This is a genomic window from Roseospira marina (assembly GCF_014197855.1).
GTDB lineage: Bacteria > Pseudomonadota > Alphaproteobacteria > Rhodospirillales > Rhodospirillaceae > Rhodospira > Rhodospira marina.
The window spans coordinates 341,701-453,356 of the sequence record NZ_JACIGJ010000001.1 but is presented as its reverse complement, the minus strand read 5'-3'; the positions used below and the strand labels follow the sequence as shown (position 1 = coordinate 453,356).

Annotated in this window: 108 protein-coding genes, 2 tRNA genes and 3 pseudogenes (2 of these 113 only partly in view); 48 read left to right on the top strand and 65 right to left on the bottom strand. The window is 66.2% G+C overall.

Annotation, left to right across the window (positions count from 1 at the left end):
* The 5 genes from cbbX to GGD82_RS02150 all read right to left on the bottom strand — a co-directional run.
* On the bottom strand, positions 1 to 414 hold the start of the coding sequence (cbbX, locus tag GGD82_RS02170) for a CbbX protein (RefSeq protein ID WP_150060412.1). It extends 564 nt beyond the left edge of the window; 414 of the gene's 978 nt are visible here — the first part of the coding sequence; it begins with the start codon at positions 412 to 414; its stop codon lies off the left edge, out of view.
* Between the two features lie 96 nt (positions 415 to 510).
* Positions 511 to 930 carry a ribulose bisphosphate carboxylase small subunit gene (locus GGD82_RS02165; RefSeq protein WP_150060413.1) on the bottom strand — a complete coding sequence of 140 codons (420 nt, stop codon included), beginning with the start codon at positions 928 to 930 and terminating at the stop codon, positions 511 to 513.
* 39 nt (positions 931 to 969) lie between these two features.
* Positions 970 to 2,433, bottom strand: a complete 1,464-nt coding sequence (locus GGD82_RS02160; protein WP_150060414.1) for a form I ribulose bisphosphate carboxylase large subunit — start codon at positions 2,431 to 2,433, stop codon at positions 970 to 972.
* An 80-nt stretch (positions 2,434 to 2,513) separates the two neighbouring features.
* Positions 2,514 to 3,395: a phosphoribulokinase gene (locus GGD82_RS02155; RefSeq protein ID WP_150060415.1), complete on the bottom strand. Its 882-nt coding sequence runs from the start codon at positions 3,393 to 3,395 to the stop codon at positions 2,514 to 2,516.
* Between the two features lie 72 nt (positions 3,396 to 3,467).
* Entirely contained in the window at positions 3,468 to 4,484 is a 1,017-nt protein-coding gene (locus tag GGD82_RS02150; protein WP_170284087.1) for a class 1 fructose-bisphosphatase, read from the bottom strand.
* A gap of 108 nt (positions 4,485 to 4,592) precedes the next feature.
* On the opposite strand from GGD82_RS02150, the gene GGD82_RS02145 reads away from it, so the two are divergent.
* The 3 genes from GGD82_RS02145 (at position 4,593) to GGD82_RS02135 (ending at position 6,778) form a co-directional block, all read left to right on the top strand.
* Positions 4,593 to 5,540: a LysR family transcriptional regulator gene (locus GGD82_RS02145; protein WP_150060417.1), complete on the top strand. Its 948-nt coding sequence runs from the start codon at positions 4,593 to 4,595 to the stop codon at positions 5,538 to 5,540.
* A 123-nt stretch (positions 5,541 to 5,663) separates the two neighbouring features.
* Positions 5,664 to 6,326, top strand: a complete 663-nt coding sequence (locus tag GGD82_RS02140) for a hypothetical protein (protein ID WP_150060418.1) — start codon at positions 5,664 to 5,666, stop codon at positions 6,324 to 6,326.
* Positions 6,323 to 6,778 (top strand): hypothetical protein, encoded by a 456-nt coding sequence (locus tag GGD82_RS02135; protein ID WP_150060419.1) that lies wholly within the window; start codon positions 6,323 to 6,325, stop codon positions 6,776 to 6,778. The genes GGD82_RS02140 and GGD82_RS02135 overlap by 4 nt, the downstream gene beginning before the upstream one ends.
* A 32-nt stretch (positions 6,779 to 6,810) precedes the next feature.
* Here the strand turns inward: GGD82_RS02135 and GGD82_RS02130 are convergent, their stop codons facing one another.
* Complete coding sequence (locus GGD82_RS02130) at positions 6,811 to 8,406, bottom strand: gamma-glutamyltransferase family protein (protein WP_150060420.1); 1,596 nt, start codon at positions 8,404 to 8,406, stop codon at positions 6,811 to 6,813.
* Between the two features lie 167 nt (positions 8,407 to 8,573).
* Between GGD82_RS02130 and gpt the strand changes: the two genes are divergently transcribed.
* Entirely contained in the window at positions 8,574 to 9,089 is a 516-nt protein-coding gene (gene gpt / locus GGD82_RS02125; protein WP_150060421.1) for a xanthine phosphoribosyltransferase, read from the top strand.
* 26 nt (positions 9,090 to 9,115) lie between these two features.
* Here gpt and GGD82_RS02120 read toward each other — a convergent pair whose 3' ends face one another.
* Positions 9,116 to 9,928, bottom strand: a complete 813-nt coding sequence (locus GGD82_RS02120) for an alpha/beta fold hydrolase (protein WP_150060422.1) — start codon at positions 9,926 to 9,928, stop codon at positions 9,116 to 9,118.
* Positions 9,929 to 10,026: 98 nt separating this feature from the next.
* Here GGD82_RS02120 and GGD82_RS02115 point away from each other — a divergent pair, with 98 nt between their 5' ends.
* The gene (locus GGD82_RS02115; RefSeq protein WP_150060423.1) at positions 10,027 to 10,638 is read left to right on the top strand and encodes a CGNR zinc finger domain-containing protein; all 612 of its coding nucleotides are present in this window, start codon (positions 10,027 to 10,029) and stop codon (positions 10,636 to 10,638) included.
* Positions 10,639 to 10,666: 28 nt separating this feature from the next.
* Here the strand turns inward: GGD82_RS02115 and GGD82_RS02110 are convergent, their stop codons facing one another.
* The 5 genes from GGD82_RS02110 to GGD82_RS20930 all read right to left on the bottom strand — a co-directional run bounded on the left by GGD82_RS02110 (position 10,667) and on the right by GGD82_RS20930 (position 15,101).
* Entirely contained in the window at positions 10,667 to 11,470 is an 804-nt protein-coding gene (locus GGD82_RS02110) for a Crp/Fnr family transcriptional regulator (RefSeq protein ID WP_150060424.1), read from the bottom strand.
* Between the two features lie 127 nt (positions 11,471 to 11,597).
* Entirely contained in the window at positions 11,598 to 11,792 is a 195-nt protein-coding gene (gene ccoS, locus GGD82_RS02105) for a cbb3-type cytochrome oxidase assembly protein CcoS (protein WP_150060425.1), read from the bottom strand.
* Positions 11,789 to 14,305 (bottom strand): heavy metal translocating P-type ATPase metal-binding domain-containing protein, encoded by a 2,517-nt coding sequence (locus tag GGD82_RS02100; RefSeq protein WP_150060426.1) that lies wholly within the window; start codon positions 14,303 to 14,305, stop codon positions 11,789 to 11,791. The genes ccoS and GGD82_RS02100 overlap by 4 nt, the downstream gene beginning before the upstream one ends.
* Positions 14,306 to 14,336: 31 nt before the next feature.
* Positions 14,337 to 14,846 (bottom strand): FixH family protein, encoded by a 510-nt coding sequence (locus tag GGD82_RS02095; protein ID WP_150060427.1) that lies wholly within the window; start codon positions 14,844 to 14,846, stop codon positions 14,337 to 14,339.
* Between the two features lie 123 nt (positions 14,847 to 14,969).
* Positions 14,970 to 15,101 (bottom strand): hypothetical protein, encoded by a 132-nt coding sequence (locus tag GGD82_RS20930; protein WP_260178158.1) that lies wholly within the window; start codon positions 15,099 to 15,101, stop codon positions 14,970 to 14,972.
* Between the two features lie 177 nt (positions 15,102 to 15,278).
* On the opposite strand from GGD82_RS20930, the pseudogene GGD82_RS02090 reads away from it, so the two are divergent.
* A pseudogene (locus GGD82_RS02090) lies at positions 15,279 to 15,844 on the top strand (transposase); the annotation flags it as partial.
* A 102-nt stretch (positions 15,845 to 15,946) separates the two neighbouring features.
* A pseudogene (locus GGD82_RS02085) lies at positions 15,947 to 16,327 on the top strand (transposase); the annotation flags it as partial.
* Between the two features lie 125 nt (positions 16,328 to 16,452).
* On the opposite strand, the gene GGD82_RS02080 reads toward GGD82_RS02085, so the two are convergent.
* The 4 genes from GGD82_RS02080 to GGD82_RS02065 all read right to left on the bottom strand — a co-directional run bounded on the left by GGD82_RS02080 (position 16,453) and on the right by GGD82_RS02065 (position 19,202).
* Positions 16,453 to 17,289 (bottom strand): GSCFA domain-containing protein, encoded by an 837-nt coding sequence (locus GGD82_RS02080; RefSeq protein ID WP_170284089.1) that lies wholly within the window; start codon positions 17,287 to 17,289, stop codon positions 16,453 to 16,455.
* Between the two features lie 255 nt (positions 17,290 to 17,544).
* Positions 17,545 to 18,060, bottom strand: a complete 516-nt coding sequence (gene rpsI / locus GGD82_RS02075; RefSeq protein WP_150060431.1) for a 30S ribosomal protein S9 — start codon at positions 18,058 to 18,060, stop codon at positions 17,545 to 17,547.
* Positions 18,061 to 18,062: 2 nt separating this feature from the next.
* Positions 18,063 to 18,527, bottom strand: a complete 465-nt coding sequence (rplM, locus tag GGD82_RS02070; RefSeq protein WP_150060432.1) for a 50S ribosomal protein L13 — start codon at positions 18,525 to 18,527, stop codon at positions 18,063 to 18,065.
* Positions 18,528 to 18,713: 186 nt separating this feature from the next.
* On the bottom strand, positions 18,714 to 19,202 hold the full coding sequence (locus tag GGD82_RS02065) for a PaaI family thioesterase (RefSeq protein ID WP_150060433.1): 489 nt from the start codon (positions 19,200 to 19,202) through the stop codon (positions 18,714 to 18,716).
* A 431-nt stretch (positions 19,203 to 19,633) separates the two neighbouring features.
* On the opposite strand from GGD82_RS02065, the gene GGD82_RS02060 reads away from it, so the two are divergent.
* On the top strand, positions 19,634 to 20,449 hold the full coding sequence (locus tag GGD82_RS02060) for an enoyl-CoA hydratase (RefSeq protein WP_150060434.1): 816 nt from the start codon (positions 19,634 to 19,636) through the stop codon (positions 20,447 to 20,449).
* 24 nt (positions 20,450 to 20,473) lie between these two features.
* Here GGD82_RS02060 and GGD82_RS02055 read toward each other — a convergent pair whose 3' ends face one another.
* Entirely contained in the window at positions 20,474 to 20,857 is a 384-nt protein-coding gene (locus GGD82_RS02055) for a hypothetical protein (protein WP_150060435.1), read from the bottom strand.
* 756 nt (positions 20,858 to 21,613) lie between these two features.
* On the opposite strand from GGD82_RS02055, the gene GGD82_RS02050 reads away from it, so the two are divergent.
* On the top strand, positions 21,614 to 22,294 hold the full coding sequence (locus GGD82_RS02050) for a CHAP domain-containing protein (RefSeq protein ID WP_150060436.1): 681 nt from the start codon (positions 21,614 to 21,616) through the stop codon (positions 22,292 to 22,294).
* Between the two features lie 23 nt (positions 22,295 to 22,317).
* Here GGD82_RS02050 and GGD82_RS02045 read toward each other — a convergent pair whose 3' ends face one another.
* From GGD82_RS02045 to ccsA, 14 genes are all read right to left on the bottom strand, one after another.
* Positions 22,318 to 22,683 carry a hypothetical protein gene (locus tag GGD82_RS02045; protein WP_150060437.1) on the bottom strand — a complete coding sequence of 122 codons (366 nt, stop codon included), beginning with the start codon at positions 22,681 to 22,683 and terminating at the stop codon, positions 22,318 to 22,320.
* Positions 22,684 to 22,693: 10 nt separating this feature from the next.
* Complete coding sequence (locus tag GGD82_RS02040) at positions 22,694 to 23,503, bottom strand: inositol monophosphatase family protein (protein WP_150060438.1); 810 nt, start codon at positions 23,501 to 23,503, stop codon at positions 22,694 to 22,696.
* 43 nt (positions 23,504 to 23,546) lie between these two features.
* Complete coding sequence (locus GGD82_RS02035) at positions 23,547 to 23,816, bottom strand: hypothetical protein (protein ID WP_150060439.1); 270 nt, start codon at positions 23,814 to 23,816, stop codon at positions 23,547 to 23,549.
* 74 nt (positions 23,817 to 23,890) lie between these two features.
* Complete coding sequence (gene hflX, locus GGD82_RS02030) at positions 23,891 to 25,207, bottom strand: GTPase HflX (protein WP_150060803.1); 1,317 nt, start codon at positions 25,205 to 25,207, stop codon at positions 23,891 to 23,893.
* A 75-nt stretch (positions 25,208 to 25,282) separates the two neighbouring features.
* Positions 25,283 to 25,537, bottom strand: coding sequence for an RNA chaperone Hfq (gene hfq, locus GGD82_RS02025; protein ID WP_150060440.1), 255 nt, complete (start codon positions 25,535 to 25,537; stop codon positions 25,283 to 25,285).
* A gap of 156 nt (positions 25,538 to 25,693) precedes the next feature.
* Positions 25,694 to 26,425, bottom strand: a complete 732-nt coding sequence (locus tag GGD82_RS02020) for an HAD family hydrolase (protein ID WP_150060441.1) — start codon at positions 26,423 to 26,425, stop codon at positions 25,694 to 25,696.
* Positions 26,422 to 27,300, bottom strand: coding sequence for a D-amino-acid transaminase (locus GGD82_RS02015; RefSeq protein ID WP_150060442.1), 879 nt, complete (start codon positions 27,298 to 27,300; stop codon positions 26,422 to 26,424). Before GGD82_RS02015 ends, GGD82_RS02020 begins: the two co-directional genes overlap by 4 nt.
* Before the next feature lie 132 nt (positions 27,301 to 27,432).
* A complete protein-coding gene (trkA, locus tag GGD82_RS02010) occupies positions 27,433 to 28,809 on the bottom strand; it encodes a Trk system potassium transporter TrkA (RefSeq protein ID WP_150060443.1) in 1,377 nt (458 codons plus the stop codon).
* 30 nt (positions 28,810 to 28,839) lie between these two features.
* Positions 28,840 to 30,336, bottom strand: coding sequence for a nitrogen assimilation response regulator NtrX (gene ntrX / locus GGD82_RS02005; RefSeq protein ID WP_150060804.1), 1,497 nt, complete (start codon positions 30,334 to 30,336; stop codon positions 28,840 to 28,842).
* A gap of 133 nt (positions 30,337 to 30,469) precedes the next feature.
* Positions 30,470 to 32,737: a sensor histidine kinase NtrY-like gene (locus GGD82_RS02000; RefSeq protein ID WP_150060444.1), complete on the bottom strand. Its 2,268-nt coding sequence runs from the start codon at positions 32,735 to 32,737 to the stop codon at positions 30,470 to 30,472.
* Positions 32,738 to 32,774: 37 nt separating this feature from the next.
* Positions 32,775 to 34,277 carry a nitrogen regulation protein NR(I) gene (gene ntrC, locus GGD82_RS01995; RefSeq protein WP_150060445.1) on the bottom strand — a complete coding sequence of 501 codons (1,503 nt, stop codon included), beginning with the start codon at positions 34,275 to 34,277 and terminating at the stop codon, positions 32,775 to 32,777.
* Positions 34,278 to 34,306: 29 nt separating this feature from the next.
* Positions 34,307 to 35,461: a two-component system sensor histidine kinase NtrB gene (locus tag GGD82_RS01990; protein ID WP_375782109.1), complete on the bottom strand. Its 1,155-nt coding sequence runs from the start codon at positions 35,459 to 35,461 to the stop codon at positions 34,307 to 34,309.
* Positions 35,458 to 36,480, bottom strand: coding sequence for a tRNA dihydrouridine synthase DusB (dusB, locus tag GGD82_RS01985; protein ID WP_150060446.1), 1,023 nt, complete (start codon positions 36,478 to 36,480; stop codon positions 35,458 to 35,460). Before dusB ends, GGD82_RS01990 begins: the two co-directional genes overlap by 4 nt.
* Before the next feature lie 121 nt (positions 36,481 to 36,601).
* Positions 36,602 to 37,402 (bottom strand): cytochrome c biogenesis protein CcsA, encoded by an 801-nt coding sequence (gene ccsA, locus GGD82_RS01980; RefSeq protein ID WP_150060447.1) that lies wholly within the window; start codon positions 37,400 to 37,402, stop codon positions 36,602 to 36,604.
* A gap of 176 nt (positions 37,403 to 37,578) precedes the next feature.
* Here ccsA and GGD82_RS01975 point away from each other — a divergent pair, with 176 nt between their 5' ends.
* On the top strand, positions 37,579 to 38,769 hold the full coding sequence (locus GGD82_RS01975) for a bifunctional 2-C-methyl-D-erythritol 4-phosphate cytidylyltransferase/2-C-methyl-D-erythritol 2,4-cyclodiphosphate synthase (RefSeq protein WP_150060448.1): 1,191 nt from the start codon (positions 37,579 to 37,581) through the stop codon (positions 38,767 to 38,769).
* Between the two features lie 21 nt (positions 38,770 to 38,790).
* On the opposite strand, the gene cutA is transcribed toward GGD82_RS01975, so the two are convergent.
* On the bottom strand, positions 38,791 to 39,120 hold the full coding sequence (gene cutA / locus GGD82_RS01970) for a divalent-cation tolerance protein CutA (protein WP_150060449.1): 330 nt from the start codon (positions 39,118 to 39,120) through the stop codon (positions 38,791 to 38,793).
* A gap of 176 nt (positions 39,121 to 39,296) precedes the next feature.
* Between cutA and GGD82_RS01965 the strand changes: the two genes are divergently transcribed.
* Positions 39,297 to 39,533, top strand: a complete 237-nt coding sequence (locus GGD82_RS01965; RefSeq protein ID WP_150060806.1) for a hypothetical protein — start codon at positions 39,297 to 39,299, stop codon at positions 39,531 to 39,533.
* A gap of 29 nt (positions 39,534 to 39,562) precedes the next feature.
* Here GGD82_RS01965 and der read toward each other — a convergent pair whose 3' ends face one another.
* The 4 genes from der to GGD82_RS01945 all read right to left on the bottom strand — a co-directional run bounded on the left by der (position 39,563) and on the right by GGD82_RS01945 (position 43,920).
* Positions 39,563 to 41,020, bottom strand: coding sequence for a ribosome biogenesis GTPase Der (der, locus tag GGD82_RS01960; protein WP_150060450.1), 1,458 nt, complete (start codon positions 41,018 to 41,020; stop codon positions 39,563 to 39,565).
* A 95-nt stretch (positions 41,021 to 41,115) separates the two neighbouring features.
* Positions 41,116 to 42,468, bottom strand: a complete 1,353-nt coding sequence (locus GGD82_RS01955) for an outer membrane protein assembly factor BamB family protein (protein ID WP_184013219.1) — start codon at positions 42,466 to 42,468, stop codon at positions 41,116 to 41,118.
* A 3-nt stretch (positions 42,469 to 42,471) separates the two neighbouring features.
* The gene (locus GGD82_RS01950; RefSeq protein WP_150060451.1) at positions 42,472 to 43,239 is read right to left on the bottom strand and encodes a tetratricopeptide repeat protein; all 768 of its coding nucleotides are present in this window, start codon (positions 43,237 to 43,239) and stop codon (positions 42,472 to 42,474) included.
* 126 nt (positions 43,240 to 43,365) lie between these two features.
* Entirely contained in the window at positions 43,366 to 43,920 is a 555-nt protein-coding gene (locus tag GGD82_RS01945; protein ID WP_150060452.1) for a thioredoxin family protein, read from the bottom strand.
* 130 nt (positions 43,921 to 44,050) lie between these two features.
* On the opposite strand from GGD82_RS01945, the gene GGD82_RS01940 reads away from it, so the two are divergent.
* The 5 genes from GGD82_RS01940 to GGD82_RS01920 all read left to right on the top strand — a co-directional run bounded on the left by GGD82_RS01940 (position 44,051) and on the right by GGD82_RS01920 (position 46,375).
* Positions 44,051 to 44,485 carry a hypothetical protein gene (locus GGD82_RS01940; protein WP_150060453.1) on the top strand — a complete coding sequence of 145 codons (435 nt, stop codon included), beginning with the start codon at positions 44,051 to 44,053 and terminating at the stop codon, positions 44,483 to 44,485.
* Positions 44,486 to 44,676: 191 nt separating this feature from the next.
* Complete coding sequence (locus GGD82_RS01935; RefSeq protein ID WP_150060454.1) at positions 44,677 to 45,045, top strand: DUF2794 domain-containing protein; 369 nt, start codon at positions 44,677 to 44,679, stop codon at positions 45,043 to 45,045.
* Positions 45,042 to 45,455, top strand: a complete 414-nt coding sequence (locus GGD82_RS01930; protein WP_150060455.1) for a TfoX/Sxy family protein — start codon at positions 45,042 to 45,044, stop codon at positions 45,453 to 45,455. The genes GGD82_RS01935 and GGD82_RS01930 overlap by 4 nt, the downstream gene beginning before the upstream one ends.
* 9 nt (positions 45,456 to 45,464) lie before the next feature.
* Positions 45,465 to 46,112 (top strand): alpha/beta family hydrolase, encoded by a 648-nt coding sequence (locus GGD82_RS01925; RefSeq protein WP_150060456.1) that lies wholly within the window; start codon positions 45,465 to 45,467, stop codon positions 46,110 to 46,112.
* Positions 46,109 to 46,375: a ribbon-helix-helix domain-containing protein gene (locus tag GGD82_RS01920; RefSeq protein ID WP_150060457.1), complete on the top strand. Its 267-nt coding sequence runs from the start codon at positions 46,109 to 46,111 to the stop codon at positions 46,373 to 46,375. Before GGD82_RS01925 ends, GGD82_RS01920 begins: the two co-directional genes overlap by 4 nt.
* Here GGD82_RS01920 and GGD82_RS01915 read toward each other — a convergent pair.
* The 14 genes from GGD82_RS01915 to ectA all read right to left on the bottom strand — a co-directional run bounded on the left by GGD82_RS01915 (position 46,347) and on the right by ectA (position 58,968).
* On the bottom strand, positions 46,347 to 46,976 hold the full coding sequence (locus GGD82_RS01915) for a nucleotide-binding protein (protein ID WP_150060458.1): 630 nt from the start codon (positions 46,974 to 46,976) through the stop codon (positions 46,347 to 46,349). The two genes, GGD82_RS01920 and GGD82_RS01915, sit on opposite strands and share 29 nt — an antisense overlap.
* Before the next feature lie 81 nt (positions 46,977 to 47,057).
* Positions 47,058 to 48,239, bottom strand: coding sequence for a type 2 periplasmic-binding domain-containing protein (locus GGD82_RS01910; protein WP_150060459.1), 1,182 nt, complete (start codon positions 48,237 to 48,239; stop codon positions 47,058 to 47,060).
* 13 nt (positions 48,240 to 48,252) lie between these two features.
* Positions 48,253 to 48,639, bottom strand: coding sequence for a hypothetical protein (locus tag GGD82_RS01905; RefSeq protein WP_150060460.1), 387 nt, complete (start codon positions 48,637 to 48,639; stop codon positions 48,253 to 48,255).
* 97 nt (positions 48,640 to 48,736) lie between these two features.
* A complete protein-coding gene (locus GGD82_RS01900; protein ID WP_150060461.1) occupies positions 48,737 to 50,560 on the bottom strand; it encodes a SpoIIE family protein phosphatase in 1,824 nt (607 codons plus the stop codon).
* Between the two features lie 101 nt (positions 50,561 to 50,661).
* Positions 50,662 to 50,970 carry an STAS domain-containing protein gene (locus GGD82_RS01895; RefSeq protein WP_150060462.1) on the bottom strand — a complete coding sequence of 103 codons (309 nt, stop codon included), beginning with the start codon at positions 50,968 to 50,970 and terminating at the stop codon, positions 50,662 to 50,664.
* A 48-nt stretch (positions 50,971 to 51,018) separates the two neighbouring features.
* Positions 51,019 to 53,055, bottom strand: coding sequence for a methyl-accepting chemotaxis protein (locus GGD82_RS01890; protein ID WP_150060463.1), 2,037 nt, complete (start codon positions 53,053 to 53,055; stop codon positions 51,019 to 51,021).
* Between the two features lie 215 nt (positions 53,056 to 53,270).
* Positions 53,271 to 53,393 (bottom strand): hypothetical protein, encoded by a 123-nt coding sequence (locus tag GGD82_RS20925; RefSeq protein WP_260178156.1) that lies wholly within the window; start codon positions 53,391 to 53,393, stop codon positions 53,271 to 53,273.
* A gap of 225 nt (positions 53,394 to 53,618) precedes the next feature.
* Complete coding sequence (locus GGD82_RS01885) at positions 53,619 to 53,840, bottom strand: ExbD/TolR family protein (protein ID WP_150060464.1); 222 nt, start codon at positions 53,838 to 53,840, stop codon at positions 53,619 to 53,621.
* Positions 53,837 to 54,487, bottom strand: coding sequence for a MotA/TolQ/ExbB proton channel family protein (locus tag GGD82_RS01880; RefSeq protein ID WP_211364669.1), 651 nt, complete (start codon positions 54,485 to 54,487; stop codon positions 53,837 to 53,839). Before GGD82_RS01880 ends, GGD82_RS01885 begins: the two co-directional genes overlap by 4 nt.
* A 35-nt stretch (positions 54,488 to 54,522) precedes the next feature.
* A complete protein-coding gene (locus tag GGD82_RS01875) occupies positions 54,523 to 54,981 on the bottom strand; it encodes a Tat pathway signal sequence domain protein (protein ID WP_211364670.1) in 459 nt (152 codons plus the stop codon).
* A 138-nt stretch (positions 54,982 to 55,119) separates the two neighbouring features.
* Positions 55,120 to 56,061, bottom strand: coding sequence for an HAD-IIA family hydrolase (locus GGD82_RS01870; RefSeq protein ID WP_150060465.1), 942 nt, complete (start codon positions 56,059 to 56,061; stop codon positions 55,120 to 55,122).
* 454 nt (positions 56,062 to 56,515) lie between these two features.
* Positions 56,516 to 56,908 carry an ectoine synthase gene (locus tag GGD82_RS01865; protein ID WP_150060466.1) on the bottom strand — a complete coding sequence of 131 codons (393 nt, stop codon included), beginning with the start codon at positions 56,906 to 56,908 and terminating at the stop codon, positions 56,516 to 56,518.
* Between the two features lie 108 nt (positions 56,909 to 57,016).
* On the bottom strand, positions 57,017 to 58,309 hold the full coding sequence (gene ectB, locus GGD82_RS01860) for a diaminobutyrate--2-oxoglutarate transaminase (protein WP_150060467.1): 1,293 nt from the start codon (positions 58,307 to 58,309) through the stop codon (positions 57,017 to 57,019).
* A gap of 80 nt (positions 58,310 to 58,389) precedes the next feature.
* Positions 58,390 to 58,968, bottom strand: coding sequence for a diaminobutyrate acetyltransferase (gene ectA / locus GGD82_RS01855; protein WP_150060468.1), 579 nt, complete (start codon positions 58,966 to 58,968; stop codon positions 58,390 to 58,392).
* Between the two features lie 629 nt (positions 58,969 to 59,597).
* Between ectA and GGD82_RS01850 the strand changes: the two genes are divergently transcribed.
* From GGD82_RS01850 to treY, 8 genes are all read left to right on the top strand, one after another.
* Entirely contained in the window at positions 59,598 to 59,840 is a 243-nt protein-coding gene (locus GGD82_RS01850) for a type II toxin-antitoxin system HicB family antitoxin (protein WP_150060469.1), read from the top strand.
* 27 nt (positions 59,841 to 59,867) lie between these two features.
* Positions 59,868 to 62,144, top strand: a complete 2,277-nt coding sequence (locus GGD82_RS01845) for a VTT domain-containing protein (protein ID WP_150060470.1) — start codon at positions 59,868 to 59,870, stop codon at positions 62,142 to 62,144.
* Entirely contained in the window at positions 62,141 to 62,974 is an 834-nt protein-coding gene (locus GGD82_RS01840) for an endonuclease/exonuclease/phosphatase family protein (protein WP_150060471.1), read from the top strand. The genes GGD82_RS01845 and GGD82_RS01840 overlap by 4 nt, the downstream gene beginning before the upstream one ends.
* 81 nt (positions 62,975 to 63,055) lie before the next feature.
* Positions 63,056 to 64,819, top strand: a complete 1,764-nt coding sequence (gene frdA, locus GGD82_RS01835) for a fumarate reductase (quinol) flavoprotein subunit (RefSeq protein WP_150060472.1) — start codon at positions 63,056 to 63,058, stop codon at positions 64,817 to 64,819.
* Positions 64,816 to 65,562 (top strand): succinate dehydrogenase/fumarate reductase iron-sulfur subunit, encoded by a 747-nt coding sequence (locus GGD82_RS01830; protein ID WP_150060473.1) that lies wholly within the window; start codon positions 64,816 to 64,818, stop codon positions 65,560 to 65,562. The genes frdA and GGD82_RS01830 overlap by 4 nt, the downstream gene beginning before the upstream one ends.
* Positions 65,559 to 65,951 carry a fumarate reductase subunit C gene (locus tag GGD82_RS01825; protein WP_150060474.1) on the top strand — a complete coding sequence of 131 codons (393 nt, stop codon included), beginning with the start codon at positions 65,559 to 65,561 and terminating at the stop codon, positions 65,949 to 65,951. Before GGD82_RS01830 ends, GGD82_RS01825 begins: the two co-directional genes overlap by 4 nt.
* A gap of 1 nt (position 65,952) precedes the next feature.
* The gene (gene frdD / locus GGD82_RS01820; protein ID WP_150060475.1) at positions 65,953 to 66,300 is read left to right on the top strand and encodes a fumarate reductase subunit FrdD; all 348 of its coding nucleotides are present in this window, start codon (positions 65,953 to 65,955) and stop codon (positions 66,298 to 66,300) included.
* 123 nt (positions 66,301 to 66,423) lie between these two features.
* Positions 66,424 to 69,480: a malto-oligosyltrehalose synthase gene (treY, locus tag GGD82_RS01815; RefSeq protein ID WP_150060476.1), complete on the top strand. Its 3,057-nt coding sequence runs from the start codon at positions 66,424 to 66,426 to the stop codon at positions 69,478 to 69,480.
* 210 nt (positions 69,481 to 69,690) lie between these two features.
* Here treY and GGD82_RS01810 read toward each other — a convergent pair.
* Both GGD82_RS01810 and gph read right to left on the bottom strand, forming a co-directional pair.
* Positions 69,691 to 69,765, bottom strand: a tRNA-Val gene (locus GGD82_RS01810).
* Positions 69,766 to 69,837: 72 nt separating this feature from the next.
* Positions 69,838 to 70,566: a phosphoglycolate phosphatase gene (gph, locus tag GGD82_RS01805; protein ID WP_150060477.1), complete on the bottom strand. Its 729-nt coding sequence runs from the start codon at positions 70,564 to 70,566 to the stop codon at positions 69,838 to 69,840.
* Between the two features lie 159 nt (positions 70,567 to 70,725).
* Between gph and glmU the strand changes: the two genes are divergently transcribed.
* From glmU to GGD82_RS01780, 5 genes are all read left to right on the top strand, one after another.
* Entirely contained in the window at positions 70,726 to 72,066 is a 1,341-nt protein-coding gene (gene glmU / locus GGD82_RS01800; RefSeq protein ID WP_150060810.1) for a bifunctional UDP-N-acetylglucosamine diphosphorylase/glucosamine-1-phosphate N-acetyltransferase GlmU, read from the top strand.
* Between the two features lie 48 nt (positions 72,067 to 72,114).
* Positions 72,115 to 73,941: a glutamine--fructose-6-phosphate transaminase (isomerizing) gene (gene glmS, locus GGD82_RS01795; RefSeq protein WP_150060478.1), complete on the top strand. Its 1,827-nt coding sequence runs from the start codon at positions 72,115 to 72,117 to the stop codon at positions 73,939 to 73,941.
* A 224-nt stretch (positions 73,942 to 74,165) separates the two neighbouring features.
* Positions 74,166 to 74,242, top strand: a tRNA-Met gene (locus tag GGD82_RS01790).
* Positions 74,243 to 74,612: 370 nt separating this feature from the next.
* Positions 74,613 to 77,885: an Eco57I restriction-modification methylase domain-containing protein gene (locus tag GGD82_RS01785; RefSeq protein WP_150060479.1), complete on the top strand. Its 3,273-nt coding sequence runs from the start codon at positions 74,613 to 74,615 to the stop codon at positions 77,883 to 77,885.
* A 446-nt stretch (positions 77,886 to 78,331) separates the two neighbouring features.
* Entirely contained in the window at positions 78,332 to 78,904 is a 573-nt protein-coding gene (locus tag GGD82_RS01780; RefSeq protein WP_150060480.1) for a hypothetical protein, read from the top strand.
* 204 nt (positions 78,905 to 79,108) lie between these two features.
* Here GGD82_RS01780 and GGD82_RS01775 read toward each other — a convergent pair whose 3' ends face one another.
* The 3 genes and pseudogenes from GGD82_RS01775 to GGD82_RS21515 form a co-directional block, all read right to left on the bottom strand.
* Positions 79,109 to 79,366, bottom strand: a complete 258-nt coding sequence (locus tag GGD82_RS01775; protein ID WP_170284090.1) for a hypothetical protein — start codon at positions 79,364 to 79,366, stop codon at positions 79,109 to 79,111.
* Positions 79,354 to 79,713, bottom strand: a complete 360-nt coding sequence (locus GGD82_RS01770; protein ID WP_170284091.1) for a hypothetical protein — start codon at positions 79,711 to 79,713, stop codon at positions 79,354 to 79,356. The genes GGD82_RS01775 and GGD82_RS01770 overlap by 13 nt, the downstream gene beginning before the upstream one ends.
* A 225-nt stretch (positions 79,714 to 79,938) precedes the next feature.
* Positions 79,939 to 80,357, bottom strand: a pseudogene (locus GGD82_RS21515) (IS3 family transposase); the annotation flags it as partial.
* A gap of 389 nt (positions 80,358 to 80,746) precedes the next feature.
* Between GGD82_RS21515 and GGD82_RS01760 the strand changes: the two are divergent.
* From GGD82_RS01760 to rsmA, 4 genes are read left to right on the top strand one after another with little or no spacing between them, the layout of a single operon-like run.
* The gene (locus GGD82_RS01760) at positions 80,747 to 83,437 is read left to right on the top strand and encodes an LPS-assembly protein LptD (RefSeq protein ID WP_170284093.1); all 2,691 of its coding nucleotides are present in this window, start codon (positions 80,747 to 80,749) and stop codon (positions 83,435 to 83,437) included.
* Positions 83,438 to 83,447: 10 nt separating this feature from the next.
* Positions 83,448 to 84,773: a peptidylprolyl isomerase gene (locus GGD82_RS01755; RefSeq protein WP_150060485.1), complete on the top strand. Its 1,326-nt coding sequence runs from the start codon at positions 83,448 to 83,450 to the stop codon at positions 84,771 to 84,773.
* A gap of 56 nt (positions 84,774 to 84,829) precedes the next feature.
* Positions 84,830 to 85,876, top strand: a complete 1,047-nt coding sequence (gene pdxA / locus GGD82_RS01750; protein ID WP_150060486.1) for a 4-hydroxythreonine-4-phosphate dehydrogenase PdxA — start codon at positions 84,830 to 84,832, stop codon at positions 85,874 to 85,876.
* Positions 85,873 to 86,778, top strand: coding sequence for a 16S rRNA (adenine(1518)-N(6)/adenine(1519)-N(6))-dimethyltransferase RsmA (rsmA, locus tag GGD82_RS01745; protein WP_150060487.1), 906 nt, complete (start codon positions 85,873 to 85,875; stop codon positions 86,776 to 86,778). Before pdxA ends, rsmA begins: the two co-directional genes overlap by 4 nt.
* On the opposite strand, the gene GGD82_RS01740 is transcribed toward rsmA, so the two are convergent.
* Positions 86,769 to 87,536 (bottom strand): metallophosphoesterase, encoded by a 768-nt coding sequence (locus GGD82_RS01740; RefSeq protein WP_211364679.1) that lies wholly within the window; start codon positions 87,534 to 87,536, stop codon positions 86,769 to 86,771. The genes rsmA and GGD82_RS01740 overlap by 10 nt on opposite strands.
* Positions 87,537 to 88,072: 536 nt before the next feature.
* On the opposite strand from GGD82_RS01740, the gene GGD82_RS01735 reads away from it, so the two are divergent.
* The 3 genes from GGD82_RS01735 to GGD82_RS01725 are packed head-to-tail and all read left to right on the top strand — an operon-like array spanning position 88,073 to position 91,579.
* Positions 88,073 to 89,320, top strand: a complete 1,248-nt coding sequence (locus GGD82_RS01735) for an EAL domain-containing protein (RefSeq protein WP_150060488.1) — start codon at positions 88,073 to 88,075, stop codon at positions 89,318 to 89,320.
* The gene (locus GGD82_RS01730) at positions 89,313 to 90,809 is read left to right on the top strand and encodes an EAL domain-containing protein (RefSeq protein WP_150060489.1); all 1,497 of its coding nucleotides are present in this window, start codon (positions 89,313 to 89,315) and stop codon (positions 90,807 to 90,809) included. Before GGD82_RS01735 ends, GGD82_RS01730 begins: the two co-directional genes overlap by 8 nt.
* Positions 90,806 to 91,579: an ABC transporter ATP-binding protein gene (locus GGD82_RS01725; protein WP_150060490.1), complete on the top strand. Its 774-nt coding sequence runs from the start codon at positions 90,806 to 90,808 to the stop codon at positions 91,577 to 91,579. Before GGD82_RS01730 ends, GGD82_RS01725 begins: the two co-directional genes overlap by 4 nt.
* Before the next feature lie 28 nt (positions 91,580 to 91,607).
* Here the strand turns inward: GGD82_RS01725 and GGD82_RS01720 are convergent, their stop codons facing one another.
* Positions 91,608 to 92,267, bottom strand: a complete 660-nt coding sequence (locus GGD82_RS01720; RefSeq protein ID WP_170284094.1) for an N-acetylmuramoyl-L-alanine amidase family protein — start codon at positions 92,265 to 92,267, stop codon at positions 91,608 to 91,610.
* Between the two features lie 556 nt (positions 92,268 to 92,823).
* On the opposite strand from GGD82_RS01720, the gene GGD82_RS01715 reads away from it, so the two are divergent.
* The 5 genes from GGD82_RS01715 (at position 92,824) to GGD82_RS01695 (ending at position 98,623) form a co-directional block, all read left to right on the top strand.
* Entirely contained in the window at positions 92,824 to 93,915 is a 1,092-nt protein-coding gene (locus tag GGD82_RS01715; protein WP_150060492.1) for an ABC transporter ATP-binding protein, read from the top strand.
* 123 nt (positions 93,916 to 94,038) lie between these two features.
* Positions 94,039 to 95,142 carry an ABC transporter substrate-binding protein gene (locus tag GGD82_RS01710; protein WP_246163662.1) on the top strand — a complete coding sequence of 368 codons (1,104 nt, stop codon included), beginning with the start codon at positions 94,039 to 94,041 and terminating at the stop codon, positions 95,140 to 95,142.
* Positions 95,143 to 95,262: 120 nt separating this feature from the next.
* Entirely contained in the window at positions 95,263 to 96,573 is a 1,311-nt protein-coding gene (locus GGD82_RS01705; protein ID WP_150060493.1) for an ABC transporter permease, read from the top strand.
* Positions 96,574 to 96,590: 17 nt separating this feature from the next.
* Positions 96,591 to 97,445, top strand: coding sequence for an ABC transporter permease (locus GGD82_RS01700; protein WP_150060494.1), 855 nt, complete (start codon positions 96,591 to 96,593; stop codon positions 97,443 to 97,445).
* A gap of 350 nt (positions 97,446 to 97,795) precedes the next feature.
* Positions 97,796 to 98,623, top strand: coding sequence for an MBL fold metallo-hydrolase (locus tag GGD82_RS01695; RefSeq protein ID WP_150060495.1), 828 nt, complete (start codon positions 97,796 to 97,798; stop codon positions 98,621 to 98,623).
* A 42-nt stretch (positions 98,624 to 98,665) separates the two neighbouring features.
* Here the strand turns inward: GGD82_RS01695 and GGD82_RS01690 are convergent, their stop codons facing one another.
* Both GGD82_RS01690 and GGD82_RS01685 read right to left on the bottom strand, forming a co-directional pair.
* Positions 98,666 to 99,292 (bottom strand): GNAT family N-acetyltransferase, encoded by a 627-nt coding sequence (locus tag GGD82_RS01690; RefSeq protein ID WP_150060496.1) that lies wholly within the window; start codon positions 99,290 to 99,292, stop codon positions 98,666 to 98,668.
* Complete coding sequence (locus tag GGD82_RS01685) at positions 99,292 to 99,567, bottom strand: hypothetical protein (protein WP_150060497.1); 276 nt, start codon at positions 99,565 to 99,567, stop codon at positions 99,292 to 99,294. The genes GGD82_RS01690 and GGD82_RS01685 overlap by 1 nt, the downstream gene beginning before the upstream one ends.
* Before the next feature lie 315 nt (positions 99,568 to 99,882).
* Between GGD82_RS01685 and cysG the strand changes: the two genes are divergently transcribed.
* From cysG to GGD82_RS01660, 5 genes are read left to right on the top strand one after another with little or no spacing between them, the layout of a single operon-like run.
* Positions 99,883 to 101,307, top strand: coding sequence for a siroheme synthase CysG (gene cysG / locus GGD82_RS01680; RefSeq protein ID WP_150060813.1), 1,425 nt, complete (start codon positions 99,883 to 99,885; stop codon positions 101,305 to 101,307).
* 3 nt (positions 101,308 to 101,310) lie between these two features.
* Entirely contained in the window at positions 101,311 to 101,646 is a 336-nt protein-coding gene (locus tag GGD82_RS01675) for a DUF2849 domain-containing protein (protein WP_150060498.1), read from the top strand.
* Between the two features lie 17 nt (positions 101,647 to 101,663).
* The gene (locus tag GGD82_RS01670; protein WP_150060499.1) at positions 101,664 to 103,319 is read left to right on the top strand and encodes a nitrite/sulfite reductase; all 1,656 of its coding nucleotides are present in this window, start codon (positions 101,664 to 101,666) and stop codon (positions 103,317 to 103,319) included.
* Positions 103,306 to 103,833, top strand: coding sequence for a DUF934 domain-containing protein (locus GGD82_RS01665; RefSeq protein WP_150060500.1), 528 nt, complete (start codon positions 103,306 to 103,308; stop codon positions 103,831 to 103,833). The genes GGD82_RS01670 and GGD82_RS01665 overlap by 14 nt, the downstream gene beginning before the upstream one ends.
* A complete protein-coding gene (locus GGD82_RS01660; RefSeq protein ID WP_246163663.1) occupies positions 103,830 to 104,621 on the top strand; it encodes a phosphoadenylyl-sulfate reductase in 792 nt (263 codons plus the stop codon). The genes GGD82_RS01665 and GGD82_RS01660 overlap by 4 nt, the downstream gene beginning before the upstream one ends.
* A gap of 153 nt (positions 104,622 to 104,774) precedes the next feature.
* On the opposite strand, the gene GGD82_RS01655 is transcribed toward GGD82_RS01660, so the two are convergent.
* The 4 genes from GGD82_RS01655 to GGD82_RS01640 form a co-directional block, all read right to left on the bottom strand.
* Positions 104,775 to 105,584, bottom strand: coding sequence for a family 1 encapsulin nanocompartment shell protein (locus GGD82_RS01655; RefSeq protein WP_150060501.1), 810 nt, complete (start codon positions 105,582 to 105,584; stop codon positions 104,775 to 104,777).
* 4 nt (positions 105,585 to 105,588) lie between these two features.
* Complete coding sequence (locus GGD82_RS01650; protein ID WP_150060502.1) at positions 105,589 to 105,987, bottom strand: ferritin family protein; 399 nt, start codon at positions 105,985 to 105,987, stop codon at positions 105,589 to 105,591.
* Between the two features lie 180 nt (positions 105,988 to 106,167).
* Positions 106,168 to 107,379, bottom strand: coding sequence for a CaiB/BaiF CoA transferase family protein (locus GGD82_RS01645; protein ID WP_150060503.1), 1,212 nt, complete (start codon positions 107,377 to 107,379; stop codon positions 106,168 to 106,170).
* Positions 107,376 to 108,005, bottom strand: a complete 630-nt coding sequence (locus GGD82_RS01640) for a YdcF family protein (protein ID WP_170284095.1) — start codon at positions 108,003 to 108,005, stop codon at positions 107,376 to 107,378. The genes GGD82_RS01645 and GGD82_RS01640 overlap by 4 nt, the downstream gene beginning before the upstream one ends.
* A 252-nt stretch (positions 108,006 to 108,257) precedes the next feature.
* Between GGD82_RS01640 and GGD82_RS01635 the strand changes: the two genes are divergently transcribed.
* Together GGD82_RS01635 and GGD82_RS01630 are read left to right on the top strand one after the other, a co-directional pair.
* Positions 108,258 to 108,995 (top strand): hypothetical protein, encoded by a 738-nt coding sequence (locus GGD82_RS01635; protein ID WP_221240693.1) that lies wholly within the window; start codon positions 108,258 to 108,260, stop codon positions 108,993 to 108,995.
* Positions 108,996 to 109,033: 38 nt separating this feature from the next.
* Complete coding sequence (locus tag GGD82_RS01630) at positions 109,034 to 109,792, top strand: class I SAM-dependent methyltransferase (RefSeq protein ID WP_150060506.1); 759 nt, start codon at positions 109,034 to 109,036, stop codon at positions 109,790 to 109,792.
* Positions 109,793 to 109,817: 25 nt separating this feature from the next.
* On the opposite strand, the gene GGD82_RS01625 is transcribed toward GGD82_RS01630, so the two are convergent.
* Positions 109,818 to 109,979: a glutathione S-transferase family protein gene (locus GGD82_RS01625; protein ID WP_150060507.1), complete on the bottom strand. Its 162-nt coding sequence runs from the start codon at positions 109,977 to 109,979 to the stop codon at positions 109,818 to 109,820.
* Between the two features lie 51 nt (positions 109,980 to 110,030).
* Positions 110,031 to 111,656, bottom strand: partial view of an elongation factor G gene (locus GGD82_RS01620; RefSeq protein WP_150060508.1) — the 3' portion only. It continues 408 nt past the right edge of the window; 1,626 of the gene's 2,034 nt are visible here — the last part of the coding sequence; its start codon lies beyond the right edge, outside the window; its stop codon occupies positions 110,031 to 110,033.

Below are 111,656 nucleotides of genomic sequence, written 5' to 3'. Positions count from 1 at the left end.
CTTCTTGAGGATTTCCTTGGTCTTCGGCGCGGTGTGGCCGATGTACTGCCCGACCAGATCGTCGCGGGTCACGGAGACTAGATGGCCCTTGCGGATGTAACCCAGACGATGCAGCAGGTTGGCCATGCGCAGGGCCACCGTCGTCTTGCCGGTCCCGGGATTGCCGGTGAAGCTCATGTGCAGCGTGGGCGTTTCGTGCGCGAGCCCCATCTGCTGGCGGGCGCGTTCCACCAGCAGCAGGGCGGCGGTTTCCCGAATGCGCTGCTTGACTGGCGCAAGGCCGATCAGCGTCCGGTCCAGATCCTCCAGCACATCCTTGACGCCGGAGCTTTCGAACTCCTGATGCAGGTCCACGGACGTCGGAGTGTCCGGCGTGTCCGCAGGGGTCGGCGTTTCGGGGCTGGCGTTGGACATCGGGGCCTCTCAACTCAGGACTCAAGGGCGGGAAGCGGAGGGCCACCGCCCTCCCCTTCCCGAGCGGACGCGAAGGGCGGTGGCTTCCATCCTAGGTTACGCGTACCGGCTGCCCTGCGGCTTATCCACGGCATAGGAGGTCGTCGTGTAACGCTGATTGCGTCCTACGGACTCCTGACGGCTGAGGCGGAACCCGGGCTCCTCCTCCGGCCGGTTGACGATAAAGGACAGGCGCACCGATTCCCAACCATGGGACGCATCGAACGCCACCACGCGGATGTACTGGTTTCCGTAAACCTTGCGGCATTCGGCCAACTCGTACATCAGCGCCGCCGCGTCCGGATTGTCGAACATCGGGTGGCCCCACATCTCCCAGTACGTATTCCGGGGATGCGGATCATCGGTGAACTCCAGGCTGACGGCCCAGCCGTTGTCGATGCAATACTGGATCTGCTTGCTGATCTGCTCGTCGGTCAGGTCGGGCAGGAAGGAAAAGGCGCCCTGGGTAATACGCATGATCGTCTCTCCAATCTCGTCGTCGTCTGCGGGCGCCGGTTACACGGACGCGGTGGCCGTCGGCACGAAGTCCGGCGTATCGGTCGAGGTGTAGTTGAACGTGACGTCTTTCCACACATCCAGGGCGGCGCGCAGCGGGCTGCACGACTTGGCGGCGTCGGCGAGAATGTCCGGGCCTTCCGCCAGAATGTCGCGGCCCTCGTTGCGGGCCAGGATCATGGCTTCCAGGGCGACGCGGTTGGCGGTGGCGCCCGCCGCGATGCCCATCGGGTGGCCGATGGTGCCACCGCCGAACTGAAGCACGACGTCCTCGCCCAGCAGGTCGATGAGCTGGTGCATCTGGCCGGCGTGAATGCCACCGGAGGCCACCGGCATCAGCTTGTTGAGCGACGCCCAGTCCTGATCGAAGAACAGCCCGTGCTCCAGGCACATCGGGTTGAACTCTTCGCGGCAGATGTCGTAGTAGCCTTTGGTCGTGGCGGGATCGCCTTCCAGCTTGCCGACCACGGTGCCGGCGTGGATGTGGTCGACACCGGCCAGACGCATCCACTTGGCGATGACGCGGAATGACACGCCGTGCGACTTCTGCCGGGTGTAGGTCGAGTGACCGGCCCGATGTAGGTGCAGGATCATGTCGTTCTTGCGCGCCCAGTTGGCCATGGACTGGATCGCCGTGTAGCCGATCACAAGGTCGATCATCACGATGTTCGAGCCCAGTTCCTTCGCGAACTCGGCGCGCTCATACATGTCTTCCATGGTCGCGGCGGTCACGTTCAGGTACGTGCCCTTCACCTCGCCGGTCGCGGCCTGGGCCTTGTTGACCGCCTCCATGCAGTACAGGAAGCGCTCGCGCCAGTGCATGAACGGTTGGCTGTTGATGTTCTCGTCGTCTTTGGTGAAATCGAGACCACCCTTGAGCGCCTCGTACACCACGCGGCCGTAGTTGCGGCCGGACAGGCCCAGCTTCGGCTTCACGGTCGCGCCAAGCAGCGGACGGCCAAACTTGTCCAGGCGCTCGCGTTCGACGACAATGCCGGTCGCCGGCCCCATAAAGGTCTTCACGTACGCGGTCGGCAGGCGCATGTCTTCCAGCCTCAGGGCCTTCAGGGGCTTGAAGCCGAAGACGTTGCCGATGATGGACGCGGTCAGGTTGGCGATGGAGCCGTTCTCGAACAGATCCAGGTCATAGGCTATGTAGGCAAAGTACTGGTCCGGCGCGTTCGGCACCTGATCGACGCGGTAAGCCTTGGCGCGATATTTCTCGGTCGCGGTCAGGCGATCGGTCCACACCACGGTCCAGGTCGCGGTGGAGCTTTCACCGGCGACGGCCGCGGCCGCTTCCTCGGGGTCCACACCGTCCTGCGGCGTGATCCGGAAGACCGCGATGATGTCCGTCTCGCGCGGCTCGTAATCCGGGATCCAATACCCCATTTGCTTGTACTTCAGAACACCGGCCTTGTACCGCTCGGCGCCTTTCAGGACCTTGCTGTCATCACCGTCCATGGATCGTCTCCTTCAGGTTTCGTAGGTACGTTGGAGTTCGGTTCGGCGGAAATATTCGGATCAATGTGCCACGACCACCGTCAGGCCTGCCGGGCCCGCCGGGCGCGTGTCACCATGCGCTCAATAATCGGGGTCAGGATGAGCTGCATCGCCAGATCAAGCTTGCCGCCCGGGATGACGATGGAGTTCGCCCGCGACATCCAGCTGCCCTGGATCATCGACGTCAGATACGAGAAATCGATGCCGCGCGGGTTGCGGAAGCGGATCACGACCAGGGATTCATCGGCGGTCGGGATCCAGCGCGCCACGAAGGGGTTGGACGTGTCGACGACCGGCACCCGCTGGAAGTTGATGTCCGTTTCCGTGAACTGCGGGCAGATCACGTTCGTGTAGGAGTGCATGCGGCGTAGGATCACGTCCTGCACGGCATCGGTGGAATAGCCGCGCTGCGCATGGTCACGATGGATTTTCTGTATCCACTCCAGGTTGATGACCGGCACCACCCCGATCTTCAGGTCAGCATAGCGCGCAACGTTGACGCCATCCTTGGCGACCGCGCCATGAAGGCCCTCGTAGAACAGCAGGTCGCAGTCCTCGCCGATCTCTGACCACTCCGTGAAGGTGCCGGGCTCGGCACCGTGCTCCTCCGCCTCCTGGGCGTTGTGGATGTAGTAGCGGGTCCGCGTGCGGCCCGTCTCGCCAAAGGCGCGGAAGGCCTCCTCCAGCTCAGCCATCAGGTTGGCGTCGAGGCTGAAGTGGCTGAACGTGTAGTCGCCGGCGGCGGTGCGGGCATCGTTTTCCGCCTTCATTTCCAGGCGGTTGTAGCGATGGAAGGCATCCCCCTCGATCATCGCGGCCGTGACACCCTCACGGCGGAAAATCTGCTCGAACGTGTGCTTGACCGTCGATGTCCCCGCCCCCGAGGACCCAACGACCGAGATGATGGGAAATTTCTGCGACATCCTGTATCCGCTCCCCTCGTCGTCGTTTCTTGGCTGGGCCGGGCCCTACGAGCGCCCTTGCCCGCGCGGCGATCAGCCCCGAAAGAGCCCCCGCACCCCGAACAGCGGGGCCCCCGCGATGTTGAAGTCCGGGTCATCGTGGTAACGCTTGACCCGCTCGACCTTCTTGCGGGACCCGAAGACCAGCGGAGCGCGGGCGTGCAGGGACGCCGGCACGGTATCGAGAAGCCGATGGTCGCCATCGGTGGCGCCGCCGCCGGCCTGTTCGGTGATCAGGGCGATGGGCATGGCGCCAAACACCCGGCGCAACGTGCCCCGCTCGTGCTCCGGGCGGTTGTCGCGGGGGTAGAGGAAAATGCCGCCCTGGGTGAGGATGCGGTGGGTCTCGGCCACCAGAGACCCAACCCAGCGCATCTTGAATTCCTTGTCGCGCGGGCCGTCCGTCCCCTCGACGCAGTCATCAATATAGGCCCGAACCGGCGGTTCCCAGTGCCGGTAGTTCGCGGCGTTGATCGCGAACGCGCTGGCGTCCTCCGGGGTCGTCAACGCGCCATCGGTCAGAATGAACGTGTCCGTGGCGGGGTCGAGCGTGAACACCGCCGTGCCGCGCCCGAGCGTGAGCACCAGCAGGGTCCGCCCCCCATACATGGCGTACCCGGCCGCCCATTGCTCCCGTCCGGGCCGCAGGAACGACGCGAGCGGATCCGCCGCCTTCGGGTAGATCGAAAAAATCGTGCCGGTGGGAACGTTCCCATCCAGGCCGTTGGAGGCGTCCAGCGGATCGATGGCCAGGGCCAGGGGCGCCGCATCGTCCAGCGTGACGACATCCGTGTCGTCGGCTGAAGCGAGATGGGCCACCGGCGCCGCCTCGGCGCTGGCGCGGAAGACGCGGGCAGCCTGATTCTCCAGCACGGAACGCAACGTGGCATTCACGGCCGGCCGCTCAATCAGGTCCCCCTGACGGATCATCGCGCTGAGGCGTCGAACGCCGTCCGCGAGGATCGCCAGCGTCGCGGACAGCGCCCTTGCGCCCTCTTGTGCGTCGCATTGGCTGTCCAGCCACTGTTCCAGCGTCGATCCCTCCGCCATGTCCGCCGTCCCTCCCGGTGTCATTCTTGTTCAAGGACGAGGCCAACCCTGCCCCACGCACTCAACAAAAGCGATTGAAAGTTTTCTTCGGGAGCGTAAATTAAATTTATGTCTGTCGCGCGGGATGTCACCCTGAAACATCTGCGGGGGTTCGCCGAAGTGTTGCGGCGGGGCACGATCGCCAGTGCCGCCGAACGCCTGCACCTGACCGCCCCGGCGGTCTCAACCCAGCTCAAGACGCTGGAAGCGTTGGTCGGCGCGCCTATCCTGGACCGCTCCGGCGAGGTGTTGCGGCCCACGGAGGTCGGCGAGGAGCTTCTGCGTGCCGCCGGCCTGATCGAGGCGGCCCTGTCCCGCTGCGAGGAGCGGATCGACTCCCTCAAGGACGGGGCGGCCGGGCTTGTGCGCCTGGGCGTGGTGAGCACCGGCAAGTACTTCGCACCCCGACTCGTGGCCCGGTTCAACAAGGCTGCGCCCGGCATCACGCTCCATCTGGTGGTCGGCAACCGCGACGAAACCGTCGAGGCGCTGCACGCGCGCGGCATCGATCTGGCGGTGATGGGGCGCGGACCCGAGGACCTCGACGTTATCGCATATCGGCTGGGGCCGCATCCCTACGTTCTGATCGCGCCCCCCGACCATCCGCAGGCGGGCCGGCCTGAGGCCGACGCGGAGGCGCTGCTGTCCGAAACCTTCCTGGCGCGGGAAATCGGATCCGGCACACGGACCCTGATGATGCGGGAACTGGATCGCCTGGGCGGCGGGCGGGCCTATCGCGTGGTGGAAATGGCCTCCAACGAGACCATCAAGCAGGCCGTGATGGCCGGCCTCGGCATCGCGCTTCTGTCCGCGCACACGGTCCATTCGGAACTGGCCGAGGGCAAACTGATCACGCTTGCCCTGCCCCGCCTGCCGATCATGCGACACTGGTATCTGATCCACCGTGCCGATGAGACGCTGACTCCCGCCGCCGAGGTGTTCCGGGATTTCGTGGTCGGGCTGAATGGCGCGTTCCTGCCCCGTCTGGAAGGGGCCTCGCCGCCGGCCCAGATGTGACGCGACACCCTTTATCCACGATAAGGCGCCCCGTATGAACACCCCGGTTGTGCACCTATTCCTTTCGACATAGTCTCCCAGTCAACAAATGTCCTCAGCGCGCATCAAAATGCGAGCCATGCCATGGGCCGTCCTCCATCCCCTCAAGGCACCAAAGCCCCTGAGGCGGTAATACCGGTCGTGTTTCCGGCCTATCGGATCACCGTCACCACGCCAAAGGTGAAGGTTGATCTGATCCCTGGCCTCGATATCGACAATTTCACTATCGAGGGGACGAAACAGCGCGTCGAAAATCTGGGCCATGCTGGCGTGCTGATCCTGCGCGGCCAGGATGGCATGACCAAATACTATGAATATGGCCGATATGATGCGGCCGGGCTTGGGATGGTCCGCAACGTTCGGATTCCGAACGTCAAGATGGGCGACAACGGGTACCCCACCCGAGAATCGCTCGCCAATGTTCTCCGTGAGATCTCCCACAAGTCCGGCCACAATGGCCGGATCTCCGCCGGATACATCGCCGCCCCCGGCGGGTTCCTCAAAATGCGGGACTTCGCGGAACAGAGGAAACGCGCCAACACTCAGCCGAGCCGGACCCCGTACAGCATCACCGGCAACAACTGCTTGACCTTCGCGATCGAGGTCGCGGCCGCCGGCGATATCGAAATGCCCTCCTATTGGGATCCCAGACCCAATGGATACGTGGGACAACTGCAAGACCATTTCCTAGATCTTGACTACGACCCGCGCACGCGCACATTTAAACTGGAGTCCATCTACCCATGATGAAAGGACGCACCGCACCCCGATCTCTGGTCCTGGGCGTCGGGCTTGTCGCGGCGCTGGTGGTCGGCCTCCTGACCGTCAAGGTCATCTGGACGAACGAGGATTCGAGAGTGGACGACCGTCCGGCCCACGTACCCACCGACGCCCTCTGGGTCGGGGGGGCGGATGGCGGCGTTTACATGCTCCTCCAGCGTGTGGACTCTGACCCGGTGGGCTGGATGCGCGGCTGCATTTTCTTTGAGACGACGCCCTCGCTGGAATACCAGGGGGCTTTCGAGGCATCGGGCGGTGGCGCCGTCTCGCTGGTCGACGACCCGCCTACGGCCTGGGATGGCGATACGATTCACCTTGAGTCCGGCCGGACGCTATCGGCGAGAACACCATTCACGCCGAACTGGGACGCGACGGGACCAGAGCGCTGCGACCTCAGCGTAGTCAAGGTGCCCGAATAACACCGCCCGTACCCTGGAGCATTCAGGCCGGATCAGAACGCCGCCACGATACCGTCGGCGCGCGGGTCGGTGGCTCCTTCAAGCACACCGTCGGGGCGGCGGCGGATGGCGCCGGCGTGGCCGGCGAGCTCGTCGAAGCCGTCGATCCGGGTGATCCGGTGGCCTGCGGCCTCCAGCGCGGCGACCACGGCCTCGTCAACGCGCGCCTCGACCTTCACGTCGTGCGCCGCGCCGGACCAGTCCCGGCCCAGCAGCCAGCGTGGCGCCGTGACGGCGGCTTGCAACGACTGCCCGAACTGGACATGACGGGTGAACAGCTGCGCCTGAATCTGCGGCTGACTATCGCCACCCATGGTGCCGTAGACCAGAACCGAGCCGTCGCGAAGGCGGGCCATCGGCGGGTTCAGGGTATGGAACGGCCGGCGGCCGGGAATCAGAACGTTGGGCTCGGCCGGGTCCAACCCGAACGCGATGCCCCGGTTCTGCCAGACCAAGCCGGTCTCCGGCAGCACGACACCGGAGCCGAACCCCTGGAACAAGCTTTGAATGAAGCTGACGGCGCGCCCGGCGCCATCCACGCAGCCCATCCAGACGGTGTCTCCCTCCATTGCCGGTGTCGGCCAGGGTGCGGCCCGCGTCCGATCGATGGTCGCGGCGGTCTGGTCCAGCATGGTGTCGGAGAGGTAGGTGGTCGGGTGCACGGCCATGTAGCGCGGATCGGTCACATGCCGGTTCCGCAGGGCATAGGCGCACTTGGTCGCCTCCAGCAGGCCGTGAATGTGGTCGAAGCCCTCAGCCTCCGTGATGCCCAGGCGTTCGAACAGGCCCAGGATCATCAGGGACGCCAGGCCCTGAGTCGGCGGTTGGGTGTTGTAGACGGTGCCCTCGGCCAGCTTCAGCGCGAGCGGCCGGCGCCGCACCGACCGGTGACTGGCCAGATCGTCCGAGACCAGCGGGCTGCCCTGCGCCTTCAGGTCCGCCGAAATGGCACGGCCGACGTCGCCGCGATAGAAGTCGTCCAGGCCCCGCTCCGCCAACCGGCGCAGCGTCTGTGCCAGGGCGGGGTTGCGCATCCAGGCGCCCGGCGCGGGTGCCTGCCCGCCCTCCTCGAGAAACAACGCCTTCCAGTGCGGTAGGTCGGCCATCTCGTCGGCCACCCGCCCGGCCGTGTCCGCGACGGACTCGGCCATCGGCACGCCGGCCTCGGCGTAATAGATCGCGTCCTCGAAGAGGCGGGCCCGGGACAGGTTGCCGTCCCAGTGCTGGCGGCTGATGTCGAGGGCGGAACTCCAGCCCGACACGGTTCCGGCGACCGTGTTCGCGGCCAGAGGTCCCCGCCGTGGAATGTGGTCGAGGCCCCGCGCCGTGTAGACGTCGGGCGTAACAGCGCGCCCGGCGGCACCGCAGGCCTCGATCGACAGCGGCGCCCGCCCCGGGCGTGCGACCAGCCAGAAGCCGTCTCCGCCGAGACCGGTCATATGGGGGTAAACAACGGCGGAGGTGGCGGCGGCGGCGACCATGGCCTCAATCGCGTTTCCGCCTTCCTCCAGCACGCGAAGGCCCGCGCGGGCCGCCAGATGATGGGGCGCCGTAACCATGCCCCGTCCGGCCATGAGGGTGTGCAACATACAGCGTCCATCCGATGGCGTATCGAAGTCCATCCCTGTATGGGGGATTTGTGGGCCTAACGTCCAGAGCCTCGTGCGCGTATCCCGCGATACGGCAGCGGTTGCCCCCCGGCGGCCGGGAGGGTATTCAAGGCTCTCCCTCGCCCGCCCTGAAACGGACAGAGCCCATGGCCAAGGACTACACCCACAGTATCTATATGCCGATCCCCTGGGAGATCTTTCACCGGGACACTCGGATGTTGGCGCAACGTATTCTCGCGGCGCGCGACCATTTTGACGGCATCATCGCCATTGCCCGTGGTGGTTTGATTCCGGCGTGCATCATTGCGCGCGAACTGGACATCCGGACCGTCGAGGCGGTCAGCATCGCAAGCTACGACGATCGATCCCAGGGCAAGCCACGTATGCTGAAAGGGGTGGACACCGACCTGGTCGGGGACGGCGAGAACTGGCTGGTGGTCGACGATCTGGTGGACTCGGGCCTGACCGCTCGGGTCGTGCGCGAGTTGCTGCCCAAGGCCACCATCGCCACCGTCTACGCCAAGCCGGAAGGCCAGCAGACCGTCGACCTGTTCGCCGTGCCGGTGAAGAGCGAACTCTGGCTTCTGTTCCCCTGGGACGCAGAACTGCGCCCGAACGAGCCGCTGGCCCGCGCCAGTCTGGTGAGCGACCTGTCGGAGTAGGACGTGGCTCGGGCTATTCGGCCGCTTTATGCGGCCGGACGCAGCAAGGCCGCCACCATCGCTTCCGGCGCGTCCTCCTGGAGGGCGTGGCCGGCGTGGGGCACCACCGTCAGGTCGTTCGCCGTAAGGCGGTTCCGCAGGTCCTCGCCCTGGGTCACCGGAATGAAGGTGTCGTGCGCCCCCCACACGAGATGAACCGGGCAGTCGAGTGACCGGTAGCGGTCCTGGACCGTTGCAATGGCCGTCTCGTTGGCCTGGGCGATCTGGCGGTAAAACGCCGCCTGCCCGGTCCGGCCATGCCAGGGCGCCAAGTAGGTCGCTCGGGCCTCGTCGGACAGCGGGCGATGCGCGGCGGCCCCGATATACGCCTGGAACAGGGCCGCGTGGGCATACGGTGGTAGTCCTGCGAACGCTGCCTCGTGCTCACGTACGTGGGCGAAAAAGGACGATCCGGACGGCAACACGGCCACCGCGTCGAACAGAGTCAGGCGGCTGTAGCGCAGCCCTTCCATGAAATAGCCCCGCAAGGCCGCCAGACCGCCGAAGTCGTGACCCGCGACCTCCGGCGCGTCCAGCTCCCAGTGCTTCACCAGCGCCGCCAGCAGGCGGCTTTGCACCTCAGGGGCCACCGATATGCCCGGCCCCTTGTCGGACTGACCGCAGCCAATCATGTCGAACACGTACACGGTGCGATGCGGGGCCAGCCAGGGCACCACGCGACGCCACGCCTGCGCGGACCAGGGGAACCCATGGATCAACACCAGCGGTGCGCCGGTGCCGACACGGCCCCAGGCCACGGACCGCCCCTCGTACGTGAACCGATGCTCCAACGGAATCATGGCGGCACTCCCTTGTAACCGTAATTGACCGTGATAGGGTTACAGGGTGCGATCACGCGCCGCAACCTCTTTTTTCCTAATATGGGTTACGCCGAATCATGCACGCTTGGCAGCAACACGTCCCCCAGAGCGGTCATATCGTGCTCGACTTCCTGAACACGATCGACGACGAGCTGAAAACGCGTGAGCGCAATGCCTTACCGACCTGGGCGGTCACCCTGGACTGGGCGGAACGGGCGGACCTCCTGACCCAGGCCGAACGCACCCACCTGTCCGATGTCCCGGATGGGAGTGATCCGAAGGCCGTCGCGGCGGAACACGCCGCTCTCCTGGACTTTCGGGAACGCCTCTGGACTCTGCTCAGCGGAGTCGCAGCGGAGGGAGCGCCGACCGGCGAGGATCGCGCCTGGCTGGCAGACACTGTGCGCTGGGGGGTAAACCACGCTGAGCTTCTCTGGCCGGCGAGCGGCGACGACTCCGCGATCCAGTGGTTGGTGCCGGTGGACCGGGCCGGACTCGCCACCCTGCGCGCCCGGCTTTGTGTCGCGCTCGGCGCTCTGTTGACGCGCCCGGACTTCCGGCGTCTGCGGGAGTGCGGCCGGTGCACTGCGCTCTATCTGAATCACGGGCGTGGAGCCGGGCGACGCTGGTGCCGCATGGAGACCTGCGGCAACCGCGCCAAGATCGAACGCTTTCGCGGCAAGAGATAGGGGCGCGCGGTCCGGAGGTGTCGCGCACTTAGGCGCTGCCGTCGCTGGCGGCGCGCAGGGCCTGCGTGTCCGGAATCGCGACGTGATTCGGGCTGGGCAGGTCGATCAGCCCTTCCCGTTTGAATGCCGTCATGGTCCGGCTGACGGTCTCGACGGTTAGGCCGACGTAATCGGCGATGTCGACCCGGCCCATCGCCAGGGGAATCGGCGACGCCGGATCGCCCCTCCGCCGCGCCCGCTCCGACAGCGCCAGCAGGAACGTGGCCACCCGCTCGCGCGCCGTCTTCCGCCCCAGCAACAGCACATGATCATGAAACTGCGCCAGCTTCGCCGTCATGCGCAGCAGGATCCGGTGCTGCACCTCCGGCGCCGTCTCCGACAACTCGTGGAGCCGCTGCATCGGCAGGCGGCAGACGGACAGGGGCGTCACCGCCTCCGCCGTGTAGGCGTAATCACCGTCGAGGCAGAACCCGAACATGTCGCCGCGGAAAAAGAACCCGGTGATCTGGCGGCGGCCGTCCGGCATCAGCTTGTAGACCTTCACGGCGCCCGACACGACGTTGAACACGGCCACGCCCGTATCCCCCTCTCGAAAGAGGGTGTCATGGGCCTCGAACCGAAGGGTGCACTGCACGCGCATCAAGGAGGTCACGGTGCGCCGGGCGAAGCCATCGCAGAACGCCAGCGTGCCCAGGTCGCAATGCCCGCAGGGTCCGTTGCCGCGATCGGCCTGATCGACCCGCGCCAGCGTATCCCCCGGCCACCGCTCCCGGGTCGTGACAAGCCCGGAGGCCGAATCAAGACGGGCGGCGGTTGCGCTTGAACGGGTCATCTGGTCCAGCCTCCTACGGACGCCGCACGGTGTCTCTGGGTTCACTTGATACAGATCAACTGATAGCACGGGACGCGGGTATTCCTAGGCCTTCTTTGGCAGACGTTCGAAGGGAGGAGGCCGGAGCCTACCGACGCGACGGCGGAGGCGGCGTATTCTGGCCGCCCGGCCCATCCTCGTCGTCGTCGTCGTCGAACAGAATGCGATGCGCGGCCCCGTCCAGATCGTCGAACTGGCCGCTCTTCAACGCCCATAGGAACGCGGCCAGGCCAATCAGCCCGAGGAGCAGGGCCAGCGGAATCAAGAACAACAGGGCGTTCACGACGCGCTCCCCCCTTTTTCAGTGCGCAACGCAGTCCCTCTCTGCGACAGCCGCAAGGCATTGCCGATGACGATGAGGGAGGACGTGCTCATGGCCGCCGCCGCGATCAGCGGCGTGACCAGACCGGCCAGCGCGAGCGGGATCGTTACGGCATTGTAGGCAAAGGCAAACCCGACGTTCAGCTTCACCAGCCGGTCGGCCCGAACCGCCACATCCATCGACTCCAGCAGGGGGGCCAGGCGCTCGCCCTGAAAGACCAGGTCCGCCGCCGTCTGGCTGACATCCACGGCGCTGGCGGGCGACGCGGAGACATGGGCCGCCGCCAGGGCCGGCGCGTCGTTGAGGCCGTCCCCGACCATCAGCACTCGGCGCCCTTCGGCCCGCAACGCCTCCAGACGAGCGACCTTCCCAGCCGGCGTCTGGCCCGCGTGCCATGTCTCCACGCCCGCGGCGCAGGCCACCGCCGCCACGGTCTCCGTCCGATCGCCGGAGAGTAGCTCGACGGCCACGCCGCGCGCGCGCAGTTCGGCCACCACAGCCGCCGCGTCCGACCGCAGAGAATCCGTAAACCGGAAGCACACCGGCGCGGCATGCCCCCGCCGCAGCCATAGCTCGGGCCCCTCAGCATGGGCGCCCGGGTGGTCGCCACGGGTACCATCCACTCCACAGAACACCGCCGAACCCAGACGAACCTGGGGCGCACCGGTGGGATCTGCCCAGGACAGGCCCTCCCCCGGGTGCTCGCGCACGTCGCCAAACGGGGGCGTCTCCGGCGCCGCCGCCGCCACCGCCCGGGCCAGGGGATGACGGCTGTTGGCCGCGAGTCCCGCCGCCAGCCGCAGATCGTCCGGCGTCCACCCGCCCCCGCTACCCGCCGTGTCCAGCCCCCCCGGGCGCAACGCCAATTGGCCGCGCGTCAGGGTGCCGGTCTTGTCAAACACGACGGTGTCCGCCTCCGTCAGGCGTTCCAGGGCCGTTGCGCTCTTCAGGAATACGCCAGATCGAAGCAGACGCCCGCTGGCAATCACCTGAACCACAGGCACCGCCAGCGCCAAAGCGCAGGGGCAGGTTATGATGAGCACGGCGGCGGCGATCAACAGGGCCTCCTGCCAGGGCAAACCGCCCACAAGCCACCAGCCGAAGAAGGCGGACAGCGCCAGCCCGTGCACCACCGGGGCATACAGGCGCGCCACCCGGTCGGCCAATGCGACATAGCGCGCCCGCCCCTGCTCGGCCGCCTCCATCATGCGGACGATTTCGGCCAGCAGCGTCTGCTCCCCCACCGCCGCGACTTTGACGCGCAGCGGCGCCGACAGGTTCAGCGTACCGGCGAAGACACGCGTGCCCGGTCCGGCGCGGGCGGGCAGGGTTTCGCCGGTAATGAGGCTGCCGTCCAGATCGCTGACGCCCGTCGCCACCACGCCATCAATGCCGACGCGCTCCCCGGCCGCGACCAACACGGTGGCCCCCACCGGCACCTGATCCGGCCGAGACGCGCGCGTTGCTCCGTCCGCCCCGATCACGGTCACCGCCCGACCGCCGAGGGCCAGGAGATACGCCGCAGCCGACCGCGCCCGGCCGCGTGCCCGGCTGTCCAGGTAGCGCCCGATCAGCAGGAAGAACAGCAGCATCACGGCCGCGTCGAAATAGGCATGGGGCCCGCCGCGCGCCGTCTCCCATAGGCTCATGCTTGCCGCGAGCAACACCGCCAGCGTGATGGGCACATCCATGTTGGCGCGCCCGGCCCGCAGCGAGGCGACCGCCGAACGCGCGAACGGCCGGATGCCGTAGCCGATGGCGGGCACGGCGATCACCGCCGAAAGCCAGTGCATCAGATCCCGCGTCGCCGGGTCCATGTCGCCGCCGAACCACACCGACACCGAGAACAGCATGATGTTGCCGGCCGCGAACCCGGCGACGGCCATGGCCCGCAGCAGCGCCTTTTCGGTTCGGTCCGTGTCCTGATCGAGCGTCGCCGGGTCGTAGGGCACGAGGCGGTAGCCCACCGTCAGCACCGGATCCAGGATCCGGCGGGCGCCGCGATCCGGGGCCGTCGTATCGCCCTGATCCGCCTGGGGCGTCCAGCGCAGCGTGAGCCGCCGCGTGGTCATGTTCACGCGGGCTTGCGCGACCCCGGGCTGCAGGGTCAACAGGCGCTCGATCAGCCAGACGCAGGCCGCACAGTGCAAGCCTTCGACGAGGAGGGGCAGCGTAACCTCGCCCCCCTGAGCCCCCTCAGATAGGTGAGGCGTGTAGTCCGGAATGGCATCGGGATCGCTCTCCGGCTTCAACGCCCGAGTGTCGGGGTCGAGGCAGCGGCGTTCATAGTAGCGGTCCAGACCGAGGCCGTTCACCAGTTTGAACGCGGCCTCACACCCGGTGCAGCAGAACCCCGGCCGTCCGGCCGCACTGCCGTCATCCGTGATCGGTTCGCCGCAATGACAGCAGTGGGTTCCCACCGGATCAGCCGACGGTTGGGCCGAGTCTGGCTCGACGGGGTGGGGCTCCGCCATAGTCACACCCGTTGGATGGGCGACCACCCCATCACTCCGTCCGGAACCGACGTCGCAGCGTGTAGGTGTCCGATCCAACGCGGGCTGTGAACACGGCGTCCCAAAGCCCCGGCTTCGGCAAATCCACGGCGGCCTCATACGCACCGGGTCCGGCCGGCTGGAACGTCACCGTCTGGTCGAATCCCTGTTCTGCGGGGCGGCGGATCTCGGCGGTCACCGTCGCACCATCAAGCGGATCCCCGCTGCCGTCGCGGCCGTCGATCCGAACCGTGGCTCGGCGCTCATCGCCCGGCCCGGGCGGGACGGCGTCGAGATCGACCGTCCAGGTCCATCCGAGCGCGTTCTGCGCAGCTTCCGCTGCAACCTTGTCGTTGTAGGCCAAGCCCTCGACGTAGGCGTGCTGCGTGCTCAGGCCGGAAAAGGTCGATGTTGCGAAATACAGCATCGCCAGATTGGCGCCGAGCACCACGACGAACCCGAAGACGAATGTATAGGGAATCCACCAGCCGCGCTGGCGTGTTGTGATCGTGCTGCCGCTCATCGATCGACCGGCTCCATGCCAATTAGCCTGGGAAAAACCGGCGACTCGAGTGTCCGAGTCTCCGACTCCCTGAATACCGCATCGCGGCAGGCGGGCCAAGCGCGGGCCGCGCTGGAGGACCAATCAGGATCGCGCGTGGACGATGATGGCGCCGACCCGCCAGACCAGGAAGACGACCGCCATGGTCTTGGCGGCCGCATCAAAGGGAAAGCTGGCCTCAACGCCATGGTAGAGCTTCAACTGAAGCGCGTGCATATGCGACAGTATAATATACAAAAAATGCCAAGAGGCACAATCCAACCGTAGAGCACAGCAGGGCACCGAACTTGGATTACAGGACGTTCATGTTGAGAGGATCAGACACCTCGAAAAACCGCTGTTGAAGCGGCGCCTAACGTGATTCCCTGATGGCAGCCTGCGGGGAGGTGCGGCATGGCGGGTCAGCTTGGTTTCTTCGATCTGGAAGACCGATACGCGCCGTTGAGCAAGGCGGGGGATCCGCTTGAGAAGCTGGCGGCGGTGGTGGACTTCGAGCTGTTCCGTTACCGGTTGGTGAAGGCGCTTAAACGATCCGACGGCGCCAGGGGCTGCCGGCCACCGTATGACCCCACCCTGATGTTCAAGATCCTGATCCTGCAGGCGCTATACGGTCTGTCGGACGAGCAGGCCGAGTTCCAGATCTGGGATCGGCTGACCTTCATGCGTTTTCTGGGCCTGGGTCCCGGCGAGGCGGTTCCGGACGCGACAACGATCTGGCTGTTTCGCGAACACCTGACCCAGGCGGGCGCCATCAAGACACTGTTCGGCCGGTTTGACGCGCTGCTGGCCGACAAGGGCTATCTGGCGATGTCGGGCCAGATCCTGGACGCAAGCCTGATCCAGGCCAGGCACCCCGCCAACGCCTGGACGACGGCGAGAAGGCGGCGATCAAGCAAGGCAAAGCCGCGGCCGAGATCTGGCCGGACAAACCCGGCAAGGCAGCGCAGAAGGACGTGGATGAAATGTGCGAAAGATCCTGGACGGTACCGTTGATCTCGGTCTGACCCAAGACTGGCAACAGGCGCAAAAAGGGGACTCATAAGGACAGCTTTGGTCGAAGCCGCGCCGGCTTTACGAGCAAAATCCACGCCCACGCAGACGATCAGGGACGTCCTCTTGGCTTCAAGCTGACCGGTGGCGAAGTCTCGGATTATCGGGCGGCCGAAGACCTGATGGCGTTGCCGATCGCCACACCGCGCATGCTGCTCGCAGATAAAGACTATGATGGCGATATCGTCCGCGACACCCTGCTGTTCTGCGGCATCCTGTCGGCGATCCCGCCCCGCGCCAACCGCGCGCAGCCGATTACATGCAATGTCTTGCGATACAAGGACCGCAACCGCATCGCCACCCGATACGACAAGACTGCCAAATCCTTCCTTGGTTTCATGCACCTGGCCGCCGCCACGCTATGGCTACCGAGATTGTTCAACTGGCCCTAGGGACTGAATGTGACCAATAGAAAAAAATCAGACGGGTCCAGACCAAAATGCCGTCGCATGGTATGGCGCCTTCTACCGCGAACGGGGCACCAAATGCTGAGGCGAAAGAATAGAACGTTCCCGCATTACAGACGGGCATAATTGGTCAAGAATGCCTTGATGACAAGCTCAATCATTCCTGGGTCGATGTGACGCGGATCGCCGTCCGTTTGAGGTGACCCCCATAGGTCGAACGGCAGGTGCGGCGCGGCCCAACGAACAATTTCGAAGGATGGATAGTAGTAGACCTTCGGCGGGGCCTCCGCCTCGATCTCCGACACCGCCATGCGAAGGGTCGCCTTTGAGTGGAAGTCGCTGGTCAGCATGGGCTGATCGGTATAGCTAAGCTGGAGGGGTACCGGAGAGACCGTTAGGACAATCTGATTGTCCGGGTTCAGGGCCTGGATCGTCCGGATCACCGTCCTGAGATTCTCGGCATTCTCCTGCACGGTGGTCAGACGCATTTCGAAACGACGGAGCTGCTTCGCCAAGTAATCGGCCCCGCCCAGTCTCACCATGTCGCGACCATGCTTTGGCATGATCGTGTGGACGAGGCGGTCGGTCCCGACCTCGAACCAGCATGCCGCAAGGCCAAGGGTTACAATAACCGTTGCACCCGCTTCAAGCTGATCGCGAATGCCCTGGATGTTGGCGCGGTTTTCCGGAACGTCATCGATCAGGTCTTCGGACACCTTCCCCGCGATCAGGCCGTCCAGGAATTCGCGGAGCGCAAATGTGGAAAAGATGCGCTCGCTCATTTCGTAATTCGTGACGGACAATCCGGCCCGTCCCAGCGCCTGGGCGACATGAGCCGAAAAACAGGACCCGATCGTGACCAGCCGGGTCTCTCGGTCGATGATGGGCGTATCGGGTGCGTATCCGCGAACGCCCTGCTCCAGAAAAAAGCGGATGAACTCTTCCATCGATCGCAGCGTTCGAGGAAACCGCATAAGACCCAACGAGAAGCCCGGATCTCCGGTTCGAAGCCGTGTTCGCATCCGGTCGCCCCTCTTTGCATTGGCTGTTTTCGCTTACACGAGAGTGCCGTTGTCCGCTTAAGAAACGATGAAACGCCAGGGGTGGTCCTGGGCGCACGAAAAAGGGCCGCCCCCAGAAGGGAGCGGCCCCATTCTTCTGTGGCCTCGGACGCCCGACAACCAGGCACCGGGCCAAAAGCGTCAGCGCTTGGAGAACTGGAAGCTCCGACGCGCCTTGGCCTTACCGTACTTCTTACGCTCCACGACGCGGGAGTCGCGGGTCAGGAAGCCCTGTGCCTTCAGCGGCGGCCGCAAGCTCGGGTCCCAGCGCCCCATTGCGTGGCTGAGGCCGTGGCGCACAGCACCGGCCTGCCCGGAGAGGCCACCACCCTTGACGGTGCAGATGACATCGAACTGGCCCATCGTCTGGGTGACGACGAAGGGCTGGTTGATGACCATCCGCAGCACCGGGCGCGGGAAGTAGGTCGTCACGTCGCGGCCGTTGACGGTTATGCGGCCGCTGCCGGCCTTCACCCACACCCGGGCGACGGCGTTCTTGCGGCGACCCGTCGCATAGGCACGGCCAAAGGAATCCCGGATCGGCTGCGGGGCGTCACCGGCGACGGGGGTCGGCTCACCGGCCGAGGCGGCGGCAGCGGCCGGCTGGGCGCGCATCGCGTCCTTCAGGCCTTCCAGGCCCGTACGCTCGTCGGCCATGCTTAGACACTCCTCTTGTTCTTGGGATTGCGCGCGGCCAGGTCGAGGACCTCCGGCTGCTGGGCGGCGTGCGGATGCTCGTCGCCGGCATAGACGCGCAGCTTCTTGAGCTGGGACCGGCCGAGCGGACCCTTGGGCACCATGCGCTCGATGGCCTTTTCGACCACGCGCTGGGGGTGGTTCCCACCCAGGATCTGCTCCATGGTTTTGCTCTTGATGCCACCCGGATAGCCGGTGTGCCAGTAGAAGCGCTTCTGCGTGACCTTGCGACCGGTCAGGCGCACCTTGTCAGCGTTGATGATCACGACGTGGTCGCCGGTATCGATGTGCGGCGTGAACATGGTCTTGTGCTTGCCGCGCAGGATGTTCGCGACGGTGGCGGCAAGCCGGCCCAGAACGACGCCATCGGCGTCGATCAGGTACCACTTGCGCTCCACCTCGCTGGGCTTGGCGGAATAGGTTTTCATTCGGCTCTCCGTCCGCGTACGAGCGCCGGCGCGTGGAACGGCACGGCGGGAATGGCGGGGATCGGGCGGGCGCACGGGCCCGGGGCGCTGACACGGCCGCCCGGATCGAGGCGCGCACTATGCCATCGAAACGGACCATGTCAACGCGAAAAAGAACGGCCAAATCAGAAAGCTAGAGCTATGGTATCAGGGTACCTTAGACCAGTCCCCGGCTTGGATGGCCTCCCCCACGGCTTCCGGATCCGGCAACGGCGGGGCCGAATAGGTTCCGACCGTGTGCGCGACCAGGGCGCGCCCGTCCGCGCTGTCCGGGTCCTCGGCATACAGTTCAACCTCGACCACGATCAACCGCTTGCCGCCCTTCAGCGACCGGGCTTCCGCCACGATGTCCCCTGGCTCCGGCTTGCGGAGGAAGTTGATCGACAGGTTGGTCGTCACCGCCAGTTCCACCGGCCCAAGGAGGCTGAGCACCACCGCGTACATGGCGATGTCGGCCAAGGCCATCATGGCCGGCCCCGCCACGGTGCCGCCGGGCCGGACGAGGTCGGGATTAAACGCCATGCGCAGCCGCCCGTAGCCCTGCTCGATGGCCTCGGTCCGGATCCCCAACAGGCGTGTAATCGGCAGCTCCCGGTCCAGAATGGCCGTGAACTCGGGCAGTGAAATACGCGACATGGCTGGGTATCGTTCCATTCGCATCTGTGGGACGAAGGGAGCCAGTCTACATCCAGACGGCACCGTATGGAACACGCGTACGCGCGCGAGGCAGCGACCGCGTTCAGGCGCTATCGCCGCGGGCCGGATGCCTCCCATATGGTCGCCCCTCCCCCATCTCTGTATCGAACCCTCCGGCCTGCCCTACACGTGGGCGGACGGGGTCTATAGCATGGGGCTGACGGCGGATGTCCGGCTCCTGAATGCCGACAGCACGGTGTTTGGCGGGCAGCGGGAATGTGTCGACGTGGTGTGTGAGTTTCACACCCCGTCGATCGAGGTTTGCCGCCGAACGCGTTGTGTTATCCAGGTCGCCGTGCACGATGTCCGGAGCGCGCGCTCGTCGCGACTCCGGGCCCTTCCCACCACCGGTTCACCGCGAGAGGACCGCCATGACCACTGCCCCTGCACCGGAGGACACCGGCACCATGGAACCGCTTTTGCTGCGCGACGATGCCGACGGCATCGCGACGCTCATCCTCAACCGCCCGGCCGCGCGTAACGCGCTGTCGGTTGATCTGATGACAGCGTTGCAGGACGCCTTTGCCGCCATCGCCGTCGATGACACAGTCAAGGTCGTGGTCCTCGCGGCGAACGGCCCCGCGTTCTGCGCCGGTCACGATCTGAAGGAAGTCCGGGCGAACCCAGGCCGCGCCTTCTACGAGGCGCTGTTCCAGCAGTGCTCGAACCTCATGCTGTCCATCGTGCGCCTGCCGAAGCCGGTGATCGCCAAGGTGCAGGGGATGGCGACGGCGGCCGGCTGCCAGCTTGTCGCAACCTGTGACCTCGCCGTGGCGACGGAACACGCCCGCTTCGCGACCCCGGGCGTCAACATCGGCCTGTTCTGCTCCACGCCCATGGTGGCGCTGTCGCGGAACGTCGGCCGAAAAACCGCCATGGAGATGCTGCTGACCGGCCGGCCGATCACAGCGGTGGAGGCCAAGGCCGCCGGCTTGGTGAACGCCGTCGTGCCGGATGCGGCCGCGCTGGATGCGGCGGTTACCGAACTCGCAACCGGCATCGCGTCCAAGTCGCCGCTGACCCTGGCCATAGGCAAGGAGGCGTTCCACCGTCAGCTCGACATGCCCCTGGCCGACGCCTATGCCTACGCCAGTGACGTCATGACAACAAACATGCTGGCTCACGACGCCGAAGAGGGCATCGACGCCTTCCTGGAGAAACGCGAACCCCATTGGGCGGGGGAATAAGCCCCGTCGGCTTGGTTATGCAGATTAGGAGCGAGGGCCCCCGCGTCGCTGAACAATCCCCTCTCGGAGCGGGCCGATCTCGCGAAGAAACGGCCGCCCGAGAAGCGCGCGCTGGCGCCATGTCAGCGCCGACCACGGACGGTCGAAGGCCGGGCGCAGCGGCTCCGGGGCTGAAACGATGTCGTCCGACCTATCGAACACGCCACCGAGACTCATCATGGCCGTGTCCAGGTGGCTCCATAGATAGGGATTCAGCGGAATCGGCGTGCTGACGGCGATGCGGTGGTCGCTCCGGGCCCAGTGGAGAAGCATGGACCGCACTTGCGGGGCCTCCACAGAGCTCAGCGCACCGTCCTCGTCGTAGGTTGGCGTCAGGTCGAGCCCCGTCTGCTCGCGAAGCGCAGCCATCACGGCATCCAGAGGCGGGCTGCCCACTTGGAATGTCCACGCACCAGCTTGAAGGCCCATCCGATCATCTCCCCTCGGCAGCGGGGGCCACAGTCGCCACCGTGCCGCCGACAACTGTGATCTCGTTGCCCAGCCCGACGCCCAGATGCAGCAGCCCAGGCGACCGTGCCCACGCCGGAACAACCACACCGGCCTCGATCATGAAGCGCGCACGAGTCCTTTGGCTAACCGGCTCGCGGCCCGTTCTGCAAGAGAAATATAAGCCATGCCGCGCAATGGGTGTAGTCGCGTCATTGTGTGCCGAGCGCACGGTCCCCTATTTCGATCGCGCCAGAGGTGCATCAGGCCCCGCCAGCGGTCCCGCACCTTTCACTCCGCCACGGCCGGCGCGGCGCCCTCCCCACGGACGACTCCGAACTCGGCGTCCGGGGGGCGCTGGCGAAGATGACCCCGATTAAAAACCAGGGTGATGACGAGCACCCCCGTGCACACACCGCTCACGGTGGCCCGCGTCGTCGCGGGCCGCGGCCACCGGCGTGACCGTCGGCGGTGACTGGGCTTCGGTGTCCCCGTCCATGCCCCTCTCACCCGGACATCTCACATCCCGAAGCATGGCACCGTCATGCCCTCGACAGGTCACCCCCCCTGTCGCCCTTGCGGCAAGTTTCTGGCTAAAACAAGAATATTATTTGACTTCAATGTGTTATATGGATATTTTTTAGCACTGTATCAGCCATACCGTTGAATGGCAGGATCATGCTGACAAAACGGACGTCCCGGGCGCGCACACGGCGCCCCCTCCCCTCCCCTGCCGCGCGCCCGGCCTGCGTTGGCGCCGCGCTGCTGCTTCTGGCCGCATGCAGCAGTGGTCCGGCGGATGTGGGCGAGGGTCAGTATCCCGTCGCGGCCTACTCTGGAACCGAGAGCTTCGTGTGGTGCGTACCCTATGCGCGTGAGATTTCCGGGGTTCAGATCTGGGGCGATGCCGACACCTGGTGGCCCCAGGCGGCCGGCCGGTATGAGCGTGGCCGCCAGCCGGCGCCCTACGCCGTTCTGGCCCTGAAACCGGATCGCCGTTTGAGCGACGGCCATGTCGCCGTCGTAACTGGGATCGAGGGACCGCGCGAGATCCGTGTCAGCCACGCAAACTGGGGCTGGAATTCGGCGACGCGCGGGCGCGTCTACACGAATATGCCGGTGAAGGACGTCTCTGAGGCCAATGACTGGAGCGAGGTCCGGTTCAAGCATCCGGCCGTTGGCGGGTATGGGCGGGTGTATCCGGCGTTGGGCTTCATCTATCCGGACCGGTCGCGGCCGGATATCCGGGTTGCCGATGCGTCCGCTGCGACGCCCGCAGCGCCAACGCCGCGCGTGTCGTCGCGCCCGTCGGCGCCCGCGTCCGCTTCGGCACGATCGGCCATGCGCCGCCTGTTCTGAGACCGTCTGTGCTGAATCGGGGATCAGGCCCGTTCCAGGTCATAGTCGGCGACGACATCCGGGTGAAGGACGCCCGCCTCCAGACACAGCAGGACGAGACGCGCATCAAGGCTGGTTTCCGCCGCGATGGCCTTCTCGAGGCGGGCCCGTGCCTCCGCCGACCGAGCTTCGCCCACGGCCGCCGCATGGTCTTCCGGCCCAAGCATCGCATACGCCAGCAGGGGGGCCGCCGGTATGACATCGTCCAGCCCCTCGCCCTTAACCAGCCGGACCACTGTCATCTTCACGGCATCCGGCACCAGGCGGGGATGAAGGCCCTCCTCACGCACAGCAGCGTCCAGGGTCTGGATTTCACGCGCCCGCCCGAACAGGCCGAAGAGACCGAGCATCGTCGCCCCCTTACCGCAAGGCCCCGACCATCCCCGAACCCCGGAGCAGGTCGGCCATATCGGCCCATACGGCAGCGTTCGGCGCCAGCAGTAGATCCCCCTGGTGCACGGTGGGCGCGTACGCTTGGCCGTCGAGCAGCCCAAGGTGCCCGCCGGCCTCGGCGAACAGCAGCGTACCGGCGGCGTGATCCCAGGGCATGAGACGGGAGTATGCGGCGAACTGAAGTCGCCCCTCGGCAAGGTCCAGGTACACCTGCGCCGCGCTGCCGATATGGATCAAGCGGCCGACCCGCCCGCGCAGCGCCTTGCCGCGCGGGCCGAAGGCGCAGCCCTTCAACGTGTTCATGCGCGTCGCGGCGGTGTCGATGCGAACCGGCGTTCCGTTGACGGTCGCGCCGGCGCCGCGCTCCGCGATCGCCAGCCGGTCCCCGATCGGATCCAGGATCCAACCCGCGACGGTCTCGCCCTTGTCCACCAAGGCGACGATCATCCCGAACGCGGCGATGCCTTTGCTGAAATTGCCCGTCCCATCGACCGGATCAATGACCCAGACCGGTCCGTCGCCCGACAGGCGCTCCAGAATCGTCGCATCCGCGTAGGCGGCCTCCTCCCCCACGACGGTGGACGCGGGCAGAAGATCCGGCAAACGCGCCGACAGCGCCTTTTCGGCTTCGAGGTCCGCCAGCGTCACGACGTCCTGGGCCGAGGTCTTGGCATGGATCTCGGTGTCGGACAGGTTGCGGAAGCGGGGCAGGACCTCCGCCGCCGCGACATCGCGCAGAAGGCTGGAGACGGCTTCGATGGGAAGGGCGCGGGGCATGACGATCCGTTTCGGTAAAGACGAGGCGAGCGACCGCGGCCCCTCACCCCTGATACAATTCCCGATCCCGATGGTAACTCTCGCGCAGATCGGTCAGGCGTTGCGCCGCCGCCGGGTCATGCTCGGCGTGCTGCATGAGCAACCGAACCGCGAACGCCGCGAACGCGACCGCCTCCCCCTTGCCCCGCAGTTCATGGGCCGAGGCGATCTCGTCCAGGTACTCATGAACCAGATCCCGCGCCATGACATTGAGCTGGCGCTTGACCAGATGGTTCTTGCTGCGCCATCGGCGCTGCGACGTGCGTGTGGCCATGATCCATACCGGCGGCCGGGACGGTGAACCGCAAGTCTACTAGTAGACAACGCCCTCCGGCAAGGGGCCGCCTTCTACCGTGTGGCCGCGACCCGCCCCGCCCCATCCGATGCCACCGGAAGTCCGTCGGCGTCGTGTGGCGCGGACAGGCCCAACGTGTGACGCAGCCGCTCCGCATCCGGCGGATCCAGACGCACGCGGACATGCACGGCGTCGTCGCCGTCCGTCCGATCCAGAACCTCGCCCCGGCGATACACCCACGCCAGCGTCGCGCCGTCCGCGAGGTCCAGATCCACGTCCACCTCGATCCGGCCGGCGGACAGCACGCGGTCCACCGCCCGTGCCAGGTCGTCGACGCCCTCCCCCGTCACCGCCGAGACGGCGACCTGCGTCTCGGGCGTTCGGATCGCCGCCTGCAGCGCCGCGCGTTCCTCGTCGTTCAGGCGATCGATCTTGTTGAACGCCTCGATCAAGCCGGCGTCGACCTTATCGCCAACCCCGAGGTCCCGCAGAACGGCCTCGACATCGCCTTTCTGCGGTTCGCAGTCTGGCGAGGCCATGTCCCGCACATGCACGATGACATCAGCCTCCAGGACCTCCTCCAGAGTGGCGCGGAAAGCCGCAACCAGCTCATGGGGCAGGTCTGAAACGAAGCCCACGGTGTCGGACAGGATGACCGTCCGCCCCGAGGGCAGCGTCAGGCCGCGCATGGTGGGGTCGAGGGTGGCGAACAGCATGTCTTTCGACAGCACGTCCGCGCGGGTTGCCTTATTGAACAGCGTGGACTTGCCCGCGTTCGTGTAGCCGACCAGCGCGACGATGGGATACGGCACCCGCCGCCGCGCCGCCCGGTGTAGGTCGCGCGTGCGGGCGACTTCATCCAGTTGCTTGCGCAGATGCGCGATGCGTTCCCCAATCAAGCGTCGATCGATTTCGATCTGGGTTTCACCCGGACCACCGACGAAGCCGAGGCCGCCGCGCTGGCGTTCCAAGTGGGTCCAGCTTCGGACCAGACGGCTGCGCTGGTACGACAGATGCGCCAGTTCGACCTGAAGCTGACCCTCGCGGGTGCGGGCACGCTCGCCGAAGATTTCCAGGATCAACCCGGTGCGGTCGATGACCTTGCAAGACCACGCGCGCTCCAGGTTGCGCTGCTGCACCGGGGATAGATGGTTGTCGACAATGACGACGCCGATCTCCTCGGCCGTCACGATTTCCCCGAGGCGATCGACCGCCCCGCCGCCGAACAGGGTTCCTGGACGCGGACGGGAGACCGGAACGATCTCCTCCACCACGATGTCCAGATGAATGGCGCGAGCCAGACCGACCGCCTCCTGAAGGCGGACATCGGGGTCACGCGTCTGCGCGGCCGCTGCGGCGGTGGTGCGCATCTGGGGATGCACGACCAGGGCCCGCGTGGGGGCCGGCGGCCCGTCGTATTCGAATTTGGTGGGTGTGGCCACGGACTAGGCTTCGGCTCCTTCCTCGCCTTTGTTTTCGAACAGTTGAATCTGCGTGCTGGGCATGATGGTCGACACCGCATGCTTATAGACAAGCTGGGTATGTCCATCGCGGCGCAGCAGCAAAGAAAAATTGTCAAACCAGGTGACGATACCCTGAAGCTTAACGCCGTTCACCAAAAAGACTGTCACGGGCGTCTTGTTCTTACGGATGTAATTTAGAAATACATCCTGTACGTTCTGGGATTTCTCCTGGGGCATGCAGAGGCTCCTTTTCCGTTTTTTCTTGTGATGTTGTTATGTCGTTATGTGTCGGATTTCGTGTGCCACCCTGCCGTTGTTGCGACAACCATCGGCCCGCCGAGTCCCGGACACGCCGGAGCCTCCGCGCCGGAGGTCTCGAACCATCGCTGTCGTTCAGGCGTGAGCGCGGCGTGCGGCGCGCGCAGCATCCACCATGGTCAAAAGGTGGTCGCCATGGGAAAGATGCACAAGAGGCGAAACGAGATCGAACTCGCCGTCCTCCGGTGCCCACCGCCGCAACAGAATCGGCGTGCAACCGCAGGTCTCGGCACACGTCATGTCGGTCGGGCTGTCCCCCACGAACCACACACGGGCGTCCAGGGGCAACGGTCCGCCGGGCGCGGTGGCGAGCGCGAGGTCCACGGCGTCGCGAGCGGGCTTGTCCCGCGTCGCGTCGCCCGCCCCCACGCTGGCGAAAAACAGATCGTCCCACCCGAGGTGGGTGATCTCCCGACGCAGCAAAGCGCCGGTCTTGTTGCTGACGATGCCCATGGGAACACCGCGCTCCGCCAGACCGCGCACCATCGGCTCCATGCCGTCCAGGACGGCAAGCTGCTCCAGGTGAATCGCCCGGAAGGCCGAAAGAAACACCTCGCCCGCCTCCTGCCAGCGGTCCCCGAACATCGTCGGGAAGACATCCCGCATCGAGGGGCCGATGCGCCGCTTGGTCTCCTCCAGCGTCCAGGTCGGATGGCCCATATGCGTCATCAGGACATTCACAACCTGATGAATCGTCGGCCACGTATCGACCAGGGTGTTGTCCCAGTCGAACAGAATGGCCGTCGGGGCCGGCGGGTCCGTCGGTTCGCCGGTCCTCGTCGCGGTCGTGGGTACGGTGAGGGTCATTCCGGCAACCAGTCCTCTCGGCCGGCACCGGCGATATGGGCGGCGTATAGCTCCCGCAGGCGACGGGTCAGACTGCCGGGGACGCCGTTGGCGACTACCGCGTCGTCGATGCGCACCACGGGCAGGGCGGACAGGGTCGTGCTGCTGGTGAAGGCCTCACGGGCGGCCTTGGCTTCCTCGACCGTGAACGGCCGCTCCTCCACCGTCATGCCGTCGGCCCGGGCCAACGCCAGCAAGCTCTGGCGGGTGATGCCGGCGAGGATGTCGTCGTTCAACGGCCGGGTGACCAGCGCGCCATCCCGGGAAACGATCCAGGCGTTGGTCGACGCCCCCTCTGTGATGTACCCGTCGCGGTCCACCTGCCAGGCTTCCCATGCCCCGGCTTCGTGCGCGGCTTCTTTCGCCAGCACGTTCGGCAGCAGCGACACCGACTTGATGTCGCGCCGCGCCCAGCGGCGATCCGGCATGGTAATGACGGGCACCCCGTTCTCGATCGCCGTGCGGGACGGTCCCACGCCCGACCGGACGGTCATGACCAGGGAAGGCGCGACATGGGCCGGCGGGAACGGATGATCGCGGCGATACACGCCCCGATTCACCTGGATGTAGACGATACCATTCGACAGCCGATTGCGCCGCACCAGTTCGCGCATCACAAGACGCAGCGAGCGCGAGGGCATTGGCCGGGCGATCCGCATCTCGGTCAGCGAGCGGTCCAGGCGCGCGATATGCCCGCTGAGGTCGATCGGGTGACCATCGACGACAGCTACGACCTCGTAAATGCCGTCGGAAAACTGCATCCCGCGATCCTCGATATGGACGGCGGCGACGGCGTGCGGCTGATAGCGGCCGTTGACATAGGCAACGCGAGACATGGGGCCTCCAGAAGGCGGGCGGGATCGGTCGGGGTGGGAGCCTTGGCGGGCGTTCTGGATCTATAGCAGATCGGCGCGCAAGGGAATGCCCGGAGGGCGCATCGGCTGTGTCCCCGACGCGGGGCTCGACACCTAAAAGAACTCCAACCGGACGGAGAACATCTTTTCGACCTTCTTGATGGCGCCGGCCGAGGCGAACAGGACCACCCGGTCCCCCGCCTTTAGAACGGTGCCGCCGCGCGGACTGATCACCTGCTCGCCGCGCACCACGGCGCCAAGGATGACGCCGGCCGGCAGGCGCACCTCGCGTAGGGGACGCCCGACAAGGCCGGACGTTTCCAGCGCATCGGCCTCGATCAGCTCCCCGAACCCTTCGTGCAGGGAGTGGACGCTGTGGATGCGCCCGCGCCGGACGTGCTGGAGGATGGTCGAGACCGTCATGCTGCGCGGGTTGACCACCACATCGACGCCCAGCGTGGAGACGAGCGGATTGTAGGTCGACTTGTTGATCAGCGTGATGGCCCGCTGACAGCCGTTCCGCTTCGCCAACAGCGACGCCAGGATATTGTTCTCGTCGTCGTTGGTGACGGCAACCACGGTCTCGGTCTGCTCGACGCCGGCTTCCTCCAGGATCTCCTGGTCCAGCATGTCGCCGTTGATGACGACGGACCGGGTCAGGGTCTTGGCGACGAATTCCGCCCGGGTGCGGTCCTGCTCCACCACCTTAACCGAGACGTGCGGGAAGTCGCGCTCCAGGCGCTGCGCCAGGAACAGGCCGATGTTGCCGCCCCCCAGCACGAGAATCCGCCGGGCCTCCGGCTCCTCATGCCCGAACGCGGCCAGCGCCCGCGCCTGATGCTCGGTGGCGCAGACGAAATACACATCGTCGCCGGGCAGCATCTGGTCATCCGGGCTCGGCACCATCGGCCGGTCCTGACGGACAATCCCGACGATCACAATGGACAGTTCCGGGAACAGCGCCGAGAGCTGCCGGATCGGTGTGAACACCACCGGCGTGTCGTCGGAGCAGCGCACGCCGAGCAGCCGCACCTTGTTATGCGCCAGCGGGATCAGTTCCGTGGCGCCCGGCACCCGCAGACGCCGGATGACCGCCTTCGCGACCTCGATTTCAGGCGAGATCGTGACGTCGATCGGCATGTTCTCCCGGCTGAACAGGTTCGCCCACTGGTCCTCCAGATAATCCTGGGCGCGGACCCGGGCGATCTTGGTCGGAATATGAAACAGCGAGTGCGCGACCTGACACGCGATCATGTTGACTTCGTCGGCGTGCGTGACGGCGATCAGCATCTCCGCGTCGGCCGCACCGGCGGCATCCAGAACGCCTGGATGCGAGGCGTACCCGACGATGGCCTGGACATCGAGGCTGTCCGAGATCTTCCTAATCAGGTCCGGCCGCTGGTCGACCACGGTCACGTCGTTGCCTTCGGACGCCAGATAGCGCGCGATGCTGAACCCGACCTGCCCGGCCCCGCAGACGATCACCTTCATGCTGGCATCCTCTTCCCGGACACGACCGCGTCAGGACGCGGGACCACGGGATCCCTGGGCGGCGTCACCGGTCCCACCGGGTGGAATGGCGCCGGCCGTATCCGCGGCGGCGGCACTCGCCTGGGCGGCGGCGGCCGCAGCGGCCCCACCACCCGCCACGCCCAAGCTCTTCAGCTTACGGTGCAGGGCGGACCGCTCCATGCCCACGAACTCCGCCGTCCGCGAGACGTTGCCGCCGAACCGCGTGACCTGCGCGAGCAGATAGTCCCGCTCGAACATCTCGCGCGCCTCACGCAGCGGCAACGTCATGATCTCCGGCGACTTTTCCAGCCGCAGCGTGTCGGGCGTCAGCGCGCTGATCTCGTTCGGCAGCATGTCGGCCCGGATCGGATCGCGAGCTTCGCCCGGCGCCATGATCAGCAGCCAGTCGATCACATTGCGCAACTGGCGCACGTTGCCCGGCCAGTCGTACGCCTGAAGCGCGGCCAGCGCATCCTCGCCCAACGGACGCGGCGGAATGCCGCCGGAGCGTGCGGCGGCCTCCATGAAATACCGGGCCAGCACGGGAATATCCCCGCGCCGCTCCACCAGCGACGGCACCCGCAGCGGCACCACGGCCAACCGGTAGTACAGATCTTCGCGGAAGCGGTGGGTCTGAATCTCGTCCTGAAGCTCCCGGTGGCTGGTGGCGATCACCCGCACATCGACCGCGACCTTGCGGGTGCCCCCGACGTGCTCAAACGACTGCTCCTGGAGCACACGCACCAGCTTGCCCTGGGTTTCCAGCGGCATGTCGGCGATCTCGTCCAGCAGCATGGTGCCACCGTTGGCCTGCTCAAACAGTCCCACCTTGCGCGGGGAGTCCGGACCGTCCAGCCCGGACTCGGTGCCGAACAGTTCCAGTTCCATGCGATCCGGATGCATGGCGGCACAGTTCACGACCACGAACGGCTGATCCGCACGCCGGCTGCGGGCGTGAATCATGCGCGCCACAACCTCCTTGCCGGTGCCGGGCGGACCACTGATGAGCACGCGCGAGCCGGTGGGGGCGACCTTGGCCACCGCCCCCCGAAGCTGCACGACCGAGGCGCTTTCGCCGATCAGCTCCGTCTGTGTGCCGATCCGGATGCGCAGCTCCGCGTTTTCCTGCTTCAGGCGCGCGGCCTCAATGGCACGTTCGACCATCAGCAACAGGCGGTCGGTCTTGAACGGCTTCTCAATGAAGTCGTACGCGCCCTTCTTGATGGCCGCGACCGCCGTCTCGATGGTGCCATGGCCGCTGATCATCAGCACGGGCGTCATGGGGGCATCCCGCAGGATGATCTCCAGCAGTTCCAGGCCGTCGAGACGGCTGCCCTCCAGCCAGATGTCGAGAATCACGAGACTAGGGCGCCGCTCGGAAATCGCCTGCAAGGCGCTGTCACTGTCCGTGGCTTCCCGGCAGTCATAGCCCTCGTCCTCAAGGACTCCGGCCACCGCCATGCGAATATCGCTCTCGTCATCAACGATCAGAATATCATGCGACATGGTCACGCTGACGGGGTGCCACGGCCGCAACCGCCCCCCTGTCTCCGGTCATGAAGAACAACTCGTCTCTTCTGCACACACTCTTGATTCCTCGATACCCCGGTCCCGTCCTTGGCGGAACCGCAGGACACCCTCAGCGCGCATCGGCCGTGACCGCCGCGTCCCGATCGCCGGGAGCAAGTTCCTCCGGTCGTGGAATGACCATCGACACCCTCGCCCCGCCGCCGGGACGGTCATCCAGCCGCAGCGATCCTCCGTGATCTTCCAGAATTTTTCGGACGATGGCGAGACCCAGCCCGGTGCCCTTGCTGCGCGTGGTGACATAGGGTTCGGTCAGGCGGTTACGGTCTCCGTCCGGAAGGCCCTTTCCATTGTCTTCCACAACAATCGCGGTCTCGTCCGACCGCTCTTCGACGCGGACCGTGATGATCCCAGGTTCAGTTGCTTGATCCTTTTCCTTTTCCAGACGGCCGTCAATCCCCTCGACCGCGTTCTTGAGCAGGTTGGTCAGGGCCTGACTGATCTGGCGGGCGTCGCAGTGCATCTTAACCGCCGCCTCGGGCAGATCCGTATGAAACGCGATACGGGTATAGGCGGTGCGTTGCAGGACGACCGCCTGGCGCACGATCTCGTCCAGGCGTTCCGGCCGCATCGAGGGTGCCGGCATCCGCGCGAAGGCGGAGAACTCGTCCACCATCTGCCCGATGTCCCCGACGTGCCGCACGATGGTGTCGGTGCACTGCACGAAGGTGTCCTGATCGTGGGTCAGTTGCTTCAGATAGCGGCGTTTCAGGCGCTCCGCCGAAAGTTGGATGGGGGTCAGCGGATTCTTGATCTCGTGCGCGATTCGGCGCGCGACATCGGCCCAGGCAGCCTTGCGCTGAGCCTGTTGAAGTTCGGTGATGTCATCGAAGGTCAGCACATAGCCGAGAATGTCGCCGTCCTCGTCTCGCTCGGCGCTGACCCGCACGAGCAGGGTCAATGTCCGACCGCCCTGGCCGTGGCTCATTTCGGCCTGCGCCGGCCGGTCCGGCCGGGCGCGGCATTGCTCGATCAAGGACGCAATGGCAGGCATGAGCACGTCCACGGGCCGCCCGCACCAGTCGTCCAGCGCCTCCCCCAGCAGCCGACTGGCCGGCGGATTGCCCAGGGTGACAAGACCGTCGCGATCCAACGCGACCACGCCGGCCGACACCCCGGCCAGAACCGTTTCGGTGAACCGGCGGCGCTCGTCGAGTTCCTGGTTGGCCGCCAGCAGGCTCTTTTGCTGGGCCTCGATTTGGGCCGTCATGCGGTTGAACGCCCGGGACAGCGATGCCACCTCGTCGTTGGCCACGATCTCCCGTACCCGGACCCGCAGGTTGCCCTGGCGGACCCGGTCTGCGGCCTCGATCAAGGCCATGATCGGCTGGACCAGCCGCGTCGCCATGGTCAGGCCCACGGCCACCGCTGCCAGCAGCAGCAGCACCGACACCATGATGAAGATCATCGACAGCGTCAGTTCATAGCCCGATCGGCGCCCTTCCAGCTCGCGGTACTGATTGACCGCCGCCTCGGTGCTTTCGATCGCGCCCAGGACCTGCGGATCGACGAAACGACCGACATACAGATACAGCGGATTCAGGCTGTCCACGCCCAGGCGTACCAGCCCCCGCACGCGGTCGTCGTTCTCGCCGGTCAGGATCGCAACGTCGCCGGTGTCCGCGCGATCCATGGCCCAGAACGGGACCTGCTCGAACTGGAGCGAATACGTATAACCGGCGCGCGCGATCACCTTGCCATCCTTGCCGAAGATGACGGCCTCGGTCAGGTTCCGCAAAGCCGATTGCGCGCTCAGAAACTGATTAAGGTTCTGCGGATTCCGACTGGCCCGCAGCCAATCGCGGTTCAGGTCGTTGGCGATGGCCAAAACGTCGCCGGAAATGACCTGCTGATGCTCGCGAAGGTACGCCTGCGCCACCGACAACGACTCATCCAACGCCGTCGAGACACGGGACGAAAACCAGGACTGCACCCCGGCCTGAAAGATCAGGATGGAGAACACCGAGGTCAGGATCGCCGGCGTGACCGCCACCACACCGAACAACACGACCAGCCGCACATGCAACCGGGAGCCCGCGCCACCGCTGCGCCGGGCCATCCATACCTTGACCAGCCGGCGCGCCACCAGCACGCCCAGGGCCAGCATGATGACCAAATTGACGTTCAGGAGGATCAGCATGACGGCCGGATCGTTGACCGTCGGCCCGACGCCCATAAGAACTGCCGCCGTCGCCCCCACCGAGATCACGGCCGACACCGCCAAGACCAGGGTCAGCGCGCGGGTCAACCGCACGCGCCGGGCCAAGAGACCGATGCGCAGGAGGCGGCGATGCAGGGTGCGACGATTCTGTGCGCTCATGCGCTGAGGCTCGGACGGAAAAGACTGCGGCACGATGTCAGCGTACGCCCCGAATGACCTGGATGTCCAACTCCCGGATTTTCTTGCGCAGGGTGTTCCGGTTCAGGCCCAACAGATGCGCGGCCTTGATCTGGTTGCCTTTCGTGGCCTCCAGCGACAGGGCAATCAGGGGGCGCTCGACCTCGCGCAGGACGCGGTCGTACAGACCAGCCGCCGGCAGGGCGTCGCTGTGGGCGGCGAAGTACTCCCGCAGGTGGCGCTCGACGAGGCCGCTCAGGCCTTCGCTGCTCCCCGCGGAGTTCAACACCGGCGGGGTCGAGGCCAGCTCCGCCTCGATCACCTCCACCCCGATGGTCTCTTGCGAGTACAAGGCGGCCAGCCGGCGCACGAGGTTTTCCAATTCGCGCACGTTGCCGGGCCAGCGGTGGCGCTTCAGCCGGTCCATGGCCGCCCCGTCGAGCGCCTTGGCCGGCAACCCCTCGTCCGCCACTTCGGCCAGGAAATGGCGGACAAGTTCCGGAATGTCCTCCGCCCGTTCTCGCAGCGGCGGGAGCCGGATCGGCACCACATTCAGGCGGTAGAACAAATCCTCGCGGAACAGGCCCTGGCGGATCTGCTGCGTCAGATCGCGGTGGGTGGCGGCCACGATGCGCACATTGGCGCGGATCGCCGTGCGGCCGCCGACGGTGGTGTACTCGTTCTCCTGAAGCACACGCAGCAGCCGAGTCTGCGCCTCCGGCGGCATATCGCCGATTTCATCGAGGAACAGGGTGCCGCCGTCTGCCTGCTCGAACCGGCCGACACCCCGCGTCGTCGCACCGGTGAACGCACCCTTTTCATGCCCGAACAGTTCGGATTCGATCAGTTCCCGGGGTATCGCGGCCATGTTCACGGCGACGAAGGGGCCCGCGCGTCGCTTGCCGTAATCGTGCAGGGCGCGCGCCACCAGTTCCTTGCCCGTGCCCGACTCGCCGGTAATCATCACGGTCAGGTCGGTGTTCATCAGGCGCGCAAGGGTCCGATAGATCTCCTGCATCGCCGCCGACCGCCCGATCAGCGGCAGACCGTCGGTGTCGTCGTCCACAACCCCCGGCGCGGCCGTCGGCCGGGCGGGAGTCGACAACGCCCGCCGCACCACGTTGACCAGTTCCGTCAGGTCGAACGGCTTCGGCAGATACTCGAAAGCGCCCCGCTCGGTGGCCTTGACGGCCGTCAGCAGCGTGTTCTGCGCGCTCATCACAATAATACGCAGTTCCGGCCGGACCTTCTTGATACGGGGGATCAGGTCGAGACCGTTCTCGTCGGGCATGACCACATCGGTGATGACCAGATCGCCGGCCCCGTCCGAAACCCAGGTCCACAGCGTCGCCGCCGTGCCCGTCGTTCGGACCTCGTAGCCGGCCCGGCCCAGGGCCTGTGTCAACACGGTGCGGATGGCGCGATCGTCATCGGCAATCAAAATGGTACGGCCGTCGGGGGCCGGATCATGTAGGGACGGCGAGACGGTGGCAGTCCTGCCGTCGCCCGTGACGTCGCTCATCTCCCCTCCTCAAACATCGGGTCCGCCGCTCATCCCTTGGCGAGCGCGGGGTCCAGCGGAAGAACCACCCTGAACGTGGTCCGGCCCGGCTGGGTGTCGAATTCAACAATACCGCCGTGGTCGGTGACGATCTTCGCCACCAAGGGCAGCCCCAGACCACTGCCCGAAGGCTTGTTGGTCACGAACGGGTCGAAAAGATGGCCGCGTATGTCGTCCGGAATGCCGGGGCCGTTGTCCCGGACCGTTACGACCAGCGGCAGGTCGAGCCGATCGGCCGAACCCGGCGCGGCCAGGCGCAAGCCATGCTGGTAAGCGGTGGACAGGACGATCTCGCCACCATCCTCGGGCACGACTTCGGCCGCATTCTTCACCAGATTCAGGAACACTTGAATAAGCTGGTCGCGGTTGCCGTTGACCGGCGGCAGCGAGGGATCATACCGCTCCAGAATCCGAACGCCCCGCGCGAACCCGTTCTCGGCCAGGCGCTTCACGTGCTCCAACACCTGATGGATGTTCAGGGCCTCGCGGCTCAGGCTCCCGCCGTCGGAGAACACGTCCATGCGGTCGAGCAGGGCCACGATGCGGTCGGTCTCATCGCGGATGAGCTGGGTCAGCACACGGTCGGGCTCGGCGACGCTCTGGTCGAGCAACTGGGCGGCCCCGCGAATACCGGACAGCGGATTCTTGACTTCGTGGGCCAGCAGACGGGCCATGGCCGACACCGACCGGGCCGCGCCTCGGCTCAACATCTGTTGACCAATGCGCAGGGCCTTGGAGTGTTCCTGGAACTGCACGACAACCCAACCCGGGATCTCGACATGCGGCGAGACCTGAATGGTCATCACCCGCGGCCCGGTGCGCGGGGTGTCGATCTCGACCTCGTATTCCCAGACCGCCGAGTTGTTCCGCCGCGCCTGGTAGATCAGCGAAAACACCTGGCTGTCGCGCGGCACCAAATCCTCAAGGGGTGTCCCTTTCAGGTGGCCCATGCTGCTTTCAAAAAGCTGCTCGCCGGCCGCGTTGATAAATAAAACGTCGTCTTCGCTGTTCAGCACTACGACGGCGGACGCGATGGCGTTCAGGACGGCGATCCCGTCCAGAGGGGTGTCCGGCACCATTCGATCCCCGCCGATCCCGCAAACTGCGCTTCCAACGGCGCCCACAACTTTCAGAGGTCGGCTCATGCCGCAGCCCTCCTGATTCCGTTCACCGGATCCGCGAGGATCGGCTCCGCTTCGGCGGTGGCCCAGAACCGCTCAAGAACAATCCGGGCGTCCGCGACATCGTCCTCGGCGTTGAAGGCTCGCCGGAACGCCGTCGCGTGGCGGAGGCCCTGCGCCGCCCAGGCCATGTGCTTTCGCGCCAGGCGCACACCACGGTAGGCGCCGTAGTGGGCACAAAGGGCGTCGAAATGCTCCAGCGCAATGGCGGCGCGCGTCGCGATGTCCGGCTCCTGAGACCGCGTCCCGTCCCGCAAGGCGCCGGCGATCATGCCCGGCAGCCACGGGCGCCCCTGAGCCGCACGCCCGATCATCACCCCGTCCGCGCCGGACACGGCCATCAGACGGCGCGCATCCTCGACCGAGGCCACGTCGCCATTGCCGATTACCGGGATCGAGACGGCCGCCTTCACCTCGCCGATGAAGGCCCAGTCCGCGACACCCCCGTACAACTGATCGCGGGTCCGCCCATGGACCGTGACCATGCGCACCCCCAGGTCCTCCGCGATCCGGGCGAGGCGGGGCGCGTTACGGTGGGTGGCATCCCAGCCGGCGCGCATCTTCAGCGTCACCGGCCGATCGACGGCCCCGACCACGGCCGCGATAATCGCCGCCGCCAGCCGTTCATCGCGCATCAGGGCCGAGCCCGCCTGCCCCTTCACCACCTTCTTGACCGGACAGCCCATGTTGATGTCGATCAACTCGGCGCCCCGGTCCGCGCACAGCCGCGCGGCCATCGCCATGATCTGCGGATCGCAGCCGGCAAGCTGAACGGCCACCGGTCCGCCCTCGGGATCGCCCTCGCCCATGCGCAGGCTTTCGTCATGCCCCGTGGCGACCCGGCCGCTGGCAATCATCTCCGAAAACGACAGCGGGCACCCGAACCGATGGGCCAGCCGCCGGAACGGACGATCGGTGATGCCCGACATGGGCGCCAGCAAGACGGGGGGGTCCAGACGGACCGAGCCGATGGAAAGGGTCATGGAGTGGGATCAAAGCCAGAGCCTGATGATATGTGCGCCGCATTATGCACAGTGATTAGGCAGTTGGCGAGCCAATCCCGGGTTCCGGATGGTTTTTCGCGCGACTCTGCGGCTGCTTTAATCAGGCAAGAATTGTGGTGACGATTTTTACGCCGGGAAAGGCGAGGGTTAGCAGCAGATAGGCCAGCAGCAGATAGCGCGCCGCCGCCCGACCGCGCACCCCGGCCCAGGCTTGCGCGGCCAGCAGGCCCCCGATCACCAGGAAGGCCAGGACGGACAGCAACGTCTTGTGATCGAACACAAACAAAACCCCGGCACTAAAGTATTCGACAGCCATGCCACTCAGCAGACCGAGGCCCAGGACCGCTTCGCCCATGGCCAAGAGACCGACCGACAGCCGTTCCGACTCGGTGACTGACGGCAACAGGCGCGTCAGCCGCGTGGGGCGCTTGCGCTTCAATGCACGCTCCTGAAGAAACGCGCCCAGCGCCGCCACCGCCGACACCGTCAGCAGCGCATAGGTCACCACCGAGACGACGATGTGGAACACCAGCCACGCAGGTGGCGCCTGTCCGTGCATCGGCAGTACCGGATTGGGACTCGCCGCCGTGACCGCCGCCAGCAGGCCGAGCACGGCCAGATAGGGCATCAGCAGAGCGGCCAGCCGCCACGCATGCCGGTTCACCATGGTCACCAAGAAGAACACCAGGGAGCTGGCCGCGACCGCAACCCACAGTGTCGCCGAGGCTCCGGTGTGCCACCCCTCGGTCAGTTGCCACGTGACCCACGTGGTCGGTCCCATGGCGGCAAGCACCGTCGCCGCCGCCTGCCAGGACGGCTGCAAGGCGCGCCACAGGGGCAGCACGGCCGCCGGGAGCAACGTGGCGATGGCGGCAAGATGGAAACCGAGCGTGTTGGCCATGGCCGGACTATACCGCGCGGATCGGGGGTCCACAACGCGTCGCGTTCGCACACGCGGCAACAGGACCACCAGAGGGGCGCCTTCAGGATTTGCGCCCGCGCGCGAATGCACTACCCTGCGCCGCGCCGCGCCGGAGGGGGCGCGGCATGGAGGCCGTGGAAAGGATCGAACGGACGATGACAGCGGACAGGCAGGCCGGCGCACGCCGGGGGGAACCGAAGCGCGTGGCCCTGGTGGTTGCGGCGGGACGCGGCTACCGGCTCGGTGGCGAATTGCCGAAGCAATACCTCACCCTCGGCGGCCGCCCCATCCTGCGGCACTGTCTGGCCGTGTTCGCCGCGCATCCGGATATCGCCGCAGTGCGGGCCGTCATCCATCCCGATGACCAGCCGCTGTACGATCAAGCCGCGCGGGGGCTGGACCTGCTCGATCCGGTTCCCGGTGGCGCCGAACGGCAGGATTCGGTCCGGCTCGGCCTGGAGAGCCTCGCCGATCTCGCGCCCGATCAGGTGCTGATCCACGACGCGGCCCGCCCGTTCCTGACCCCCGATGTTGTGGACCGGGTCATTGCCGCGCTGGACGAACAACCCGGCGCCATTCCGGCGGTCGCGCAGGCCGACACCCTGAAGCGCGTCGGCGCCGACGGCCTGATCACCGGAACCGTGGACCGCAGCGGCCTGTGGCGCGCCCAGACTCCGCAAGGGTTCCGCTTCCCCGATCTGTTGGCGGCGCACCGGGCCGCGGCCGGCCAGACCCTAACCGATGACGCCGCCGTTCTGGAGGCGGCCGGCGGCGCGGTTCGGATCGTCCCGGGCGCCGAGCGCAACGTGAAGATCACAACGGTCGAGGATCTGCGCCGCGCCGAACGGCGCTTCCAGGGGCCGGGTGAGGTCCGGGTCGGCAGCGGCTTCGACGTGCACGCCGTCGGCCCGGGCGATCACGTCACCCTCGGCGGCATCCGGATCCCGTATGAACACGGGCTGGTGGGGCATTCCGATGCCGACGTGGGCCTGCACGCCGTAACGGACGCCATCTATGGCGCCATCGCGGCCGGCGACATCGGCCGGCATTTCCCGCCCACCGACGAGCGTTGGAAGGGCGCACCCTCGGACGTGTTCCTGCGGCATGCCGGCGCCCTGGTCGAGGCCCTGGGTGGGCGCATCCTGCACCTCGACCTGACGCTGATCTGCGAACGGCCCAAGGTCGGCCCCCGCCGGGCCGCCATCACATCGCGAATCGCCGAGATCCTGGGCCTCGACGGCGGACGTGTCGCGGTCAAGGCCACGACGACGGAACAGCTCGGGTTCACCGGGCGCGGTGAAGGGATAGCGGCGCAGGCGACGGCGACCGTGTCCCTGCCCGGATAAGAACGGAAGCCGATTCGGGTCTTAGTTTTGAGGGGTTACCTCCGTTTCTTCACCGATCCACTGAAGAAATGGAGGGTGGCCGCCCTGAATCGGCAGCGCCACCGCACAGGCGCAGTCATAGGAATGCAGCGCCTGCACCCGCGCCGCCAGAGCGTCCACGTGTTCGGCACGGGTCTTGGCCAGGAAGGCGACCTCCTGGTCTTCCTGCGTCGCGCCGTCCCACCGGAAAATGGACGTGATCGGCCCGAGGACGTTCACGCAGGCCGCCAGATGCTCGGCGACGAGTGCATGGCCGATGCGGACCGCCTCGTCGTGCGATCCAGCGGTCATATAGACGAGACAGTATTCCATTGGACTCCTCCCCACCGCCTTCCTACCATGCCGTCATGAGCGCGCGACCCGTCACCCAGCCGTCCCTTTCGGACGAGCCCACCGCCGTCACGCCGGACACGGTGCGCAGCGCGCCGCGTGCCGTCAAGAGATCGACCAAGAAGAGACCGGCCAAGAAAGGCGCGACCAAAAAGGGTGTGGCCCCGACGAAAGGGCCGACGAAGGCACAAAAGGCTTGGCTCGCGCGCGGGCTGGCCCAGCCAGGGGGCAAGTTGCCGCTGTTCGACCACAACGGCCGGCGTGTCAGCACCCGCTTGGTCCGAGCCTGCCTGGACGCCGGATGGGCCGAGCCGTGGTTCGCCAACCCGCTGAAGCCGGATTGGCACATCTGCAAGCTGACGGATGCAGGCCGGCAGGTGGCGGGGGCAGCGTAAGGTAAGGTTCCCGCCGCCAATCCGGCCTCTTACCGTTTCGCGTAGGGGTTCTCGCTCTTGCGCAGGAACAGCCGCACCGGCACGCCCTCGAACCCGAAGGCCTCGCGAAGGCCGTTGACGAGATAGCGGGTGTAGCTGTCCGGCAGGTCCTCCGGCCGCGAGCAGAACACCGCGAAGGTCGGCGGGCGGGCCTTCGCCTGGGTCATATAGCGCAGGCGGAGGCGACGGCCATGCTTGCCCATCGGCGGCGGATGCTCTCCCGTCATCGCGGACAGCCACCGGTTCAGTCGCCCGGTCGATACGCGGCGGTTCCAGATCGCGTGCGTCTCCAGAACGGTGTCCATCAGGCGGTCGAGGTTGCGGCCCTTCAGCGCCGACAGCGTCACATAGGGAATTCCGCGCACCTGGGCCATGGACGTTTCCATGCGGTCCCGCAGGCGCTGCATCGTGGCGGTGCGATCGGCCGCCGCGTCCCACTTGTTGACGGCCAACACCAGGGCGCGCCCCTCCTCCACCACCAACCGGGCGATGGTCAGGTCCTGGCGATCGAGCACCATGTCGGCGTCCATCATCAGCACAACCACCTCGGCCATGCGGATGGCGTTGAGTGTGTCGGCAACCGACAGCTTCTCCAGGCTTTCGACCACGCGCCCTTTGCGCCGCATACCGGCGGTGTCGACCAGCCGCACGGGCCGGCCCTTATGGACCCAGTCCACCGTGATGGCGTCGCGGGTCACGCCGGCCTCCGGGCCGGTCAGCAGGCGATCATCCCCGATCAACCGATTCACCAGCGTGGACTTGCCGGTGTTCGGGCGCCCGACGATGGCCAGATTGAGCGGCCGTCCTGGGTCCACGGGCTCTTCGTCCGCGTCGTCGTCCGCACCGGCGGCGGCGCGGGCTTCCAGGTCCTCGCCCGACAGATCCGCATCGGCATCCGCGGCACCGTCAGCCTCCGCCCCGAGCCCCTCGGCCGCCTGGCGTTCCTTCAGCGCGGCCTCGTGCGGCAACAGGGCTTCGTAGAGACCGGCCAGCCCCTCGCCGTGCTCCGCCGACAGTGGCACGGGATCGCCAAGGCCCAACCCGAACGCTTCATACAGCCCCGCTTGCGCGGCCCCGCCCTCGCACTTGTTGGCGATCAGGATCACCGGCGTCGGCGATACCCGCAGCACCTGCGCGAAGTGGGCGTCCATCGGCGTGATGCCCATGCGGGCGTCGATCAGCATCAGGGCGACATCGGCCTCCGCCAGCGCGCGCTCAGTCTGTTGGCGCATGCGGGTTTCGAGCGCGTCGGCCGGCGCCTCCTCCAGGCCCGCCGTATCGACGATGCGCAAAGGCATGTCGCCCAAGCGACCCTCGGCAAAGCGGCGGTCGCGCGTGACCCCGGGACGGTCGTGGACGATGGCCAGCCGGCGCCCGGCCAGCCGGTTGAACAGGGTCGACTTACCCACGTTGGGGCGGCCGATGATGGCAACGGTCAAGGGGGTCATGGTTCGGACATCCGAGAGCGCGCAAAGGGCGCGCATGAACGACGCGGAGGGCGTGATTCTAAGATCACGGGAACCCGCTGTGTACGGTGAACGGATCACCGGTAGGCGACGAGTTCCCCGTCGTCGGTGAGGAACACCAGCGTATCGTTCGCCAGCACCGGTGATACGGTGACGCCGCCCGGCGCCTCCACATAGCCGAGAACGGCACCATCGTAGGGCGACACGGCCAGGATCTCCCCGGTGTTCGATGCCACGATCAGACGGTCGGAGGCCAGCAGCGGCCCGGTCCATGTGACCGGCCCCTCCTTATCCTCCGGGTCCTCCCAGCGTTGCAGCGGGGTCACCCACAAAATGCGCCCGTCCTCGGCGGAGACCGCCGCCAGATCGGCGTCCGCTGTCAGCACATAGAGCGTCCGGCCAGCAATCCAAGGCTGGTGCACACCACCGAGTTCGGCCTGCCAGATCCGTTCGCCCGTCGCCAAATCAATCGCCGTCATCAGACCGCTGTGGCCCACGACATAGATTCGGCTGCCCGCCATGACGGGCCGCGCCCGGATATCCCGGAGATTCCCGGCCGCGTCGGTCCGGCGCACCGTCGTCACGGAATCCTGCCACAACACGGCGCCGGTCTCGACGCGCAAGGCGAACAGCTCGCCGGAACTGTAGGCCACGATCACCGTGCCCTGGTCGACCGCCGGCGCCGGCGCGCCCAACAGGCTCGCCACCTCGGGCGCACCGGAATGGGTCCAAAGCTTGCGCCCGTTCTGCGCCGCCAGGGTCACCGTCTGGTTATCGACGGTAACGACGAAAACGCGCCCGCTGTTCAGCGTGGGGGCGGCGCGAATGGGCACGCCGACGTCCTCACGCCAGATTTCGTCGCCCGACGCCGCGTCGAGCGCAATCACCTTGGCGAACCCCGTGGTCGCGTACAGCCGTCCGTCCGCCCCATAGGCCAAGCCGCCGCCCAACAAATAGCCGTCATCCTCGTCGCGGTCGGGATCCGGCAGCGACCGGCTCCACAGCAGCTCGCCGGTCCCTAAGTCGTACGCCCGGACCTCCGCGTCTGCGTCCATGGTAAAAATCCGTCCGCCGCCGATCACTGGCTCCGAGAACAGCGCGTTGCGCGATCCGGATCCCGTGCCGATGTCGGTGGCCCACTGACGCGATGGGGTATCGCCCAACGTCATGTGCTGCATGGCGTGGTTGGCGTATCCCCCGGACATCGGCCAGTCATCGTTGGGTTCAGGCGCCGGAAGACGGATGTCGGCGGTCCCGTCGGTCGCGTCGGGCGCGAGCCGCGCTTCCCGCTCCAGCACGCTGATGCGCGTGCCCGGCAGCGGCTTCTGGGTGTCCGCGCCAAGCCAGCCGCAACCGGTCAAGCCCACAGCCAAGACCATTGCAGCGCACCCCGGCTTGAGCCGGCGCAGAGCTTCCACCGACCGCGCCATGACCTAGCCCTCGCCCCCATCCGCGTCAACGTTCGTGGCGGGTCCACCCAGCATGGACAGGTATTCGGACGCTCGGGTCCGCACCCCCGGCGGCGCATCGCGTTCCTCGGTCAGCGCCGTAAACATGTCGCGCGCCGCGTCGGCGTTCCCGGCCCGCATGTCAAGGGTCGCGATCAGCTCGCGCGCCATGAACCGCCAAGCGCCATCGTCAGCGGCCAGCGGTGTCAGGCGGCCACGCACGGTCGCCGGGTCCTCAAGATCCATGGCATTCAGTGCGGCCAGCATTGCCGCAAGGTCTCGCACCGGCTTTGGCGCCCCACCGTCCGAGGACAGGGCATCATACGCCACGATGGCTCCCGCCGTGTCGCCCGCCGCCGCCAGATCGTTGGCATGGCGGATCCGGGCCATCTCGGCGTATCCGGTCTGTCCTTCCTTGCCGAGGGCGATCAGGGCATCGTCGTCGACCGTGGCATCCGATCCGGTCGCATCAATGGCGGTGAAGTAGCGTCCCGCCTCGTCGGCACGAACCGAGGCCTGCCACGTCGACCAGCCCTGGAAGCCGGCAACGATCGCCACGATCAGCACCGCCGCGCCGATCACATAACTCCCGTACTGCTTCCAGAGCTTCTGCATTTGCTCCGCGCGCAGGTCTTCCTCGACCTCGCGGAACAACGCCTCCTGGGCGGGATCCAGATCCTGCGGCTCCGGCGCGTCCTTTGCCTTTTTAGAGAGGGACGCTGCTTTCTCGGCGCGCTTCGGCGTCTTCGCCACGGTTGTCTCCTTGATGCGCAACACGGACCTCGGCTGGCCCCGTTAAGGCCACCGCCGAGGGTGGGAGGCACACCATAATGAGCGCGTCCCGTGATGGCAACGCGGGACGCCGGCTCGATGAGTCGGTCAGACTGCTTTCCACTTGATGGAGCAGCCCATGGACGGAGTCTGGTCGGTAGGACCGGAGCCACCCGCCGCCACGGCCTGCATGGCCTCGAACAACTCCCGGCGGGCATCCGGGGCAGCCGGCTGACGTCCCGACGAATCCAGTCGTCCGCGGTATTGCAGGCCCAAGTTGCCGTCGAACCCGAAAAAGTCCGGCGTGCAGACGGCGTCGTACGCGTGCGCCACGGCCTGGGTTTCATCGTGCAGGTACGGGAACTGGAACCCGTGCTCCACCGCGAACCGTTTCATGTTCTCGAACGAGTCATCCGGATACTGAACGGGATCGTTGGAGCAGATCGCGGCAACCCCGATACCGATCTCCGTCAGGGCATGAGCGTCGCGCACCAGACGGTCCACAACGGCTTTCACATAGGGGCAGTGATTGCAGATGAACACGATCAGCGTGCCGCGCGCCCCGCGCACGTCCGCCAAACGCCACGTCTTCCCGTCCACACCGGGCAACGCAAAGTCGGGAGCGGGCCAGCCGAAGTCGCAAATGGGGGTGTGTACGGCCATCGATCTTGCGTGCCTCCGAGCCAGTGGGTTTAGCGATCCTTAACGAGAGGTGACGTAGGGTATCGACGAGGCATGTGCAACTCACGGAACCGCGCCGAACGCGGAACCGTGCGGCAACGGGACGGAACGGATGACGGCACGGCGGCGGTCGCGGAGACCAGGGGCGACCCTGCTTGCGGGGGTGATGGCGGTGCTGGCGATGGCCGGCTGCGATGCCGTGTACGATGTGGCGACCCATCCGGTCACCCTGACGGCGGGCGCACTGAACGTCGCCACCGTGGTCGCGACAGACAAGACCATACCCGACCATGTCGTGGACCTTGCCACCGGCCAGGACTGTTCCCTGGTCCGCTACAGCACCGGGGGCTATTACTGTGTGAAACCCCTGCCCGCCAACAAGCCCGTCGAAACGCGCCTGTACTGTTACCGGTCGATCGGCAAGATCAGCTGCTACGATTCGGAGATTCCCGGCGAGGAAACCCGGCAGGTAACAGACCCACGCCACGTCATCAGTTCGCGGTCGCTGTCTGGTCCTATGACCGGCCCCCTGCCCGGCCAGCGCTGACCCCCCGGCCGCACCGGGCACAACCAAGCGGTAAACGCGGGCACTTTGCCCTCGACAGGGTCCGCGACTCGACGGACAATGTGACGCATTCACGCATGCGCCGCGCCGGGCGACGCTATTGGTAGGCTCGCGTCCTCCGGACACGGGGACGCCTATAGCATTTGGAAGCACTGGGAAGCATTGGAACGTCCATGTCGAAGATCGTCCGTTTCCTTGAATACAGGCGCGGCGTCCCCTTCGTCCATTTCACCCGGTCTGAAATGAACTCTCTGCTTTCGCTGTACAGCCGCCATGTTATGCGGGGTGAGTGGCGGGATTATGCCATCGACCAGAGCGACGGCATGGCGCGCTTTGCCGTGTTCCGCAGCAGTTTCGAGCGCCCGCTGTTCGTGATCAGCAAACAGGTCAAGGGACAGGCCAAGGGTTCCGGCGCATCCCAGAACACCGTCTTCCAATTCACCGTCTCCAGCGGGCGCGAAAAGGTGGCCCAGGGCACCAGTCTTCTGGACGTGCTGCCTGTTTTCGACCAACCGCTACGCCTGCTCCGGGGATCCTCGTGACATCGTCGGTCAACGAGCGGACGCTGGCGGCTGTTCTGCCCCTGTTTCGCGCCGCCCTGGGTGGCGTGGAGGCGCGACCGGGCCACGATGCGATTGGCTTGCTCTTGCAGGGCGTGCTGTTCGGCCTCATCCAGGACGGCGTAATCCTGTTTCGAGTCGATGCGCGCACTCGGCCGGCGTATGACGCTGCTGAAGCCTCCACTGCCGAGGACGGCGACGCGGTCGAAGTCGATGACGGTCATGGCCCCTGGAACGGAATGGCCGAACCGTCAATTGGCGGCGCATCGGCCTCCCTCGGGTTCCGGCGCCTGCCGCCATTCGTGTTGGATGACGAAGACACGCTAGCCGACTGGGGCAAGGCCGCCTGGGAAGCGGCCAAACGCGCCCGAGCCGGCGCCCGGATTGTGTGACGCCAACTTATGGCGGATGACCGCTCACCTATCCTTGAGAACGGTCCCTCGGACGGCCCCCGGCTGCTGCTGGCGCATGGGGCCGGCGCGCCGATGGATTCGGATTGGATGGAGGCCGTTGCCGTTGGGCTTGCGGACGCCGGCGTCCGGGTCATCCGGTTCGAATTTCCCTACATGGCCCGCCGACGCGCCGAGGGAGGCCGCCGCCCGCCGGATCGGGTGCCCGTGCTTCTCGATGCGTGGGGCGCGATGATCGCCGCCTATGGTCCGGCCGACCGTCTGGTCATCGGTGGCAAGTCCCTGGGCGGGCGCACGGCGTCCATGGTCGCCGATGGCGCCGGTGTGCGCGGCCTCGTCTGCCTGGGCTACCCATTCCATCCCCTGGGCAAGCCGGACCGACTGCGCACCGACCATCTGGAAACGCTGCACACACCGGCCCTGTTCTGCCAGGGCACGCGCGACACGCTCGGCAGCCGGGAGACGGTGAGCGGGCTTCCTCTGTCGCCCGCGATCCACCTGCATTGGCTGGAGGACGGCGATCACGGGTTCAAGCCGCGCAAGGCCTCGGGCTTTTCGGAAGCCGACCACATCCAGACCGCCGTCACCACGACCGCACGGTTCATCCACGCCCTGGCGCGCGGGGGGGCGGGACCGTGAGTTCCGTCCGCAAGCGGTCCATCACGATTGCCGGACATGCCACGAGCATTTCCCTGGAAGAACCGTTCTGGGATGCTCTGCGGGAAATCGCCGTCGCGCGCGGCCAGTCGGTCGCGGAGGTGGTGACCGAGATCGACGCTGGTCGGGCGACCGGCCCGGATGGGCCGCGCGGCAATCTGTCGAGCGCCCTGCGGGTCCACGTCCTGGCGTATTATCGCGACCCGTCGACGGAGCCTACTGCGCCCAGCGTTCCAGAAGATTGAACAGCGGCATCCAGTCGTCGCGGTGACTTTGGGCGCGCGCCCCGCCCGTCTCGAACACCGTCTGGCCATCGACGGCCGCGTTGGCGTACTGCTGCGTATCGCGCAGACAGGCCGCGACGGGAAAGTCCAGCTCCGTCAGGAACTGCTCCAGTCGATCAGCGGCCCGAGTCCGCGCCCGGGTCCGGTTGGCGACGAACGCCACATCCCGCCGGTTCTTGCGCACCGGTTTCAGTTTCAAAAGGAGCTTCAGGAACCGGATCGTGCCGTCCTCGTCGAACGCGGACGGCAGCACCGGAACGATGATGGCGTCGGCCTGTTGCACGACGTCTTTGACGGTCGCCTTGGTCATCGCGGCGGGGCAGTCGACCACCAGCCGGTCGAGCCCCTTGGGGAGTTTGCCGTCCTCCACATCCAGATCAATGCCGGTGATGGTCGCGAGATCCGCCGGACGGCGGTCCAGCCAGCCAGCGGCGCTTTGCTGGCGGTCCAGATCGGCCAAACCGGTGCGGAAACCGCGCGCGGCGAACTGCGCGGCGATGTGGGTGGCGACGGTGGTCTTGCCGCATCCACCCTTGCTGTTGGCGACGGCGACGATGAACATGCCCACACCGTAGAGCAACGCGCGGAAAAGAGGAACCGGGCAACACCGCACCGCGCGATGACGGCGGAGCCGATGGTGGGATCACGCCCCCTCGAACCGGTCGCGGGCGTCCGCGAAGGCCGGGACGACCGCTGGACCGAGGCTCGGGCGGAACCAGAGCCGCGCCCAACCCTCATCACGGACCAGAACCCGCGTCATCCACGCCTGATCGCCAGCGGGCAAGGAGAGCCACGCCGCCGGATCGGCCGGAATCGCCTCCCGGTTGCGACACCACAGGGCCAGCGTGGACGGGGCGCGCAGGGCCGACACCAGCCGCCGCGCCGCCTCGGGCCGGGGAGACGTGGCCGAAAGGGCCAGACCGTCGAGCCATGCCGCGGCACCATCCGCCGGAATCCGGGCGTCCATGGACACCGATCCCGTCTCACGCGCGACGCGGCGCACGAGCGAATCCCACGCCATGCCCGCCCGCCCCACAACGGGCGACGCATTGCGGACCGCCATCAGGAAGGACACGGTATCGGTCCAGACGCTCGCCAGTTGGTCCCGATAGGGCGCCAAGACCGCCCTGACCTGCTGAAACAGATCGCGAGCCACGGCCTTGTCGGTCTGGGCCGCATCAAGGCGGGCGCCGTCCGGATCGACGCGCCGCATGGCCATCCACACCGCACCGTCGGGGTCCATGACCACGCGCCCTTTGAGAGGGAGATTCAGCAACGTCCCCCACGCTGGCGCCTCCGGCCGGTCGAGCCCGCCGACGCTGACCGCGGGTCCGAGTCCGAACAGGACGTCAAACCCCAGGCAGAGCGGCGCCAGCCACGTGGTCCCATCCGCGTCGCGACCGCCATGACCCCGAAGGGCCGCGTCAAGTGCGGCGGGCATCCGTCCCGCGATCCGCCCGGCCCAGGGCGCCAGCAGGCCCTCGTCTCGACAGCCGGCAACGTCTTCCAGTCCCAGTATGGCGGCATCCGCCGCGTCGCTCTCCGGTGCCGCGCCGGCCTGAAGGCGCTCACGGACCTCCGCCAGTGAGGCCACGGGCTCACAGGTGACCGCCAGCCCGTAGTCACGATTCAGATGCTCGACCACGGCATCGGGCCAGAGATCGTAGACCAGAACCCGAACCGGAACGGCCGGCGTTGCCCCCTCACGGGCCGGCGCCGCCACCACCCTGTCGGCGGGCGTCGTCAGGGCCCCCGCCGCCAGACCAGAGGCCCCGGCCCGGAGAAGGGCGCGGCGCGAAAGATGCCGCAGACACACCCCCCTCATACGCTGGATCACGTCATACGCCCAACCACTTGGCGGCCCGCAGCAGGCCACGGGTCGCGCGGAACACCAGCAGGACGTACCCGGCCGTCATCGGGATCACCCCAATAAGCAGGACACCCACCAGCGGAACCCCGACCAGCTGAAGCAACAGGAACGTCCAGAACGTGCGGATGGCCTCGTCGAAGTGAGTTCGCCACACGGGCGGCGCCTCCAGTCGGCTCGTATAGGCCAGCGCCACCCCGATCACTAGCGTCAGGAACGCCAGGATCGCCCCGATCACCGGAGTCATGAAAGGCAACGGAACGGACACCAGGAACAGGCCGTGCAGGACAAAAACCATCATGCGGGCGGCGCGGTCCCGGTCCGTGATGGGACTGTCCGATGACAGCGGCTGCGACATGACGGAACTCCCGATACGAAACGGACGGACGACACGTAAAACGCGGCCGGAGTGTAGCCGAGGGCCCCGCTTGCGCCCACCCCAATATCCAGCGCTGTCAGTCCGTGCCATCCGGTCGGCGCACACACATCAGCGCGGTCAAATCGTCGGTCAGTGGACGGTCGACGCGATCCAGAAACGGCGCAAGCACCTGCTCCAGCAGAACCCCCTCGCCATGCCGTGCGATCGCCTCCGACAGCAGACCACGGACACCGCTTTCGCCCAAGGCCGTGCGGTCCCCCAGGCGGCATTCCAGCAGGGCATCACTGAACAGCAGCACAAGATGGCCGGGGGGAAACGCCAGTTCCCGCGTTTCGTACAGGATCCCGCTGTCGATGCCCAAGGGGACACCCGAGCCGTCGCCCGCCGTAACCTCCCCGGTTCGCAGGTTGGCGATCAAGGGCGCGGGTGAGGCCGCCGCGGCATAGCGCAGCGTGTCACTCTGGGTATCGACGACACCGTACAGCGCCGTCGCGTACTGCTCCGTCGCCAGAAGCGACGCAAGACGAACCCCGAGAACGCTGAGATACTCACCCGGATAGTTCATCCATTCTGGAAACTCGTCGAGCATGGTGTGCAGGCGGAACGTGTTGAGCGCCGCCGCAATGCCGTGCCCGGCGAAATCGACGGTCCACAGCGCAAACCGGTGTTCGTCGATACCACGCAGGCCGAACAGGTCCCCGCCCAGCTCCGACGATGTCTCGAAATGGCTCGCCACGCGAAGACCATGACGCTGCTGGAGCGTATCCAGGACCGCCGGATCCGGCAGCAGATCATGCTGCATCTGCCTCGCCGCAGCCAGATCGGCCGCCAGCCGTTGCTGGGACGCCCGCAGGTCGGCCTGCGTGTGAATCAAATGCGTCTGCACCGAGACAAGACGGCGCCGATCCGGGTCCTCCGCCCCCTGGTGCGTCGGCAAGGAGGCCGGCGCGCCCGAGACAAGGGGAGCCGCCCCAGCATCCCTATTCGGTCCAAGTTCCGAGTCCCGCGGCACTCGGGCGGTGGCCACAACCTGATTGCCGCGCCCCCGATACTCCAACGTGTCAAAGCTGATGCTCTGGGCGAGGGCAATGCCGCGCCCGTGCGTATCGAACACACGCTTGGCGTCCATCTCCAGGTAGCGACGCCAATCGAAGCCCGCCCCCTCGTCCGTGATGGTGAGAACCACGCGGTCCGGCGTGCGCTCGAATGCAACCGTGACCTCACGATCGCGGTAGTCGGGATGGTTAAGGCGGGTGTTCAACTCGGTATCAAGCGCCCGGCGTGCCAGAAGGTCCGTCTTTTCCTCGTAGGTGATGGCCAGATTGCCGTGTTCGACGGCGTTCATCATCAACTCCGCCAGCCCGATGACATGCCGCTGAGGATCGGGCATCGCCGCGGCCAGGGCCGTGGCGAGATCGCTGCCATCGCGGGGGCTCTTGAAGCGGAACAGCCCGGTCTGCAATTGCCGCAGGGCCGCCGCCTGCCGGTGAACGCCCTGCCGCAGTTGGCGGAATCGCGCGTGATGCTCCACTGCGGCCGCCGTGACGGACAACAGGACTTCGGGTTGGACGGGCTTGGTCAGGTAGTAGAACGCGCCGGCGCGAATGCCGTCGATGATTTCCTGCTGGCTGTCGGCGGCCGTCTGCATGATGACGGGCAGCGTTTGCAAGTGGGGCGACGCCTTGATGCGGGCCAGCACCTCCATCCCGTCCATGCGCGGCATGCGCCGGTCCAGCAGGACAACATCAAAGCTGGTTCCCTCACGCTCCAGGATATCCCAGGCTTCGTCCCCGTCGCTGGCGAGGACGGTTTCGTATCCCAGCACGTCCAGATGTCCGGCCAGCAATTGCCGGCTGATGCGATTGTCATCAACCACAAGACCCCGGGGCGGACCGGACATGGGCCCCTGTCTCCCTCATGCGCGCCTGGGTCGACGCCCCCCTTGCCCGAACCGGCGATGCGCCTGCCCGTTACATGCGAGACGTAACGTCGGACGGCTCCTCAGGCGTTGACCACCGAAAACAAGGTGTCGAACCGGGCCAATTGGAGCATGTCGCGCACAGCACCCGTCGGATTTCGCAACACAACCTCGGCCCCAGCGGCGCGCGCCCGCTCCCGCAGAGTCAACAGCAGGCCAAGCCCCGCCGAGTCCATATAGTGAAGCCCCGAAAAGTCGACGATGACACGAGGCGGTCGCGATGACAGGACACGGGACAGCACAGTATCGAACGCAGCCCTATCCGCGTCCACGAGCTGCTCGCTCAAGTGCAGCACGGTGGCGGTGCCTTCGGTGGTGATATTATACTGCACGGCCTTGCCCTTTGGTCTTGGACCGCGAACACGAGTATAAGCACAATATTAGCGCGTCTCGCATTGCGCGAATCCTTGCGATTTGTCTCGCGCCCAACCGCGTCCAGCCTGCTCGCGGCGACGGACAAACGTTTCAACGTTGTCCGCAATTGACTCATCAACGTCAAGCCGGATGTGGGTGACGAGGTCTGTCCGGGCCACAATGCTGCCCGCTAGCGATCCCACCTCAGGGAGCGTGATGTCGAACGCCTCCCCCGGGGATAGACGGTCCGCGCCATCCAGAGTCCCCACCCCAGCACAGGCCAGGCTGCGCAGGGTGCAGGAGACGGACGCCGCGCCGCCACGTCTCGCCAAGGTGACCGGAACATCGATTCGGCGCAAGCGGTTGGCGTCGCGGTCGGCGTCCTTGCCCGACCGCATGATGGTTTCGAGCGCCTGGCGCATCTGCCGCACACGCGCACGCACGTCCTCCGACGACTCCTGAACGGAGCGCGCCTGCTCCCCCGTCCGGCGGCTGCTGGTGGACACGGCGGCGATCCCCGCCGTCGCATGTTGCGTCCCCTCGGAGGCGCGGTGGGCGTTTTGGCTAATTTCGCCGGTGGCGGCGCTCTGTTCCTCGACGGCGGCCGAGATGGCGGCGGAGGTTTCGTTAAGCTGATCGATCACCGCGCCAAACGTACGGATCGAGTCGACGGCCGAGCGTGTGGCCGTTTGGATCCCCTCGATCTGGCGGGCAATATCCTCGGTGGCACTGGCCGTCTGATTGGCGAGCGTCTTGACTTCGTTCGCGACCACCGCGAAGCCCTTCCCCGCCTCGCCGGCCCGCGCCGCCTCAATGGAGGCATTCAGGGCCAGAAGATTGGTCTGCTTTGCCACATCGCTAATGAGGTTCACCACGGTCCCGATGGCGTCGGCCGCCGAGGCCAGCCCGGCCACATGGGTGTTGGTCACCTCTGCCTGCGTGGCGGCCCGCCCGGCCACCTCGACGGCACCGGTCACCTGAGTGCTGATCTCGGTGATGGAGTAGGTCAATTCTTCTGCGGCCGCCGCGACCGCGTCCACGCTGGTCGCCGCGCCCTGCGACGCGTTTGCGGCGGCGGCGGCACCCTCCTCCGTTTCCGTAACAGCCGCCGCCATGGCCCTAGCCGCATTCGACATGGCATCGGCCTGTTCCAAAACGCGCGCCATCGCGCTTTGCACTTCCTCATCCAGGGCGTTGGTCATGGCCAACATTTCACACCGCACCCGGCGCGCCGCACGCCGTTGCTCCGCTGCCTGCTCGGCCTGAAGCCGCGCGACCTCTCGGGCGTTGTCCTGAAAGACCTGCACCGAATCGGCCATGGTGCCGATCTCGTCGCGCCGCGCCGTGTCCGGGATATCCACATCCAGGTTCCCACCGGCCAACTCAGTCATCGTGGCCGTCAGGTCCGCCAGGGGGCGGGTGATGCCCCGGATGACCAGAATAGCGACCATCGCCGCGACAAACAGGACGACCGCCACAACGGAAAAAAGTTTCAGGGTTGCACCCCACGCGGCGTGGTCCACATCGCTGACATACACGCCGGTGCCGATCATCCACTGCCACGGCGCGAAGTTGGCAGCCCAGGAGACTTTGGGCTCCGGTGTGGTCGTGCCAGCGCGGGGAAACACGTAGTCCACGGTGCCGCCCCCGCGCCGGGCCGCGTCGATCAAATCAACTATAAAGGGCTTTCCTTCGGCGTCTTTAAGATCGAGCTTGCGCGTTCCCTCCCACTCGGGCCGCGGCCCCATGACCTGATTCACACCATCGAAGTCAAAAACGAACAAATATTCGGCCCCGTTTGAGTACCGAATGGAGCGAATTGCGTCGCGCGCGCGTGTCTTCGCCTCAGCCATGGAAAACTCCCCAGCCCTCGCACGGGAGTAATACGTTTCCACGATCGATTGCGCCCCTTCGGCCATACCGCGCACTTGCACGATACGTTCATGCATCAACTCGGCGTGAACAAGAGATGTCGCAAATATCGATACGGTAACGAGGCCAACGGAGGCCAGGATAAGCGGAAGCCAAATCTTAATGCCGATTCTTATGTTTTTTAGCGACATAATCCGTCCACCTCACCTGACTCGCCAATGCCCCCATATGGCGTATCTCCTTACATTTTTATGACGTAAGGACAAGTGAATATCACGGATAGTCGTGACACAAACACAACATCAAGTTTTACGTTCTTATCATTGTTCCCATTAAGGCGCGCCCATCTATATAAAAAGGTATTCCCGCTCTCCGTTAAACTCTTGGTGTATTTCATGCCGCAAATTTATCCGGCACCGTCGAAGTAGTCGAGCTGGATCCAGGCCGGATAGTCCGGTGTTTCGATCCCAAGCCGCACGATGTCCCCACCGACGAAACCGGCAACACCGGCCTGGGTGGCCTGTCCCATGACGAGCGGACCGTCATTCCGGCCCTCCGACTGCGCGACAATGCGAGGCCATCAAGGACCTGCACGACAGTACCCTGCGGTTGCGGCAGGACGAAGAAGTCGCGGTTTGGATCGAATGGGCGCCGCCACACCGTCCCGAACCGACACGCCCGCGCCCGCCGATGCCGGGCCGGGCCCCACGCAGGTCTGGATGGCGCCAAGGGAGCGATCATCGAGCGTGCCGTGCTATCGGCTCCGCCGCTCCACGCCGGCGCAGCCGGCCGCTGAACCGGCCACGGCCCGCTCCTGATCCGGCGCCGTTCCATGATCGACCATCGGGATCACGTCCAGGTCGAGATAAGACACCGTGACCATGAAAAACATCAGCAGGATCACCATCACGTCGAGCAGCGGCGTGAGCGCGATCAGGGCGCCCCGGCGCGGCGTTCGAACCAGCCGGACCGTCATGACTGGGCCCGCCGCCCAGGTATGTCGCGGGCGGCCACCATCAGCCGGGCCACACTATCTTCGATGCCGTGCCCCACGTGATCGACACGGGCGGCCATCAGGCTCGCCGCGATGGCCGCCGGAATCGCAACCAGAAGGCCCACCGCCGTCGTCAGCAGCGCCTGCCAGATGCCGCCGGCCAGAACCGATGCGTTGGCCGACCCGCCGGCCATTTCGAGGCCCTGCAAGGACTGGATCAGCCCGAGCACGGTCCCAAGCAGACCCAACAGCGGACTGACCGTCGCGATGACCTCCAGCGTCCGCAGATGACGGCGGAGGTGTTCCAGTTCCGCGTTTCCGTGCCGCTCCACATCCTCCCGCACAGCATCCCGGTCGAGCCCCGCATCCAGGCCAGCCATCGCGGTGGCCAGCACCCGGTCTGCCGGCCGCCGACCGTCCGCGAGGGCCTCGGTCGTCGTCTCCTGATCACCGGCGCGCCATGCCTCGACGGCGGCCTCGCGTCGCGCTTGGCCGTTCAGGGTTCCGGCAAGCTGGAAGGCCTTTCCCACGATTAACGCCAAGGAAGACAGGGCCAGAGCCGCCAGGATCACGATGATCGGACCGCCCGCCTCCAGCCATCCCCCCAAAAGCTCCATCAGCTTGCTCATCGCAGACCCCCTTCCGCTTCAGCGCGGGCCGCCCCCTACAGACCAAAGGCGATGCTGGCGCGGGACGAGACATCCAGCAACGCGAAGCAATCGCGGGTCGTGCCGTCGTCGCCCTGACATGCGCCCATGTCGTGAAGGATGATCTTGCCGATGTCCGCGCAGGCGACGTCCGGGATATCAAACAGCTTGAGAGTCGTTCGGCCGGCCGGCAGCGGGGCCGCGTCGATGGTGAGCAGGCGATCAATGACCCCATCGGTGTCGAGAATCGCCAGCGACATCTCGAAGCCGGTCAACGTCACCGGAGTGTGGTTGCGGAACAGGAAGAAACTGCGGCACGCGCCGTCGATATCCTCGACCTTGTTGAGTTCGGCCCGTACGCGACCGGACTCGGCGGCGCCCTCCCCGTCCCCCTCGCCCGGCCATTGCGCCGACGCGCGGCCTGCGGTCATCAGCAGCGCGACGGCCGCAAATGCCATCGCCGGAGCGGTTCGCATGGGTCCGTCCTCCTGCCGTCCTCGAAGCCGGGCTGAGGGCCAGCCACAGGGGCGGGCCGCCCGGCAAGTCTAGCAGATGGACGACATCGAAACGGACCCGAAATCAGACCGCCTCCCGTACTTTTCGAACTGGTGCAGTCACACAGCGACCGTTTCGGTGACTCCGATGGAGGGCGCCACGAAATCCGGCCAAAGCCCGCTTTCGGCAAACCGGCGGTCCAGGTCCTCGCCGTGAAGCAGCCCGGTTTCGACCAACAGACAGCGCAGTCCGGCCCCGCGCGCGCCCAGGATATCGGTGTGCGGGCTGTCGCCGACCATCAGCAGCCGCTCAGCCGACACGCCAGGAAACTGTGCCTTCACGCGGGCATAGATGCCTGGGAAGGGCTTGCCCAAAAAGCGGATCGCCACACCATGATCCCGGGCCGCCTCCAATCCGAGGGCGCCGGGCTCCAGAGTCAGTGCCCCCTCGTAGGGGCAGGTCACGTCCGGGTTGGGGATGATCAGCGGGCGCGGCCGACGCGCCATCAGCGCGCGGTAACCCTCGAGATCCGCCGTCGACCAGTGAAAACAGTCGACCAAAACGACCCCACGGAGGTCATCCCAGGTCTCGGGCGGCGCCGTGGCCAGGCCCTCGACCGCCGTCAGGCGCGGGTAGCGGACCACCAGTTCGTCTGGATGGATGGCGATGACACCCCAGCCCTCTCCGTCGCCCACTTCCGCGAGGGCTTCGGGCAACAGGTCGCGGCCCGAAACGACCTCGTCCGGACGGATGTCCAGGCCCCGACGTCGCAAACCGGCCGCGACACCGGCCGGCTCATGCGTCACGTCGTTGGTGAGAATCCGAAGGGCGAGGCCGCGCCGCCGGGCGTCGGCAATGGCGTTGGCGGCGCCGGGGATCGGATGCAGCCCGGTATGGAGAACACCGTAGGCATCCAGGACCACGGCCGCGATGTCTTCCGTGTCAAGAACGGCACCCAAATGAGGCACGCGCCGAGGGCGGACCGGGGGCGGCGCGGCAGGCAACCAGGCACCCGCGGCGAGGTAGGTCGCCCAGGCGGCGTCAAAACCTTGCGTTAGCATAAGGCACTATCCAGCCGGACAGGGGCGCACCCCGCCCCAGAAATGAGCCCTGTATCAACCAAAGACAGACGGTGCGATGCATCCGAAGCGTGATGCACGACGGCGCGCCACGGTCGCGGATCATACGCCGATTGCGCGCGAATGACATCCACGCCTTTGCCGGCCCCTCGGTTCCGCGGACCGGAATCCGCGCCGCGTCGACGAACACACTGGTCAGGGTCGATGTCGCCTCAACGGTGGCATGAGCGTTCTGGGGCGGCGGCACGAGCCGTCTCCGTCTCGGCCCGCCGCCGGGCTCCTCCGCCCCCGTCGGCGCGCCCCTTTCCCCTCACCGTTTTTATACCGTCCCGACGCCCACCCCGAGAACGCCTTCAAGCCGGGCCGCACACCGCGACCAGCGCCCTCCGCCGAGGGGCGGGAGTCAGTCCTTTCCTAAACAAGCACCGCTATGCGATCAGTCGTCCGTCAGGAGCGGGTAGACGCCGTTCTCGTCATGGACCTCACGCCCGGTCAGCGGCGGCGTGAACACGCACACCATCCGCATGTCTTCGCTGCCGCCGCGCAGTTTGTGGCGCTCGTGCCCGTTCAGGCAATACAGCGTGCCGTCCTTGATCGGATGGACGATGCCGCTTTCCAGGTCCTCGATTTCACCGTTGCCGGCCACGCAGTACACCGCTTCCAGGTGATTGGCGTAGTGAATGTACGTCTCGGTCCCGGCGCGGATGATGGTGTCATGCATGGAAAACCCGCACCCGTCCTTGCGCGCCAAAAAACGCCGGCTGACCCAATTGCCGTTGTCCACCGACGCCGCCGTTCCGACCAGGTCTTCGAGTTTCTTTACGATCATGGTTGAAGAAGCTCCCTCAACATAAGACGAAAAAAGGAGAAGGTCCCCGTCCGCCCGACGACATCGCGTGGGAAACGGGGACCCTGTCGAGCCGCATGGGGGTCCGGATCAAGCCGCCTGAGACGCACCCTTGGCCTGCTGCGCCGCCGCCGTATCGACCGCCTGGGCCATGACCTCCAGGCCCTGGCGCAGCGCCTCCTCCGGAATGGTGAGCGACGGCAGCAGCTTGGCCACCTCGGAGTCCGGCCCCGACGTCTCCATAATGACGCCGTTGCGGAAGGCTTCGGCGCAGACCGCCTCGGCCACACCCTTGACGTGGAGGGCCAGCCCGCGCATCAGGCCCCGCCCGCGCACCTGCGGCTTAAGCTCGGGATGACGCTCGGCCATTTCAGTCAACGCAGCCTCAATGATCGCGCCTTTCTTTTCGACGGCACGCGACAAGGTATCATCGGTCCAGAAGCGCAGCGCTTCCGTCGCGGTGATGAAGGCGGGCGCGTTTCCACGGAAGGTGCCATTGTGCTCGCCCGGACCGAACACATCCATGTCCGGCCGCACCAGCACGACCGACATCGGCAGACCATAACCGCTCAGGGACTTCGACAGACAAATGATGTCCGGCTTGATACCCGCCGGCTCGAAGCTGAAGAACGTTCCCGTCCGGCCGCAGCCCGCCTGGATGTCGTCGAGGATCAGCGGCAGGTCCCACCGAGCACACAGATCGCTCAGCCGCTTCAGCCAGTCGAAGGACGCGGCGTTGATGCCGCCCTCGCCCTGCACCGTCTCCACGATGACGCCCGCGGGCAGGTCCAGCCCGGAGCCACCGTTCGACAGCATGTGCTCCAGGTACGACAGACCATCGAACCCATCGCCCATGAAGTCGTCGAACGGCATGAACACGGCGTTGTCGAGCGGAAGACCGGCACCGCCCCGCTTGAAGCCGTTCCCGGTCACCGACAGCGATCCCAGCGTCATGCCGTGGAATCCGTTGGTGAAGCTGACGATCTTCTCGCGACCGGTCACTTTTCGCGCCAGCTTCAGCGCGGTTTCAACGGCGTTGGTGCCGGTCGGCCCCGGGAACAGAACACGGTGGTCAAGGCCGCGCGGGGCCAGGATCACCTCGTGGAAGCGTTCCAAAAAGCGGCCCTTGGCCGTCGTCGCCATATCCAGGGAATGCGTCACCCCATCGCTGGCGATGTAGTCCAGCAGCGCCCTCTTCATGCCATCGTCGTTGTGGCCATAGTTGAGAGCGCCGGCTCCCGCAAAGAAATCAATGTACTCCCGGCCGCTCTCCCCACGCATCACATGGCCCTTGGCGGTCGTGAAGACCTCCGGGAATGCGCGCACGTAGCTCCGCACGGCCGATTCATGGCGATCGATAACGTCCAGGGTCTCTGAAGGCATTGCAAGATCTCGTATCTGTTAAAAAAAAGGGTGACGAGGCGGCGGACCGCTGAGGATTCGCTGGGGCGGGCGGAGGGCGCTCAGGCCGCCTTCGCCTGCCGCAGCGGACCGATCCGGAACAGGTGCTCAGGTTCGAACGTCGCGTCGGTCTGAGTCGGGCACGGGAACGAGTCCTCCTCGAACAACGGCGCCACCTCGCAGGCCACGCCATGACGCCGTGCGATGCCCTTGAACAGCCGCGCGGACGGTTCGTTGGAGGGGGTTACGGTCGCTTCCAGCCAGCGGGCCTGCCCTTTCAGCGGCGCATTCCACAGCAGGTGCTCGATCATGCGGGAGGCGAGGCCCTGGCCGCGCACGCGCTCGGTCGTGGTGACCTGCCAGACGAACAAAGCGTTCGGACGCGCCGGCGGCGCGAACCCGACCACGGACCCCACGGGCTCCCCGTCGATTTCCGCAACAACGCAGGTGTCCGGAAAGAAGTGGCTCATCATCATGTAAGCATAGGGCGAATTTAAGTCCAGTTTCCCGCTGTCGCGCGCCAGTTGCCAGATCGTGGCACCGTCCTCGCCCGTCGGACGGCGCAGTTTGATGGCGGGTGGCGTCGGAGTGGTGGGGGTCGGAGTGGTGCTCCGGATGGGGGAGACAGATGCGTCGGTCATCGTCGATCCCTCGTATCTTGAGGCAAGCCAGGAGTGGCACGGCGCCCGGTTGCCGCGGATCGGCCCCGGGTCTTGTGCGTGTTCGTGTCAGTAATATGACGGTCGTCGCACTATATTCGCGAACCCCGTCGGTCCCCGATCAAGAGGACGCTGACACCGGACCCCGAACGCCTTGAGCGTCGGCCGGGCCCCAACGTGCGACACCCATATCGAGTTCGGCGGGCGTCGCGCTTGGATGGACAGAACAATACGCTCAGCTCAGCAGTTGTCAACCCTGCACGCGGTAACGTTCGTGTTTTGCTGTAAAGCAAATAAAGTGAAGTAAAATTTATTTCCTGTCGCTAAAGACTTATATTTCACTGTGATGAAACAATTTTTCCAACCGTGTTTCAAATTTTTTTCTCAATTTCAGGGTTGCGTTTCCAGGCTCGATCCGTATGGTTCCAGCACCGATCCAGTTTGCGCTGGACATTGCCGCATCAGGCGGTCCCAGTGTGGAGCCGATGTGCTCCAAAGGATCGCGAGCCGATGATCTCGCCGAATTGTGAGATCATCACTGGGGGATCGGGCGGTTTTCGCGAGCGCCCCCTGCCTTTGATTGCTGATTTCTTGTACGGAGGATGTCCGTCATGAAAGGACATATTGTCGTTGTTTCCCATCACGCGGACGGATACCACGCCGACGTCGTCGGCGTTGCCGGATGCAGTGCCGTTGGCCCGACCGTGGACGATGCCGTGAACGAGGCCTCCAAGGCCTTGTCCGCGCTGGCGCGCGATGGCCGAACCCTGCCGGCGCCACGCCCGTCGATCGCCATGCTTGATGAAGTAAAACGCCGCGACGGCTGCGCTGGCGCGTGCCTGCGGGTGGCCTGACGGCACACGACACCCTATGTCAGGCCTATGACGCCTGATACACCCGAACAGATTGCCGGGCCGGGCGGTGGATCCGTTGAATCCTTCGCCGATCTGCCGCCCCCCCTGGCCCACCCCGGAACCACGTGCTGGAAGATCACGCGGGCCGATCGCTTCCGTTTCCTGGTCGACGGCGCCGCCTACTTTGCCGCCCTGCGGCAGGTCCTGATCGCGGCCCGCGAACAGGTTCTGATCTCAGCCTGGGACATTTCCAGCACGATTCCTCTGGTCGACCCAGAAGCTCCGCCGCCGGACGACGGATGGCCCGTGCGTCTGGCGGAGTTGCTGCGCGCGCTCACGGAAGCGCGGCCCGCGTTGCACGTGCGCGTGCTGCTCTGGGACTTCCCGGTGCTCTATGCCTCGGATCGGGAGCTGTTGCCGGCATGGCGACAGAACTGGAATCCCAACCCCCGCATGACCCTGCGCCTGGACGGCACGGGGCCGGTGGAGGGGGCGCACCATGAGAAAGTCGTCGTGATCGACGATCGGCTGGCGTTCATGGGCGGGCTGGATCTGGCCCCGGCGCGCTGGGACACCTCCTCGCATTATATGGACGATACCCGGCGGCGCTTGCCGACCAGTGGCGAACCCTACCCCGCGTTTCACGACATGCAGGCGATGATGGAGGGACCGGTCGCGGGCGAGCTGGGCGCGATGCTCCGCGCCCGCTGGGCGCGCGTCACCGGAGAGGCCGAACCGCCGAAGCCCACGCCGTTTCTGCCCTCGGCCTGGCCGGAGGGTTGGGCGCCCGACATCGACGCGCTCCCGCTGGCGCTGGCCCGCACCGCCCCCGGCGACGAAATGACGGCGCCCGTAAGCGAAATCGCCGCCCTGATCGAAGCGGATATCCGCGCCGCGCGCCATTGGATCTACATGGAGGACCAGTACCTGACGTCCCGGCTGGTCGCGGACCTTCTGGCCGAGCGCCTGGCAGAGCCGGACGGCCCGGAGGTCGTGGCGGTGATTCCCCGCATTTGGGACGGATGGCTGGAAACCGCGACCATGGGCGTGGGCCGGGAACGCCTGCTGCGCGTCCTCAAGAACGCCGACCACTACGGGCGGCTAAGGGTGGTCACGCCGGTTCTGGAAGGGCGCGGGCCGGGCAAGCTGAAGATTCACACGAAACTGATGATCGTGGATGACATCGCGCTTCGCCATGGTTCCGCGAATTTGAACAACCGGTCGATGGGTCTGGATACCGAGCTTGATTATCACCTCGAACCGGGTTTGGTGGATCCGGTCACCGGCACGGCGCGCGGCGACGATGTCCGACACCTGATCGCGTTCATCCTATGCACCCTGCTGGGCGAGCACTTGGCCGCGACACCGGATCAGGTGCGCGCCACCCTGCACGAGACCGGCTCACTGCGGTCGGTGCTTGACCGCTACGGGGATCCGGCCGTGCGCGACCTGGAGCCTGTGGAGAGCGGCGACGCCCCGGACGATTTGGTCGAGTCCATGCCCTCGCCCGTCCCCGGCGACTTCGAAGCGCCGGTGGACGCCAAGGATTTGCGAGCCGTCTTCCTACCGGACCTCGGGGATATCGCGGAATCGAAGGGCGCGCGTCACCCCTACCGCCGGATTCTGATTCTGGCCGGCCTGGGCTTGGCCCTCCTGATCGCATGGCGGTTCGTGCCCCTGGACGGGCCGCTGACCGTCGAGCGGGCCGCGGCTTGGATCGAAGGCGTGCGCGGCCATCCCCTGGCGCCGCTGGGCGGCATCGGCTTTGTCGCGCTCGGCTCCCTGGTCATGGCGCCGATCCTGCCGCTGATGATCGCCAACGCGCTGGTCTTCGGACCAATCGAGGGCATGATCTACAACACGATCGGCACCCTTATCACGGCGGCGATCGGCTTCGGACTCGGGCGTCTGCTGGCCAAGAACGGCCTCGACACCCTGACCGAGAAATTCCCCAAGGCCAGGACCTTGGTCGAGGCGGTTCGCAACCACGCGCTGAAGACGGTGATTTTCTTCCGGGTCGTCCCGGTGTTGCTGTTCATGGTGGTCAATCTCGCGTGCGGTGCCGCCGGCATCACCTGGCGGACCTATCTGCTGGGCACACTGATCGGCCAGTTGCCGGGCATCGCGGTGCTTAGCCTGTTCGGCGCCGGCCTCGGCCAGCTCATCCAGGCGGCGAGCTGGACGGAGGTGCTGCTCATTCTGCTGGGTCTGGCCGCGCTGGTGCTCGGGTTCCGCTGGTTCTCACGGGTAGCCGCCCGCGGGCGGCCGAAAGCCCTCGACGACGAAGGAGGGGCCGGCGCGTGACGGTCTCGCCGCCGTTAACCATCGTAACCTACAACGTGCATGGCTGCGTGGGCATGGACCGGCGCCATGACGTCGGCCGGGTGGCGCACGTTCTCGGCGCCCTGGACGCGGATATCATAGGCCTGCAGGAGGTGTTGGGCGCCGACGCGGCCCTGGACGTCATGACGGTCCTGCCCGTGGCGTCCGGCGGCGATGCCCTGGGCACCGACCAATTGGCGGTGTTCGCGCACGCCCTGGGGTACGAGGCGCGCGCCGGCGCGAACCTCATGCGCGCCGGACGGCGGTACGGCAACGCCCTGCTCAGCCGCCATCCGATCCGCGCCGCCCGGCGCCTGAACCTGTCCGACGGTGTCCATGAACCGCGCGGCGCCATCGATGCCCTGATCGCGACCCCCGGTGGCACGGTGCGCGTGGCCATCACCCATTTCGGCCTCAACGGACCGGAGCGCGCTTGGCAGGCCGCCCGACTGGCCCGTTTCCTGGAGGTCTCCCATCCCGATCAGGCGTGCGACTCCGCACCCCGGAGTACGATCGTCCTGGGGGATTTCAACGATATGTGGCCGCCGTCGCATACCTATCGGCCCATTGTCCAGCTCATGGAACACCGTCCGCCCTGGCGCCGCACCTGGCCGGCGCCCGCACCGATTCTGCCGCTGGACAAAGTGTGGCCGGGGCCGGGCGCCACGCTTGACGAGGTCTACGCATGGCGCGGCCCCCTGGCGCGGATGGCCTCGGACCACCTACCGCTTGTGGCGCGGGTTTCTCTCGACGCCTCCGCGTCGAACTTTCATTCTTATGAGCCCAGAACCGCCTTACGCGGTCCCGATTAAATCTGGTAGCGTTCGGACCCCGATGCCCCCTCCCGAGGTGACGGCCCGATGGGCCGATCCTATTACCGTGGAGTCCGCCTTATGGAAACCATCCAGTCCGATGTCGTGATTATCGGCGCCGGCGGCGCGGGGCTGCGCGCCGCGATCGCTCTGGCGGAGACCGATCCCGGCCTACGCATAGCCCTTTTGTCCAAAGTCTACCCAATGCGGAGCCATACTTGCGCGGCCGAAGGCGGCGCAGCCGGCGTCATCAAGGGCGATGACAGCATGGATCTGCACTTCGGCGACACCGTTGGCGGTGGCGACTGGTTGTGCGACCAGGATGCCGTTGAGTACTTCATCGACCAAGCGCCCAAGGAACTGACCCAGCTTGAACACTGGGGTTGCCCCTGGAGCCGCGAGAAAGACGGCTCGGTCGGCGTTCGCCCGTTCGGCGGCATGAAGATCAAGCGCACGTGGTTCGCCGCCGACAAGACCGGCTTCCACCTCCTGCACACGCTGTTCCAGACCTCGCTGAAGTATGAATCGATCCGCCGCTTCGACGAGGTGTTCACGACCGATCTGATCGTCGCTGATGGCCGTGTGCAGGGCTGCTGCGCCATCGAGATGCGCAGCGGCGAGATGATCCAGTTCCAGGCCCCGGCGGTCATCATCTGCTCTGGCGGCGCGGGCCGCATCTTCCCGTTCACGACCAACGGCGCCATCAAGACCGGCGACGGCATGGCCCTCGCCTATCGCGCTGGCGTGCCGCTGAAGGACATGGAATTCGTCCAGTACCATCCGACCGGCCTTCCCTCGACCGGCATTCTGCTGACCGAGGGCTGCCGTGGCGAGGGTGGCGTGCTGCGCAACAAGGACGGCTACCGCTACCTTCAGGACTACGGCATGGGCCCGGAAACACCGCTCGGCGAGCCAGTGCTCAAGACCATGGAACTGGGGCCGCGCGACCGGCTGAGCCAGGCGTTCTGGCAGGAGCAGAAAAAGGGCAACACGATCCCGACCAAGTGGGGCGATTGCGTGTACCTGGATTTGCGCCACCTGGGCGAGGCCAAGATCAACGAGCGTCTGCCGTTCGTGCGTGATCTCGCCAAGAGCTACTCCGGCGTGGACATGGTCACCGACATGGTGCCTATCCGCCCGGTCGTGCACTACATGATGGGCGGCATTCACACCGACATCAACGCGGCGACGCCCTTGCCGGGCCTGTTCGCGGCGGGTGAATGCGCCTGCGTCAGCATCAACGGGGCGAACCGTCTGGGGTCCAACTCGCTGACCGAGCTGCTCGTGTTCGGGCGCCGGGCCGGCGAAAGCGCCTTGGCCTACGTGCGCGGCGACAGCAAGCCGACGGTGGACACGGCCGAAGCCGGTCGTCAGGCCGCCGCCGCCCAGGCGCGCATTCAGGCCCTGTTCGATCGCGCGGACGGCGGCGAAACCATCTCCGGCATTCGCGACGAGATGCAGCACACCATGGAAGAAGGCGCTGGCATCTACCGAGAGGAAGAGCCGCTGAAGGAAACCACCGCGAAGGTGGCCTCCCTGCGGGCGCGCCAGACGGGGATCGCGCTGAAGGACAAGAGCAAGGTGTTCAACACCGAGCTGACCGCAGCCCTTGAGTTGGGCAGCATGCTGGACGTCGCCGAGGCGGTGGCGCTGAGCGCCCTGAACCGCAAGGAATCGCGCGGATCGCACCAGCGCCTGGATTACGTCGACCGCGACGATAAGACCTATCTGAAGCACTCGATGGCGCACTATCAAGGCGAGGAGGCTCCCCGGATCGACTACCTGGATGTCGTCATCACCAAATCCCAGCCCGGGGTTCGCGATTACTCGGGAGCGAAGTCATGAGCGAGAGGCAAATCACCTTCGAGGTGCTCCGCTACAATCCGGAGACCGACGACAAGCCCTGGGTCCAGACCTACAGCGTTCCGTGTCAGGAAGACTGGGTGGTCCTGGATGCCATCAATTACATCAAGGATCACCTCGACACGTCGCTGAGCTACCGCTGGTCCTGTCACATGGCCGTGTGCGGCAGTTGCGGCATGATGGTCAATGGCGAGCCGACGCTGTCGTGCAAGGCGTTCCTGCGCGACTACAAGGGCAGCAAGATCCGGGTCGAACCCCTCAGCCACTTCCCGATCGAGCGGGATCTGGTCGTGGTGCTCGACGACTTCATGGGCAAACTGCAGTCGGTCAAGCCGTACATCATCCCGAAGAAGGAAAAGCCGGTCGAAGAAGGCGAGTACAAACAGACACCGCGCCAGCTCAAGAACTTCAAGCAGTACACCATGTGCATCAATTGCATGTTGTGCTACGCGGCCTGCCCCCAGTACGGCCTGAACGACGACTTCATCGGTCCGGCCGCTCTCGCCCTGACGCACCGCTACAACCTCGACTCCCGCGACGGTGGCCGTTCGCAGCGTCAGGAAGTGGTGGCGCAGCATGAAGGCGTGTGGGAATGCTCCTTCGTCGGTGCCTGCTCCGAGGTCTGCCCGAAGGACGTCGATCCCGCTGGCGCCATCCAGCAGATGAAAATCGCCAGCACCGTGGACTGGTACCTTGAGCACCTGATGCCGTGGAGGGCCAAATGAGCCGGAAACCCTATGTGCGCGAGGTTCCGAAGACCACTTGGTACATGCGGAACGGGCGCTATATGCGTTACATGGCGCGCGAGGTCACCTGCGTGTTCCTGGCGCTCTACATGGCCGGTCTGGTCATCGGGCTTGTGCGCCTGATGCAGGGCCCGGAGGCGTGGCAGTCCTATCTGGCCGGGCTGTCCTCGCCGGTGGCGATCCTGTTTCATCTGATCGCGTTCGGCTTCGCCTGCTATCACGCGACGAGCTGGTTCAACGTGACGCCGAAGGCCATGCGTATCCCGCAGGGCGACGGGTTCGTGCCCGGCAAGACCATCGTCGGCGCGCACTACGGTCTGTGGGGTGCCGCATCGCTGGTGATCATCGTGCTGATGGGAGTTCTGTGAGATGGCCAAATCCAACAAGCCCATCGTCTGGGGTCTTTTCGCCGCTGGTGGCACGATCTCGGCCTTCGTCGTGCCGGCGATGATCCTGGTGACGGGCCTTCTCGTCCCGCTCGGCGTGTTCGGCGAGGACGCGATGTCGTATGAGCGGATGACCGCCTTCCTTGGCAACTGGATCGTCAAGGTGGTGCTGCTCGGCGTCGTGATCCTCACGCTGTGGCACGCCGCGCACCGGTTGCGCGTCACCGCCCATGACTTCGGTATCCGCAGTGACGGAACCATCGCCATGGGTGTATACGGGTTCGCCGGTCTGTTCTCAGTGATTGCTCTGTTCGCCGTCCTGGCGATCTGACCTTCGCACGATCCGGTTCGGCAACGAACCGGGCCGTGCCGCCCCGCGGCACACGGTGGCGTGCCGCAGGGTGGCACGCCCCATCCGCGTGGCGCCCACCGTCCCTGGAAAGGACCCGACGCCATGCCGCCTGCCGTCCCTTCCTCTGCCGTTGGCGTCAATGGCCCGCCGACGTGGCCGCGCGCAACCGTGCGTCTTCAGATGACGCCGGACTTCGGCTTCGATGCCGCGACGGCCATTGTTCCCACGCTGTCCGCGTTGGGCATCAGCCACGTTTATCTGTCGCCGATCATGATGGCGCGGGCCGGCTCCCAGCACGGTTACGACATCATCGACCACAGCCGCATCAATCCCGATCTGGGTGGAGAGCCCGGTTTCCGCCGCTTCAGCGACGCTGTGCAAGTGCATGGCATGGGCCTGATTCTCGACATCGTACCGAACCACATGGGCATCGGAGTCGGGGAGAACCGCTGGTGGCGGGATGTTCTGGAGTGGGGGCGCGACAGCCCGCACGCTGACTGGTTCGACATCGACTGGGAGCCGGCGGAACCGTCGCTCCACGGCAAGATCCTGCTCCCCGTCCTGGGCGACCACTATGGCGCCATTCTGGAGCGCGGCGAGCTGACGTTGCGCTACGATGCGGAGTTGAGCGGTTTTGTCGTCCGGTACTACGAGCACGCTTTTCCCATTCGCACGCACGACTATGGCGACATCCTGCGCCAAGGGGTGACGCCGGACCGCGATGAAGACGGTGTGCTGGCCCTCGTCATTGCCGGTGCGGACTCCCTGCGTCTGTCCGACCGGCATGACTCGGATACCGTCGGCCGGCGCCGCGTCGCCGCCGTCATCAAGCGCCGGCTGGCGGAGTTGCTGGAGAGCAGCGCCGAGGCGCGCGCCGCCGCCGCGGCGGCGGAAGCCGCCTTCACGGGGACACCGGGCCAAGCGTCCTCGTTCGATCCCCTGAACGCCCTGATCGAGCGCCAGAACTACCGCCCGGCGTTCTGGCGGGTGGCCGCGCATGAGATCAACTATCGCCGCTTTTTTGAGATCAACGATCTAGCCGCCCTACGCATGGAGCGGACCGACCTGTTCGAGACCGCGCACAAGCTGCTGTTCGACCTGATCGCCGAGGGTCGGGTACAGGGCATTCGTCTGGATCATGTCGATGGGCTGCTGGATCCTCAAGTCTATTTCCAGCGCCTTCAAGCGGACGCCTGCGCGGCCGAGGCACGCGGCAGGGCAGCCGGCCATATCCCGCCGGTGACGGCGCCAAACCCGGCGGATATGGAGGCGGACGCCTCGCCGTTCGGGCCGGACCAGCCCTTTTACGTGATTGTCGAAAAGATCCTGGCCCCTCATGAGCGGCTGCGAGAGTCGTGGCCGATCGCCGGATCCACGGGGTACGAGTTCATGAATCAGGCGCTCGGCCTGTTCATTGATCCGGCCGGGGAAGGCCCGCTGAACGACGCTTATGCGCAGGCCGCTGGTCCCATACGACCCTACGAAGACGATGTGCTGGCCGCCAAGCGACAGGTGATGGAGGAATCCCTCGCCAGCGAAGTCGGCGTGATGGCCAACCGCCTAAATCGATTGGCGAAACAGTCCCGGGCGACCAGGGACTACTCCCGCATGGCGCTGCGGGCGGCCCTGATCGACGTCATCGCGCATTTCCCGGTCTATCGAACCTACGTCAGCCCCCGGGCCTTGGCGGCCGTGGGAGAGTTGGAAGGCGACGGCGCCGATCCGACCGCCGCGCGGATAGACGACCAAGACCGGCGCGATCTGCAATGGGCCGTTGGCTTGGCGCGCAAGAGGGCGCGGACACCCGACGTCTCCGTGTACGATTTCCTCTATGATGTCCTGACTGGGGATCTTGCGTTGGCCGACAGGGGTCACGACGCGGACACGGTCATCGACGTGGCTATGCGGGTGCAGCAGTTGACCAGCCCCGTGATGGCCAAGGCCATGGAGGACACCGCATTCTATCGCTATGTCCGGCTCACGGCCCTGAACGAGGTGGGGGGAGAGCCGGAACGGTTCGGCCTGTCCGTCACCGCGTTCCATCACGCCTGTCAGACCCGGCTCGAAAAGTGGCCCTTCACCCTGCTCGCGACCGCGACTCACGACCACAAGCGCGGGGAAGACATGCGGGTGCGTCTAGCCCTTCTGTCCGAGGCGCCGGAGGTCTGGCTCGAGCGGGTGCGGCGGTGGCGCGATCTTAATCAACGCCGCGCCAGTGAACTGCCGGATGGACGGCGCGCGCCCTCAGCCAACGACGAATACCTGTTCTACCAGACGCTTCTCGGCATCTGGCCGCTGGACCTCGCGATCCCCGACGAGGACGGGACCGTGGCCGCCCCGCCGTCGGAGGCCCTGGCCGACATCACGGAGCGGATGGTCGCCTACATGCAGAAGGCCGCCCGGGAGGCCAAGCGTGACACCGCCTGGACTGCCCAGGATCCGGAGTATGAGGCCGGAGTGGAGGGGTTCGTTCGCGGTGTCCTGTCCGCCAATGTAGGGGGCGCCTTCGTGGCCGATATGGCGGCGTTTGTTGCCCGGCTCGCCCCGGCGGGCATCGTGAACGCCCTGGCCCAGACGACGCTGAGACTGACCGTCCCGGGCGTCCCCGATCTGTACCAGGGCACCGACCTTTGGGATTTCAGTCTGGTCGATCCCGACAACCGCCGGCCCGTGGACTTCGTCGCGCGGGCCCGCTGGCTCGCCGAAGGCGCTCGGCCGTCGGAGCGTATGGAGACCTGGCGGGACGGCCGGGTCAAGCAGGCGCTGATTGCGGCACTTCTGGACCTGCGGACGAGCAACCCGAACCTCTTCGCCTTTGGGGATTATGTACCGCTGGAGACCGTCGGGTGTCACGCCGACCGCCTGATTGCCTTTGCCCGGGTGTCGACCGACGGCGACCAGGCCGTCGTCGTGGTGGTCCCTCGACTGGTCTGGCCGTTGATGGACGAACGGGACGGGCTGCCGCTGCCGCGCGGCTGGGCCGATACGGCGGTCCAGTTGCCGGCCGATGCCCCCTGGGCGACGCGCGGCCTGTGCGATGTGCTCGGACGCCCGACCGCCCCGCCGCTAAGCGCTGAAACCGACGGCACACTGCCGGCGGCCCTGCTTCTGGAAGAACTGCCGGTCGCCGTGCGGGTATCGGACACCCTGCTGGCGTAAACGCTTTGGGATCCCGCGTCGAGGCCGGGCGGCGATCGTGTCGCCCGACCAAGACCGCAGTCCACCGACCGCAGCACACAGAAATCACACCACACAGGCCGCGCCGAGACGAATGCGCGGCCGCGACGTGAGCCGAACCGGATGACCATGGCCCCCGTGACCGAGATTGCTCGGCCCTGCATGACGGAATATCGGCGATGTGGGGGGGTATGGTGGGCGCGGCTGGGATTGAACCAGCGACCCCTCGCGTGTGAAGCGAGTGCTCTCCCGCTGAGCTACGCGCCCGTCCCGTGGAAGCAGCGGCGAAGGCCGCCGTCCGGTGTGGAGGGCGGCTTATAGCCCCCCCACGCCGGGTCGTCAAGCCGGTTTTGTGACCGACCGCAAACGCGCGAGGGCGGCGGGCATTTCGGCGTACGACGAGACCAGGATGTCGGCGCCGACCTCGGCCGGCGGAACCGGGCTGTAGCCGAAATCCACCAGGATCGTCCGCACCCCGGCCGCCCGCGCGGCCCCGACGTCGTACGGCGTGTCGCCGACCATCACAGCCTGCTCCGGCGCGATCCCCATGCGCTCCAACGCCAACCGCAGCGGGGCCGGATCCGGCTTGCGTTCCGGGATCAGCCCGGCGCCCACAACGGCGTCGAACAGAGCGGCCAAACCCAACGCCTCCAGCACGCCTAGGGTCGCCCCATGCGGCTTGTTGGTACACACGCCAAGCCGAACACCCCGCGCGTGCAGGGCGCGCAGGAACGCTTCGGCGCCGTCGTATGGCCGCGTCCCTTCGACCGGCTTCGCCTCGTAGAGTGCCACGAACCGGTCATGCAGCCGGTCCAGCTCGGCCGCCCCGGCGCCCTCGTCCGCGACCGGCCGGCCCACTGCCGTCATGGCCTTGCCCACCAGGATGCGCGCACCCTGTCCCACGAACCCGGGGACCTGGGCGGGTTCGACCGGCGGCAGGCCCTCCTCCCGCAACAAGGCGTTCAACGCGAGCGCGAGATCCGGCACGCTGTCGATCAGCGTGCCATCCAGATCGAACACGATCCCCTCGAACGGCAGGTCGGACGGCAGGGATGGAAGGGATGTCATGATGGTCCTCGAATCCGAAGCGGCGGCTGTAACCAACCGCAAAACTGTGTGATTTGGATGAACCCGGAGAGTATGGCAGCCTCCTTGCCGAAGCTAGCCCACTTCGGGTAGGGCTGATATTCCCAACCGCTACAGACCCATGATACTGCGTCCCCGATGATGACCCACACCGATTTCGCCGCCATCGTTCTCGCCGCCGGGGAGGGCACGCGCATGCGATCGGCCCGGCCCAAGGTTGCTCACAAGCTGGCCGGTCGCCCGCTGCTCGGTCATGTTCTCGCGGCCCTCGATGGGCTTGGAGCACGGGATACCGTTGTCGTCGTCGGACCGGCGATGGAGGAGGTCGAGTCCATCGCCGCGCCACGGCCCACCGTGGTGCAGGCGGAACGCCTGGGGACCGCCCACGCCGCCCTTCAGGCCCGCCCTGCCCTGCCCGCGCCGCCCGACACCGTGCTGATCCTGTACGGCGACACGCCCCTGATCCGGCCCGAGACGCTGCGCGCCATGCTGACCGCGCGCGCCGACGCCGCTGTGGTCGTGCTTGGGTTCCGCGCCGCCGATCCAACCGGGTATGGCCGCCTGGTGACCGGCACCGACGGTGACCTTGAGGCCATCGTCGAGCACAAGGACGCCACCACGGACCAACAGGCCGTCGACCTTTGCAACTCCGGGGTCATGGCCGTCGACGGGGCGTTGCTGTTCCCCCTGATGGATCAGATCGGCAACGCCAACGCAAAGGGCGAGTACTACCTGACGGACCTCGTCGCCCTGGCTTGCGCCGAGGGTCACCGCTGCACAGTGGTCGAAGGCGACGAAGCCGAGATGCTGGGCATCAACGACCGGAGCCAGCTCGCCGCCGCCGAACGGGTGGTGCAGGACCGCCTGCGGGCCGCCGCCCTGGCCGGTGGAGTGACCATGATCGACCCCGCGACCGTCTTCCTATCCATGGACACGATCTTCGGTCGCGACGTGACGGTGGGACCCTTCTGCGTCTTCGGCCCCAGCGTCACCGTCGGCGATGGCGTCGAGATCAAGGGCTTCTGCCACTTCGAGGGCTGCACCATCGCCGACGCGGCCAAGGTCGGCCCGTACGCCCGGCTGCGGCCGGCGGCGTCGATCGGATCCGGCGCGCACATCGGCAACTTCGTCGAGGTCAAGAAGGCCACCGTCGAGGCCGGCGCCAAGGTCAACCACCTCAGCTACATCGGCGATGCCCGCGTCGGCGCGGCCGCCAACATCGGGGCCGGAACCATCACCTGCAACTACGATGGCTTCGGCAAGTACCACACCGACATCGGGGCCGGCGCCTTCATCGGCTCCAACAGCGCCCTCGTGGCGCCGGTCTCCATCGGCGACGGCGCCATCATCGGCGCCGGCAGCGCCATCAGCCAAACCGTCCCGGCCGAAGCCCTCGCCCTAACCCGCGCGCCGCAAATGACGCGCGACGGCTGGGCCACCCGCTTCCGCGCTCGCATGAAGCGGCTCGCCGGCAAGGGCTGACCTCCGCTCGAACCTGCACAGCACCGGCTTATCAAGGAGACCCGCCCCATGTGCGGCATTGTCGGCATCATCGGAACCGCTCCCGCAGCCTCTCGCCTGATCGAGGGACTGCGGCGCCTGGAATATCGCGGGTACGATTCCGCCGGCCTGGCCACGCTGGACGGCGGCGCCATACAGCGCCGCCGCGCCAAGGGCAAGATTGCGGTTCTGGACGACCTCCTGCGCACCGACCCCATCGGTGGCACCACCGGCGTCGGCCACACCCGTTGGGCCACCCACGGCATGCCCAACGAGGCCAACGCGCACCCGCACGCCAACGGCCGCGTCGCCGTGGTCCACAACGGCATCATCGAGAACTTCCAGACGCTGCGCGACGAGTTGGTGGCGAAGGGCCACGCCTTCACGTCGGACACCGACACCGAGGTCGTGGTGCATCTCATCAGCCAAGGCATCGCGGAGGGCACCGAACCGATCGAGGCCACTCGCCGCGCCCTCGGGCGGCTGGAGGGCGCCTTCGCCCTCGGCATCCTGCTGAAGGACCGGCCAGACGTGCTGATCGCCGCGCGCCAGGGCAGCCCGCTCGCGCTCGGCCGGGGCGAGGGTGAAATGTTCCTGGGCTCCGACGCGCTCGCCCTGGCCCCCATGACCCAGCGCATCACCTACCTGGAAGACGGCGACTGGGCCGTCCTGACCACCGAGGGCGCCACTATCCGTGATCTGGACGGCCAGGAGGTCGCGCGTCCGGAGCAACTTTCGAGCCTGTCCGGCGCTATGATCGGCAAAGGTGGTCATCGGCATTTCATGGCCAAGGAGATCTTCGAGCAGCCCCAGGTCATCGGCGACACCCTGAACGCCATGTTCAATCCGACGCGCCGGTCCATCACCCTTCCCGATCTGCCGTTCGACCTCGCGGCGGTGCCCCGCATCACCATGATCGCCTGCGGCACAGCCTCCCTGGCCGGTCTGGTGGGCAAGTACTGGCTGGAACGCTTCGCGGGCGTGGCGGTCGACTGGGATCTGGCCAGCGAGTTCCGCTACCGTGCCCCCGTGATGGCGGAGGGCGGGCTGGCGATCTTCATCAGCCAGTCCGGCGAGACCGCCGACACCCTGGCGGCCCTGCGCTACTGCAAGCAACACGGTCAGCACTGCCTGGGCATCGTCAACGCACCCGAAAGCACCATCGCCCGCGAGGCGGACGCCGTGCTGCCGACCCTGGCCGGCCCGGAGATCGGGGTGGCCTCAACCAAGGCCTTCACAACCCAGCTCGTGGTGCTGGCGTGCCTGACCATTGCGCTCGCCCGAGCGCGCGGCGTGATGGACCGTGAAACGGAGGCCCGGCTGTCGGGTGCCATGACCGAGGTTCCCAGCCGCGCGGCCGAAGTGCTGAACCATGACGGGCGCATCCGCGCCATTGCCGAGGACGCCTTCGTGCCGGCCCGCGACGTGCTCTATCTGGGGCGCGGCACCAGCTATCCGCTGGCCCTGGAGGGCGCTCTGAAGCTCAAGGAAATCAGCTACATCCACGCCGAGGGCTACGCGGCCGGCGAGATGAAGCACGGCCCCATCGCGCTGATCGACGAGCATGTGCCCGTGGTGGTGATCGCCCCCAGCGATCCGCTGTTCGAAAAGACCGCCTCCAACGTGCAGGAGGTCGTGGCGCGCGGCGGCAAGGCCGTGGTGTTCTCCGACGCGGAGGGGGTCAAACGGCTGCGGGATCTGGCGCTGGACGCCGTCGCCCTGCCCGCCGTGGACCCCTTCGTGGCGCCGATCCTGTACGCCCTGCCGGTGCAGCTTCTGGCCTACCATACCGCCGTCGCCAAAGGGACGGACGTGGACCAGCCGCGCAACCTCGCCAAAGCCGTGACCGTAGAATAGAGCCGGGCGTCGATCCGGCTCCGCCCTATCGTTCACGTCCGATGACCGATGTGGTGGTCCCAAATGGCAGCCCACAGTTCGCCGCCGCCATTCCCGGTCAGTGACCCCAGGTCCGGCACACCCGCTTTGTTTCGTTTTACGACCGCATCGCACACCGGCCAAAACCCCCTTCGCGCACGCTTGACAGGGGACGGGAGCGCCCGTATAAAGCCGATCCCTTCCGGGGCGGAGTAGCTCAGCTGGTTAGAGCAGCGGAATCATAATCCGCGTGTCGGGGGTTCAAGTCCCTCCTCCGCTACCATTAAGCCCCTGGAAACCTTGCGTTTCCGGGGGCTTTTCCTTTTCCGCCCCACATCTTCTGTCCCACATCTGTCCCACGCCTTTGACTCGGGCTCCGCAAGTCGTTGGGTTTGGGCGCCTCTCGGCGCCGGGGCGCAAACCCGCAGAACGCCGTCAGCGCCGAATATCCTCTACTTGTTCGGTGGGTCTGCGAGGACTCGGGCGGGCGCTTGCCGCATAGATGAGCGCAAGACGAGGAAGGAGGGCTAAAAATCCGTCCCACGCCGCTGTGGGACAGGTCAGGCGGTGGGCGTCGCCCTGGGCAGTCCTTGATTGGCCTCTAACCCCGTCTCGGCTATAAACGCCGCCGCAGGACAACCCGAGGGGGCGGCATGTACAAGGGGCTCTTTGATAAGATCAAGGCGGATGCGCCGGGCTGGGCCAATGAGGAAGAGGTCCGCATTAGCTGGGTGAGCCACCTTCGGGCTGAGCTTGATGTATCGGTGAAGGCGGAGCGGGGGCGGAACGACGCCCACAGCAACAACGTCATCATCGAGTTCAAGGACAAGGGGCTCTTTCACGGCAGCGAGACGAGCGCCGCCTTCAAAGAGGCCATCTTTGATCGGCTCGACAAATACATCATCCGGCGGGCGGCCGACGAGGGGTTGCCGGAAGAGGATTATATCGGGATCGCTATTGACGGCGACCATGTGTGCTTTGCCTTTCGCAAGGGCGGCAAGATCAAGCACCGCTCCCTGATCCCGTTCTCTGAGAAGGCGGTTGACCTCGTTGCTCAGGCGCTCGTTGATGCAGAGCGCCGGGCCGTGACCGCCGACAATCTCATTGAGGATTTCGGCCACGGTTCGACCGTGGGCGATGGGATGATGCAAGCCTTGGTCCGGGAGCTTGAGGCCCACCTTCTCGATCCCAAGAACAACAAGATCAAGATGTTGTTTGAAGAATGGCGCACGCTCTTCGGGCAGGTGGCCGACCTCTCGGCCGCTCAGGTGGCCGAAATCCGCCGGGCGGTGCCGCTGCGGGCGGCGGCCCTGGGGGATGATGAAGTTCCGGCGCTGCTGTTCGTGATCCACACTTACAACGCCTTCATCATCAAAATTTTGGCCGCCGAGATTGTCAGCGAATTTGGACTGACAGCCCACCCGGATTTCTGCGAGTCCCTGCTGAAGCTGCCCGACGATTTCCAGCTTTTCCAGCGGCTCGACAGTGAGCTTGAGCGAAGCGGGTTCTTCCAGGCGGCCCAGATTCGGGGCTTCGTAGAGGAAGCGATTTTCGGATGGTACGGCGATGCCAGCCTATCGCCGAAAGGGCGGAAGCAGATTGCAGAGAGCATCCGCAGCCTTCTTGTTCAGGTCGCCTTGTACCGCATGGACGCCCTTGATGAGGCCCGCTCCAAGGACGTTCTGAAGGCCTTTTATCAGGCCCTTGTGCCGGAAGCCCTGCGGAAGGCCCTGGGTGAGTTCTACACGCCTGATTGGCTGGCGGACCTTGCTTGCCAGCGGGCATCCGCTGCTGACTGGCTGCTGCTCCGGGCTCTCGATCCCACGTGCGGCTCCGGCACCTTCCTCCTTCAGTTCATCCGGCGGAAACGGGAACGGGCGGCGGCGGAAGGCTGGTCTGCGGAAGAAACTCTAGACCATCTGACAAGCAGCGTTTGGGGGTTCGACCTCAACCCGCTGGCGGTCCAATCGGCCCGTGTCAATTTCCTGATCGCTGTTGCGGACCTGCTCCACGCTGCAAAGGGGCATCCCGTGGAGCTTCCGGTCCTTCTGGCCGATGCGGTCTATTCGCCTGCCCAGGCGCCGGGCAAGGGCGTGAAGGTGGTTGAGTACGAGATCGGCAGCACGCACGCTGATTTGAAGATCACGCTCCCTGCTAAGCTCGCCTTTGACCGCCAGCGCCTTGACGACGTGTTCGAGGTGATGGGCGAACGGGTCGAGGCGGACGACGAGTACCCGGCCGCTGAAACCATGCTCAAGGGCATCTTGACGCCTACGGAGTTGAAGGAGTGGGCGGAGCCGCTGAAGACCACGTATGACCGGGTTCTGAGCCTCCACCGGCAAAACTGGAACGGCATCTGGTTCCGCATCGTCCGAAATTTCTTCTGGTCGGCTACGGCGGGTCGGTTTGATGTGGTCGTGGGCAATCCGCCCTGGGTTCGGTGGTCGAACCTGCCGGAGGCTTACCGGAAGCGCATCAAGCCCACGTGTCAGCAATACGAGATATTCTCGGACTCGCCGTATCACGGCGGCAATGAACTCGATATCAGCGGCATGATCACCTACACCGTGGGCGACAAGTGGTTGAAGGACGGCGGTTCGCTGGTCTTCCTGATCACGCAGACGCACTTTCAGTCGCCGTCATCCCAAGGGTTCCGCAGCTTCAAAGTGGATGGCAGCACCTACCTAGCGCCGGTCGTGGTGGATGATTTGAAGCTGCTCAAGCCGTTTCCGAACGTCGCCAACAAGACGGCCTTGATGAAGCTGCACAAGGGGACGGCGGCGCCTGTCTACCCGGTGCCTTACCGCACGTGGACCAAGGCGAAGGGCTACACTGCCACTATTCCGGCTGAGGCCTCTTGGCCTACGGTCGCAGGTCGTGTCGCCGTCGCTGAAATGGAGGCCAGCCCCGTTGACGGTAAGCGGGGGCCGTGGGCGGTTCTCAGAAAGGGCCGCTTTCACCAAATGCGGGCTATTCGTGGCGTTTCCGATTGGGTCCAGGGGCGGAAGGGGATCACGACGGACCTCAACGGCCTGTTCATGGTCCGGGTGCTTGACCACAACCCGAAGACTGGCCTTGTGCAGGTGCAGACCCGGCCGGAGGCCTGCAAGGGGCCGAACCGCCGGAAGATTGAACCTGCCTCCACGTTTTGGATTGAACCTGACTGCCTGTTCCCGCTGGTGAAGGGTGCAGCCGATTTCTCGGCCTGCCACTTCGAGCCTGCGGACCCTGACGTTTTCGTTCTGGTGCCGAACACTGGGATTAAGCGGCAGGACTACGAGGCCGCCGCCGCCTTGGTCGGCGGGCTTAGGAACCTCCGCAAGTACTTTGGCACCTACACCGCCGCCCTCAGTCAGCGGTCTACGTACAAGCTGCGGCAGCGTGCCAGCGATGCCCCGCCCTACGTGGTTTACAACGCCGGAACCTACACGTTCGCCCCCTACAAGGTGATGTGGCCGGAACAGGGACGCTTTGAAGTCGCTGTTGCTGAAACTGCGGCGGTTCCGCTAAGGGGCGGCCCGCAGCCCTACGTCCCAGACCACAAGGTCTACTTTGCCGAGGCATGGGACCGGGAAACGGCGTATTTCCTGTGCGGCATGCTGAATTGTTCCCTCGTCCGAGAGTATGTCGAAAGCCACACTATCGGCATTCAGCGCAGCAACGTCTTCAAGCACCTGCGGCTGCCCAGCTTCGACCGTAAGAACGGCCTGCACGCCCGCCTGTGGTCGCTGGCCCTGGCGGCGCATCGTGCGTCCGCTGATAAGCGGGAACGGATGCTTGATCAGATGGACCGGCTGGCAATGCGTATTCTAGTGGGTGAGTTAAAGCCCCGCCGCCCGGTGGCGACGGCTCCGGTTCGTCTGTACCGCCGCCGGGTGGAGCGGTCGGGCGCCTTCCTCTTGCCTGGATTCCCGCACGACGGGTAGGGGTGTCCACGCTGTCCACGGCCAACGAGCCCGAAGCGACCCTCACGAGTCAGCGCAGGGCGACCTTGGCGGTGGTCAGGGTGGGCAACCGAAAACTCAGGCCCCAGACGCACAAAAGCCGCCCCCTTCGGGGCGGCTTCGCTGCATTTCGCAGCGGTCATTTATCTCAAAGTGATCCAGGTCTGTGAAGACCTGATGACTTGAAAAGATGTCCTGGAGGCAACGTCCTCAGGGCATAACGCCCTTACCTCCCTTACGGGAGGATAGGGGGCGAAGGCCCCTTGTCAAGTTAAATCGGACATACGTGTCCGATGGGAACAATCTCGGAGGGGCGCCCCGGCGGGGCGGTTGGGTCTTCTTCTCAGCACTGCTTGCGAAGGAAGGCGGGGGTTGAAAAAGCCTCCGTCAATCTTCGGAAGTTTAACTTTGAAGAAGGACATCATTTCATGAACTACAATCTTATGGATATGGAAAAGATGATGGAAGTCCTGATGGCTTCCATTCCGACGACGCCGGAGAAGGCGACTGGCAAAGTCGGGCAGTTCTGCCGGAGCCTGAGCCGGGAGAAGGCGGTGTATTTGACCTTGCAGCCTTTTGAGGGGGCGGTCGCCGAGAACTGCCACCTCAACACGGCTGAGGCCGTTCGGCGCTTCGGCGGCCGGGTCGTTTACGGCTGGACCGTCTGGGTCAGCCGTAGCTGCGCTGAGGCGATCTTCCACAGCGTGTGGGAGACGCCGGAGGGAGAGTTGAAGGACATTACGCCCAAGGCTGACGGAGAGGGGGAAATCCTCTTTGTACCCGACCCGAAGCGGTCGCGCGACCTTGAGGAAGGTTGGAGCTATTCCAACCGCTTTCACGCTTTCCGGAAAGGAAAGACGACCTTCGTTTACGGCGGCGTTGAGGCGCCTGAGCGCTATCGGATTGCGAAGAAGTTCCTCAATCCGATCCGTGAGGCTCACGGCCTTGAGCCCCTGCAAGACGGCCGAGAAGTAGAAGGACGAGCAGCGGTCCCAGCGTGAGGCAGAAGAGGGCTAGGGCGGCACCGTGCCGCCCTTCTCTCGCCGCATCCCAGGCGCCCACCGGAACGCCGCATGCGACAAGGTAGGCCAGCAGGATGGGCGGCAGCCAGATTGCAGCAGCCACGGTCCAGGCGCCGGGTGTGCGTCGGCGGATGGCGCTGAGGCTGGCGGCGGCAAGGTACATGGGGAGGAAACGGGTAAGCCTCATCGCCCTGGCTCCTTGTCCCGCCGGGGATCGCCCACGACCCGCAAATTAGGGCGCTTGCGGGCGTGTCTTTGACGGTCAGTGCCAAGCCCCAGCTTGGGCGGTGCCTGGATGGGCTGGGCCTGGGGCTGGCGGGTGTTCTCGGCAGCCTGCTGCCCGAGGGCCATGGTGCGGCAGGCATCCATGGCGGCGTCCGGTAGCGGCGTCCCGGCCAGCAGGGCGGATAGGACTTGGACCAAAGCCGTCAAGATGGGCACGAGGTCGTCCCGGTCTTGAGCCAGCGCAAGAGGTAGCTGCATTTCATTCCTGGCGTCCCGTAGACGGCGCCAGTCGCGGGGGCGCGCACCCGCTTGATTCCGCGCACACGATAGACGGGCATGGTGATGCGAGACGCCCAGCGGGGCATGTGGATCGATGGGCGCCATTTGACGGCGCTTTCCGGCGGGTATGGCGTGTCGAACCCATGGCGCGCGCATTCGGCCTCGTAGCCGGAGGCGCGGTACAGAACCCATCCAGGGTCCACGGTCCCGACCAGCGTGAACACCTCGCGCCCCCACAGCCGGTCGGCCGGGGCGTAGGGCAGAAGGCGGACATCTTCCAGCACCGCGCCCCCGCCAACAGCAGCGGCAGTGAACCGAACGCCCCCTTTGTGGGACTGCCAACATAGGAGCAACCCGAGACTGGGGGAGTGACGACCGCTTCGACATCACCATCATAGTAGGCATCCGAAAACGGCTGCGGCGCCAGGGCCCGCCGCGTCTGCGTTTTCCTGCCGTCCAGCAACACACGGGCCATCGGCCCACTGAACAGGATGGGCTTGGTGGCCATCACGCCGCCCTCTTCTTCGCCGCGGCAGTCCGTCGTCCGTGTACATCCGGTAGACCCGCTTGTGGTTGATGCAAACGCCCTCGCGCCGCAACAGAACCGTCAGCCGCCGATAGCCGAACCGGCGCCGTTCTGCGGCCAGAGCCCGCAGACGCTCCCGCTCCGGCCCATCTGGCGGTTGTCGCGTACGGTAGCGCACGCTCGACCGCCCAACCCCAAGAACCCGGCACGCCCGCCGCTGGCTCATCTGGTGATCCGCCACCAGATGCGCCGCGACCTCCCGTCGAACGGCGGGCGTCACCATTTTTTTGACGCCACTTCCTTCAGCATCGCGATGTCCAGCTGCGGGTCGGCGACGATCCGCTTTAACTGCGCGTTCTCCGCCTCCAGGGCCTTCAGCCGCTGGGCGTCCGACACGCCCAGCCAGCATGTGCGGGAGCGCGCTTTCGTCGCAGATGGGCAACGCCTCCGCCGCCGAGACACACCGCGTACGGGCTTCCTGCACGTCGTCGTCCTTAAAGTACGGGCGGACGTTGCCGTTTTCGGCTGCCTCACAGATCATGATGGTTCTTAAACTCCGTGTTCTCGCGCCCCTCTCACTCGACGCGCCTCACCCCGGCCCGGACCGCGCACCACCTAGAGGTTTTCGGCAGCGCCACCAGCTTCGTCCTCAAACTCCGCCCTGCGTTCTCGGAGCTCCCGCGACACATTTTTTTGACCGCTCGACGCCGGGCCTTGCCGGATCGGGGGCGGAAAAGCCATGGTTCCGGCCGACCGTTCCTGCCTATACTCCGCGCGTCATGACGGAACCCATGGAAGATCAACGTTTCTGGCGTCGGATACGCGGCGGATTGACGGCCGGCGCGGTCGCCCTCGCCGTGCCGCTTCCGGCGGTCCAGGCCGCCGGACTCAGCGCCAGCGAACTCGCCGGGCCCGGCACCGGGTTTCGGGACCTGTCGGCGAACACCGGAGCCCGAACCACCGCGACCGGAGCGGTCGGGGGCATTCTGGGAAGCCTGGACAGCGCACCGCGGCCGCCCTCCGACGGCGGGACCATTCACCTGAGACCCGTGCCGGATGGTGCGGCTAGGGTGCCGTCCGGCGCGCCGACCGGCGGGCTGCCCGCCACGCCCCGCCTGGATCCGAGCGCACCGATGGTCGTACCGACCCCGCGCCTGCGCCCGGTCGCAGAGACGCTGGCACCGGCCTCGGCACCATCGACCCCGTCGCCATCCGCCCTATCGTCGCCCGCGCCGGTTCCACCAACTCGTCCTTCGGCCGCCGCCACCAGCACGACGGGCCAGGGTCCCTCCCCGGCCACGCCCTCATCGGCCACGCCCGCACGGTCGCCCACCCAAGCGCCGGCCTCCCCCACACCGGTCACAGCCCCCGATGCGGACTCACCGGCGCCCACCCTGATCCGCGCCGATGAATTGCGCCACGAGCGTGATCTCGGCATCTACAGCGCGCGCGGCAATGTGGAGTTGACGAACGGCCCCCGCGTCGTTCTGGCGGACATGGTGTCGTACAACGAGCGCACGGATACCCTCACCGCCAACGGCAACGTCCGTGTGGTCGAGGACGACGGCACCACCTATTTCGCCAACTACGTGGAGCTCTCCTCCGACTTCAAGGATGGCTTCGTCCGGGACATGTCGGTGCTGCTGGCCGACCGCTCCCGCATCAGCGCGGTCTACGCCACCCGCACGGCCGGAGAACGGAAGGACTTCTGGAAGGGTGTTTACACGGCGTGCGACACGTGTTCACCCAGCGCCGGCTCAGTCTGGCCGACCCTGAGCGGCAACGAGACCGGAACACGCGAGCGCATGCCTCCGGTCTGGCAGATCCGGGCGGCGCATGTGACCCACGACGAGGTCGCGCGGGATATCGTCTACCGCGACGCCGTCCTTGAGGTATTCGGCCTGCCGGTCGCCTACACCCCGTATCTGGAGCAGCCGGATCCGACCGTGTACCGCCGCTCCGGTATATTGTCCCCCACGATCGGGGTCGACGACCAGCTCGGCTTCTGGACCGAGGTTCCCTATTATTTCGTCATCGATGACCACCAGGACGCCACCCTTGCGGCCCGCGCCATGAGCGACGAGGGCTGGCTGCTCCGTCCCGAATACCGGCTGCGCTTTGCCGAAGGCGAGTTAAGCCTGGACGGAAGCCTGACCGACGACGGGGACGACGGGCTGTCCGGCCACCTCGACAGCCGGGCCCGCTGGCATATCAACGACGTCTGGCGCGCCGGCCTCGACAGCGAGTTGGCGGCGTTCGACGACTACCGCGACCGCTACGCCTTCGATGACCCGGACTGGCTTACGAACCATGCCTGGGTCGAGGCCTTTTCCGGGCGCAGCTACGCGGCTATCGAAGGGTTCGCGTACAACGACACGCGGGTGGGCAGCAACGACGAACGCAACCCCTTCGTTCTGCCGCTGATGACCTACGATTATGAAAGCGAGCCGATCGCGTTCGGGGGGCAGACCCTGCTCGACGCCAGCGTCCAGAGCATTTACCGCGAGGAAGGCGCGACCAGCACGCGCCTGTCCGGGTCGGCCGGGTGGTACCAGCCGGGAACGACGGGATGGGGGCTGGCCTATGAGGCGGAGGGGCGGCTGAACGCCGACCTATACACCATCGACAATGCCAACACGGTGGACGGGGATCCATCGACCGGCTTCGACGGCACCGTCTCTCGGCTGTATCCGTCCGCCCATGTTGCCCTGCGCTACCCCATGGTCCGGAACGGAGCGGAGCACCAGCAGATCGTGGAGCCGGTCGTGTCCCTGTCGGCGGCTCCACCGGGATTGAACACGCGCCACATTCCCAACGAGGACAGTCAGGTTTCGGAACTGCACCAAGCCAACCTGTTTCCGGGGGATCGGACCGCCGGGCGGGATCGCATCGACGATGGCGTGTCCGTCAACTACGGCATGAACTGGCGCTACATGGACAACGATGGCGGGGTTATCAACGCCCGATTCGGGCAGGCCTATCGCATCTACGACGCGGAAACCGCGTTTTCCGGACAAGCGGGCTACGGCACCGGCCTGTCGGACTATGTCGGCGGTATTGACCTGCGGCCCAACCCCTACCTCGATATGTTCGCGCGGGTGAGGCTGGACCGGAACGACCTGAACCCGAACACCGCCCTCGTCGGCTTCCGAGCCGGGGCTCCGGTCCTGAGCATCAGTGGAACCTACGTCAACGCAACCGACCTCGACACGCAGGAGGGCGAGGACTTGCCCCGGCGCGAAGAGATCGTGGCCTCGGTGAACACGGCCTTCAGCCGGTTTTGGGGCGCCTATGCCGGCGGCCGCTACGACGTGGCGAACGCCCGCACCGTGGACATCTGGGGCGGGCTGTCCTACGAGGACGAATGCCTGATTCTCGCCTTCGACTACACGTCCAGTTACAACGAGCTCGACGGCGAGGACGAGGGCGAAAGCCTGATGCTGCGCATTACGCTCAAGACGCTCGGTGAGATCAGTTTCTAGGAGGACCCTCATGCAGGATCTGGCGGCCACCCCATTGTTCCGGCTCCCGCGTCCCGCGCGTGTGGTGAAAGCCCTCCTCCTGGCGAGCGCCGTCGCGATGGCGGGCGTGGTCGTTCCCGGGACGGCGCCGCGCGCGCAGCAGGAGGCGGACATGGTGCTCCGCATCGCCGCCGTCGTGAACGACGACGTCATTTCCGTCTACGACATCGAGGCCCGGACCGAGATCCTGATCGCCTCGGCCGGCCTGCCCGACACCGCCGAGACGCGCACGCGGATCCGCGATCAGGTGCTGCGGGCGCTAATCGACGAGACCCTCAAGCTCCAGGAGGGGGAACGCCTAGGCCAGTCCGTGACCGACGAGGACATGGCCAGCGCCATCGCCCAGATCGAGCAGCAGAACGGCATTCCGCCCGGCGGGTTCGAGGATTTCATCCAGGTGACCGGTGTCGACCGGGGCTCGGCCCTGCGCCAGATCCGGGCGGAAGTTTCCTGGGTCAAGGCCGTTCAGATCCTGTTCCGCGATCGGGTCGACATCAGCGAGGAACAGGTGGACCTCGTGATGGAGCGGCTGGAAGCGGCACGAGGCAAGCCGGAACATCTGGTGAGCGAGATCTTCCTGCCGGTAGACAACCCCGCCGATGACGGCCGCGTGCTGGAGAACGCGCAGCGCCTGCTCGCGCAGCTCCGGAACGGGGCCTCATTTGCGCCACTGGCCCGTCAGTTCTCGCACAGCCCGTCCGCCGCCAACGGCGGCCGTCTCGGCTGGGTCCGGCAGGGCGAGTTGGACAAGACGCTAGAAGATGCCCTTCTGGCGATGGAGCCCAACACCATCTCGAATCCCATCCGGACGGTGTCGGGGTATCACATCCTCGCCCTGGCGGACCGGCGTCGGACGGCCGAACCGCAACCGGAGCGCGCGCGCCTGACGGTCAGCCAGCTTGCCCTCCCGTCACGAGGCCCCAAAGCCATGTCCCAGGCGACACGCGACGAAATCAAGACGGTCGTCGCAAACACCGTCAAAACCTGCGCCGACCTGAACCGGCTGGCCAAGGAAATGAACGTGCCGAACTCCGGACCGGTAGGCACCGTTCCCGTGCAGCGGCTGGAAGGTCCGATGCGAGACGTCCTGATGAACCTGGACGAAAACCAGGTGTCCGAACCCTTGCAGACCCCGGGTGGCGAGTTGATCCTGATGGTCTGTGATCGGCAGGTTCCCGGCGGCATGCCCACGCGCGATGAAATCCGCGAGCGCCTTACGAACGAGCGCATCGAGGCCCTGGCCAACCGCCGCCTGCGCACCCTGCGCCAGCAAGCCCTGATCGACGTGCGGATCTGACCGCCCTTCGCCTGCACCCCGCACGCGCCCCTCGACGTACACCGGAGCCCCGATCCATGCCGGACACGAACCGCCTCCCTGACATCGCGCCTCTCGCGGTGACCATGGGCGACCCTGCCGGAATCGGGGGGGATATCACCCTGGCGGCGTGGCTGACGCGCGAGGCGACGGGAGTGCCGCCCTTCGTGCTCATCGACGATGCCGATCGGATCGCCGGCCTGGCTGAGCGTTTGGGCTGGGCGGTTCCCGTGGCGCGGATCGAACAGCCGGCCCAGGCCGTCGCCCTGTTCCCTAAGGCCCTGCCCGTCCTGCACCGGCCCTTGCCGGTCCCGGTTCAGCCGGGCAAACCGACATCCGCCACCGCCGACGCCGTGTGTGCCGCCATCGCGGAAGCTGTCGCGCTGGTCCGCACCGGTGCGGCCTCCGCCGTCGTGACCAATCCGATCAACAAGGATGTGCTCCAGCACGCCGGGTTCCGGTTCCCGGGACACACGGAGTATCTCGCGGACCTTGCCGGAACCGGCGACGTTCCGGTGATGATGCTGGCGTGTCCGGCGCTGCGGGTCGTTCCGGTCACGATCCATATCCCCCTGGAGGCCGTCGCGCAAACCCTGACCACCGCAGCCATCGTACACGCCGGCCGGGTCACGGCCCAGGCCCTGGCGCGGGACTTCGGCATCGCGCGACCACGGCTCGCCGTGGCTGGCCTCAATCCCCACGCCGGCGAGCGGGGCCGCATGGGCGACCAGGAAACACGCATCATCGCGCCCGCCGTGGAGGCGTTGCGGGATGAGGGGCTGACGGTCTCCGGCCCCCTCCCGGCCGATACGCTGTTCCATCCGGCCGCACGCGCGCGCCATGACGCCGTGCTGTGCATGTACCACGATCAGGCCCTGATCCCGATCAAGACCGTCGACTTCGCCGGCGGCGTGAACGTCACACTCGGCCTGCCCTTCGTGCGCACCTCGCCCGACCACGGCACGGCGTTCGACATCGCCGGGCAGGGCACAGCCCAGCCGGACAGCCTGGTGGCCGCCCTGCACATGGCCGCAACCATGGTCGCACACCGTCAACGGACCGCCGCCGAGGGTCCGGGCCGATGACCGAGGATCCGGACAGCCGAGCAGAACTTCCGCCGCTGCGCGACATCATCGCCCGTCACGGGCTGGACGCCCGCAAGGCCCTGGGTCAGCATTTCCTGCTCGACCTGAACCTGACCCGGCGCATCGCCCGCGCCGCCGGCGATCTCGGCCGCCGCACCGTCATCGAAGTCGGCCCCGGACCCGGCGGTCTGACCCGCGCCCTGTTGGAACAGGGCGGACCGGTGATCGTCATCGAAAAGGACCGACGCTGCGTCGCGGCGCTGGAGGAGTTAGGGGCCGCGTTTCCCGGGCAACTCACGATCATCGAGGCCGATGCGCTGACGGTCGACATGGCGACGTTGGGCGAGCGGCCCCGCTGGATCGTGTCGAACCTGCCCTACAACATCTCGACGGCGCTGCTGCTCCGCTGGCTGCACGGGCTTTCGGGGCTGGATGGGCTTGTGCTGATGTTCCAGAAGGAGGTCGCGGACCGCCTGTGGGCACGGCCCGGCCTGCGCGGCTACAGCCGCCTGTCGGTCATTACGCAGTGGCTGTGCGAGGTCAAACCTCTGTTCGACGTCAACCCCCGCGCCTTCACACCACCGCCGAAGGTCAACTCCGCCGTCGTCCGGCTGACGCCCCGCCCAAGCCCCCTGGTGGATGTTCCGATTGAGGCCGTAGAGCGGGCCACCGCGACGCTGTTCGGGCAGCGCCGCAAAATGGTTCGGGCGCCGCTAAAAGCGTTGGGGGATCCGGGCGCCATCTGCGAGGCCTGCGACATCGATCCCACCCAGCGGGCGGAGCAGTTGCCAGTCGAAACCATTCTGAAGGTCGCCGCGCTGATCGCCGGCCGAGGGACCACCGCGTCTGAGGACGAGCGGGACGCAAACCCGTCCACGACGGACGCCCCGCCTCAGGTCTGAAGGAAGCGCAGGCGGTCCCCTTCGAACACGCCGCAGCTCAGCCGGCCGGTGTCATGCGCGCCGGTATCCAGGGCGATCCGGTTCGTCAGCACCAACGGGCGGGGCGTGATGGTATGGCCGTGCACAACGACGCACCCAAAATCGGCGTCGCTGGTCAGGAACGGTCCGCGAATCCATAGCAGGTCCTCGGCGGCTTGGTTTTCCGGCGCGACCCCCGGCCGAACGCCGGCATGGACGAAAAGGTATGCCCCTTCCCGGTGTTGAAGCGCCAAGCGCCGCAGGAACACCATGTGCCGCTCCGGAAGGGCGTCGAGCACGGCAGCCCGGAGGTTGTTTTCCTCCTCGCCGGTCAGGTACACGCCATGCGGGGCCTCGACACCGTAGCTGGCCAGGGTCGCAAGCCCGCCATTGTACAGCCAGCCGGCCGGATCGCCCTCCCCATCCAGAAACGAGACCAGAAACTGCTCGTGGTTGCCCATGAGGAACACGGTCTCAAGACCTTTGGGCATCCCGTTGCTCAGGATGTCGAGCACACGACGCGAGCGCGGTCCCCGGTCGATGTAATCCCCCAGAAAGACGCCGACGAACCGGTCGACCCCTGTCGCGTCGCGCGCCATGTCCATGTCGATGCGGTCCAGCATCTGGTCCAGCAGATCCGCGCGTCCGTGAATATCACCGATGGCGTAGACCCGAACCCCGTCTGGAACCCGGCCGGGTGCCGGGATCCAGAAGTCGACAGGCCAGGCAGCGTCCATCATCGTCACCAGGTTATGTCCCCTCTCGGCCCCAACAAAGCGGAGCACCACGTGTGTGTCGAACCGATCTCGTGCTCTGAACCAACGTCCGTGCCTGTCAGCCCGTTCCTGACCACACGGCCGCGTCCGACCCTATCCCTCACTGCCGTCATTGCACCGCGGGGTTGCTTGGCATCGTCCCACCGTATCCTCACGACACGGATTCTTAACGAGCCACCTGTCACAACGCAGGGTGATGGGCACCGTCACACGCGACGCCCGCGCCCCATTGCATCGAAAAATCCATCCACATTGCCGGATCCGGACAGAACCGTGTTATCATTGGATCCGCGTGGAGGTTGTCTCCCTTTCGATGCAGTCCCATGTCACCGTCGGAACATGTAGTGTAACACATGGTTACGGACATTACCCTCGTCCATGGGGATCAGAGTCTTCTGGATGTACTTGAGCGCCTGGACCGGGCGCCCGAAGGATGTCGGGCCGTTTATATAGCCCTGTCACGGCTCCGCCCTCACAACAGAGAGTGGATTCGCCTGCGTTTGGCGGCCCATCTGTTCGAGCCTCTCGTAACCGGCTACGGGGCGGAGGTTTTCCTTCTTTCGAACGGCGATCTGGTGGTGCTGGGACGCGACGTCCCGGCGACGGCCCTTGAAACCCATGTCGAGCGCCTGCGCGCCCTGTTCCGCACTGATCCTGCCAGTCGCGCGGAGTCTGAGGATGGCGAGGACCTGTTCGCCACGGCTTATGACCTGGAAGGGGGATCGCGCGACCTGCGCGTTCGGGTCACCGCTCTGCGATCGGGCGGGATCGACCCCTGGCGGGTCATGAATCGGACCCAGCCGCAAAAGCCGGATCGGGCACTGGAACCCCGCCCCCTGCTCCAGATCACACAGGCCCTGGATCGCCTGGACCCCCGCCAACTGATCCGCCGCCAACCCATTGTCCGGATCGATGCCGAACGACGCGGCACCATCGTGTGCGAGGAGTTCTACACCGCCCTGGCCGAGGTTCGCCGGCACTGTGCTCCGGACTTGGACATGCGGGCCAACCGGTGGCTGTTCCAGGAAGCGTGCCGCCTTCTCGACCCGCGCACGATTGCGGCCATCGCCGGGCTTGCGCCGTCGCCGCGCGCCGGCGTTGCCATCGGCCTCAACCTGACGCTCGAAACGGTGCTGGGCGCGGCCTTTGACCGCTTCCTCGCCGCCTTGCCTCCCAAGACCCGCCTGATCGTGGACATCAGCGTGATCGATGCGTTCACGAACCTGGACCTCGTTCCCCGTGCGTGGGAGCGTCTGCGGTCGGAGGAGCACGCCCTGTGCCTGGATGCCGTCGATCCGCGCGCCCTGGCCATGATCGATCCGGGGCGCCTACCCGTGGACCACATTAAACTGGTGTGGAGCGACGATCTTGCGGAGGCGTCGAGTGTCTGGGACGGCCCTCATCCGGACGTGTTGCTTCGCGCCCTGGGTCCGGACCGCACGATCCTGACGCGCGTCGAGAACGACCGCGCCATGATGTGGGGCCTGAAGAACAACATCCGGACGTTCCAGGGTTTTTTCGTCGATCACATCGTCGGTGCCACCACCATGGCCGGGTGCCCGAAGAGCCAAGCCTGCACCCTGGCCCAGTGCGTCGACCGCCGCCGCGCCGCGACCGGCGCCGCCCCGACCACCTGCCCCAATCCGCCGCAACTCACGGCCGTCACCGACTTCCGCGCCATGCCCGGCCGGTCGAGCGCCCAGGCGCCCCCCCCCGCGAGCGCCGCCAAGGGAGGCGCGCATGGCTGACACCCCCATGATCCGTTCGGGCTTCATGCTGCCCGACTATGCGCGGGAGATCGCCACCACGCACCTCGGGCTGCGAATCCTTCGCCTGAATGTCTCCGAACTGCGGCCGGAAAACCGCGAAGACGACGTTCTGCGGTCCCTAGAGGCCGCGCTGCGCCCCCTGGTCCGCGGCGGAACCGCCCGGATCTTTCGCATGCCAGAGGGCGACTACATCCTGGCCTTCCACAAGGACCAGACGGATCGTGTGCGGGCACTGCTGGTCCGCCTGCGGTTCCTGGTGCAAGACGATCCGCTCGCCGACCACTTCGGAGACCCGGCCGAACGGAACAGCCCGTTGCTGCACTGGTGGCGTCTGGAAGACGACTTCCCGAAGCTGCGCGCCCTTGCGGTGGCCCTGGAAGACGAAGCCATCCGGCGGGCCGAAGCCATGGCCCACCGCGACGGCACGCGGGCCGGAAGCGCAACGGTTAACGCCACGCACGCGGCCGCCGAAGCCGATGAACGCAGAGTCACACTTCGTCTGGGCGCGAACGCGGAGGCCAGCACCGCCCCCGGCACGGCATCGGGGCCTGCGCCCGTTGGCAGCCCTGGCGGGGCCCCGTCTTCGTCTACGTCGCCGCCCGCCGCTGGCTCGTCCGAAGAGCCGGATTGGCGCCCGATTGGGGCCACCGGCCCGGCGGCGGCGTCCGCGCGCGGCCGTGACTCGCGCGAAACCCAGGCGCGCCGGCCGATCGACCTGGATATTCTCGACCGGCTGGTGAATGGCGTAGCCCGCGCGGATCTGGCCAATCATGTGCGCCGCCAGACCGTGTGCGCGCTGGTCGGCAACGCACCGCCCCAACCCGTGTTTTCGGAGATCTACGTCTCGATCCCCGAATTGCGGGACACGATTGCGCCGAATGTCGACCTGGCGGCCAACCGCTGGCTGTTCCAGCATTTCACCGAGACCCTGGACCGCCGCATCCTGGCGTGGCTCAACCAGGGCGGCGGGCGCCCGACGCAAGCCGGGTTTTCCATCAACATCAACGTCGACACGATCCTGTCCGAGAACTTTCTGCGGTTCGAACAGGTTATTGCCGCCGGCATTCACGGCACTGTGATTCTCGAACTGCGCGTCGAGGACGTGTTCGCCGACCTTGAGGCCTTTGCCTTCGCGCGGGACTTCATCCATCAGCGCGGTTATCGTCTGTGCCTCGACTTCCTGACGCCGGACACCTTGGCGTTGCTGGACCGCCAGCGCCTGGGCGTCGATCTGCTGAAGCTGTTCTGGCGGCCCGACCTGCCTCATCACCTGGATACGCCCGCAGGTCGGACGGTCGTGGACCGGCTGAAGCGGGGCGAAGGCGGCCGGACGATCCTGTGTCGGTGTGACGACGCCGCCGCCGTGACCCTCGGGCGCTCGATCGGGATCACCATGTTTCAGGGCCGTCATATCGACGACCTGACGTCCATCGTCGACGGACCGGTGGCGCCGGACGCATGGCCATGAGTCTGGACACCGAGGAGACCGTCCCCGCAATCGAGGCCGACGGACTGACCAAGGTGTTCGAAGGACCGAATCGTCAGCCCGTCACCGCCGTGGACGGTATCGCCTTCCGTGTGCCGGGCAACCGGACCATCGGGCTTCTCGGCGGCAACGGCGCGGGAAAGACCACGACGATCTCGATGGTCGTGGGTCTGCTGTTGCCCACGTCCGGATCCTTGCGGGTCCTGGGCCGCGACATGGTCCACGATCGCCATCTCGCGCTGGCGCGCATGAACTTTTCGTCGCCGTATGTCGACCTGCCGCACCGCCTGACCGTGCGAGAGAATCTGAACATCTACGCACACCTCTATGGGGTGCCCTCGGCGCGCCTGCGGATCGAGGCGGTAGCCGAGGACCTGCACCTGACGGACCTTCTGAAACGCCCCGCCGGCAAGCTGTCGGCCGGGCAGAAGACCCGCGTATCCCTCGCCAAGGCGATGCTGAACGACCCGGTCCTTCTTCTGTTGGACGAACCGACGGCCTCGCTCGATCCGGACACCGGCGACTGGGTGCGGGACTACCTGATCCGTTGGCGCGCACGCACGGGCGCAACGATGTTCCTGGCCTCCCACAACATGGCGGAGGTGGAACGCCTGTGCGACGAGGTGCTCATTATGAAGGCGGGACGGATCCAGGACCAGGGCGCGCCCGGGGCGCTGATTGGCCGGTATGGGCGGCGGACCCTGGAGGAGGTGTTTCTGGATATCGCCCGCACGCCGGATCCGTTCGCCTGACTCACCCCGCCCCCACTGCGGTCCTCGCCTACCGCCCCACCGGCAGGGGCGGACAACTGGCGAGGATGCCCCGGGCAATGGCCTCGGCCATGGTGTCCTGACGGAACGGGTCCCGCAAGCGCACCTCCTCCTCCGGATGCACGATCACGCCCGCCTCGAACAAAACCGCCGGCATCGCCGCCGTCTTCAACACGATGAGATCCGCGAAGTCGTAAATCCCCAGCGCGGCGTCGAGCAGCGGGCGGTTCTCGCCGGGGATGGGCTCGGCGTGGTGGAGGCTGGGCTCCAACCCCCAATCGGCCAACGCGCGCCCGATGCCCTGGGCGACCGCGAGGCTGGCCTCCGTCGCCGGATTCTTGTGCGAGATGAACAGCGAATAGCCCCGGGCGTACCGGCTGAACCTGGCCGCGGCGCCGTCCAGTTGGCCCCGTTCCAGATAGCGGGGCTGAACCGAATCGTGATGGATCGAAAGGAAGAGATCCGCCCCGCGCGCCGCCGCGATCTGGGTGCGCGCAAACAGGTCGGGCGCCTCACCGCTCGCCGTCCGAACCAGGAAGGCCGCGAGACCGGAGGCCGCCAACTGATCGCGGACCCGGGTCGCCAACTCCAGATTGAAGGCGTATTCGGGCCTCCCTCGTGCACTGGTCGCCCCAGAGGCGGCCGGGGAATGCCCAATATCCACGGCCACGGTCACACCACCCGGGGCGCAACTCGCCCAGGACGATTCGTCTCCCCATGCGACCCAAGCCGCGATAGCAACAGCTAAAACGTGCCAAGCGCGACGCTGGAGCCGCCTTCTTGACTTCAGCGGGAGCCCGCTCCCCGTGAACCATGCATGCGTCATCTTTGGGCGTTCCATAACATTATGTGAGGCATCATGCCCAGTTGCCGAGCATTTCGGCAACCGATCAAGTCCGGCGGCACGCACTCTTTCGGCGATAGGGACCGTAATCTACGGCATATTAAATCTTCACTTTACGGTCACTTAACACATTAGGCATACGAATCCATAGACTTCTGTGAGTGCAGCGCATTATATATAGGCACTTATTCTGTGATAATCTATATATTTACCTTCATCATTCTCCCTTTGTTATTTGTATCCTCAAAATGAGGCTGTTGTTTTTTTGCATGGGCATGCTAGCGTAAATGCAAATATCAGCATGGGGCATAGGGGCAACTAAGCCCGAACCACGCGCCAGCGCAGGGACAGAGCGAGACACGGGCAGGAGGACGAGACACGCATGGCGGAGATCACCGACCCGTTCGTACGGTTTCAGAACGTCCAAAAGAGCTACGACGGCGAAACGCTGGTCGTGAAGAACCTGCAACTCGATATCGCCAAGGGCGAGTTTCTGACCCTGCTTGGCCCGTCCGGGTCCGGAAAGACCACCTGCCTAATGATGCTGGCCGGCTTCGAAAGCCCGACCCACGGCGAGATCATGCTGGACGGCCATCCCATCCACAACGTCCCGCCCCACAAGCGCGGCATCGGCATGGTGTTTCAGAACTATGCCTTGTTCCCGCATATGACCGTGACGGAAAACGTCGGATACCCGCTGAAGGTCCGGGGGATCGGTAGGAACGAGATGGCGCGCCGCGTGGATCGCGCCCTGACCATGGTCGAGTTGGGCCATCTGGGCGGACGCCGTCCGGCCCAGCTCTCCGGCGGCCAGCAGCAGCGCGTCGCCCTCGCCCGCGCCCTGGTGTTCGAACCGGCCCTCGTGCTGCTCGACGAGCCTCTGGGCGCGCTGGACAAGAATCTGCGCGAGCAGATGCAGTACGAACTGAAGCACATTCACGCCACTCTGGGCGTCACCATGGTGTACGTGACGCACGACCAGACCGAAGCCCTGACCATGTCGGACCGCATCGCCGTGTTCGACGATGGGATTATCCAGCAGCTCGACGAACCCTCCACGCTCTATGAAGAGCCAAGCAACGCCTTCGTGGCGCAGTTCATCGGCGAGAACAACCGGCTCCTCGGGACGGTCGAGTCGGTCGATGGAACCGACTGCATCGTTCAGACGGACAACGGCGACCCCATCCGGGCGCTGAACGTCCGCACCACCGGTCCGGGTGGGCGCACCCTGATGTCACTCCGCCCTGAGCGGATTTCCATAAATCCGAACCCAGGCTCAATGCCGAACATCCTGCCGGCCGAGGTGCTGGAGGTCATCTATGTCGGGGACCACATCCGGTCGCGCATGAGCGTCTGCGGCCGCGATGACTTCATCGTCAAGGTTCCCAACTGGGCCGGCCATGTGCATCTGCGCCGGGGTGAAAAGGTTGAAATCGGCTGGTTTGCCAGTGACTGCCGAGCCCTGGACGCGTGAGCGGAACCCGGTGGTAGAAGCCGACGGCGTCGCCTCACCGGGTCCGGACCACGTGGCCGCCCCGGGCGAGCGACCCGCACATCCGATCAACCATGCACAAAGAAAACAGGGAGTACGGATTCCATGACGGGACTGACGAAATACCTGCGCACCACCATGGCCGCCGCCTGTGCCGTGGCGGCGACCGGAGCGGCCGGTGCCGCGCACGCCGAAGGCACCCTGAATGTAGTGTCCTGGGGTGGCGCCTATGCCAAAAGCCAGATTGAGGCCTACCACAAGCCGTGGATGGAGCAGACCGGCAATCAAATCAACTCGATCGACTATGACGGCAATGTCGCGCCGGTGAAGGCGCAGGTCGAATCCGGCAACGTCACCTGGGACGTCGTGGACGTGGAGCTGTCGGACGCCGTCCGGCTGTGCGACGAGGGCTTGATCGAGCTGATGCCGCTGGAGGAGTTGCCGCCAGCGCCGGATGGCACCCCGGCGGAGGACGATTTCATCCCGGGCACGCTGCACGACTGTGCCGTGGCGACCATCGTCTGGACGAACATCTACGCCTACGACGAGACGCAGTTCCCGGACAATCCGCCGAAGACCGTCGCGGACTTCTTCGACGTTGAGACCTTCCCGGGCAAGCGCGGCATGCGCAAGTTCGCCAAGGCCAACCTCGAAATGGCGCTGATGGGCGACGGCGTGCCGGCGAATGAGGTCTATGACGTGCTGTCGACGCCCGAGGGCGTGGACCGGGCCTTTGCCATGCTCGACAAGATCAAGGATGACGTCGTGTGGTGGGAAGCCGGTGCCCAGCCGCCGCAGATGCTCGCCGACGGCGAGGTGTCCATGACCACCGCCTACAACGGTCGCATCTTCAACGCCATCGCCGTTGAGGATAAGCCGTTCAAGATCGTCTGGGACGGTCAGGTGTGGGATCTGGACCTGTGGGTCATTCCGAAGGACGCCCCGCACAAGGACCTGGCCTGGGAGTTCATCAAATTCTCCACCGCCACGGAGCAGTTGGCGCATCAGGCGGAGTGGATCTCCTACGGCCCGGCGCGCATGTCGTCCGTGCCGCTGATCGGCGATCATGCGGAAGCCGGCATCCCGATGGGCCCGCACATGCCGACCGCGCCTGAGAACTTTACCAACGCGGTGCAGAACGACTTCCTCTGGTGGGCCGATCACGCCGACGAGATGAACGAGCGCTTCAACGCCTGGCTTGCCCAGTAAGGGCCGCCCTGGCCGGCGCCACGGGCACCGATCCGAGGTGCCCGTCGGACGCCCGACACGAAACCCGGTCCGCTGACACCGATCCGCCGTCACCGAACCGCAGGAGCGAGGGGCACCGCCATGGCCACAGCCCAGTCCGCCCTCCCGTCCGGCGCCGCCTCCGGCGGTCCCAGCGGCGGGCCAACAGACGGAGTGCTGCGCACCAACGATGGTGTCCCGCTGAAGACCACGCTACGCCGCGTGAACCGGCGTCAAAAGATCATTGCGTTCGGCCTCGTGCTACCGCTGTTCCTGTTCATTCTGATCACGTTCCTGGCGCCAATCGGCATGATGCTGTTCCGCGCCGTCGACAACCCCGTGCTGCAGGAGCAGATCCCGCGCACCGTGGCGCTGCTCAACGAGACCTGGGATGGGGAAGGCCTGCCCGACGACGCGGTCTATGACACGCTCGCCGAGGAGATGATCCAGCAGTACAAGGTCCGCGAGATCGCCAAGGTCGGGACCCGCCTGAACTACGAGCAGGGCGGCCTGCGCAGCCTGATCACCTCGACCGCGCGCACCATCGCCCGCCGGGCCGAGCCGCCGTGGAAAGAGGCGTTCATCAAAATCGACGAACGCTGGGGCGAGCCAGAGACCTGGGGCATCATCCAGAATGCTGCGCCCCGGTATACGCTGTCGTTCGTCCTGGCCGCGCTGGACTTGCGCTATGACTGGCAGGGCGACATCGTCAGCCAGCCCGAGAACGAACAGATCTACGTCAAGATGTTCGTCCGCACGATCTGGATCAGCGGACTGGTGACCGTGCTGTGCCTCGCGCTGGGCTTCCCGGTCGGCTACCTGCTCGCCAACCTGCCCATGCGCCAGTCGAACCTGCTGATGATCCTGGTGCTGCTGCCGTTCTGGACCTCGCTGCTGGTGCGCACCACCACGTGGATCGTGCTGTTGCAGACTGAGGGCGTGCTCAACGACATCATGGTGTGGGTCGGCCTGATCTCCGACGACGGCCGCGTTCAGATGATCTACAACCAGCTCGGCACCATCATCGCCATGACGCACATCCTGCTGCCGTTCATGGTGCTGCCGATCTTCTCGGTCATGAAGACCATCTCCCCCAGCCACATGCGCGCCGCCCGCTCCCTGGGCGCGACGCCGCCGCGTGCCTTCTGGGACGTCTATGTGCCGCAAACCCTGCCGGGGATCGGCGCGGGCTCCATTCTCGTGTTCATCCTGTCGGTGGGGTACTACATCACGCCCGCGCTGGTCGGCGGACGCACCGGCCAGCTCATCTCCAACTTCATCGCCTACCACATGCAGAAGTCGCTGAACTGGGGCCTCGCGGCCGCGCTCGGCGGGCTGCTGCTGCTTGGCGTGCTTGTGCTGTACTGGCTCTACAACAGGCTGGTCGGCATCGACAAAATGAAGTTCGGATAAGGTCGGGAGACACGACGATGAGCGCCTTGCCCCCGTACGCCGGCCCGCTGGAACGCATCTGGTACTACGCCTTCCGCGTGATCTGCGGCCTGATCCTCTTCTTCCTTATCATGCCGATCCTGGTGATCATCCCGTTGTCGTTCAACGCGGAGCCCTACTTCACCTTCACCCCGGGCATGCTGGCGCTGGACAGCGATGCGTTCTCGCTGCGCTGGTACCGCGACATCATCGAGAATGAGCAATGGCTGCACTCGATGAAGAACAGCTTCATCATCGGGATCTGCGCCACCATCCTGGCCACGGCCCTGGGGACACTGGCCGCTCTCGGCCTGACCCGCGCGCACATGCCCGCGCGCAACCTGTTCATGGGCATTCTGATCTCGCCGATGATCGTACCGCTCATCATCACGGCGGCCGGCATGTACTTCTTCTACTCCGACGTGGGGCTGGCCCAGACCCTGCCCGGCATCATCCTGGCGCACACCGCGCTCGGCACGCCCTTCGTGGTCATTACCGTCACGGCCACACTGGCCGGGTTCGACACCAACCTGATCCGGGCGTCGAGCAGCCTGGGTGCCACGCCGACCTACACCTTCTTCCACGTGACCATGCCGCTGATCATGCCGGGTATGGTCTCGGGCGCGCTGTTCGCCTTCATCACCAGCTTCGACGAAGTGGTGGTGGTGCTGTTCCTGGCCGGGTTCGAGGAGCGGACCATTCCGCGCCAGATGTGGGCCGGCATTCGCGAGCAGATCAGCCCGACCATCCTGGCCGTGGCGACCCTGCTCATCGGCGTATCGATCCTGCTGCTGGTGACCCTGGAAGTGCTGCGGCGGCGCGGCGAGCGGCTGCGCGGCTTGAGCCCGGGCTGACGAAACGGCGTCGTGATCGGAGTTGGGCGTGAGCGCCGACAGGCCATGCCGCCGGCCCAGGGCGTCCGCGCGCACCATGAGCCGCGCCGTCCTGTGCGGGACGTCTATCCGAGGCCGCGCCCTTCTGGAGTCCCCGCACGAAGCCATTGCGCGCGCCTCACGCGACCAGACCAAGGCGCCCCCTCAGCCGGCGCGCCGTACACGGTGATGGATGGAGCGGGCCTCTCCACCGAATCCGGGCACACGTCCCGGCCCAAACGGTCAGATTGCGCCCGGCCGAACCGGTCGCCTATTGTGCCAAAAGACGGCAAATAATCTGGGGGTGTTTGAATGACTCAGGACAGCGCACCATGGGATGCTGGGTGAAGTTTTGGGGCGTGCGCGGCAGCATTCCTTGCCCGACCCCCGACCACATCATCTACGGCGGCAACACAAGCTGCGTCGAGGTCCATTTTGATGGACATCATATCGCGCTCGACGCCGGGACGGGGTTGCGGCTTCTGGGCAAGGCATGGCGGGCACACGAGGTGAAAAAGGCCACGCTCCTGATGACCCACACACATTGGGATCACATTATCGGCTTTCCCTTTTTCGCTCCGGCCTACTGCGCCGATTTCGCCCTCGACATCCTGGCCGGACACGTGGCCAAAAACGGCGGAATCCGCCGCCTGTTTTCCAGCCATATGTCGGACCCGATGTTTCCGGTGCCCCTGGATTCCATGCACAGCACGATGACGTTCCAGGACTTCCAACCGGGCGATACGTTCGTTTTGGAGGATGCCGTGACCGTCCGTACGGCACCGCTGAACCACCCCAACATGGCGACGGGGTATCGGCTGGAATACGGGGATCTCGCCATCTGCTATGTCACGGATACGGAGCATGTGCCCGGCCACCCGGACCCGAACGTCCTGCGGCTGATCGACGGGGCCGACCTGGTCATCTACGACAGCACCTACACGGACGAGGAGTTCCACGCCAAGATCGGATGGGGCCATTCGACCTGGCAGGAAGGGATTCGGCTGTGCCAGCAGGCGGGCGCGAAGCGTCTGGTGGTGTTCCATCACGAACCCGAGCACGACGACGCGTTCATGGGCCGCGTGGAAGACGACGTCCGCCAGCGGTGGTCCGATGCGCTGGTCGCCCGGGAAGGTATGACGGTAACCCTGCGCGCGTGACCCTGCGGTGACACAGCCCCAGTCGTCGACCAAGGTCGGCGATCAGGTGCCTTGGCCCCCGTCAGGGTTCGCGCTCTCCGCCGGCGTGTCGGCCGCGCGCCCTTCGTCGAGCGGGGCCGTCGCCGCGCCGGACCCGATGGCCCGCTGCATGTAGATGGTACCCAGCCAACGCCCGAACTTCCGCCCGACGGCGGGAAGCTCCCCGATGAGCTCGAACCCGAGCTTGCGATGCAGCGCGACCGACGCCTCCCCGCCCGGCGTGGTGATGACCGCAATCATTTGCCGGACATCGCGCGCGCCGCAGCGGTCGATCACCGCGTTAAGCAGCGCCGCCCCCAGCCCGAGCCCGGCCGCGGACGGATCCAGATACACACTATCCTCGACGGTCAGTCGATACGCCGGACGCGCCCGGAACGGACCGGCATAGGCATACCCGAGAACGCGCCCGTTCCCACTCTCGCGGGCCACCAGCCAGGGGAGCCCGGCGGCCTGCACCGCCGCCATCCGGTCCGTCATGGCGGCACACGTGGGCGGCTCCAGTTCAAAGGTTGCCGTGCCTGTCCGCACATGATGGGCGTAGATGGCCTGGACCGCCGCCGCATCCTCGACGGCCGCGTCGGTTATGGACCAGCGTGCGGCGTCCTCCCTCACGGCACTGCGATCCGACATCAGATGGCCTCGATCTCCAGTACCGCTGTCCGGGCGTGCACCGCCTCGAAGCCCCCCGACGCCGCGATCAGGTCCAGGGTCGGCCGGGCGGCACCGTCGGCCACGATCTGAGACGTTTCATCCCGAGCGTCCATTTCGGGAACGTGTGGATGAAAGCGCCGGTACACGTCAACCGCCACCTCGAACGCCGTGCTGTCACAGGCTGCGGTCTGCTCCATTATGATGTTGTAGGCCGTCTGGATGGCGACTCTAGCTCGTTCTGAAGAACCGGACATGGATGACCTCATTCTGTGGTTGCCCGCGCCGGACTGACGCTCCATCGAACGAACCATACACCAAAGAGGGGCATTCGCGCACGGATTTATCACCACTTTTGATTGTTTCTTGTTATGACAGCCTTACGATGACATTGATTGCGTACGCATAATTTCCAAAAAAATCTCGCACGAGGCGAGCACGCGCCATTTTCAACATTATATTTTTGTTGTTTTATCAAATAACACTATTTTTTTGTGTTTTATAAACATTGACGACCAAAAACCTCTGTGGAATTGTCTGACGCTGTAATCGCCCTTCTGTCCGAGGCTCTCATGCTCGTTTCTCTCGACCTGACCGGCCGCCCGACCCTCGTCGTGGGCGGCGATGCCGCCGCTGCGGCGAAAGCGCGGCTGCTGGACGAGTCCGGCTCCCACGTCACCGTCGTGACCGACGCGCCGGACGCGGACGTGCGCGCCATGGCCACCGCCGGCCGGGTCATCCTGGCCGAACGCAGCGTGCAGCCCTGCGACGTCGTGGGGCGCGCGATGGTCATCGTCGCGGTCGAGGACACCGAAACCGCCGAGCGGGTGGTCGGCTGGGCCCGGGCCGTCCACGTCACGGTCAACGCCGTGGATCGCCCCGCGCTGTCCGACGTGGCGATCCCCGCCATGGTCCGGCGCGGCCCGATCGAGGTCGGCATCGCGAGCGGCGGCGCGGCGCCGGCACTGGCCCGCATGATCCGCTCCCGCATCGAGTCGATCCTGCCAGACCGCATCGGCGAGGTGGCGCAGTTCGCCGCCCGCTTCCGCGCGGCGGTCAAAGCCACGGTCCCGGCGGGACGTGCGCGCCGCCGCCTGTGGGATCGGGTGTTCCAAGGCGATATCGCCGAGCGCATCCTTGCCGGGGACGAGTCGGCGGCCGCCGAGCGCATGATCGCCCTGATCAACCGGCCCGCCGAGGCCGTGCCCGCCGCCGACGCCCGGGGCGTGGTCCATCTCGTCGGGGCCGGCCCGGGCGATCCCGAACTGTTGACCCTGAAGGCGCAGCGCCTGCTTCAGGCCGCCGATGTGATTTTCTACGACAGCCTCGTCGATGCCCGCGTGCTCGACCTCGCCCGCCGCGACGCCACCCGCGTGCCGGTGGGCAAGCGCAAGGGCGCGCCCGGCATCGGACAGGCCGCCATTCACGGGCTGATGGTCGAGGCGGCTACGGACGGCCAGCGTGTCGTCCGGCTGAAGGGCGGCGATCCGTTCGTGTTCGGCCGTGGCGGCGAGGAAGCCGCCGCGCTGGAGGCCGCCGGCATCGACGTGGCGGTGGTGCCTGGCATCACGGCCGCATTGGGATGCGCCGCCAGTGCGGGCATTCCCCTGACCCACCGCGACCATGCCTCAGCGGTCACCCTGCTGACCGGCCAGGCCCATGACGACGAGGACGTCGATCCGGCTACGCTGACCGCCGGGGACCACACCCTGGTGGTCTACATGGGCCGATCCCGGGCCGGCGCCCTCGCCCGCCGCCTGATGACCGCCGGCGTCCCCACCGGCCTGCCGGTGGCGATCATCGAAAACGGCACCCGCCCGGACCAGACCGTCTGGACCGGGACCATCGCCACCCTTCCGGACCTCGCCGCCAACACCGGTGACGGCCCGGCCCTGATTGTCCTGGGCGAGGTCGTCCGGCTCACGCCGGCCTGGACCGCCCGGACGTCTGCACCCTCCTCCCCCCGCATTGCCCTGCCTTCCCACACGAGGACCTGACCGATGGCTCGCAAGCTCCGCGCCGACGCTCCGCGCATCATCACCGCCAATCGCCTGATCGACGGCGTCGTGGTCTACCGCGCCGCCGACGGCTCCTGGACGACGCGCCTGAACAAGGCCCGGGTGGTGACCAATGCGCCCGATCTCGACGCGATGATGCCGGGCTGTATGGCGGACGTGGAGGCCTGTCAGGTGGTCAGCCTGGATGTCGTGGAAGTGCTCCACGACCCGAAGGCCGGCCCCCGCCCGCTCGGCCAGCGCGAAACCATTCGCGCCGCCGGCCCGACCATTGTCCTGCCGGTGGACCGGCCCATCCCCGCCGCCCGGCCGTCCGCCTGAGCCCGAAAGGACCCCCGATGTACCAGTACGATGCCCACGATCAGGCCTTGGTCGATCAGCGCGTGAGCGAGTTCCGCGATCAGGTGAGCCGCCGGCTGTCCGGCGCCCTGACCGAGGACCAGTTCAAGCCGCTTCGCCTTATGAACGGGCTGTACCTTCAGCTCCACGCCTACATGCTGCGGGTGGCCATCCCCTACGGCACGCTGTCGTCGCACCAGATGCGCGTTCTGGCCCATATCGCCCGCCGCTATGACCGGGGCTACGGCCATTTCACCACGCGCCAGAACATCCAGTACAACTGGATCAAGCTGGCCGACGCGCCCGATATCCTGGCGGACTTGGCGGCCGAGCAGATGCACGCCATTCAGACCAGCGGCAACTGCATCCGTAACGTAACGTCCGACCCCTGGGCCGGCGTCGCGGCCGACGAGATCGAGGATCCGCGCATCGCAGCGGAGATCCTGCGGCAGTGGTCCACGTTCCACCCGGAATTCAGCTTCCTACCGCGCAAGTTCAAGATCGCCATCACCGGCGCGCCGACGGACCGCGCGGCGGTCAAGGTGCATGACATCGGCCTGCGCATGCATCGCGACGAGCGCGGCGCGGTGGGGTACGAGGTCATCGTCGGCGGCGGGCTCGGCCGGACGCCGATCATCGGCAAGACGCTGCGCCCGTTCCTGCCGAAAGAGCACCTACTCAGCTACCTCGAAGCCATCATGCGCGTCTACAACACGCATGGCCGGCGCGACAACATGTACAAAGCCCGCATCAAAATTCTCGTCGAAGCCCTTGGAATCGATGAGTTTCGGCGTCAGGTCGAAGCCGAATGGGAACCCCTTCGCGACGGCGCTTTGCGGCTGCCTCCCGAGACCTACGCCGCCATCACCGAACGGTTCGCGCCCCCGCTGTACGAACAGCGGACCGGCAGCGTCGCCACGCTGGTGCGGGACCCCGAGACCGATCCGGCGCTCGCCCGTTGGGTCCAAGCCAACGTCGCTCCACACAAGGTGCCGGGCTACGGCATTGTGAACATCTCGCTGAAGGGCACCGGGCAGATTCCGGGCGACGCCACCGCCAGCCAGATGGAACTGGTGGCCAAAATGGCCGACCTCTACAGCCTGGGTGAGATCCGGGTGACACACGAGCAGAATCTGGTCCTGCCGCATGTGCGGCTGAGTGATCTGCCGGCGCTCTGGCGCACCCTGGATGCGGGCGATCTCGCCACGCCCAACGTCGGGCTGATCAGCGACATCATTGCATGCCCCGGCCTGGACTACTGCTCGCTCGCCAACGCGCGCTCAATTCCGCTGGCCCAGGCGCTGTCGGAGCGGTTCAGCGACATGACCCGCGCGCAGGCGATCGGGCCGCTGCACATCAATATTTCAGGGTGCATCAACGCCTGCGCCCATCACCACGTGGGGCACATCGGGGTTCTCGGCGTCGATCGGAAGGGCGAGGAACTCTACCAGATCACCCTCGGCGGCCGCTCGGATGAAGCGGCGGCCCTGGGTCGGATCGTGGGCCCCGCCGTACCGGCCCATCAGGCCATCGAGATGATCGCCGGGTTCGTCGACACCTACCTCGCCATCCGCCACCCCGGTGAGCTGTTCATCGACACCGTGGAGCGCCTCGGCACCGCCCCGTTCAAGGAGACCCTCCATGCCGCTGCTTGAGAACGGTCACCACGTCGCCGATCGCTGGACCGCGCTTCCGGATGCTGAACCGGTGCCCGACGACGGGCCGGTCCTCGTCTCGCTGGATCGCCTGAAGGCGGAGGCTGACACGCTTTGGACGCGCTCCGCCCCGATTGGCGTCCGCCTGCCCAACGACGTCCCCGTATCTGCGCTCGTGGCGGCGGTGGGCGGCGCACTGGATCGGCTGTCGCTGATCGTTTTGTCGTTCCCGGCCTTCAAGGACGGTCGCGCCTACACCCAGGCGCGGCAGCTTCGGGACACGCACGGTTACCAGGGCAGCCTGCGCGCGACCGGGGATGTGCTGCGCGACCAGCTCTATTTCATGGCCCGCTGTGGGATCGATGCCGTCGAGATCGACAGCACCGACCCGGAAGGCGATTGGCAGGCGTCGGTAACGACATTCGGCGCCGTGTATCAGCCCGCCAGCGATGACCGCACCCCGATCAGCGTGCAGCGGCTGGCGGCTCTCGGACGGAAAGGGGTCGCAGCATGACCCAGGATAGCGGACACGACGACACACACGACAATACAATCATTTTCCCCGGGCGTCGCCCGGACCTGCCGGCCGGACCGATCCGCGAGGCCATGACCGCCGGTGGCACGCTGTCGGCGCCGGAGTTGCTGGAAAGAGCGGTTCGGACGTGGTTTCCGGGCGAGGTGGCCGTAGTGTCCTCGTTCGGCACGGAATCCGCCGTGCTGCTGCATCAGGTCGCACTCATCGACCCGGCCACGCCGGTCCTGTTCCTGGAGACCGGCAAGCTGTTCGGGGAAACCCTACGGTACCGCGACAGCCTGATTGAGCGGCTGGGGCTGACCGACGTGCGCTCCCTGCGGCCCGACCCGGCCGCGCTGAAACAGGCCGACGCGGACGGCGTTCTGTGGATGCGCAATCCGGACGCCTGCTGCTACGTGCGGAAGGTGGAACCGCTGGAACGCGGCTTACGGCCCTTCAAGGCCTGGATCAACGGGCGTAAGCGGCACCATGGAGGCCAGCGTGCCGGTCTGCCGCTGGTCGAGTACGTCGATGGCCGGGCCAAGCTGAACCCGCTGGCTGGGTGGAGCCGCGACGATATCGAGGCCTACTTCGAGCGCCACGACCTGCCCCACCACCCGCTTGAGGCAGACGGGTTCCTCTCCGTCGGCTGCATGCCGTGCTCGGACCGTGTCGCCCCGGGCGAGGATATCCGCGCGGGACGCTGGCGCGGCCAGGAGAAGACCGAATGCGGCATCCACAATCGGCCACGCCCGGCACCGGCCGCCGCCTGCGGCGGGTGCGGCTGACGCGTAACCTTCAGACCGGTCGGCGATGGAGCGGACGCGCCCGGTCCATCGCCTCGGCCGCTTCGCGGCGCCGGGTTGCCTGAAGACAAAAAAGGGGCGGGGAGCGCCAGACGACGCTCTCCCGCCCCTTTCGCGTACGAGACGTGCGAGAGATCAGGCCGACTTCGGCTTGATCACGCAGACCGCGTCCTCATCCTGCATGCGCAGGACGAGGCTTTCATTGACGAACAGTTCGCAATGAATGCCGTCTGTCCCGACATAGCCACACATCAGATCCTGGCCGATTTCCAGGCTACCGACCCGGGGGTCGATGATGGCCGCACCGTCGATGCTGGCCTTGAAAATGCCCCGCGTGCACAAGCGTCGCAGGTGGTTGATCAGCAACATCTCGCTGTCCGGATAGCGGCGGAACAGCGCGTTGTAGTACTTCGGCGCCAGAACCAGGGCATGCGGGCCCCGGAACCCGGCCTCGTCCAGCCGGGTCACGGCCGCCAGAACGTTTTCCAGCGCATCGTCCGGCTTGGTCCAGTCGCCACCATCCATCCGGCAGGCACCGCTGTTTTCCAGCAGACCGGGCAGACCGAACTCGGGCCGGCCGTAGTAGACGATCTGCTCCTCAAGCCGCGCGACCGCCTCGGCGGCGTCCTCGGCGGGGGACAGGTCGAGCGGCTGGCCGTTCGACTGCCACGCCGCGATCCGGCGCAGGGACAGCTTGAAGGTCTTGCGCAGCATCGGGACGGAGACCGCGCGGCCCATGACGGCGCCAGCCTCGCCCTCTTCCGGCTGGCGGCAATAGTCGTCGTTCGACAGCTCAATCGACGTCAGGCCCGGACCGTACGGGCCACCGACCTCAAGAAAACGACGAGCCGTCATCAGCTCGCGAGCGGCCTCGGCGGCGGCCGCGTCGACCCGTTCCCAAACGTCGGATCCGAATGGAGCGTGGGAGCGATTGAGGAAATCCATGAGCTCAGCCCTCCCCGCCGTCGGAAATGGCACCGATGGTAAAGCCACGTCCCGGCTTTGCCGGCGCCTCGGCCTCCGCCGCACCGGCACCGTTCGACCGGCCCGTGTCCTCCTCCTCAATCTCGGTAATCTTGTCTTCGGTGAACAGGTACGTCTGCATGTACTCACCCCAGTCCGCATTGGTGCGGCGCATCCACTCCAGCACCATGCAGGCGTGCTCCATCTCCTCACGCATGTTGTGCAGAAGGATCTCGCGCAACGCCGGATCCTCGCAGTCGTCGGCGCGCTGCCGATACCAATCCACGGCTTCCAGTTCTTCCATCACGGAAACGATGGCGTGATGCTGGGAGAGCGTCTCCCGGGACAGGCGCTCACGGGGCGCGTGGAGTCCCTCACTTGACATGATGTTGTGACCTCCGGTCAGGTTTCGGACAGATGAAATGAATCGAAACAGGTCCGCAGCGTAGGCTCTGTGTCCGCCCCGGCGCCGCGCGACTACCCAGAAGCTAGGTGTCGTGGCCCTTGTTTTCCAGGGGTGATACACGTCGCCCCCCGGAAAACGGGCCCCACCCCAACACACCCCCTAGATCACGCCGTCGCCCCGCAGGGTCGCTCTCTCAGCCTCCGACAGCCCCAGTAGGTCCTCCAGCACGGCATCCGTATCGGCGCCCAGCGCCGGTCCCGGATGGTCGATCCGCCCCGGCGTCGCGGACATGCGCGGCAGCACATTGGGCAGAGTCACCGGCCCCACCTCCTCCGCCAGCACGCGCACCAGATTGCCGCGCGCCGCGAAATGCGGATCGTCGAAGATGTCGGCGATGGTGTTGATGGCACCGCAGGGCACATGCCCTTCGGTGCAGATGCGCACGACCTCGTCCCGGGGCATGGTGCGCGTCCAGGCCTCCACTAGGTCATCAACGGTGGCCCGATGCGCCAGCCGCTCCGCCGTGGTCCCGTAGGCATCCACCAGATCCGGACGCTGCATCACATCGGCGAGGCGCGCGAACATCTTGTCGCTGGTGCAGGCGATCGCCACCCAGGCGCCGTCTCCGCAGGGGAAGTGCCCATGGGGACAGGCGTTGATCGTACCCGCCCCTTCCCGGCCGCGCACCGTTCCCTCGGCCGCATACCGGGGGGCAAGTTCATCCAGCACCCGGAACACGGACTCGTACAAGGCGATATCGATCTCCTGCCCCTCGCCGGTGCGCTCCGCGTGCCGCAGGGCCATGAGAATACCGACCGCCCCGAACAGGCCGGACATGTAGTCGCCGAGCGACGTTGAGCCGGGCGTCACAGGCGGACCGTCCGGCATACCGGCCAGGTGGGTCAGCCCTCCCACCGCGTGTGCGATGCGGGCGAACCCAGGCCGGTCGGCATAGGGGCCGGTCTGCCCGTACCCGCTGACCCGCAGCATGACGAGCGCCGGATTAACCGCGCGCAACTCCGCCCAGCCGAGGCCCCACCGTTCCATGGTCCCGGGTCGGAAGTTTTCGCACACCACATGAGATTTTGCGGCCAGGGCCTTGAAAATACGCACACCGGACGCCTTTCTGAGGTCCAGGGTGACGGAGCGCTTGTTACGCGCTTCGCTGAGGAACGCGAGGCTGTCCCCACGCGCGGTCGGCGTGCCGAAGCGCCGGAACGGGTCGCCCCCGCCCGGCTGTTCCACCTTGATGACCTCCGCCCCGAACTCGGCCAGGATGGCAGTGGCGAACGGGCCGGCAATGAAGCTCGCGGCATCGAGGATTCGGACACCGTCCAGGGGACGCGGCGAGGCGGGCGGCGCAGAGGTCATGGCGGGGTCTCGTCCTTTCGGTGGTGGCGATCCTGTGGACCAACCGCGGCGGTCCCGGCATCATCATGCCCAGGCACCGGGGCGGTCACAACCCGGCGGACACGCCACAGGCGTGGCAGGTAGACGAGCAACGCCAGGATCTCCCAGAACTGGGCACTTCGTCGCGCCCGGTGATCCGTTATCGGCGCGCCCAGGCCGTCAATGGTGACGGTCAGGCCGCGCCCCCGCGCGACCCGGCGGAAACACCAGAGCGCCCGGCGTAGGTGCGGCGCGTCCGTCACCACGACGATCCGGCCCGGCATCGGATCCGCGCCGGCCACCAGGTCCAGCGCGTGCCGGGCATTGCCGAGGGTATCCCCGGACTCCGCTTCCAACACCAGTCGATCCGAGGGCACACCGGCCTCACGCGCCAGTTCGGCCATCAGGTGGGCCTCGGGCGGTACGCCGGGCGGGTGCCGCTTGCCGTACCCGCCCGAGACCACCAAGCGTGCATGGGGCCATGCCAGCACCGTGCGCGCCGCCAGCGCAACGCGCCGGCGCATGGCCGGGCTGACGGACCCGTCGGTCCGCACGGCCGCGCCCAGCGCAATGACCATGACGCTCTCGTCGTTCCTTAGGTATCGCATGACGTGCGCCATTCCCTACACAACAGTGGACACTCAGCCGGAATGCCTGGAATATGGGCGAACTCGCTCGTCACGTCTCCCGGGGCCCGCCCTCGGGGGCAACCGTTCACCCTTGCGACGCCACGGGCAATGGCTTCGATTGGTTCCATTACGCTCTACCGAGAGAAGTCCGTTATCCACCGCTTCGACGGCACATCGGATGGCCGTGATGGGCAAAACGGTGGATTCGTGCTTCGGAGCAACCGCCTGACGATGGAGACATCGATCGGGGACAAGCGCTCTGTCGTCGTCGTGCGGGGCCATAACATCGCGGGAACGCTGCGCATGGCCGCCATCGTCGCGGAGCGGTTCCTGCGGGACCCGGGTCTGTTCGAGCCCGGCCACGCCTATCCGCCGGACTGGAACGACCTCTGGTCGCGAAAAACCTCGCCCTACGACAAGCACTTCAACCAGAACAATTGGGCCTCTCTGCATGTGGGCGGGGAGACCGTGTTCGCAACCCGTGACTCGGACGCCCTGCAGGGGATCGAGCGTCTCGCCGAGGGCGCGGACCTCGACGAGAAAACCCTGCGCGCCGCGACGCGCGGACTGTTCGGGACCGTGTCTCCAGACGATGTCGTGGTGCAGCACGAAAGCCAGACGGCCGTCGTCGTCACGCCATTCGAGGATTATTTGCGGACCGCCGTGTTGGAGCGACACAGCGGTCGCACGGGCTCCTTTTCCTTTCAAGTGCGCCGCGCCACGGACCACCCCGCCCGCCCGCACTCTGTAATGACATTCTGTGCCGACGTGATCGAAAGCTGCAATCTGCGGCAGTTTCTGGAGCGGGCGCCGGACGGTTCGGATCGAACCCTGACACCGGCTTCGGCGAGGGCCATCCAATCGCAGATCGACGGCGCCCGAAAGCGTCGGCAGGAGTTGATCCAGTACATTGAGGGGTTCGAGCACGCCAACCGGGTTCAGTATCGACCCGAACGGCCGGACGTTTAAGTCACACCCGCCCCGACCGGCAAGGAAACGCCCCAGACATGACCTCCCCAACCATGACGGCACTGGGCCTGCCTGACGCCATGACCGGAGGGCTGCCCGTACGCGGCAGCCGCGCCACGGTCCTGGACACCCTGACGCCCGTGGACGGTTTGCACATCGTCGATATCGGCTGCGGCGACGGCACCTGGACGCGGTTCCTCACCGAAGCCGGCGCGCATGTCACCGGCATCGACCCGAACCCCCGCCAGCTTGACAAGGCACGTGCCACGCCGCTCGTCGGCGCCGAACGGTATATCTCGGCCGGCGCAGAGGCGTTGCCGCTGGAAGATCGCTGCCAGGACGTGGCGCTGTTCTTCAACAGCCTGCACCATGTGCCCGTGGACATAATGACCCCCGCCTTGATGGAGGCGGCGCGGGTGACCCGCCCCGGCGGACGCATCGTGGCGTTCGAACCCGTGGCGCGCGGCGCCAACTACACACTCAACCGGCCGATTGATGACGAGTTCGAGGTGCGCGCGCGGGCCCACCAGAGCCTGCACGCAGCGGCGGACGATCCAGACACGCCGCTGACCTTGGAGCAGGAGTTCGAGTACATTACCGTTGGAACGAAGCGGGATTTTGAGGCTTGGCGCGAGTATATGGTCCGGATCAGCCCCGTGCGCGCGGTAACGTTCGAGGCCAACGAGGCCGACCTGCGGGCCCATTTCGACCGTGTTCTGGCCGATCTGCCCCGCGACGAGGAGGGCGCGGCCCTGCTCGACCAACCCATGCGCGCGACGGTGCTACGCCGGACGTAGGCGCCGTCGGTAAAACGGTAGGCCGTCAGGTCGCGTGTGAGATCGGAATGTAGCCGGGGTGTGCCGGCACGCTCTCGATCCAGGCGTATATGTTACTATACGGCGCCAGGCTGATCCCGCCCTCCGGCGCGACGTGGGTGTAGGCGAACAGCGCGATGTCCGCCAAGCCGTAGCAATCCCCCACCATGCACGGCCCTTGTCCTGACCACGCGCCAGGGCAAGGGCCCGCGCAGACGGGCTAGGCGTGTTCCAGGATCGCCTTGCGCCGGTCGACCACCTGATCGGCATCACGGCCGGACAGCTCCTGGAGATGATCGAACTCCCACGAGAATGTGCCGACGCCCATGGTCGCGGAGCGCAACTCGACGATCAGGTCGTGAATTTCCGACTGCGGCAGCATGCCGTGTACCACGTCCCAGCCGTCCCAGCCTTCCTTCTGGTCAAAGCCGAGGATCTGGCCGCGCCGGGTGGACAGAGCGCGCTGGGCCCGGCTGGTCGCGTCGTTCGGCACGCTGATCTCGACCTTCAGAATAGGCTCCAGAAGCACCGGCTGACACTCCGCGATGCCCTCGCGCATGGCCAACTGGGCGGCGGTCTTGAACGCCTGTTCGGAGCTGTCGACGGTGTGGAACGAGCCGTCGTACAGCGTCACCTCGAAATCCACGACCGGGAAGCCGAGAGGGCCCTGCCGCGACCACTCCTTCACGCCCTGCTCGACGGCCGGAATGTACTGGCGCGGCACGACACCGCCGGTGATCTTGTCGTGAAAGACGAAGCCGGCGCCGCGCGGCAGCGGCCCGATCTCCAGATGGACATCGCCGAACTGGCCATGACCACCGGTCTGGCGCTTGAACCGGCCCTGCTTCTTGGCGCTTTTTCGAATCGTTTCCTGATACGGCACCAACGGCTTTTCCGAGGCCACCTCGACGTTGTAGTGCCGCGCCAGACGGGCCAGCGCGACCTGAAGGTGGATGTCGCCCTGCCCCCAGAGCAGAAGCTCATTGGTTTCGGGATTCTGCTCGACCCTCAGACTGGGGTCTTCCTCGCTCAGCTTGGCGAGGGCACCGGACAGCTTCACGTCGTCGCCATGCTTGGCGGGACGCACCGCCAGCGCGGCGAGGGGCGACATCGGCTGCGGCCAATCCGCTTCCCGGGTGCCCTTACCATCCAGAAGCGCACCCGTCATGACGGACTCAAGGCGCCCCAGGCCCGCCACGGCTCCGGCCTCGGCCGACGCGATCTTGGCGGGCTGCCCGGCCGACGGAAATCCGTACAGCCCATTGATCTTTTCGCCGCCGATGTGGGCGCCGTCCTTCACTGGTCCCTGCCAGATACGGGCCAGCGACATCTTGCCGGTGTGGGCGGCGTGGACCGTCTTGAACACCTGAACCAGCGGCGCCTCGTCGCCGGCGTCGAGCAGACGGCGGGCGACGGTCTCCTCGACCGAGGGCGTCTCGTGACGCAGAGCTTTCATCAGGCGGACAACGCCGTTGTCTTCCAGCGCCCCGCCGAAGAACACCGGCACCACACGATCCTCGGCCAGATCCTTGGTGAGCGTCTGATAGACCTCGTCCTTGGCGGGGACGACGTCCTCCAGCAGTTCCTCAAGCATCTGGTCGTTGGTATCGGCGAGGTTTTCCAGAAGCTCCTGGCGGGCTTCCTCCTCGCGGTCGCGCACCGTCTCCGGCATCTGGATCAGATCGGAGCGTTCACCGGGGCGATACTTGTAGGCTCGTTCGCTGACCAGATCGACATAGCCGGTCACCTTGCCGTCCTCGCGAATCGGCACCTCGCGCAAAACCAGCGGGCGGTCGGACACGCCCTGAAGCGCCTCCATCAGTTCGCGCAGCGTGACCTGGGCGGT

What these genes read in the sequence shown, in the direction of transcription:
- GGD82_RS01880 (WP_211364669.1), bottom strand. Translation starts at nt 54,487, where the DNA reads ATGAGCAAGCTGATGGAGCTTTTGGGGGGATGGCTGGAGGCGGGCGGT.
- treY (WP_150060476.1), top strand. Translation starts at nt 66,424, where the DNA reads ATGCCGCCTGCCGTCCCTTCCTCTGCCGTTGGCGTCAATGGCCCGCCG.
- GGD82_RS01650 (WP_150060502.1), bottom strand. Translation starts at nt 105,987, where the DNA reads ATGTCAAGTGAGGGACTCCACGCGCCCCGTGAGCGCCTGTCCCGGGAG.
- ntrC (WP_150060445.1), bottom strand. Translation starts at nt 34,277, where the DNA reads ATGAGCGACGTCACGGGCGACGGCAGGACTGCCACCGTCTCGCCGTCC.
- GGD82_RS01780 (WP_150060480.1), top strand. Translation starts at nt 78,332, where the DNA reads ATGAACTACAATCTTATGGATATGGAAAAGATGATGGAAGTCCTGATG.
- GGD82_RS01675 (WP_150060498.1), top strand. Translation starts at nt 101,311, where the DNA reads ATGGCTCGCAAGCTCCGCGCCGACGCTCCGCGCATCATCACCGCCAAT.
- GGD82_RS01695 (WP_150060495.1), top strand. Translation starts at nt 97,796, where the DNA reads ATGGGATGCTGGGTGAAGTTTTGGGGCGTGCGCGGCAGCATTCCTTGC.
- GGD82_RS01700 (WP_150060494.1), top strand. Translation starts at nt 96,591, where the DNA reads ATGAGCGCCTTGCCCCCGTACGCCGGCCCGCTGGAACGCATCTGGTAC.
- GGD82_RS02015 (WP_150060442.1), bottom strand. Translation starts at nt 27,300, where the DNA reads ATGTCTCGCGTTGCCTATGTCAACGGCCGCTATCAGCCGCACGCCGTC.
- GGD82_RS02045 (WP_150060437.1), bottom strand. Translation starts at nt 22,683, where the DNA reads ATGCTCGGTCTCTTCGGCCTGTTCGGGCGGGCGCGTGAAATCCAGACC.
- rplM (WP_150060432.1), bottom strand. Translation starts at nt 18,527, where the DNA reads ATGAAAACCTATTCCGCCAAGCCCAGCGAGGTGGAGCGCAAGTGGTAC.
- GGD82_RS02160 (WP_150060414.1), bottom strand. Translation starts at nt 2,433, where the DNA reads ATGGACGGTGATGACAGCAAGGTCCTGAAAGGCGCCGAGCGGTACAAG.
- GGD82_RS01845 (WP_150060470.1), top strand. Translation starts at nt 59,868, where the DNA reads ATGACGCCTGATACACCCGAACAGATTGCCGGGCCGGGCGGTGGATCC.
- frdD (WP_150060475.1), top strand. Translation starts at nt 65,953, where the DNA reads ATGGCCAAATCCAACAAGCCCATCGTCTGGGGTCTTTTCGCCGCTGGT.
- GGD82_RS02115 (WP_150060423.1), top strand. Translation starts at nt 10,027, where the DNA reads ATGCACGCTTGGCAGCAACACGTCCCCCAGAGCGGTCATATCGTGCTC.
- GGD82_RS01645 (WP_150060503.1), bottom strand. Translation starts at nt 107,379, where the DNA reads ATGACCTCTGCGCCGCCCGCCTCGCCGCGTCCCCTGGACGGTGTCCGA.
- GGD82_RS01945 (WP_150060452.1), bottom strand. Translation starts at nt 43,920, where the DNA reads ATGGCCGTACACACCCCCATTTGCGACTTCGGCTGGCCCGCTCCCGAC.
- GGD82_RS01660 (WP_246163663.1), top strand. Translation starts at nt 103,830, where the DNA reads ATGACCCAGGATAGCGGACACGACGACACACACGACAATACAATCATT.
- GGD82_RS01900 (WP_150060461.1), bottom strand. Translation starts at nt 50,560, where the DNA reads ATGTCCGGTCCGCCCCGGGGTCTTGTGGTTGATGACAATCGCATCAGC.
- GGD82_RS01785 (WP_150060479.1), top strand. Translation starts at nt 74,613, where the DNA reads ATGTACAAGGGGCTCTTTGATAAGATCAAGGCGGATGCGCCGGGCTGG.
- GGD82_RS02150 (WP_170284087.1), bottom strand. Translation starts at nt 4,484, where the DNA reads ATGGCGGAGGGATCGACGCTGGAACAGTGGCTGGACAGCCAATGCGAC.
- GGD82_RS02055 (WP_150060435.1), bottom strand. Translation starts at nt 20,857, where the DNA reads ATGGCTGCGCTTCGCGAGCAGACGGGGCTCGACCTGACGCCAACCTAC.
- GGD82_RS02065 (WP_150060433.1), bottom strand. Translation starts at nt 19,202, where the DNA reads ATGTCGCGTATTTCACTGCCCGAGTTCACGGCCATTCTGGACCGGGAG.
- GGD82_RS20930 (WP_260178158.1), bottom strand. Translation starts at nt 15,101, where the DNA reads ATGCACGCGCTTCAGTTGAAGCTCTACCATGGCGTTGAGGCCAGCTTT.
- GGD82_RS01915 (WP_150060458.1), bottom strand. Translation starts at nt 46,976, where the DNA reads ATGTTCATCGTCGCCGTCGCCAACAGCAAGGGTGGATGCGGCAAGACC.
- GGD82_RS01740 (WP_211364679.1), bottom strand. Translation starts at nt 87,536, where the DNA reads ATGATGGACGCTGCCTGGCCTGTCGACTTCTGGATCCCGGCACCCGGC.
- glmS (WP_150060478.1), top strand. Translation starts at nt 72,115, where the DNA reads ATGTGCGGCATTGTCGGCATCATCGGAACCGCTCCCGCAGCCTCTCGC.
- cutA (WP_150060449.1), bottom strand. Translation starts at nt 39,120, where the DNA reads ATGGAATACTGTCTCGTCTATATGACCGCTGGATCGCACGACGAGGCG.
- GGD82_RS01935 (WP_150060454.1), top strand. Translation starts at nt 44,677, where the DNA reads ATGTCGAAGATCGTCCGTTTCCTTGAATACAGGCGCGGCGTCCCCTTC.
- GGD82_RS01690 (WP_150060496.1), bottom strand. Translation starts at nt 99,292, where the DNA reads ATGTCGGATCGCAGTGCCGTGAGGGAGGACGCCGCACGCTGGTCCATA.
- cysG (WP_150060813.1), top strand. Translation starts at nt 99,883, where the DNA reads ATGCTCGTTTCTCTCGACCTGACCGGCCGCCCGACCCTCGTCGTGGGC.
- GGD82_RS02100 (WP_150060426.1), bottom strand. Translation starts at nt 14,305, where the DNA reads ATGGCGGAGCCCCACCCCGTCGAGCCAGACTCGGCCCAACCGTCGGCT.
- GGD82_RS01625 (WP_150060507.1), bottom strand. Translation starts at nt 109,979, where the DNA reads ATGGTGGGGGATTGCTACGGCTTGGCGGACATCGCGCTGTTCGCCTAC.
- hfq (WP_150060440.1), bottom strand. Translation starts at nt 25,537, where the DNA reads ATGCCCCAGGAGAAATCCCAGAACGTACAGGATGTATTTCTAAATTAC.
- GGD82_RS01850 (WP_150060469.1), top strand. Translation starts at nt 59,598, where the DNA reads ATGAAAGGACATATTGTCGTTGTTTCCCATCACGCGGACGGATACCAC.
- pdxA (WP_150060486.1), top strand. Translation starts at nt 84,830, where the DNA reads ATGCCGGACACGAACCGCCTCCCTGACATCGCGCCTCTCGCGGTGACC.
- ectA (WP_150060468.1), bottom strand. Translation starts at nt 58,968, where the DNA reads ATGACCGACGCATCTGTCTCCCCCATCCGGAGCACCACTCCGACCCCC.
- der (WP_150060450.1), bottom strand. Translation starts at nt 41,020, where the DNA reads ATGACCCCCTTGACCGTTGCCATCATCGGCCGCCCCAACGTGGGTAAG.
- GGD82_RS02155 (WP_150060415.1), bottom strand. Translation starts at nt 3,395, where the DNA reads ATGTCGCAGAAATTTCCCATCATCTCGGTCGTTGGGTCCTCGGGGGCG.
- GGD82_RS20925 (WP_260178156.1), bottom strand. Translation starts at nt 53,393, where the DNA reads ATGGGACAGGCCACCCAGGCCGGTGTTGCCGGTTTCGTCGGTGGGGAC.
- GGD82_RS02120 (WP_150060422.1), bottom strand. Translation starts at nt 9,928, where the DNA reads ATGATTCCGTTGGAGCATCGGTTCACGTACGAGGGGCGGTCCGTGGCC.
- GGD82_RS01655 (WP_150060501.1), bottom strand. Translation starts at nt 105,584, where the DNA reads ATGGATTTCCTCAATCGCTCCCACGCTCCATTCGGATCCGACGTTTGG.
- GGD82_RS02000 (WP_150060444.1), bottom strand. Translation starts at nt 32,737, where the DNA reads ATGAGCGCACAGAATCGTCGCACCCTGCATCGCCGCCTCCTGCGCATC.
- GGD82_RS01890 (WP_150060463.1), bottom strand. Translation starts at nt 53,055, where the DNA reads ATGTCGCTAAAAAACATAAGAATCGGCATTAAGATTTGGCTTCCGCTT.
- GGD82_RS01640 (WP_170284095.1), bottom strand. Translation starts at nt 108,005, where the DNA reads ATGCGATACCTAAGGAACGACGAGAGCGTCATGGTCATTGCGCTGGGC.
- GGD82_RS01940 (WP_150060453.1), top strand. Translation starts at nt 44,051, where the DNA reads ATGACGGCACGGCGGCGGTCGCGGAGACCAGGGGCGACCCTGCTTGCG.
- GGD82_RS01630 (WP_150060506.1), top strand. Translation starts at nt 109,034, where the DNA reads ATGACCTCCCCAACCATGACGGCACTGGGCCTGCCTGACGCCATGACC.
- GGD82_RS01715 (WP_150060492.1), top strand. Translation starts at nt 92,824, where the DNA reads ATGGCGGAGATCACCGACCCGTTCGTACGGTTTCAGAACGTCCAAAAG.
- GGD82_RS01990 (WP_375782109.1), bottom strand. Translation starts at nt 35,461, where the DNA reads ATGAGCCGACCTCTGAAAGTTGTGGGCGCCGTTGGAAGCGCAGTTTGC.
- GGD82_RS01955 (WP_184013219.1), bottom strand. Translation starts at nt 42,468, where the DNA reads ATGGCGCGGTCGGTGGAAGCTCTGCGCCGGCTCAAGCCGGGGTGCGCT.
- ntrX (WP_150060804.1), bottom strand. Translation starts at nt 30,336, where the DNA reads ATGTCGCATGATATTCTGATCGTTGATGACGAGAGCGATATTCGCATG.
- gph (WP_150060477.1), bottom strand. Translation starts at nt 70,566, where the DNA reads ATGACATCCCTTCCATCCCTGCCGTCCGACCTGCCGTTCGAGGGGATC.
- rpsI (WP_150060431.1), bottom strand. Translation starts at nt 18,060, where the DNA reads ATGGCCGACGAGCGTACGGGCCTGGAAGGCCTGAAGGACGCGATGCGC.
- GGD82_RS02020 (WP_150060441.1), bottom strand. Translation starts at nt 26,425, where the DNA reads ATGACCCTCACCGTACCCACGACCGCGACGAGGACCGGCGAACCGACG.
- ccsA (WP_150060447.1), bottom strand. Translation starts at nt 37,402, where the DNA reads ATGGCCAACACGCTCGGTTTCCATCTTGCCGCCATCGCCACGTTGCTC.
- GGD82_RS01685 (WP_150060497.1), bottom strand. Translation starts at nt 99,567, where the DNA reads ATGTCCGGTTCTTCAGAACGAGCTAGAGTCGCCATCCAGACGGCCTAC.
- GGD82_RS01665 (WP_150060500.1), top strand. Translation starts at nt 103,306, where the DNA reads ATGCCGCTGCTTGAGAACGGTCACCACGTCGCCGATCGCTGGACCGCG.
- GGD82_RS01755 (WP_150060485.1), top strand. Translation starts at nt 83,448, where the DNA reads ATGCAGGATCTGGCGGCCACCCCATTGTTCCGGCTCCCGCGTCCCGCG.
- gpt (WP_150060421.1), top strand. Translation starts at nt 8,574, where the DNA reads ATGGCCAAGGACTACACCCACAGTATCTATATGCCGATCCCCTGGGAG.
- trkA (WP_150060443.1), bottom strand. Translation starts at nt 28,809, where the DNA reads ATGAAGGTGATCGTCTGCGGGGCCGGGCAGGTCGGGTTCAGCATCGCG.
- GGD82_RS02140 (WP_150060418.1), top strand. Translation starts at nt 5,664, where the DNA reads ATGGGCCGTCCTCCATCCCCTCAAGGCACCAAAGCCCCTGAGGCGGTA.
- GGD82_RS01760 (WP_170284093.1), top strand. Translation starts at nt 80,747, where the DNA reads ATGGAAGATCAACGTTTCTGGCGTCGGATACGCGGCGGATTGACGGCC.
- GGD82_RS01670 (WP_150060499.1), top strand. Translation starts at nt 101,664, where the DNA reads ATGTACCAGTACGATGCCCACGATCAGGCCTTGGTCGATCAGCGCGTG.
- GGD82_RS01870 (WP_150060465.1), bottom strand. Translation starts at nt 56,061, where the DNA reads ATGCTAACGCAAGGTTTTGACGCCGCCTGGGCGACCTACCTCGCCGCG.
- GGD82_RS01865 (WP_150060466.1), bottom strand. Translation starts at nt 56,908, where the DNA reads ATGATCGTAAAGAAACTCGAAGACCTGGTCGGAACGGCGGCGTCGGTG.
- GGD82_RS02095 (WP_150060427.1), bottom strand. Translation starts at nt 14,846, where the DNA reads ATGAGCGGCAGCACGATCACAACACGCCAGCGCGGCTGGTGGATTCCC.
- GGD82_RS01710 (WP_246163662.1), top strand. Translation starts at nt 94,039, where the DNA reads ATGACGGGACTGACGAAATACCTGCGCACCACCATGGCCGCCGCCTGT.
- GGD82_RS02050 (WP_150060436.1), top strand. Translation starts at nt 21,614, where the DNA reads ATGCTGACAAAACGGACGTCCCGGGCGCGCACACGGCGCCCCCTCCCC.
- GGD82_RS02040 (WP_150060438.1), bottom strand. Translation starts at nt 23,503, where the DNA reads ATGCCCCGCGCCCTTCCCATCGAAGCCGTCTCCAGCCTTCTGCGCGAT.
- GGD82_RS02110 (WP_150060424.1), bottom strand. Translation starts at nt 11,470, where the DNA reads ATGACCCGTTCAAGCGCAACCGCCGCCCGTCTTGATTCGGCCTCCGGG.
- GGD82_RS01635 (WP_221240693.1), top strand. Translation starts at nt 108,258, where the DNA reads ATGGAGACATCGATCGGGGACAAGCGCTCTGTCGTCGTCGTGCGGGGC.
- GGD82_RS02035 (WP_150060439.1), bottom strand. Translation starts at nt 23,816, where the DNA reads ATGGCCACACGCACGTCGCAGCGCCGATGGCGCAGCAAGAACCATCTG.
- GGD82_RS01725 (WP_150060490.1), top strand. Translation starts at nt 90,806, where the DNA reads ATGAGTCTGGACACCGAGGAGACCGTCCCCGCAATCGAGGCCGACGGA.
- GGD82_RS02080 (WP_170284089.1), bottom strand. Translation starts at nt 17,289, where the DNA reads ATGGAAGAGTTCATCCGCTTTTTTCTGGAGCAGGGCGTTCGCGGATAC.
- GGD82_RS02060 (WP_150060434.1), top strand. Translation starts at nt 19,634, where the DNA reads ATGACCACTGCCCCTGCACCGGAGGACACCGGCACCATGGAACCGCTT.
- GGD82_RS01975 (WP_150060448.1), top strand. Translation starts at nt 37,579, where the DNA reads ATGACAGCGGACAGGCAGGCCGGCGCACGCCGGGGGGAACCGAAGCGC.
- GGD82_RS02130 (WP_150060420.1), bottom strand. Translation starts at nt 8,406, where the DNA reads ATGTTGCACACCCTCATGGCCGGACGGGGCATGGTTACGGCGCCCCAT.
- glmU (WP_150060810.1), top strand. Translation starts at nt 70,726, where the DNA reads ATGACCCACACCGATTTCGCCGCCATCGTTCTCGCCGCCGGGGAGGGC.
- dusB (WP_150060446.1), bottom strand. Translation starts at nt 36,480, where the DNA reads ATGACCCTTTCCATCGGCTCGGTCCGTCTGGACCCCCCCGTCTTGCTG.
- GGD82_RS02135 (WP_150060419.1), top strand. Translation starts at nt 6,323, where the DNA reads ATGATGAAAGGACGCACCGCACCCCGATCTCTGGTCCTGGGCGTCGGG.
- GGD82_RS01910 (WP_150060459.1), bottom strand. Translation starts at nt 48,239, where the DNA reads ATGAGGGGGGTGTGTCTGCGGCATCTTTCGCGCCGCGCCCTTCTCCGG.
- GGD82_RS01730 (WP_150060489.1), top strand. Translation starts at nt 89,313, where the DNA reads ATGGCTGACACCCCCATGATCCGTTCGGGCTTCATGCTGCCCGACTAT.
- rsmA (WP_150060487.1), top strand. Translation starts at nt 85,873, where the DNA reads ATGACCGAGGATCCGGACAGCCGAGCAGAACTTCCGCCGCTGCGCGAC.
- GGD82_RS01925 (WP_150060456.1), top strand. Translation starts at nt 45,465, where the DNA reads ATGGCGGATGACCGCTCACCTATCCTTGAGAACGGTCCCTCGGACGGC.
- GGD82_RS01825 (WP_150060474.1), top strand. Translation starts at nt 65,559, where the DNA reads ATGAGCCGGAAACCCTATGTGCGCGAGGTTCCGAAGACCACTTGGTAC.
- GGD82_RS01905 (WP_150060460.1), bottom strand. Translation starts at nt 48,639, where the DNA reads ATGTCGCAGCCGCTGTCATCGGACAGTCCCATCACGGACCGGGACCGC.
- frdA (WP_150060472.1), top strand. Translation starts at nt 63,056, where the DNA reads ATGGAAACCATCCAGTCCGATGTCGTGATTATCGGCGCCGGCGGCGCG.
- GGD82_RS01830 (WP_150060473.1), top strand. Translation starts at nt 64,816, where the DNA reads ATGAGCGAGAGGCAAATCACCTTCGAGGTGCTCCGCTACAATCCGGAG.
- hflX (WP_150060803.1), bottom strand. Translation starts at nt 25,207, where the DNA reads ATGCGCACCACCGCCGCAGCGGCCGCGCAGACGCGTGACCCCGATGTC.
- ectB (WP_150060467.1), bottom strand. Translation starts at nt 58,309, where the DNA reads ATGCCTTCAGAGACCCTGGACGTTATCGATCGCCATGAATCGGCCGTG.
- GGD82_RS01885 (WP_150060464.1), bottom strand. Translation starts at nt 53,840, where the DNA reads ATGACGGTCCGGCTGGTTCGAACGCCGCGCCGGGGCGCCCTGATCGCG.
- GGD82_RS02165 (WP_150060413.1), bottom strand. Translation starts at nt 930, where the DNA reads ATGCGTATTACCCAGGGCGCCTTTTCCTTCCTGCCCGACCTGACCGAC.
- GGD82_RS01705 (WP_150060493.1), top strand. Translation starts at nt 95,263, where the DNA reads ATGGCCACAGCCCAGTCCGCCCTCCCGTCCGGCGCCGCCTCCGGCGGT.
- GGD82_RS01875 (WP_211364670.1), bottom strand. Translation starts at nt 54,981, where the DNA reads ATGCGAACCGCTCCGGCGATGGCATTTGCGGCCGTCGCGCTGCTGATG.
- GGD82_RS02145 (WP_150060417.1), top strand. Translation starts at nt 4,593, where the DNA reads ATGTCTGTCGCGCGGGATGTCACCCTGAAACATCTGCGGGGGTTCGCC.